Source organism: Rhodococcus sp. 1R11, assembly GCF_004563845.1.
GTDB lineage: Bacteria > Actinomycetota > Actinomycetes > Mycobacteriales > Mycobacteriaceae > Rhodococcoides.
This window is the reverse complement of the sequence record NZ_SPNG01000008.1, coordinates 173,015-260,259: the sequence shown is the minus strand read 5'-3', so window position 1 is coordinate 260,259 and position 87,245 is coordinate 173,015. Positions and strand designations below refer to the sequence as shown.

Genomic DNA, 87,245 nt, shown 5'->3' with positions numbered 1-87,245 from the left:
CACCCAAGCTGCCGCCGAAGACGGTCGCGTCCTGGGAGAACACGCACACATCACGGCCATCGACCGTGCCGTAGCCGGTGACGACACCATCACCGAAGGGGCGATTGTCACCCAACCCGAAATTCTGTGATCGGTGCCGCGCCAACGCATCGAGCTCGACGAACGACCCCTCGTCGAGCAGGGCGGTGATCCGCTCCCGCGCAGTCAACTTGCCCTTCGCATGCACCCGCTCCACCGCCGCCTCACCCGACGGCATCTCCGCAGCCCCCAGACGTTTACGAAGATCGGCCAATTTACCCGCAGTGGTATGGATATCGGGTTCGGTTGTCGTCATGCAGATGTCCCCTACGTGTGTGTGGAAAGCAAGGTGCGGATGGTCAGTTGGTCGCGAGTGATCGGGCGATGACGAGACGCTGAATCTGGTTGGTGCCCTCGAAGATTTGCGTGATCTTGGCGTCGCGCATATAGCGCTCGACGCGGAAGTCTCGGGTGTAGCCGTACCCGCCGAACACCTGTACGGCGTCGGTCGTCACCTTCATGGCCGCATCGGTTGCGATCAGCTTGGCCACAGAAGCGTTGCGGGAGTATGGAAGTCCGGCATCCCGACGGCGAGCCGCGTCGAGATACGTCGCGCGTGCGGAGTCGACTGCGGCGGCCATGTCCGCCAGCACGAACCCCAGACCCTGATGGTCGATGATCTTCTTGCCGAACGCAGTGCGTTCCTGCGCGTACTTCACGGCATCGTCGAGCGCAGCTTGCGCGATTCCGACTGCGACAGCGGCGATTCCGAGCCTTCCGGCGTCCAGCGCACTGAAGGCGATCTGCAGTCCTTGGCCTTCCGCTCCGATGCGCCATTCGGTGGGAACGTGCACGTTGTCGTAGTGCGCCGACGTGGTCGGGATCGCATGCAACCCCATCTTCTCCTCCGGCTTGCCGAAGCTCAGGCCGTCGGTTCCGTCCGGAACGAGGAAACACGAGATCCCTTTGGAGCCTTCGCCGGTGCGGGCGAAGAGGTTGTAGAAGTCGGCCACTCCGCCGTGTGTGATCCACGCCTTCGAACCGTTGACCGTGTAGCCGCCCTCGATCGGGGTGGCCTTGCAACTCAATGCGGCAGCGTCCGAGCCGGCCTGCGCCTCGGACAGTGAGTACGCGCCGATCTGTGCACCACTGAGCATGCCGGGAAGCTTGTCGGCTTTCTGCTGATCGGTACCGAAAACCATCAGGGGGTGACAAGCCAGGCCGTGCACGCTCACCGCAACTGCAACGGCCGCCCAGCGCGATGCCAGTTCTTCGAGAACCTGGAGATAGACCTCGTACGGTTGTCCTCCCCCGCCCCACTCCTCCGCGTAGGGCAGGCTCAACAGGCCCGCCTCGCCGAGGGTGTCGAACACTCCGTCGGGGTACGCCTCACGCCGTTCGTGGTCGTCGACGATCGGGTCGAGCACCTTGTCCGCCACGTCACGGGTCAGCGCGATGAGGTCGCGCGCTTCGGCAGTGGGCAACAGGCGAGCGACGGGCACTAGAACCTCCGGGATGTTCGGCATCAGTACTGAAGAATGATCCGCAGTACTGATGCACAGTACTGCACAACACGATGCAGTACCATCCTGGATGTGAACGCACCCGTGACCTCGCACGCCACGGCTCGCCGTTCGGAATTGTTCGACCAACTCGTCAGCCTGTTCCTGGCCGAGGGTTTCGCTCACCTGACGCTCGACACCATCGCGGCCCGCCTCCGCTGCTCCAAATCCACCTTGTACACGCTGGCGTCGAGCAAGGATCAGCTGGTGGGCGGCGCAACCGTGCACTACTTCAAATCCATGACCACTCAGGTCGAGAATGCGGTCGCCGAGGTCGACGGAACCCGCAACCGCATCACCACATATCTCACCGCAGTCGGTGCCGCTCTGGAATCGGCGTCCGAACAATTCATGACCGATCTCGCGTCGCTCGAATCGGCGCGTTCGGTGTACGAACGCAACACCGCGATCGCGGCACGACGCGTGCAGGAACTGATCAGCGAGGGCGTAGCGAGCGGTGAGGTACGCGACGTCCATGCGGCATTCGTCGGCGACGTCGCATCCTCGGTCATGGTGCGCATTCAGACGCGCGAGGTGTTCCGCCTGACCGGTCTCAGCGACGGAGACGCCTACCTCGAGCTGGCGAAGTTGTTGACGGCGGGCATCGGGGCGTAGTGCCGGCACGGGGGAATGAATCGACCCCGAAGTGCGCTGAGTCCTACGAACGTAGTTGATCCTTCAACGAAAGAGCTCACGATGAAAAAGATCGGATTTCTGTCCTTCGGACACTGGTCACCGTCCCCGCAGTCGCAGACCCGATCGGCATCGGACGTGCTGCTGCAGTCGATCGACCTCGCGGTCGCCGCCGAGGAACTCGGAGCCGACGGCGCGTACTACCGCGTCCATCACTTCGCCAATCAGCTCTCGTCGCCGTTTCCGCTGCTCGCCGCCGTCGGAGCCAGGACGAGCACCATCGAAATCGGTACCGGCGTCATCGACATGCGGTACGAGAATCCCTTCTACATGGCCGAGGATTCCGGCTCTGCCGACCTCATCTCTGGCGGGCGGTTGCAACTCGGCGTGAGCCGGGGATCGCCCGAACAGGTCATCGAGGGGTACCGCCACTTCGGATACTCCCCCGCGGAGGGCTCCGACCATGCAGACATGGCTCGCGAGCACACCCGCATCTACCTCGATCTGTTGGAAGGCAAGGGCTTCGCTCAGCCGAACCCGCGGCCGATGTTCCCCAACCCGCCTGGCCTGCTGCGCCTCGAACCTCACGCACCGGGTCTGCGCCAACGAATCTGGTGGGGCGCAGGCACCCGCGAGACGGCCGAGTGGACGGCACGCCAGGGCATGAACTTGATGAGCTCCACACTTCTCAGCGAAGACACCGGGGTGCCCTTCCATCAGTTGCAAGCCGAGCAGATCGAACGTTTTCACAAGACGTGGAGCGACGCCGGCCACGACTTCACTCCGCGAACGTCCTTGAGCCGCAGCATCTTTCCGATCGTGAACGACCTGGATCGTGCCTACTTCGGACGGGAGGGCAGCGGCGACGACCAAGTCGGCTACCTCGACGGCGGCAAGGCCCGGTTCGGCAAGACCTACGCCGGTGAGCCAGATCGGCTCATCGAAGAACTCGCTGCAGACGAAGCCATCGCCGCGGCGGATACGCTGCTGCTCACCGTCCCGAACCAGTTGGGCGTGGAGTACTGCGCACACATTCTGGAGACACTGTTGCGCGACGTGGCCCCCGCACTGGGGTGGCGCTGATCACTCGGTGACCAGGCGCGATTGGTTTCGGCGGATACGGGAACTGGCAGCAGGTTCACCCACCCCCACCTGCCAGGAGTCCCCATGCTCAAACGCGACGTATCCGCACGCCTCGATGTAGACATCACCGCCGCCACCACACTCGAATTCCAGATCGCCGTCGCACCGCACCCCGGTACGACGGTCACCGAATCGCTCTCCTTCGTTCTCGACGGTAATCCCGTCGAGGCGAAGGAGGTCAGCGGACCGCACGGCAATCGGATTCACGTCATGCCCGCCGACGTCGGCAACTTGCAGGTCTCGTACGACGCCACCATCCTGGGCAACACCACTCCGGCTCCCGTCACCGACTACGACATGTCGCTCTACCTCCGGCCCAGTCGTTACGCAGAAGCCGACAAGTTCTACGGCTTCGCCGCAACGGAATTCGGCGACTACGCCGATTCCGAGGAACTGTTGGCCAAGATCTCCGCCTGGGTGGGTTCACGCCTGAATTACGTTCCGGGAAGCAGTGATCCGATCGACGGAGCCGTCGACACGCTGCTCGCAGGCCAGGGAGTGTGCCGCGATTACTCGCACTTGGTCGTCGCGATGCTGCGCGCTGTCAATGTTCCTGCCCGCCTCGTGGCCGTGTACGCGCCCGGGTGCGATCCGATGGATTTCCATGCCGTCGCCGAGGCGTTCGTCGGCGGCCAGTGGCGTGTCGTCGACGCCACGTGCCTGGCACCGCGGTCCACTCTGGTCCGAATCTCCGTGGGCAGGGACGCAGCGGACACGGCATTTCTGGACAACCACAAGGGTGCCATCACTCTGAACAGCTCCGTCGTCACAGCAGTGGTCGACGGCGAACTCCCACAGGACGACATCACGGAGCTCGTGTCTCTGACGTGACGATACGAGTGCACACCTGTGACACACATCACACAGGCACCGGCGTTTGTTTTCGCACCGAATAACCGACTAAGTATCCGTTACCAACGATCACAGCCACCCGAAAGGTGCACACCATGAGCTTCATCGACAAGGCCAAGAACGCAGCAGAGGACGCCATCGGCAAGGCGAAGGAAGTTGTCGGCGACGCAACGAACAACAAGGACCTCGAGGCCGAGGGCAAGAAGGATCAGGGTTCGGCCGGCGTCAAGAAGGTCGGCGAGAACATCAAGGACACCTTCAAGTAACCAGCAGCCCCGCATCGAGTGCCGCCGGTCACCGCGATCGGCGGCACTCGGCTTCTGCTCACCTCCCACCTCACAGAACGGAAACCCTCATGATTACAACATCGGACACCACAACCACCAAGCGCCGCGGCGGATTCGCCTCGAAGTTGGCCCTCCTCGTCACGGTCGTGCTCGTCGCGGCACTGGTCATCTTCGTGCTGCAGAACACCGTCCACAGCACGATCAACTTCCTCGGCTGGAACTTCGATCTCGGGCAGGGCGTCGCAATGCTCGGTGCAGCCGTCGTCGGAGCAATCATCGCGCTGACGGCAACAGCGGCATTCAAGGTTCGCCGGGCCGTCCGCTGACAACCTCGCCCACGACAGGATTTCTGGCATGATCCCGCTGCTGGCTCGCAAGTATCTCTACCGCTACCTCGTCGTCGCGATCGGCTTGCCGATTGCTGCCCGACTCCTCGTATTCGCCGGCGTCAGTCTCGAAAAACGCACGGGCAGAGCCAATGTCGTATCCAAGGCTTTGAAGTCTGCCGGCAGATTCGCGCAACGTCGAGCAGACAAGGCTCACAGCAAGAAGGAACGCGGGACGCAGCATTCCCTTCGCTAGGCCGGTCGACGACAGCGTCGACCGGTTGGCCCTGCCACGGCGGCTGCGATCAATGTCCCGCCGGGTCGGTCAGGGACTTGCCTTCCTGAGCCTTGACACGCTTGCGTTCCAACAGCACCAGGGTGATTCCGGCTGCGAGTAGGACCGGCGCGGCTACTGCCCCGATCCACACCCACCCGGTGAATCCGTAACCTGCCGCAGTGAGAGTGAGACCGAGGCTGACCAAAGCCACCCCGATGCAGATGTAGCCGGGCCAGTTACGCGTGTCGACGATCGCCTCACCCGCGTGCCCGCGAGTGGTCCGATCGTCGTCGCGTGCCCCGGCGTCGGCTTCGCTCGAGTTCTCGTCTGTCATGTGGATCCTCTCCGGATACGGACCGTCGGTCCCATTCGAGACAAACCGTCCACGTCGGCTGCCCGCTAGTCACCGGCGGTAAACCTGACGTCGGATCGGAAGATCAATCGTGCCAACTCACGGCAGAGAACGGAGCACGACTCGACAACCGGCCGACGATGCCGGCATGGGCGAAATCCTTCGCCGTGGCCACTGCGTCGAGCACGCCGGATCCCTTCGCCAACTCGGCTGTGATGGCAGCTGCAAACACGCATCCTGCGCCGGACACCCTCTCGTCGCCGATCTTCGGGGCGCGCAGGACGGTGAGGTCCTTCCCGTCGAACACCACGTCGACGGCTTCGTCTCCGGGTAGACCGGCACCACCTTTGACCACGACGTACTGCGGTCCGAGGTCGGCGATCCTCGTGGCCGCCTCACCGAGATCCTCGACGGTGTCGATGGAGTCCATTCCGGACAACGTCGTCGCCTCGAACAGGTTGGGTGTGATGACGGTGGCCAGCGGAAGAATGTCGCGACGAAGCGCATTGTCGGTGTCGAGAGCCGCACCGGGTTCCTGGCCCTTGCAGATCAGCACGGGGTCGACCACCACATGACGCCACGGCTGCAGGCGCAGTGATTCCGCAACGGTGGCGACGGTGGCAGGGGTGCCCAGCATGCCGATCTTGACGACATCGAGATCGTGAGCGGCGGTGGCGACTTCGATCTGATCGGCGATCACCGAACTGTCGATCGGCACGAAGCGGTGGCCCCATTCGGCCTTCGGATCGAAGGACACGATGCACGTGATGGTGCCGACCCCGTAGACCCCCAACCGCTCGAACGTCTTGAGATCTGCTTGCAGACCGGCCCCGCCGGTGGCTTCCGAACCTGCGATCACGTACGCGATTGTCGACATCGGCCCATTATGGCAACCGACGCCCCATACCGCGCCGGGTGGTCGAGAAGCCGCGTGCGCCGGGCCCGCTTCCCGCGTTGTGCCCCGGCTCAGTGGCAGGTAGCGTCACCGATATCCGAGTCGAGTCCAGGCCGGTCCCCCACTGCGCAACCGCCGGACGTGTGCCCCGAGAGCGGCGGCACACCAACGCTTTTCGTTCGGCGTAGCAGCGTACCGAGATGACGACGGAGGTCCGAGCGTGACGACGAAACGTGACACCACAGCTCGATGCGAGGACGTGTGGAACGTTCTTGCCGATGGCTGGTCCTACGCAATGTGGGTGGTCGGTGCATCCCGAATCAGAGCGGTCGACGCGGCGTGGCCTGCTCCCGGCAGTGTCATCCACCATTCGGTCGGGGCCTGGCCGCTCGTGCTCAGCGACGTGACGCGCTCGGTCGCCGTTCACGAGAACCGCGAATTACAGCTGGAAGCCCGGGCCATGCCGTTCGGACGCGCCTCCATCACCGTCCGGATGCACCCGACCGCAACCGGCTGCACGATCGAAATGATCGAGCACGCGAGCACACCGCCGTTCGAGCTCGTGCCCAACCGGGTTCAACATGCGCTGGCTCACCCCCGGAATTCCGAGGCACTGAGGCGTCTCGCGCTGTTGGCGGAGCGCGCATCGAACCCGTAGAACCTGCCGGGTCCGGCACGGCCCGCTCACCGAAACGTCTGTGCCGCAACGGAACGGCCGAACACGATTGAAGACCGAATGCAGCGGGCATGCGATTGACATGACTCTCCCACTTCGTCGATCGATTCGACCTGTCTCCAGCACCGGCCCCCGAAGCGGGAACCGGCACTGATGACGTCCGACCACAGTCCGAGCGTCCGCCCGGACGGCTCCGAGTCCGACGAGTCGTCGACGCCACTGCGCCGGGCGATCTCGGGCAAGTTGTTGTTCGTCTTCATTCTCGGTGACGTGCTGGGTGCCGGGATCTACGCTCTCGTCGGGGAAATCGCGGGTGAGGTCGGCGGAGCGATCTGGCTGCCGATGCTTCTTGCTCTCCTGATGGCGTTGCTCACTGCGGCGTCCTACGCCGAATTGGTGACCAAGTACCCGCGAGCAGGTGGGGCAGCTGTGTTCGCCCAGCGGGCATTCCGGCGACCGATAGTGTCGTTCCTCGTCGGATTCTCGATGCTCGCGGCAGGCGTGACGAGCGCCGGAGGTCTCGCGCTCGCCTTCTCGGGCGACTACCTCGCAGTGTTCCTCGACATGCCCGCGGTGCCTGCGGCGGTCGTCTTCCTACTTCTCGTCGGACTTCTCAATGCCCGCGGCATCACCGAATCTCTCCGGGCCAACCTCGGTATGACGGTGATCGAGGTGTCCGGTCTCGTCGTGATCATCGCCCTGGCCGGGCTCGTTCTGAGCCGCGGCGACGGCGCGCCGTCACGGGTGCTCGAATTCACCGACGACACCACGCCGACGCTGGCAGTACTGGGTGCAGCTCTGCTCGCCTTCTACTCGTTCGTCGGTTTCGAGACGTCGGCCAACATCGCCGAGGAGGTCGAGGATGTGCGGCGGGTGTATCCCCGGGCTCTGCTCGGAGCCGTCACGACTGCCGGTGTGGTCTACGTGCTGGTCGGTCTCGCAGTCTCGACGGTCGTACCCGCGGACACCCTGGCCCAGTCCACCGGTCCGCTGCTCGAGGTCGTCGACGCCGCCGACGCCGGAATCCCACCGTGGGTCTTCAGCCTCGTCGCCCTCGTGGCCGTCGCCAACGGTGCCTTGCTGACGATGATCATGGCGTCGAGATTGACCTTCGGCATGGCCCGCGACGGATTGCTTCCGGCCGCCCTGGCCAAGGTGCTGCCCGGCCGCCAGACTCCATGGGCGGCCATCGTGGCGACCACTGTGGTCGCAATGGTGTTGTGTACCACCGGCTCCGTGGCCGCACTCGCCGAAACGGTCGTGCTTCTTCTGTTGTTCGTCTTCACCAGTACCAACATTGCCGTGCTCGTGCTGCGTCGAGACCGATCCGACACCGACCACTTCCGAACGCCGACGGCGCTTCCCGTACTGGCGTTGATCACGTGTGCCGTGCTGCTCACTCAGCAGTCCGCGGCCACGTGGCTCCGCGCCGGGCTGCTGCTCGCAGTCGGAATCGCGCTGTACTACGTCGGTAGGGTTGTGAGCAACAAGACCGCGACCGAGCCCAGGAGCATCACCCGATGACCACCACAGAGGTCGACGCAGTCGTCATAGGTAGCGGTCACAACGGATTGGTCGCCGCCGCGGCGATGGCCGACGCGGGGTGGGACGTCGTGATTCTCGAGGCGGCCGAACTACCCGGCGGCGCCGTCCGCAGTGCCGAACTGGTTCCTGGATTCACCAGCGACCTGTTCAGCGCGTTCTATCCGCTGGCTGTGTCCTCGCCCGCCATGACAGCACTCGAGCTCGAGCGTCACGGACTGACGTGGTCTCACTCGCCGACGGTCTACGGCCACGCGCGATCCCCGGAGGACACCGACGCTCCGGTCGTCCATCACGACGTCGAGGCGACCGCTGCTCTGTTGCGTGAGCACGACGTACGCGACGGTGACACGTGGCTGCGCCTGTTCGAGCAGTGGGAACGTATTCGCACTCCCCTGCTCGGTTCGCTCTTCGGGCCGTTTCCACCGGTACTGCCGGCAGCACGATTGGCGCGCACTCTCGGCGTCTCCGAGACACTGCGCTTCGTCCGGTTCGCTGCGTTGCCTGCACGGGTGATGGCCCACGAGCTGTTCCGCAGCGAGGCCGCGCGGTGCCTGCTACTGGGCAATGCGATGCACGGCGACGTACCCACCGACGCGCCGGTGAGCGGAATGATGGGATATCTGCTGACGATGCTCGCGCAGGACGTCGGGTATCCGGCGCCCGTAGGTGGATCGTCGGCATTGACCGACGCGTTGATTTGCCGGGCCCAGGCCTCGGGTGCTGTGCTGACGTGCAGTCGACCCGTCGAGTCCATCGACGTGCGGGGCGGTCGTGCACGCGCCGTGCACACGACAGGTGGCGAGACGTTCCGCACTCGTCGAGCGATCGTTGCCGACGTGTCGGCCCCCGCGCTGTACGGGTCGTTGCTGCCCTTCGATGCGGTCCCGCGTCGCGTGCACGACGACCTACGTACGTTCGAGTGGGACACCCCGGTGGTCAAGCTCAACTACGCTCTCGACCGCAGAATACCTTGGCGCTCGGCATCTTTGGCCGACGCGGGCACCGTCCACCTCGGCGCGGACGACAACGGCCTGGTCCATTGGGCGGCCGATCTCACGACCGGGGTTCTCCCGCAGAGCCCGTTCATGTTGTTCGGCCAGATGACCACAGCGGACCGGTCCAGATCGCCCGAGGGCACCGAAAGCGCTTGGGCCTACACACATCTGCCGCGCGGCGTCGTCGACGACTCGGCCGCCGAGACCGTCGCCGACCGCGTCGATCAGGTGTTGGAACAGCACGCCCCGGGATTCGCCGATTCGGTGGTGGGACGGGTGGTGCAAAGACCGAGTGATCTGCACGGCGCCGATGCCAACCTGCACGGCGGTGCCGTCAACGGTGGTACCGCACAATTACAGCAGCAGTTGATCTTTCGTCCCACGCCAGGATTGGGGCGCGCGGAGACCCCGGTGGAAGGATTGTTCCTCGGGTCCGCGTCCGCCCACCCCGGGGGCGGAGTCCACGGTGCGGCCGGGGCCAACGCCGCTCGGGCCGCACTCGGCCAGCGAGGGGCGCGCGGATGGGCGCGAAAGAAAGTCACCAGTGCACTGATCGAATTCCTGACCCGATGACGGCGTTATCGAAACGAGATCTTTCGTTACCGACTCGAGATCGTCGACATCACCGTCCGACATCTCGCACTGGCATCGTTGACTACACAACAAACCAGCGAGCAGGCGGAGACACCAGCCGGCCGCGCACTTCTCCGGAAGAGGTCTCGACATGTCGATGAGCATTGCCACCATGGACAACGCCGTTCGCGACGACGAAGCCGAGTTCCGACTCGACACCATAGTCCGTTCCGACGGGAACAACATCCTGCGCGCCTTCGGTGAACTCGACGTGTCGACCCGGGCCGAGTTCGTCCACGGCCTCGATCGCCTGGCCGCCGTTTCCTCCGTGGTCACGATCGACTTGTCCGAGGTGTCGTTCGTCTACTCGGGAGTCGCGAATGCCATCGTCGACGCGACATACACCCACCCGGGCAAGATCGTCATCCACGCACCGGCCCGTTCGGTGCGCATGGTCCTCGACGTACTGGGTGCAGGCGACCTGTTCGTCGACGCGCCTGGATCGTGAATCGGACACGATGACAGGTAACCTCGGCCGTATGTCTGACGACCCGACCGGAGGACAGTTCGAGATCGTTTCGGATGTGCACGACGCGACAACCGTCATCACAGTCAGAGGCGAACTCGACCTGGATACCATCCCCCACTTGTCCGCCGCTGCGTTCCCTGCGGCCGACGCCGCGGAACGCGGACTGGTGGTCGACATGACCGATGTGAGCTTTCTGTCGTCGAGCGCCATCACCGTGTTGGTCCGGGTGTCCGACCGGCTGCCCGAATCGTCACGGATGGCACTGGTCGCCGTCGACGGGGTGGTCGTTCGCCCGGTTCAACTCAGCGGAATCGACCGGGTGATGGCCACGTTCACCACCGTTCCCGAGGCTGTGGCGCACGTGCAGTCGAGCGCGGTCGACAGTGAGGGTGGCCGATGACGTCCCACTCACAGCCCGCCAGTCGGTGGAGTCACACTGCGACCGCTGAGGCTGCTGCTGCCAGCGCCGCTCGGCGCCGACTCCAGGGTTGGGCGCTCGACCTGGGAGTGCATCGGACTCTCGTGGACGACATCGCTCTCGGGGCCTACGAAGCCCTGGCCAACGTCGTCGAACACGCCTACAGCTCCGCGCCCGAACCGGGGACGATGACGATCACGGCAGCGTACGAACGCGAGACACTGACCGTCACCGTCTCGGACACCGGCACGTGGCGTCCGCCGGCACCGACGACCACACGAAGCCACGGGCTTCAGCTCGCCGAGGCAGTGTCCGACGACCTCACCGTCGACCACCGTCCAGGTCTGGGCACCGTGGTCACCGCAGTGTGGCGGAACCCAGTCACGGCCGAATCAACCGGCCGCCCCTCGTAATCTTGGTAGGAGAAGCCATGACCGCCTCGGCTGCCGAACTACTCGACTCCGCACCGTGCGGGGTTTTTTCGATCGACGTTGCGTCCGGCGACATCCTTTACGCCAACGCGGCGGCCGCTCGCATCACGGCACTGAGTCGGGACGATCTGGTCGGCACCGCAGTCACGGATCTTTTCAGCCCCGAGTTCGCACCGGTTTTGCGCGAACTGCTCGCGGCAGCCACGTCGTCCGACTCCGACTCGCCCATCGGAGTGACGGCGCAACTCACCGGCGCACCCGCATCGGGCTCGCAGACGGCGGTGTCGATGCTCGCCAACAGTTTGCGAGCGGTGTCCGGTGCGACGACGGTGACCATGACACTCCACAACGAGACCGAGCGCCGAGTCCGCGAGCAGCACCTGATGGATGCGCGAATGTATGCCGAGGCAGCTCAGGACGACGCCGAAGCAGCTCTCGACCGATCTCAGGATGCATTGGGCGCGTCGGAAGAAGCCCGCAAGTTGGCGGAAGCCGAGAAGACTCAGGTACAGATTCTGGCCTCGACTCTGCAACGCACACTGTTGCCGCCGATCCTGTCCGCGCCGACGGGCATGCAGGTGGCGGCCCACTACCACCCCGCGTCCATCGACGAAGTGGGCGGCGACTTCTACGACGTGTTTCCCCTCGACAACGCGACGTGGGGTTTCTTCCTCGGCGACGTGAGCGGGAAAGGAGCGGGCGCGGCTGCCGTCACGTCCCTGACTCGATACACGCTGCGGGCCGCAGCGGTCTTCGATCGGGATCCGATCGCCGTACTCGAGAACCTCAACACGGTGCTCCACCACGAGTTTCACGGCGACGATCCGCGATTCTGCACCGTGGTCTTCGGTACCGTCGCGCCGGGACCCGAAGGCGCCGTGGTGCACCTCGCCAGCGGTGGCCACCCGCCGGCTCTTCGTATCGCGCACGACGGCGTCGTCGAATTCGTGGACACCACCGGCGGGCAGTTGGTCGGAGCCCTCACCGAACCGCACTTCGCCTCGGCGACGGTGACGATGCAGCCCGGTGACGTGTTGGCGTTCTACACCGACGGGCTGACCGAGGCGATCGTCGGCCCGGGCCGAACTCGCTTCGACGACGACGGCAGTCTGCACGCATTCGCCGCCGAACGAGGCCGGACCTCCGCGGCGAAGATCGTCGACGATCTGACCGCGTTGTTGGCCTCGTTCGGCGACGGACTTCAGGACGACGTGGCGTTGCTCGCCTTCGAGGTTCCCCCGATCGATACCGGTTCCGGCTCGGATCCGACCGGCTCGTAGTCCTTCGACTCCTCGATCGCCTCCAACGGCGGTACCTCCTCACCGTCGAGCACTCTGCGCATTCGCTCTTTGTCGAGTTGGCCCTCCCAGTTCGCCACGACGAATGTCGCGACGCAGTTGCCGAGAAGGTTCACCGATACTCGCATGGAGTCCATGATCCGGTCGGCACCGAGCAGCAACGCCACGGCCGCAACCGGGATGGACCCGTGCCCGATGGCCGCAACGGTCGCCGACAATGCGAGGAACGACGAACCCGGTACTCCGGCCATGCCTTTGGAGGTCAGCATCAGGATCAACACCGCAGCGATCTGCTCTCCGAGTGTCAGGTCGACGCCGAGAGCCTGCGCGAGAAAGAGAATGCAGATCGACAGATAGAGGGTTGCTCCGTCGAGGTTGAACGAATATCCCGTCGGAACCACCAGACCGGTGGTTGTGCGGGAGCAGCCTGCCTCGGTCAGCTTCACCATGATGCGTGGCAGTACCACCTCCGTCGATGCCGTTCCGAGGGCAAGGAACAACTCGTCCTTGATGTACCGCAAGAACTTCCAGAGATTGACTCCGGCGAAGTACCGCGCGACGGCCGCGAGAACGAGAATGAACAACACGGCAGCCAGATAGCAGCACGCGATCAGCTTCCCGTAGCTACCGAGTGACGAAATGCCGTATTGGCCGACGATGTACGCCATCGCCCCGAAGGCACCGAGGGGTGCCAGGCGCATGATCCAACCGATGATGGTGAAGAAGATGTGGCTGATGTGATCGACGAGTTCCAGCACGATCGGCGGGCCCTTCTCACCGAACTTCGCCAAGGCCAAACCGAACAGCACGGCGAAGAACAACACCTGCAGTAGCGCGTTCTCCGCGAATGCCGACACCACGGAGGTCGGAATGATGTTCAGCAAGAAGTCCACGGTGTGCGGCAACTCGCCGCTGCCGGTCTTCTTGTCGACAGCCTCGGCACCGGTGGCCAAGGTCTGCGGATCGATGGAGAACCCGGAGCCCGGCTTGACGATGTTGCCGACCACCAGGCCGAACACGAGTGCGAACGTCGTGATCAGCTCGAAGTAGACCAGGGCCTTCACGCCGATGCGGCCGACGGACTTGAGGTCGCCCACATGGGCGATGCCGATGACGACGGTGCAGAAGATGATCGGAGCGATCAGCATCTTGATGAGCTTGATGAAACCGTCGGCCAATGGTTTGAGATCCGCCCCCAGGCCCGGCCACAGCCACCCGATCGCGATGCCTCCCACTATGCCGATCAGCAACTGCACGAAAAGCGATGCATACCAAGGCTTTCGGCGTACGCCGGGTTCGGCCTCGGTGTCCGTGGCGTTCGGTTGTTCTGTCATGCGCTCACCGTTCGATCGAGTTTTCCGTCGTGCCACGCGACATCTCCGTCGCGTCGCACGATGTTTCGGCGCGATCATCGTGCGGGAGGAATGTTTCGTCGATGTTGACGGTGATGGTCGATGGTGAAACCAGTCGATTCGATCGGCAGGTCGAGTTACACGTGCGCCCCGAGGCCGGGCTCGAATCGGATCGACGGACTGTTGTTCGGTCCATCGAGGGTCACATGGGCACGCACGCGGTACACCCGCGCGATCAGCTCCTCGGTGAGTACATCGGCGGGTGCGCCTGCTGCCACCACCCGGCCTTCGGACAACACCACGAGTTGCGTGCAGAACATCGCCGCCAGGTTCAGATCGTGCAGTGCGATGACGCTCGTGATGGGTAACCGTGCGACCAGCGCCAGCAATTCGAGCTGATGGTGGATGTCGAGATGGTTGGTCGGCTCGTCGAGCAACAGCTCCCGCGGCTCCTGCGCCAGGGCGCGCGCGATCTGCGCGCGCTGCCGCTCTCCGCCGGACAGCTGATGCCACAGGCAATGGGCCTTTCCTGCCAGACCCGTGTGCCGCAGTGCAGAATCCACTGCCGCCGCATCCGCGGCTGCATCTCCGCCGAACGCTCCTCGATGGGGAATGCGTCCGAGCCGGACGACGTCGGCGACGGTGATGTCGAAGTCCGTGTCGGCGTGCTGACTCACCACGGCCACGATCTTTGCGACGTCCTTGCGCCGCATCGCGGACAGCTCTGTCCCGTCGAGGGTCACCACACCCGACGTCGGCCTGACGGCACCGTTCATCAGGTGCAGCAGCGAGGACTTGCCGGATCCGTTGGGCCCGAGCAGCCCGACGGTATCGCCCGGGCCGGGCTCGAGGGACACCCCGTCGACGACCAGCGCACCGCCGCGGCGCCACGTGACATCGGTTGCCGACAGTGTCATGACGCCTTCTTCCGTCTGGACAGGATGGCGATGAATGCCGGGACGCCCACCAGCGCGGTGCCCACACCGACCGGCAGTGGCGTCGGCGCGAACGCGACGCGCGACACCGCATCCACCCAGACCATGAAGACCGCCCCGATCAGAGCCGTGACCGGAACGAGCCGACCGTGCCTCGAGCCGACGAGGAACCGCGCTGCATGCGGCAACACGAGCCCGAGGAATCCGATCGCCCCTGCAACACTCACCAAGGTGGCTGTGATGAGGGCGGTCACGACGAGAAGCGCGATGCGCGCCTTGCGTACCGGGATGCCCAGTGAGGACGCGACCTCGTTGCCGAACGAGAACGCGTCGAGCACGAACGCGTAGTAGAAGCAGACGGCGGTCCCGACCGCGACGACTGCGGCGCACAGAATCACGTCGTCCCACCGAACGCCCTCGAGCGAGCCCAGCAGCCAGAACATGACACCGCGGGTCTCGTCGGAATCGGCGAACGCGAAGATCACCAACGACGTCAATGCCGAGAACAACTGGGTCGACGCCACTCCGGCCAGAATCACGCGGTCGTTGTTGCCGCCGGAGAGTTGAGCGAGCAGCAGCACCAATCCGAATGCCACCAGTGCCCCGATGAACGCGCCACCGGACAGTCCGAGGGCGGCCCCGCCGATTCCCAGGATTCCGACCAGCACCGCTCCCGTCGACGCGCCGGAACTGATGCCGAGCACGAACGGGTCGGCGAGCGGATTGCGGAGCAGCGACTGCATGATGACCCCGCAGATCCCGAGGCCGCTGCCGCATGCAGCTGCCACGAGGCTGCGTGGGAGACGCTCTTCCCACACGATCGCGTTCTTGGACACCCTGACGGGGATGTCCGCCAGTCCCAGGTGGTTGAGCACGACGTCACGCACATTGACCAGCGAGATCTGCGCCGGTCCGAGCGTCATCGCGATTGCCACGGATACGACCAGAAGGAGAACTCCGCCGATCATGACGGCGGGCAGGCCGATCTGTCGTTTCGCCGAGACGCTCGGCTCGGCCGTGGTGGCGCTCAGGACCGAGGGCCGATCTGATTCAGGCCTGCGGTCAGCTTCTCGACGGCGTCGACCAGACGGATGGAGGGGTTCATCTCTGCGCCGTGCAGCGAGATGTACCGCTTGTTCTTCACCGCGTCCATCGTGCTGGTGACCGGGTCCGATTCGAGGAACGCAATCTTGTCCTCCAGCTTGTCCCCGGGGAAGCGATTACGGAGTAGGTCTCCGAGCACCAGCACGGACGGATCGCGGTCCACCACTGTTTCCCACCCGACTGCTTCCCAGTCGTCCTGCAGATCGGAGTAGACGTTGCTGGCACCGACCTGATCGGCGAGGAGGGCAGGCGCACCCGAGCGGCCGGCGAAGTACGGGCTCCTGGTGTCTGCGAACCAGAACGCGATGCTCTCACCGGTCTTGTCGTTGCCCGATGTGGCCGCGTCCAGCCGGCCTTGCAGTTCGCTGATCAAGCCCTCACCGCGTTCCTGGACGTCGAACACCTCGGCCGTTTCGCGAATGGTCTGGTAGAGCGCGTCCATGGTCAACGGGGTCGTCCGGGGATTGCCACCGTTGACGCTCAGGCCGTTGTCGCAGTCGGTGGGTGCGAGATAGGTTTCGATGTTCGATTCGGCGAAGCGGCTACGGTCTGCGACACCGCCCTGCTTGTAATGGCGGCCGAACGACGCGGTCACGAAATCCGGGTCGGTGTCGAGCACCACCTCGTAGGTAGGCGCGTTGTCCGCCAACCGTGGAACGGATGCGTTCGCCTCGGCGAGATTCTCGCGGATCGGATCCGTCCACGACGCTGTCCCGACCATGCGATCCTGCAGACCGAGCGACAGCAGGATCTCGGTGGAGTCCTGATCGAGAGACACCACTCGCTGCGGCGGGGCGTCGACGGTCACCGACTGGCCACAGTTGTCGAGGACGAGAGGGTAGACGGTCTTGCCGTCGCCGCCGGTGGCCGCGGTCTGCGACACCTCCTCGGACTCACCGCATGCGGTGATCAGACCTGCTGCAAGAACCAGCGACGAGAGGGCAGCGACGCGCCTCGTACCTTTTTTCACGGGGTGACCGAACTTTCTCGACGTACTGAGCGGGAGGACGAACAAGAGGAGAGGATACCCTGCCCTATCTTGCTCGCTGACCGCCACGTATTTCGGTCGATCCCGTTCGGTGCCTCAGACCATGTCCGCCCAGGGGTCCGCGCGCCGCCACAGTGTCGGCAACTGAAGGTCGACCCCATCTCTGCGTGCACAAGCGGTCAACACGTCGAGCGAGGTGCGCATGTCGTCGAAGGCATAGGGCAGCGGCCGCAACGGCCTGTCGAGGGGCCGGAAGAAGTCGTCCCAATGCGTCAGCACGACGCGCCGCGCCCCCACCGACACCACCGTCTCCCGCCAATACTCTTCGATGTACTCACGTTCCCGGCGCCCCAGCTGACCGATGGACAGGTACACCACCGCGGCGGAAAGGCCGTCGAGCATGCCCGCTCGGAACCCGGCACTGCTGTGGACGAGAGCCCGTCTGCCGCTCGGACGGTGTTCGACTGCCATCGACCACGCCTCACCGCACCGGAACGCTCGCACCCGAGCGGGCTGCCGCAGTGGCCGATCGATCGTTCCGTGAGCTCGGTCCGGAAACGAGTGAACCGACTCGACGAACGTGACGGTGAAATGACCCAGCTCGACCGCGGAACCGTCGGCGACGACGGTGATGCGACCCTCGGGCATCTGCGCGCCCCGCCCGATCTGTGCCGTCGAGGAACCACCGACCAGGGCCGCGCCGGTGCGCAGCGCCACCGCTGCCGAGTCGAGGGCATGATCGAAATGAGAATGGGCGCACACCACCGCGTCGAGCGCCCCGATACCGGCTCTACTCAACGCACTGTCGATTCTCGGGCCGTCCGAACGTAGCCGCAGCAGAAGGGTTTTCGGCAGGGACGGACGCGAGAAGAAGCCGTCGGTCAGGATCGCGGACTCGCCGTCGTCGAACAGCACTGTGCTCACTCCGAGAAACGAGACCGACACCGGGGAACGGGGATTCGCCGATGCCGTGGTGGCGATCTCGGCCGCATCGGGCACTGCGGGTCTACCGAGCGAACGCGGCACTCTCACGCCTGCGCCGCCAGGGCCCGCCCTGCCTGTCGCCCACCGAAGATGCATCCACCGAGGAAGGTTCCTTCCAAAGATCGGTAGCCGTGCACACCGCCGCCGCCGAATCCGGCGATCTCGCCGGCAGCCCACAGCCCCTCGACGGCATTGCCCATCGAATCGAGAACGCGACCGTCGAGATCGGTTTGGATGCCGCCCAGTGTCTTTCGGGTGATGATGTTCAACCGCACTGCGATCAACGGACCCGATTTGGGATCGAGAATCTTGTGAAGCGCAGCGGTACGCGCGATGCGTTCACCGCGCGAGCGCCGAGAATTGTGGATCGCAGAGATCTGCAGATCCTTGGTGAAAGGATTGTCCACCTCACGGTCTCGCGACTCTATCTGCCGCCTGAGGTCGACACCGTCGATCAGGTCCTCGCCCGTGATTCGGTTCATTCCACGGACCAATTCTTCGAGAGAATCGGCGACGACGAAGTCCTCGCCGTTCTTCTTGAATGCCTCGACCGGTTCGCTGGCACCGGGCAATACCCGCCCGAGAACGAGCTTGAGGTTCTTGCCGGTGATGTCCGGATTCTGTTCCGACCCGGACAGCGCGAATTCCTTCTCGATGATCTTCTGGGTCAGTACGAACCACGAGTACTCGAAACCGCTGTCCTGGATCGCTTTCAGCGTTCCCAGCGTATCGAATCCGGGGAAGTTCGGAACCGGAAACCGTTGCCCGCGTGCGTCGAACCACATCGACGACGGGCCTGGAATGATTCTGATGCCGTGGTTCTTCCAGATCGGATTCCAGTTCTTGATGCCTTCGGTGTAGTGCCACATGCGGTCCTTGTTGACCAGCCGGCCGCCGGCCTTCTCGGTGATGCCGAGCATCCGTCCGTCGACGTGTTCGGGCACCCCGGAGATCAACGACTCCGGCGGCGTCCCGAGCCGCGCCGGCCAATTCTCGCGCACCAGATCGTGATTGGCTCCGATTCCTCCTGCCGTCACCAACACGGCTCCGGCGCGAAGTTCGAACTCACCCACTTCGACGCGGGTACTTCCGGCCCCTCGCTCCGCTGCACTGGCTTCGAGCATCGCACCGCGAACTCCGACCACCGCTCCCCCGTCGACGACGAATCCGTCGACCCGATGCCGAAAACCGAAGCGCACCAGTCCTTTGTCGGCAGCCTCACGTACGCGTCGCTCGAACGGCGCGACGACACCCGGCCCGGTGCCCCACGTCAGGTGGAATCGTGGGACAGAGTTTCCGTGCCCCTCGGCCAGGTAGCCGCCGCGTTCGGCCCATCCGACGATGGGGACCCATCGCATTCCCTGAGCGTGGAGCCACGACCGCTTCTCACCTGCCGCGAAATTGAGGTATGCCCTGGCCCACCGATGGCCCCAGTAGTCCTCCCCTGCGGGGTCGTCGATGCCGCGATCGAACGTCGCTGTGCCGAGCCAGTCCTGCCACGCCAGCTCCGCCGAATCCTTGATGCCCATTCGGCGCTGTTCGGGCGTGTCGACCATGAACAGTCCGCCGAGGGACCAGAACGCCTGACCACCCAGGTTCTGCTCGGGTTCCTGGTCGAGGAGCAGTACGCGCTTTCCCGCGTCGGCCAATTCGGCGGTTGCCACCAGTCCGGCCAAGCCGGCCCCCACCACGATCACGTCTGCGTCCATTGCCCCACTCTTCTGCTCGACCCGGGTGTCTCCCTCGACTGTGCTGTCGTCGGCGTCGGATCTCAAGGAAATCGAGTCGAATGAGTATAGGATTTATCAGGTGCTGATAAAGAGTGCGAGGTAGATCGATGTACCCGGCGCGGGTCGCCGTGGTCGCGAAGATCGAATCGGATCTGGGCCCCGTCGTCGCATCCGCAATACACGCGATTCGCGACGCGATCCCGGTCTACCGATCACTGCAGGGTGCACAATTGGCCGATGTCGAGGCCATCGCGTATTGGTCACTGAGGCGGCTGATGGCCCTGTGGGCGCACGGCGATCGGACGATCGACGACCGCGACCACAAGAGATTCCGAGCCATAGGTTCCGCACGCGCGGCAGACGGGCGGCCGCTGGCCGATGTGCTGCGCGCGTATCGAGTCGCGTCGAGCGTGTTCGTTCGACACGTGACAACGGAGTATCTGGAAGTACTCGACCCGCCGGACATCGCCGAACTCGGCCTCGGCGTGCTCGACGCGATCGACGCCATCTCCGAGGAGATCATCGGTGCGTATATCATTGCGCGCGAACAGCTCACATCCAACCGTGCGCAGGCGCACGCCGCGTTGCTCGACGACCTGCTGGCTGCCAGACACAACTCACCCGGGACGGTGTCGGACCGTACTCGCGAACTCGACCTGAAGCTGCCCACGCACCCGAACCTGCTCGTGGTGCAGTCCACCGATCCGGGCCGACCCATGTCCGACGACACCGTCGAGTCTCTGGTGCTTGCGATGGGCCTCGTCCCTCCGGACCGCACCACAACGGCGGATCAACGGACGCACTTGTGCACTCGGCGCGAACAACGCGCGATCGCGCTGCTGCCGCCGTCGATCCATCGCGCCGAGGTCGACCTCGCGTGTCGGGATCTGCGGCTACGCGGATGCCTCGTGGAGAGATCGACCGTTACCGGTATCAGCAGTTCGTGGCGACTCGCCTCGGAAGCGCTCGAGACCGCACCGGATCACGCGTTCGACGGCCGGGCACTGCTCGATCAGGGCGACGGTCAGCTGTTGGCACTGTTGACAGCGCGCCCGACCGCTGACACGAGCGAGGTGGTGCGGAGCGTGCTCGGCCCGCTGACCGAGGCAGCGAACGCGCATATCCTGCAGGGTCTTTCGGCCTTCATCTCCACCGGCACAGCAACGGCTGCAGCTACCCGACTGCAGGTGCACCCGCAGACTTTGCGCTATCGACTGCGCCGGGCTCAGGAACTGACCGGCCGGGATCCGCGTTCGGCGTGGCATCGGTTGGCGCTGGACACCGCGATACAACTACGCCAACTCGGTTGACCCGGCTCGGCTGAATTCGGCGTCGTCGGTGGTCATGCGCACAAGCGCCATGACTGATTACTCGAGCCCAAGTCGTCGATCCCAGGATCACCGACAGGCGGGATCGAGCGATTCAGTTGATGTTCCACGACTCGACAGCATCGAGTCGCTGGCCGTCGGAGTCGTACGTGTAGAAGCCTTCACCGTCCCCGAGACCGGTCTTTCCCGCGTCGATACCCTTTTGCAGTATGTCGGCAAATTTGACCTGATCCTCGCCACCGTGTGCGCGCGCGATATGTGCTGCGACGTTGAAGCCGACAGTGTCGTAAATCTGGAACGGACCGGCGGGTGCCCCGGTGGCTATGCGCCACACGTTGTCGATGTCCGCCGGATTGGCAACCCCGCCGACGTAGAGGTTGGCTCCCGCTTGCAGCAGCGGGATCAGCAGACTGTTGAGCACGTATCCCGGAATTTCCTTTCGGACCGGAACGGGAACGAGACCGATCTCCGAAGCGAAGCTCAATACGACATCGAAGTAGACAGGATCTGTTGCAGCAGTTGCCATCACCTCACCGGTGTTGTATCGCCACACGAGATTGGCGAAATGCAATGCGAGAAACTTTTCCGGCCGCCCGGTGGCCTCGGCGAAACTGCTGGGCAGTAGCGACGACGAGTTGGTCACGAAGATAGTTTTCGGCGGGGCGGACGCGCCGATATCCGACCAGACCTTTTTCTTCAGGTCGAGATCCTCCGGAACTGCTTCGATCACCAGGTCGGCGTCCGAAACAGCCTCCGCGACGCTGGTGGTGGTTGTGATGGATTCGATGGCCTTGTCGAAGCGCGCCTCGTCGAAAGTCTTCAGGTCACGCTTGTAGTATCCGCGCATCCATTCCCAGCGGTCCGGCAGCTTGGCTAGCAGTTCGTCGGAAATGTCGTATCCCACAACGGTTTTTCCGTGGTAGGCAGCCTGCATCATGATCTGTGAACCGAGCACTCCGGTTCCGAATACGGTCACGTTCTCAACATCGGACATAGACGACACACTTCCCTTTATCGAGTCACTGGTTTCCCGCTCCCCCAGTTCTACCGCTGAGCGCGGAGCCACCGTCTCGTGGGGTCCAACAGCGGATCGACTCGACCGACAACAGCGCTGTGCACTCCACAGCATCGACGGCTCACGCATACTCGAACGATGGCTGTCGATCCCCGCGGAAGAGACCTGAAGCGCTACCTCGAAGAAGATCCCGGCGGTCCGGTGGTGATGCTCAACCTGCTTCGGTTCGCCGAGGGTGGTCGCGACTCCTACGCAGGATATGCGAAAGCACTGGACGAGACTTTCCTCCCGCGCTACGGCGCGACGGTGCTGTACGCGGGCGACGGTTCGACCGCACTTGCCGCCGAGGACGGGCAGGCCTGGGATGCAGTCCTCCTGGTCCAGTACCCGTCACGTAAGGCGTTCAGCGAGATGGTGTCCGATCCCGAATATCAGACGGTGACGGCGTTACGGACCGCCGCGTTGAAAGAAGCGGCTCTGCAGGCCACCATTCCGTGGTCGTGAATTCGACCTTCGGCTTCGCATCGTGTTCGCGCCGCGGGACCTCACGGCGTTGCGAGCAACTTGCGGCGGAACAGGTTCAGCACCGTGTCCAGGGCTTCTCGGGTCGGCTGCCCGGGCTCGTCGACGAGACCCTCGGTGACCACGGAATGCGGCGGCCCGAACGCGTCGGGGTTGAACGCGGAATCGGGTAGTTCCACCGAGACGAATGCATCACCGAGTTGCTCGCGTAGGAACTCGAACCGTGCGGGAGGACACATCGTGTCGCCTTGGAATCGCATGCCGAGCACGGTGAGTTCACCTGCTGCACAGCGGCCTTTCACCGTCGCGAGATCCTGTGCGGTGATGTCGATGGAGCGCGCCCGCGACTTGGAGGCGGCGAACGGGAGTGACGGTTGCGAGAGCACGGGTGCAATCAATCGGTCGTCGGCTGCCATGGCCAGAGCGAATCCGCCGGTGAAGCACATGCCGATCGCGCCGACGCCGGGGCCGCCGCACCGCTCGTGCTCCTGCGCCGCGAGAGCCCGAAGCCACACCACCACACGCGATGACTTGCCGGTGGCCAGGATGGTGAACTCTCTACTGATGCAGGCGGGCACCATGGCGCGCGTGAGTGTAGACAGGGTGCCGATCACCCCGAGGGGCGCGGCCTGAGGATCCTTGCCGTCGACTCCGAACAGATGTGGAACAACCGCAGTGCATCCGATGCCCGCGACCGTTCTGGCAAAATCGGCGACTTTCGGTGTGATGCCGGGCATTTCCGACATCACGATCACCGCGGGGCCGGTGCCGATCCGGTACACCGGGGCCGTTCGGCCGTCCGCCGTGAACTCGGTTCGCTCGAAGTCGGCAAGGGCGTCATCTGTCATCGAAGCGGTCCTCTTTCTCGATCGGCAACATCACTGCGAATACTCACGCAGCAACAGGTACAGCGGAAGCGCGAAGCAGATTCCCACCGAGCCGGTACCGACGGGAACCAGCCACCAGTGTTTGACGCCATGATCTTTGGCATCTCCTCTGGACCAGATCCCGAAAGCGATACTGGTGATACCGAGATCGGCGGTCAGGGCTCGCGTCGGCGTGGACGCCACCCATTCGGAGAAGAACTTCGCTGCGCTACCCGCGCTCACCCCGTGCTCGCGAAAGTAGCCGACGACGTAGGCATTGGGGACGACGAAGCCGATGACGGTCAGCAGCAGCAGGAGGCGTCGACGAGTGGCGTCTGCGGTTCTCATGACCTCAACGTAGAGCACCGCGCAACACCACCGGCGTGTCGTTCGACTCGACCGAGTCGGCGATACGATCCGGCCGGTATCCGGCGACCGGCGCTGCGGTGCACGACATTGTGGACCGGCGGCTAGATGCCGACGCTGTCGACGCCGAACTGTGCTTGCTCCAACGTGAAACCCTCGAACATCAACTGATCGATCAACCCCTGGCGGGAAAACGCACTGTAGTCGAGATATGTCTGTGCCGATTCGGCCGCCTGTTCGTTCCAATCAGGTGCAATCGAATCGACCGCGAATGACGCATCCTCGAAGGAGTAGTCCTCGAATTGCAACTGCTCGATCAAGCTCGTACGCGAAAACGACGAATAATCGAGATATTGTTCCGCAGACCGAACAGCATTTCTCTGCCCAGCCGTCATACTGGGCGCAGGTGCAGGTGCGCGCGTCGTCGAAGGAGCAATTGGAGTCGTAGTCGTCGGCTCTACCGATTCGACAGTTTCCACCTGCACTGGGGGTGGCGGCAGAAATACCGTCGAGGTCGCGGTGGTCGTCGGCGATCCGGTCGAACTGGACTGCGTCGTAAGTCCGGCTGCATTCGCGGCAGTGTCTGCCTTCTCTCCGGGAGAGTTGAGCGCCCCGACAACGATGAAAAGCACCGCGACGCTGCCGACTACGCCGACGATCCACGGCCATTTCTTTCGTCCATGGTTGCCAGCGCCAACGTCTGCGCCCGCGCTCGCAGCGCCTCCCGGCAGGACCGGATTCGGCGGCTTGGGATGGACCGCCGCAGTCCACTGATGTCCGTCCCACCAGCGAAGCTGATCTGCGTGCTCGGCATCCGGATACCAACCGGCAGGTGTGGTCATGGTGGTCCTCATTGCTCGTCGATCGCGAATTCCCGGAGCCCCGGATGCAGCCAGCGCGGCATGTCCGGATACGACGACAGGGGCCCGGAACGCGAGTGCCCTGCCGCTGCCGAGCAGCCAGGTCTGTAGTGGCAATAAAGCTAATGCCCGCCAGCTTGCGACGCGTCGTTATCGGAGATTCGGCGAACAATTCCGAACCGAACCTACGCACCTTGAATTCGAGGTATTCATTCGTCTGAATGAACAACTGCCTGGTCCGAACCAACTGGGATCCGTCCGACAACGAACGGCGACGCCACCTCGGGCCGCGTCCACGCATGATCACTGACCACCTCGGTCGGCGATTCCGCGCATGCCGTCTACGGTGATCGCATGACCTCCATCGACGGCTGGCGAACGTACGACGGCGCGGCGCTGTCCCCAGCGCTGGCGTCGGCCCTGCGTATTTTCGTCGAGCAGGGGTACCACGGAACGTCGGTGCGGCAGATCGCCGCGGGTGCCGGCTTGTCGGTTCCCGGTCTGTATCACCACTTTTCGTCGAAGCAGGCCCTTCTGGTCGGCATCATGAACGCGTCGATGGACGAACTGCTGGACCGGACTCGATCGGCCATCGACGGGGCCGGTTCGTCGCCGCAAGACCGATTCGACGCGGTGGTGGAGTCCTTGCTGCTGTTCCATATCCATCGCCGCGATGCCGCGTTCGTGTGCTCCACCGAGATTCGCAGCCTCGAGCCGGCCAACCGCGCCGCCTACATCGCCAAGCGCGACGAAGAGCAACGACTGCTCGACGCGATCGTGACCGACGGAGTCGAGTCCGGGGTCTTCGACACTCCGCACCCGGCGGATGCCGGCCGGGCCGTCACCACGATGTGCATCGGCGTGGCCACCTGGTACCGACCCGATGGGCAGCTGACGCCGGCCGAATTGGTCGAGGTGTACCTCGATATCGCACGCCGAACGGTCGGCACCGCGACCGGCCGAGGCACTGCCCACAGGACGTGAGTTCCTTGACCGGAACCCGCACATATGTCAGTCTTCAAGCAACCGAGCGAGTGTTCGGTCGGTATCGACCAGGGAGTGCAGAATGGCCATCGACCTCACCTTCGACGCAGACGTCGAGAAGCTGATCGACCGAACGCGTACGTTCACTCGCGAGTACGTGCTCCCGATCGAGGATCGATTTCTGGGCAACATCGCCGATGCAGGCGGCGACGGCCTCCGGGTCGAGATGCAGTCCGCAGCCAAGGATGCGGGCGTGTTCGCACCGCACGCACCCGTCGAATACGGCGGGCACGGTCTGTCGATGAGCGACCGCGCACCGGTGTTCGAGGAAGCGGGCTACTCCCTGTTCGGCCCCATCGCACTCAATCTCGGCGCGCCCGACGAGGGCAACGTCCACATGCTGGCGCACATCGCATCGCCGGCACAGAAGGAGCAGTTCCTCGCCCCTCTCGCCCGCGGGGACCAACGATCGGCATTCGCGATGACCGAGCCGGCGCCGGGTGCCGGCTCCGATCCCTCGGCACTCACCACTGCGGCCGAACGGACCGACGGTGGATGGAAGATCAACGGACACAAGTGGTTCATCACCGGAGCCGACGGCGCAGGGTTCTTCATCATCATGGCCCGCACATCCGGAAAGCCGGGTGACCGAGGCGGAGCCACGATGTTCCTGGCCCCGGCCGACACACCGGGCATCACGGTCGGCCGTCATATCGGCACCCTGGACAAAGCCATGATCGGCGGGCACTGCGAAGTGTTCTTCGAGAACGTCTTCGTGCCAGACGAGAACGTTCTCGGGGCCGTCGACGAGGGCTTCGCCTACGCCCAGGTGCGATTGGGGCCCGCCCGTATGACCCACGTAATGCGGTGGCTCGGAGCCTCGAGACGGGCGCACGACATCGCCGTCGCCCAGGTGGCTCAGCGCGAAGGGTTCGGCGGCAAGCTCGGCGATCTCGGCATGATCCAGAAGATGGTCGCCGACAACGAGATCGACATCGCCGCATCCCGAGCCCTCTTGATCAAGGCCTGCTTCGAGCTGGATCGCGGCGGCCACGCGAGCAACGAAACCTCCATTGCCAAGACGTTCGCAGCCGAGGCCATCTTTCGTATCGTGGACCGCAGCATTCAAATGTGCGGCGGGCTCGGGGTATCGGACGACCTGCCGCTGGCACGGCTCTCGCGCGAAGTACGTCCGTTCCGGGTCTACGACGGCCCGTCCGAAGTGCATCGCTGGGCCATCGCCAAACGAGCCGTCGGGGCCGCGAAGCGCGCCGCTCAGGAGCAGTCATGAGCGACCTACCGGGCATGAACCGCGTTGCTCTGGAACGATTCCTGCGTGACGAGGGCATCGATGTCGACGGTGAGCTGACGGTCGAGATGATCAGCGGTGGTCGCTCCAATCTGACGTACAAGGCGTACGACGACACCTCGACATGGGTGGTTCGCCGGCCCCCGACCAGTGGCCTGACGCCGTCGGCGCACGACATGGCCAGGGAGTGGGCAGTGACCGACGCGCTCGCGTCCACCGCGGTGCCGGTGGCCGAGACGGTGGCCTTCGACAGAGAAGGTGCCGTACTCGGCGCTCCGATGACGGTGGTCCGTTTCGTTCCCGGGCGCGTCGTGCGAACGCGCGAGGATCTGCGCGATCTGACCGACGAGCAGGTCGCAGACAACGCCGCCGAATTGGTGCGGGTGCTCGCCGAGCTGCATGCCGTCGATCCTGCGGCCGTGGGTCTCGAAAAGTTCGGTCGCCCGGACGGTTTCGTTGCTCGCCAGGTCGCCACGTGGGCGCGTCAGTGGCAGACGGTGAAGACACGGGAGCTACCCGACGTCGACCGACTTCACCGCGCCCTCGAAGCCGCGGTACCCACCCGATCGGCGGCGTCCATCGTGCACGGCGATTTCCGGGTCGACAACACGATTCTCGACGTCGAGGACGTAAGTTCTGTTGCAGCCGTGGTGGACTGGGAGATGTCCACACTCGGCGATCCGTTGACCGATGTCGCGCTGATGTGCGTGTACCGGCAACCCGTGTTCGATGCCGTTCTCGGTGCCGACGCAGCCTGGACGAGCGACCGCTACCCATCGGCGGCGGATCTGGTGCAGCAGTACGCTGTTCGATCGGGCCGTGAGGTGGACAACTGGGGCTTCTATGTGGCGTTGGCCAACTTCAAGCTCGGTGTGATCGGCGAGGGCATCACCCACCGGGCATTGTCGGGCTCCGATACCGGTGCCGGAGCACGCAACGCCGCCGAAGCAACAGGAGAATTCATCGCGGCCGGCCTCCGAGCATTGTCGGAGGCCTGACCGCAATACTGTTGCTACGCAACCTCTCTCATGATGCCGATGTGGCGAACGATTCCGGACAGCGCCGGAAGCTCCTGAGGTGCGGACCAGCCGTTCAGGTCGGCGCTGTCGGAGTAGAAGTACTTCTGGTTCGTGTAGTCGTCGTAGTACAGCCGCCAGGTACCGTCGGGCAACTCGACGACGGCGGGCCCTTCCTTCAACGGGCCGAAATCGCAGAAGGTGAGGTCCCGAACGTAGGGACCACCCAGAGCGGGCGCGATCCAGTGTTCGATGACCTTGTTGCTCTCACCTTTGGTGAAAGCGTGGTAGGTCGACCCGGCCTTCACCACCGTCGTGTCGATGTGGTCGTTGACGATTCCCGCCAACGGAACCGGCGAGCTCCACGTCGTCAGGCCGGGATCGGTCGCCGTCATGAGATACGGCACGAACCCTCCGCCGGCAGACAACGACACGATGATGCTGACGCGGTCGCCCTCGACGAACCACTCCGGTGCCCACGCCTTGGTGGTGAACGGGGACAGAGACGGGAGTTCCGAGGACCCCGCCGAGCCGGTACCCGCCCCGGTCCCGGGCAGGAGCAGGCAGCAGAACGGGATCGGAAGGTTCTGCAAGAATTCCCAATCGACGCGATCTGCGCTGCGCGCGAAGCCGATTTCCGCGCCGCCGCCCGTCGTGTAGGTCACGTAATACATACCGTCGGCGGCTCGGAAGATGCTCGAGTCACGAACCACACCGGAGGGCGGCGTGTACGCGGCGGCCTCGACCGTGGTGAAGTCCGTTCCGTTGCTGGATTGGTACACGTCCATGTTTTGATCACTGTCGTTACTGAAGGCCACCATGGTGTACGTGACCGCAGGTGCAGCTGCCCCCGTCCCCGCCGCGCCGAACAGCAGTCCGACGCCGACGACAAGCGTCATGGGAATGGCGAGTGCGTGCTTGCGCAGGGTCCTGATCACCGCTGAAGTATGTAGGACGCACGAGCCCCACGAGTAACAACAGTGCACAGTCGTGCCTGTTCGTTACCGAACCCTACGACTGTGCCGAGTACTGAGACACCGGCTTGGCCTGATACATCTCGTGATCGGCATCGTCGAGAATGTCCAAGGCAGTGCGCGGATCACCACTGCCGACGGTCACACAGCCGATACTCGCGGTCACCGTCAGTTCTCGGTCTGCGGTCGTGATCGGTGTTGCGAGTTCGGCCCGGACGTCGTCCGCCTCCGAGCCCACACTGCACGGCACCACGGCAACGAATTCGTCACCGCCGATGCGTCCGACGAATGCGTCGTCGGGCAGCGCCCGCGTCAGGCGCGCGGCCACGATCCCGAGTACGGCATCGCCGACCGTGTGTCCGTGCAGGTCGTTGATCGTCTTGAAATTGTCGAGATCGATGAACAACACGGCCATGTCATCCTCCCGGCGCGACAGGGACAGCTCCTGGTCGAGCCGCGCCAGAATCAACGGGCGGTTGGGCAGTCCGGTGAGGTCGTCGTGTGTTGCCGCGTGTTCGAGCTTCATGCTCGTCCGATAGGCATCGGTCACATCGACGAACGTTGCCACTATCGAGGGTGACGGGCCGCCGAAGTTGAGCATGGTCGCGGTCAGAGACAGCCAGAAATGTCGTCCGTCCCGACGGCGTTCGACTCCGATCACCGATTGGCTCGGCTTCCCGGTTCTGCCGGTGACGGCCACGGGGTGTTCGAGTCGCCGAATGGGTTGCTGATCGGTGCCGTACACCCGGAACGGCAGCACAGCGGACTGTCCCGTCGTCGCCGATCCCACCTGGATGTCGAGGATCGTCTTCGCCGCGAGGTTCGCCGACGTGATGCGACCGGCGTGGTCGAGTACGACGACGCCTGCCTCCAGCGATTCCACCACGGCGGTGTAATGCTCCTCGGCCCGGCGGACGGCACTCTGGTCGGCGCAGACCAACACGTACCCGTCGGGCATCTGGGCCGCGGAGACCACCATCGCCAAGGCCGTCCCGTCCGCGCGCAGATGCGAGTCCCACAGCCGGCCGCCGGCCGCGAGAATGGCCACCGGGTCGCAGGGCACCCCCACTGCATTCGATACGGAGAGGCCGAGCACATCTGCTGCGCGTCGTCCGTAGACCGACTCCGCGGCAGGATTCCAACTGGACACGACCCCGTCGGAGGACACCCCCACGATGGCGTCGCTGACGTGCTCGACCAACGCGGCTTGATAGTGCAGCGCCTTCTGTGCGGCCTTGTGTTCGGTGAGGTCGCGAAGGATGACCTGAAATGCAGGTTCTCCGTTCCACACCGTGCGGACCGAGACCGCCTCCATGGTCAGAGTCGATCCATCGAGGGCGAGTACGTCTGCCTCGGAGGCCGAACTGGCGGTTCCGTGCACGTCCAGGGCGGCGATGCGCTCGAGCATCGGCCCGATCGACGCGGCCGCGATGAAGTCGGTGATCGGACGGCCCACCACCGCACCGAGACTGTCGGCGCGCAGATACCGGAGCCCCGCAGGGTTGACGTAGACAAGGTTGCCTCGCCTGTGGACGACGATCGCGTCGGGCGAGTGTTCGATCAGAACCCGATAGCGATCGGCGAGACCGGGCGACCCGGGATCGGCTTCGGGGTCGCCGACGACGTCGCGCTCCCCTGGGGCCATCTGCGGTCCTCGCGTTCGTAGGCGGTCTATCGACACTCGATTCAACCACTTCTGTGGGCCGAGCCGGAATCTTCTGCACGGTTCGATGCTTATGTCCGCTTTCCGACTGGACCCAGTGCTTGTTTGCGGGGCTAAATCGAGGAACCAGCCGAAAACGGCTCGTACAACTCGAGAAGGAACGGGAATCGATCATGACATCTCACGGCATCGACATCAGTGGGATCGGCGCAGTGTCCGGCTACGGCTGGGGTACGGCCGCATTGTGGACCGGTCTGGCCAGCGGTAAGGCTGCCGCCACCTTGCACCACAACCGGTCACACCCGGGCCGCAACCCGGTGTGGCTTGCGAAAGTGCCCGACGGCGGGCAGACCGACGACGGCACCAGCCGCTTCGGCCGCGCACTGCGCGGCGCAGCACGCGAGGCCATCGACGACGCACTCGCTCGGGGCTGGCGGCCCGGTCGGCGGGTCGGTCTGGTGCATGCGGTCGTCCTGGGTGAAGTGGACGAGTGGCGCAACTTCTATCTGGAGGACGGCGGTGTGCGGCGGGTGCGCGACTACCTGACGCTGATGCCGTCGACCCCGGTATCACTGCTCATGCAGGAGCACGGCTTTCACGGCCCGGCGATGAACGTCTCGGCCATGTGCGCGTCGGGCAACGCCGGCCTTCTCACCGCCAAGATGTGGCTCGATACCGGCTTCGTCGACGACGTCGTCTTCGTCGCCACCGACCTGTCTCTGACGCCGGAGAACATCGACCATTTCGTCGCGCTCGGCGTCGGGGTGGTCGACGTGGAACCTCAGGAGGGCTGCCGACCGTTCCAGGAAGGTAGTCGTGGGTTCGGAATGGGCGAAGCAGCAACAGCTTTCGTACTCACCAACCGTAGCGATGCTGCGTACGCGCGGGTACTGGGCGGTTCGATGACTCACGACGCGTTCCACGCGACGTCCATCGACCCGGCCCTGACGCAGGTACGAGACTGCTTCGAAGCCGCCTTGACGGACGCCGGTGCCACGGCGCGCCAGGTGCGCTACCTCAATGCGCACGGGCCAGGCACCGCTCAGTGCGATGCCGCGGAGACGGAGATGCTGGAGACGGTGCTCGGCTCCCACGCGCAGGTGTATTCGGTGAAGCCGCTCACCGGGCATTGCCAAGGCGCGGCGTCGGCCGTCGAAACCATCTCTGCAGTCATGGGATTCGATCGCGGACTGGTTCCAGCGGCCCCACAGGTCTCCGACGGACACCCGCTGTTGCTCGACGGATTCACCTCAGCCGAGCCGGGTCTGACGATGAAATCCTCACTGGGAATGGGAGGACACAATTCGGTGGTGGTGCTGGCTCCTGCGTGAGCGACGGTCTGCCGGATGGTTCGCGCGCCCGCACCGTCACGGGCGCGCGAGCCCGTTCAGATCGACACCCCGGCCCCACAGATTCCGCATTCCTCGAACTCGACGCGTTTCCACCGCGCAACCGGGACGAAGAACAGCGTGAATTGCTGGTATTGCTTCATTCTCGCCCACTGGGTCGTGTTGTGGCACCGCGGGCAGTTTCGCGTTGCGCCAGGGCCGACGTGTTTGCGCTTGCTGCCGAATCCGAAGAGTAGGAACATCATCCCAGCATAGGTGGCTCGAACAGGTGCCGGACTCTGCGCAGCAGTCGTTCGAGCCACCCTCGCGTTTCGATGCGTCGGTGGCTCGAACGAATGCTGGGCCGAACGCTGTCAGCTCGCAATCATGCCGTGCGGGTCGATGACGAATTTCTGTGCGACTCCACTGTCGAATTCACGGTAGCCGCGCGGTGCGTCGTCGAGAGTGATGACCGTTGCGTTCACCGCCTTCGCAATCGAAACTCGTTCTTTGAGAATGGCATTCATCAGCTCTCGGTGGTAGCTCATCACCGGGCACTGCCCGGTGGCGAACGAGAGCGACTTCGCCCAACCGGTGCCGAGGCTGAGCGAGAGAGCGCCGCGTTGTGCGGCTTCGTCCACGCCGCCCGGATCGCCGGTGACGTAGAGCCCGGGAATTCCGATGCCCCCGCCCGCGGTGGTGATGTCCATCAGCGAATTGAGCACCGTGGCCGGTGCCTCGTGGGACGAGTCTCCGCCGTGTCCGCGAGCCTCGAATCCCACCGCGTCCACCGCAGCGTCGACCTCCGGGACACCGAGGATCTGTTCGATCTGATCCTGCGGCGCGCCCTTGCCCACGTCGACGGTCTCGCAGCCGAACGTTCGCGCCTGTGCCAGCCTGTCGGCGTTCATGTCGCCGACGATCACCACCGATGCGCCCAGCAATTGTGCGCCGACCGCGGCGGCCAGACCGACCGGACCGGCACCCGCGATGTACACCGTCGCACCGGGTTTCACACCCGCGGTGACCGCGCCGTGATATCCGGTCGGGAAGATGTCGGAGAGCATCGTCAAGTCCAGGATTTTCTCCATCGCCTGATCCCGGTCGGGGAATTTCAGCAGATTGAAGTCCGCATACGGTGCCATCACGTATTCGGCCTGGCCACCCACCCAACCGCCCATGTCCACGTAACCGAACGCAGAACCGGGTCGATCCGGGTTCACGTTGAGACAGATGCCGGTCTTGCGCTCCTTGCAGTTTCGGCACCGTCCGCAGGCGATGTTGAACGGAACGGAGCAAATGTCGCCGACTTTCAGAAATTCGACGTCTCGTCCGACCTCGACGATCTCGCCGGTGATCTCGTGGCCCAACACCAGACCCTCGGGTGCCGTCGTGCGTCCACGGACCATGTGCTGGTCGCTGCCGCAAATGTTGGTCGAGACGACCTTCAGGATCACGCCGTGTTCGCATTTGCGGCCGACATTGGCCGGATTCACGCCGGGGCCATCGGTCAATTCCAGGCCTGGAAAAGCGATGTCCTGAACCTCGACTTTGCCTGGTCCGGCGTACGTCACTGCTCTGTTGTCTGCCACGATGTCTCCTGTTCGACGGTATCCGGCTGCGATCGACAGGCCGAAATCACTTGCGCAACAACTGTTTTCATCTCATCGAGACGATCAACACGCAGTGATGTGGCCTGCATCACACCATAGTATGCGCACCTACGAATACACGGTGCGTCGCCCGCCGCACGAAGCAATCCACGGACCGATCTCACTCCCCGGAGCTATCGTCGACCGGTGCCTACCGACGACGCTCACAACGAGACCATCACCATCGGAAGTTCGCCCGGGGTACAGGTGGAGGTACTCCCCTACGGCGCGACCCTGCAACGAATGTCGGTGACCGGAGGAGACGGCGAGCGCCGCGACGTTCTCGTCGGCGTGGCGGGCGAGCGCGAGCTTCGTTCGTCCACTGCCTATTTCGGCTCCACCGTCGGCCGGTACGCGAACCGGATCAAGAACGGCCGGTTCGAGATCGACGGACAAGCGGTGCAACTGACGATCAACGACGGCACCAACCACCTGCACGGCGGAACCGACGGCTTCGACTCACGACACTGGACGGTGATCGGCCGATCACCGGACTCGGTCGAATTCGAGTTGATCAGCCCCGACGGCGATCAGGGCTACCCGGGCGAAGTCCGTGCGCGGGCCCAGTTCTCCGTCACGCCCGAGAGCGTACGGCTGGAGTCGACGGCAACGACCACCGCGCCGACGGTGTTGAATCTGACGTCGCATGCATATTTCGATCTGGACGGCCAGGGCATCGACGATCACACCCTGCAGGTGTTCGCCTCGGCGTACACCCCGGTCGATGCCGAGGGAATTCCGACCGGTGCCGTCGATCCCGTCGACGGCACCGCGCTGGATCTGCGCAGGCCCGGACGGGTCGGAGACCTGGCCCGAGCCACTCATCCGCAGTTGCTGACCGCCCGCGGTGTCGACCACAACTTCGTCGTCGACGGTGGAGGGTTCCGGCGTGCGGCGATTCTGAGTTCCGAGCGCAGTCGAACGGCCCTGGAACTGTGGACCGATCAGCCCGGCGTGCAGGTCTACACCGGCAACTTCCTGGACGGTAGCGACGTATCCCGGCACGGCGCGATGCTGCGTCAAGGCGACGGCATCGCGCTGGAACCCCAGCTGTTTCCCGATTCGCCGAATCACCCGAACTTTCCCTCTGCGGTGCTGCGACCGGGCCGGACGTACCGATCCGTGATCGAGTGGAGGTTCTCCACCCTGCAGGCCTGAGTGAGCGCTCACAATTCCTGAATGAAATCTCGCTCCAAGTCTTGACGCCGTCTGATGTTAACGCTCACACTGTGTTGCACACGTCACAGTGGAGTGGCGACATTGAGGAGATCACCATGGCGTCGAAGACAATTTTTGCGGCGAGCGCTCTCATTCTGAGTGGTGCGATCGTCCTGAGCGCATGCAGTAGCGGAGGCAGCGGCGATGCATCCGGCGGCGGTGACGGCGCAACGGTGCTGGGCTTCTCCCAGGTCGGTGCCGAAAGCGGATGGCGCACGGCCAACACCACCTCCATCCAGGACGCGGCCAGCGCTGCCGGCATGGAGTTGAAGTTCTCCGACGCGCAGCAGAAGCAGGAAAACCAGATCAAGGCGATCCGCACCTACATCCAGCAGAAGGTCGACGTCATCGCTTTCAGCCCCGTCGTCGAGACGGGATGGGAGCCGGTTCTCCAGGAAGCCAAGCGCGCGAACATCCCGGTGATCCTCACCGACCGCTCCGTCGACACCACCGACGATTCGCTGTATGCCACGTTCCTCGGCTCCGATTTCGTGGAAGAGGGCAAGAAGGCAGGCGATTGGCTGGTGCAGAACAGCGCCACTGCAGACACCACCGGCGACGGCAAGATCAATGTCGTCGAACTGCAGGGAACCACCGGGGCCGCTCCCGCCATCGACCGGGCCGAAGGATTCCGCGACGCCATCGGCAGCCAGTCGAACATCGCGATCACCGCGTCACAGACCGGCGATTTCACCCGTGACGGCGGCAAGCAGGTGATGGAGTCGTTCCTCAACTCCAACCGGGGCCAGATCGACGTCGTCTTCGCGCAGAACGACGACATGGGCCTGGGCGCAATCCAAGCCATCGAAGCAGCCGGGCTGGTACCCGGAAAAGACATCAAGATCATCACCGTCGACGCCGTCAAGGACGGAATGCAAGCACTGGCGGACAAGAAGATCGACTTCATCGTCGAGTGCAACCCACTTCTCGGACCGCAGCTGATGGAGCTCACGGACAAGGTCGTCAAGGGCGAGGACGTTCCCAAGAGGGTCGTCACCGAGGAGACCACCTTCACGCCCGACCAGGCGGCAGCAGTACTCGCCGACCGCCAGTACTGAAAGTCGACGAATGCATACCGACACCGTTCCCACCGCGGAGCCGATCCCCAGCACAGAGCCGACTCTGCTCGTGGAGATGAAGGACATCTCGATCACCTTCGGTGCCGTCCGAGCCCTCGACGGGGTGTCGTTGCGGCTCTTCCCCGGCGAGGTGCATTCGCTGATGGGTGAGAACGGTGCCGGTAAGTCGACGTTGATCAAGGCACTGACCGGGGTCTACTCGATCGACAGCGGAACCGTCACGATCGACGGAACCGTGCACGAGTTCGCCACTCCCAGCGCGGCCCAGGCTGCAGGTATCAGCACCGTCTATCAGGAAGTGAACCTTCTTCCGAATCTGACCGTCGCAGAGAACATGCTCCTGGGCCGCGAGCCCCGACGCCTCCCCGGAAAACTGTTGGGGGCCATCGGCGGTATCGACACGCGAGCGATGAACCGCCGTGCCCGAACTACTCTCGACCGGCTGGGGCTCGACATCGAGCCGTCGTCGGTACTCGGCGACCATCCGATCGCCGTGCAACAGCTCGTCGCCATCGCCCGTGCAGTCGATGTCGACGCCCGCGTCCTCATTCTGGACGAGCCGACCTCGAGTCTGGACAAAGACGAGGTCGAAACCCTGTACTCCGTCATCGAACGGCTGCGGGAAGACGGAACTTCGATCGTCTTCGTGTCGCACTTCCTCGACCAGATCTACCGCATTTCCGACCGAATGACGATCCTGCGCAACGGAAAGCTCGTCTCCGAGCGCCTGGTCGCCGACACTCCGCAGTTCGAACTGGTCGAGTTGATGATCGGCCGGGAACTGGACACCTTGCGCGAACTCGACAGCCGCGAGCCGGTGATAGTTTCCGACGAACAGACGCCCGTCGTGGAAGTGTTGGGCATCGGACGCAAGGGCGCACTGGAAGCAACCGATCTGCGCCTTCATGCGGGACAGGTCGTCGGCATCGCCGGTCTGCTCGGGTCCGGCCGTACCGAGCTCGCTCGCCTGCTCGGTGGTGCCGATCGATCGGACTCGGGATCGATCGAAGTGCATGCGACCGAGCACCGCATTCGCAGTCCACGCCAGGCCGCCGATCAGCGCATCGCCCTCACCAGCGAGGATCGTAAGGCCGACGGTGTCGTGGCCGATCTGACGGTGGCCGACAACATGCTGCTCGCTCTGCAGGCCAAGCGTGGATGGCTTCGTCCCATCCCTCGTGCCACCCGCACCAAGCTCGTCAAGGAGTACATCTCTGCACTCGACATCAGGCCCGCCGATCCGAACGCGTTGATGCGCAACCTGTCCGGCGGCAACCAACAGAAGGTGCTCCTCGCCCGCTGGCTCATCACCGAACCCGAACTTCTGATTCTGGACGAACCGACACGCGGAATCGACATCGGTGCGAAAGCGCAGATCCAAACCCTGGTCGCCGATCTGGCCGCGCGCGGAATGTCGGTGGTGTTCATCTCCGCCGAGCTCGAAGAGATCCTGCGCCTCAGTGACCGCATCGTGGTCATGCGAGATCACCGCAAGATCGACGAACGTATCAACGACGGTGTGTCGGTCGGTGACGTGCTCGCCACCATCGCAGCCGGGGCCCGCACCGACGAACCCGTCGCGGCCACTACTTCGACCACCGACAGGAATGTCGCATCATGACCCGCACCCTCGAACCGTCGGCCACCGCGCCGGCACGCGTACGCGCCGCGTTCTCCCAGCCCGTCCTCTGGCCGCTGCTGGCGCTGATAGCTCTGATCGTCGTCAATGTCGTTGTGACACCGGATTTCCTCGATATCAGGATCGAGAACGGTGGCCTGTTCGGAAACATCGTCGATATCGCACGCAACTCCGCGCCGCTCATTCTGGTGGCCGTCGGCATGACGCTGGTGGTGGCAACCCGCGGCATCGACCTCTCCGTGGGCGCAGTGGCAGTCATCGCTGCCGCCGTTGCGTGTACTCGCATCGTCGCGGCACCGGACGAGAGTGCCACCACGACGATGATCATGGCTGTCGTCTGGGCACTGGGAGCATGTTTGTTGCTGGGTCTGTGGAACGGGCTTCTGGTGTCGGTCTTCGGGATTCAACCCATCATCGCGACGCTCATTCTGATGGTCGCCGGTCGTGGTCTGGCCATGTTGATCACCGACGGAAACATCACGACAGTCAACAACCCGGCCTTCAGCACGCTCGCGTCGGGCACACTTCTCGGACTTCCACTGGCCCTGATCATCGCTCTCGTGGTCGTGGCAGCAACCGCGCTGTTGACCCGGCGGACCGCACTGGGGATGCTCGTCGAAGCCGTCGGAATCAACCCGGAGGCAAGCAGATTGGCCGGTGTCCGGTCGCGGACGATCGTCTGGACGGTCTACGTGTTCGCCGCGGTGTGCTCGGGAATGGCCGGTCTGATCATCGCTGCGAACACCAACTCGGTGAACGCGAACAGTCTGGGCCAGTGGATCGAGCTCGACGCCATCCTGGCTGTCGTCATCGGCGGCACGGCTCTGACCGGTGGTCGTTTCTCCATCGCCGGCACCGTCGTCGGTGCCCTGCTCATCGGCACCCTCACGCGCACCATCACCAATGTCGGTATCCCCTCCGAGGCCAACTACCTGTTCAAAGCGGTCGTCATCATCGTGGTCTGCCTGTTGCAGTCACCACGAGCCCGCGCATCACTGCGGACGTGGTTCCGCACCGACTCCACCAAGGCGGTACGACCGTGAGCGACCTCATGACTGCTCCCCCCGCGACCACCGCAGCAGCACCGAGCACCGCGCCCTCGACCTGGGACCGTATGAAGCGGTACTCCCCACCGTCTCGATTTCTGCCGGTCATCGCCACGTTCGCGCTGTTCGTCGGTCTGTTCGGACTCGGCGAATTCCGCTACAGCGGCTTCGCCGATCCACAGGTGTTCCTGTCACTGCTGATCGACAACTCGTTCCTCATCGTCCTCGCAGTAGGGATGACCTTCGTCATCCTCACCGGCGGAATCGATCTCTCCGTCGGGTCCGTCGTCGCACTGTCGACGATGATCGCCGCGCGCACACTGCAATTGGGCTGGCCACCGCTGCTGGTCATGGCCGTGGTGTTGCTGTGTGGCGCCGTGCTCGGCACCGTCATGGGTGCCCTCATCCACTACCTGCAGATTCAGCCGTTCGTCGCCACACTCGCTGGGATGTTCCTCGCCCGGGGCCTGTGCTACATGATCGGTGTCGAATCGATCCCGATCACCGACGACACGTTCTCCTCCATCGCCTTCGCCGTCATCGAACTACCCGGCGGCTACACCATCACCTGGAGCGTGGTGATCGCGCTGGTCACGGTGGCAATCGCTGCCTACGTGTTGGCCTGCACTCGTTTCGGACGTTCGGTCTACGGAATCGGTGGCAACGAAGCGTCAGCGCTGCTGATGGGTCTGAAGGTGGCGGCCGTCAAAGTCGGTGTGTATACGATCAGCGGATTCTGCGCGGCGCTTGCCGGCCTGCTGTTCTCCTTCTACGCACTGTCGGGCTACAGCCTCAACGCCGTCGGTATGGAGCTCGACGCCATCGCCGCGGTGGTGATCGGTGGAACGCTGCTCACCGGTGGGCGCGGGTATGTCCTCGGCTCGCTGGTGGGAGTCCTGATCCTCGGTGCCATACAGACTTTCATCGCATTCGACGGAACCCTGAGCTCGTGGTGGACCCGGATCACGATCGGAGTGCTGCTCCTGGTGTTCGTTCTCGCCCAACGTCTGCTGACGGCGAGAAAGAGGTGACCAACACAGGGATCGACGGTAAGGCACCCGTCATGACCGACGTCGCCCGATTGGCCGGGGTATCCCATCAGACGGTCTCGCGGGTCATCAATGGTCAGAACAACTTACGTCCCGAAACCCGCGACCGGGTACAGAATGCCATCGACCAACTGGGCTATCGTCCCAATCGGGCCGCCAGGGCACTGGTCACCAAACGCTCCGCGTCGATCGGAATCATCGGCTCCAAAGGCGGGTATTGGGGGCCGAGCACCACGCATCGCACCGTACAGAGCGCGGCACGTGATGCCGGATTCTCCGTCAGCGCAGTCAGTCTCGCAACGCTCACACACGACGAACTCGTCGGCGCACTGCATCACCTGCACGACCAGGGCGTCGAGGGCATCGTGTTGATCGCCGCCACCGACGACGCTGTGACAGCGGCTCGATCCGAGGAGTCCGTCGTTCCCGTCGTGGTCGTCGAAGGTGACCCCACCACCTCGACCTGGACCGTGGGCATCGATCAGGTCGGCGGCGCTCGGTTGGCCACCCGACACCTGATCGAGGCAGGTCACGAACGCATCGTGCACCTGTCCGGACCGCAGGGATGGACCGAATCCCGCGGCCGTGAACAAGGGTGGCAGGATGCGCTCGACGAGGCCGGGCTGGCGTGGACACCGGTCCTCCGTGGCGACTGGTCCGCACGCAGTGGCTACGAGAACGGTCTCCGCCTCGCCGAGGACCACACCGTCACGGCCGCTTTCTGCGCCAACGATCAGATGGCCCTCGGGTTGTTGCGCGCGTTCCACGAGAGCGGCCGCCGTGTGCCCGAGGATTTCGCCGTCGTCGGATTCGACGACATCCCCGAGGCGGCTTTCCTGATTCCACCACTGACGACGGTCCGCCAGGACTTCACCGAAGTCGGCAGACGCGCGATCGACGTCCTGCGCGCGGCACTGGACAACACTGCCGCACCCGAGGCGTCCATCGATCCTGAACTCGTCGTTCGATCGTCCAGCACCACTGCACCCAAACCGACCACAACAGTTGCACCGCAACAAGGAGAATCGCATGTCCAATGACCGCTACACGGTAGGAGTGGACTACGGCACACTCTCCGGCCGTGCCGTAGTCGTCCGTGTGTCCGATGGTGCCGAAATTGCATCTGCCGTACACGAATACAGTCACGCCGTACTCGAGGAGACTCTGCCCGGCAGTACCGTACGACTACCCGACGCGTGGGCTCTGCAGGTGCCGGACGACTATCGCGACGTCCTACGCCGCGCCGTCCCCGCTGCGATGGCCGCCGCGGGCATCGCGCCGGAGCAGGTGGTGGGCATCGGGACCGACTTCACCGCATGCACCATGGTGCCGACCTACGCGGACGGCACGCCGCTCAGCGAAGACCCGCGGTTCGTCGATCGCCCACACGCCTACGTCAAACTGTGGAAACACCATGCGGCGCAGGGACAAGCCGACCGCATCAACGAACTGGCCGCCCGTCGCGGCGAGAGCTGGCTCCCCCGCTACGGCGGCTTGATCTCCTCGGAATGGGAATTCGCCAAGGCGTTGCAGATTCACGAGGAAGATGCCGAGATCTACGAGGCCATGGACCGGTGGGTCGAGGCGGCCGACTGGATCGTCTGGCAACTTTGCGGAAACTACGTGCGTAACGCCTGCACCGCGGGATACAAGGGCATCTATCAGGACGGCAAGTATCCTTCCGTCGATTTCCTGACCGAGCTCGCGCCCGGGTTCGGTGGGTTCGTAGCCGAGAAACTCGACCAACCCCTGGGCGAATTGGGCTCGCGTGCAGGCACGTTGACCGCCGAGGCCGCAGCATGGACGGGATTGCCCGAGGGGATAGCCGTCGCGGTCGGAAACGTGGATGCGCACGTCACAGCCCCGGCTGCGGGGGCCGTCGAGTCGGGCCGCATGGTCGCCATCATGGGAACATCCACCTGCCACGTCATGAGTTCGACCGTGTTGAACGACGTTCCGGGTATGTGCGGCGTCGTCGACGGCGGCATCGTCGCGGGGTCGTACGGGTACGAGGCGGGCCAGAGCGGGGTCGGCGACATCTTCGGGTGGTTCACCCGCACCGGAGTTCCCGCGTCCTACAGTGAAGCGGCAACTGCCGCAGGCGAGTCCGTGCACGAATACCTGACGCGGCTCGCGGCGGCCCAAGAGGTGGGCGAGCACGGTCTGGTCGCGCTCGACTGGCACAGCGGCAATCGGTCGATCCTGGTCGATCACGAACTGTCCGGCCTGATCATCGGATCGACGCTTGCGACGCGGCCCGAGGACACCTACCGCGCACTGCTCGAGGCAACGGCATTCGGCACCCGCGTCATCGTCCAGACGTTCCGCGACAGCGGCGTTCCCGTCGAAGAATTCGTCGTGGCGGGAGGGCTGGCCCGCAACCCACTGCTGATGCAGATCTACGCCGACGTGCTACGAATGCCGTTGTCCGTCATCGCGTCCGCACAGGGCCCCGCCTTGGGCTCCGCCATCCACGCGGCAGTGGCCGCAGGCTGCTACCCGGACGTGCCGGTGGCGTCGAAATCGATGGGCAAGGTTCGCCGCGGTGCATTCGTTCCGGACGAGTCCCGGTCGGAGGCATACGACTCGCTGTACGAGATCTACCTGGAACTGCACGACCGCTTCGGTCGGGACGTACCGACCATGCGCCGGCTGCGATCACTGCGTCGCGCAGCCCTGACGAGGAAGCTGGAAGCGAAATGACAGTTGTCGACGATGTACGCGAGGTCGTCGAGGAGATTCGCAGGGACGTATGCGCACTGCATGCGGAATTGGTGCGCTACGGATTGGTCGTGTGGACGGCGGGCAACGTGTCCGCGCGCGTTCCCGGTCGAGACCTCATGGTCATCAAGCCGAGCGGCGTCTCCTACGACGACCTGACACCGGGCAACATGGTGGTGTGCGATCTGCACGGTCGAGTGGTCGAAGGAGACCACGCGCCGTCCTCGGACACCGAGGCGCAGGCATACGTCTATCGGCACCTCGACCACATAAACGGTGTAGTGCACACTCATTCGCCCTACGCGGTCGCGTGGGCCGCACGAGGAGAACCCATTCCGGTCGTCACCACGATGTGCGCCGACGAATTCGGCGGCGACATTCCGGTGGGTCCGTTCGCCGTGATCGGCGACGACTCGATCGGGCGCGGCATCGTCGACACCCTCGCAGACAGCCGCTCTCCGGCAATACTCATGCAGAACCACGGCGTCTTCGCGGTTGGCCCGTCGGCCCGATCTGCGGTGAAAGCGGCGGTCATGTGCGAGGACGTGGCCCGATCGGTGCACCTGTCATATCAACTGGGACAACCACTTCCCATCCCCCGCGCGTCGGTCGACGCACTCTACGACCGCTACCAGAACGTCTACGGCCAGCGCTGACCGGCGCCACGCATTTTTCCACGGAAGGCACATTCTCCATGTCCGAAGTATGGTTTCTCACCGGCAGCCAAGGCCTCTACGGCCCCGAGACGCTCGAGCAGGTGGCAGTCCAGTCACGGGAGATCGCAGACAAACTCGACGGCGCACTGCCGGTATCCGTCGTCTGGAAGCCGGTGCTGCTCGACGCGTCCGCGATCCTGCGGTGCATGCGCGAGGCCAACGCCGCCGACGACTGCATCGGCGTCGTCACCTGGATGCACACCTTCTCGCCGGCCAAGATGTGGATCGCGGGCCTGGATGCACTGGATGTTCCGCTGCTGCACCTGCACACGCAGGCCGGAATGTCGCTGCCCTGGTCCACGATCGACATGGAGTTCATGAATCTGAACCAGGCTGCGCACGGTGACCGCGAGTTCGGGCACATCGAGTCCAGGGTCGGCGTACTGCGCACCACCGTCGCGGGCCACGTCGACAATCCATCGGTACGGACGCGGGCCGAGCAGTGGGCGCGCGCGGCACTCGGCCGGGCAGAATTGCGATCGCTACGACTCGCCCGCTTCGGCGACAACATGCGCGACGTCGCGGTCACCGAGGGCGACAAGGTGGAGGCGCAGCTGCGCTTCGGCGTCTCCGTGAACACCTATGGCGTCAACGATCTCGTGGACGTGGTCGACAGCGTCAGCGAGTCGGCTGTCTCGGAACTCGTCGACGAGTATCGGTCGCTCTACGACATCGCACCGAGCCTCGACAAGGACGGGGATCGTCACGACTCTCTCCGCTACGGCGCACGCGTCGAAGCGGGACTGCGGCAGTTCCTCACCGACGGTGGGTTCAAGGCGTTCACCACCAACTTCGAAGACCTCGGGGGGCTGCGTCAGTTGCCGGGATTGGCGGTGCAGCGACTGATGGCGGACGGTTACGGCTTCGGCGGCGAGGGCGACTGGAAGACGTCGATGTTGTTGCGGGGCATGAAGGTCATGGCCGAGGGACTGGAGGGCGGTACGTCCTTCATGGAGGACTACACCTACCACCTCGTCCCCGGTGAGGAGAAGATCCTCGGCGCACACATGCTGGAGGTGTGCCCGTCCATCACGACGTCTCGCCCCACACTGGAAATTCATCCACTCTCGATCGGCGGACGTGAGGATCCGGTGCGGCTGCGATTCACTGCCGATCCGGGGCACGGTGTCGTCGTCGGACTGTCCGACGTCGGTGAGCGATTCCGATTGACGGCCAACGTGATCGATGTGGTCGAGCCCGACGAGGCGCTTCCGAAACTACCCGTGGCATGCGCAGTGTGGGAACCGCAGCCCTCACTGTCGGTGTCGGCCGAATCGTGGTTGACTGCAGGCGCACCCCACCACACGGTGTTGAGCACCGCCATCGGTTTGCCTGTGCTGGAGGCGTTCTCGGACATGATCGGTGTCGAGCTGCTCGCCATCGATTCCGGCACCACGACGCGTGGGTTCCAGCAGACTCTCCGATGGAACGCGGCGTACCACCGACTCGCAGCGAGGTTGTGAGCTGGTAGTGCCCGCCGTCTAACCGTGTCGAGCGCGGTATTCCTCTTCGGCCCCGGGGTGCAGAGGAATACCGCCCGTCATGACCAGCGAGCGTGCGTCGAGAAATTGGCTGCCGATCGCTTGCCCTGGGACCAGCGCCGACGATCGGTCGAGTAGAACGCTCACCAGTGCGGCGACAACTCGGTTCGGCACATCGGGGTGGGCCAACAGCAGATTCGGGATCCCGACGGTCGTCACCTCCGGGTGCGAGCCGTACACATTCGCCGGAACCGGGACCGCCTCGTACGCGGTGCCGAACGCACGACGCAAATTCGGAACGAGACTGCCCAGATCGAGCAACCGGATCTCGGCGCGCGGGTCGGCGAAGGCCGGGGTCGGCAATCCACCCGCCCACATCACCGCGTCGATCTCGTTGTCGGACAACGCGGTCGCTGCCGCCTTCATCGACAATTGAACTTCGCGAACTGCATCCGGTCCCGAGACGCCGGCCGCGTCGAGGATCCGATGCGAGAGAACCGTCGCCCCCGATCCGGGCGCGCCGGTACTCACTCGTCGGCCCCGCAGATCACTCGCGGCCACGATGGTCGAATCGGCCCGCACCGCAACCTGGAAATAGTTCTCGTAGACGCATCCGACCGCCGCCAGGTCGGTACTCGGGTGGCTGTATGCGGCGTCGATCAGCGTCATTGCCAGTTCGGCGCGACCGGAGATCAACGCGTCGAGGTTGTCGAGGGACCCGGATGTCGTGAGCGGCACGACCTCGACCTCCGACAGTCCGGCAGCCGCGTCGGACAACAGGCCGGAGAACTCCCAGAAGAAGCCGCCCACCTCGCCCGCCGCCAGGTGCAGTTGCATCGGCGGGTCCGACGCGCAGGCTCCCATGACCACCGCGGTCAGCGAAACGACACCGGCCCGCAGAGCTGTTCTTCGTGAGAACAACGCAGCGGGCCGGAGCATGTCACTCACTGTAAGTCGTCACGGGTCACGCGAAGGCCTTGCCCTGCTCCCTGTCGAGGACGGTCTCGGTCTTGTTCCGCAGCACGAAGATGTACACCAGGAGCGAGATGCCGATGACGACGGTCACGTACAGAATGAACCACCCGACGTGCCCACCGTTCTTCGCTGCCTGGTAGATCAACGGAGCGGTACCGCCGAACGCGGAGTTCGCCAGCGCGTAACCGAGGCCGACTCCCAATGCGCGGATGTGCGAGGGGAACAATTCGGCTTTGACGATCGCGTTGATCGAGGTGTAGCCGGTGAGGATGACGTAGCCGACGCAGACCAGCGCCAAGGACTGCACCACCGACGTCGCCGACGGCAGGTACGTGATGAGCACGTAGGTGTAGAGCACGCCGCCGATGCCGAAGAAGACGAGCAGCGGCTTGCGACCGACCTTGTCGCTGATCAACCCGCCGATGGGCTGGAGCAACATCAGGAAGATCAGCCCGAACAGGTTGATCCAGGTTCCGGTCATTCCGCGGTCTTCGTACGCTGCTTTGATCATCGAAGGTGCGTTGACGCTGTAGGTGTAGAACGCGATGGTGCCACCGGCGGTCACCATGAAACAGATCACCAGAGCGCGCCAGTGCTTGCCGACCAACTCCTTGAGAGATCCGGACGCCTGGTCGGCGCCGCTACGAACTGCCTCGAGCTGATCCTTGGTCAACGACTCGTCCATGCTGCGGCGCAGCCAGAAGACGACCACCGCGGCGACGCCACCGATGAAGAACGCTATGCGCCAACCGAAGTCCTCGATCTGCTCCCGCTCGAAGAAGACCTGCATGAGCAGCAACGTGACCTGCGCCAGAACGTGGCCGCCGATCAGCGTGACGTACTGGAACGAGGAGAAGAATCCGCGACGCTCACGAGTGGCGGCCTCGGACATGTACGTCGCCGATGCCCCGTACTCACCACCGGTGGCGAAGCCCTGCACCAGACGGCAGAGGATCAGAATGACTGCGGCCCACACACCGATGCTCTCTCGGCCGGGGGTGAACGCAATGACCATCGAGCAGGCCGCCATCAGCGAGACGCTGAATGTCAGTGCGGCTCGGCGACCGTTGCGGTCTGCGTAGCGTCCGAAGAACCACGAACCGACCGGACGCATCAGGAACGTGACCGCGAAGATCCCGTAGACGTAGATGGTCGAATTCTTGTCCGCCGAATCGAAGAACTGATTCTCGAAATACGTCGCGAAGACGGTGTAGACGTACACGTCGTACCACTCGACGAGATTGCCCGACGACCCACGCAGTGTGTTGTAGACGGCGCGACGGGTGGCTGCGGGAGACGAGACCGGCGGGTTCGCACGAGACGAACCAGCGGTCGAAGTGGCCTCGTTGGCCATGGGCAGGTCCTTCCACAAAGAGCTTTCGGGTGGGTCGCCGAACGCATGACGGCAACCGAAGTCCTTCTACTGTGACCCCCGGCACAGCCAGAACCAAGCTGTTTCGAGTTTCCTAACACTCCCTTAGGACAGGGAGCCGCTCGAACCGTGACGTGGGAGCAACAATCGGACGATCAAACCGGACGGTCGATAAGCGTCGACCTCGAGGCGCCCGCCCACGCGCTCGATCAGGGCCGCGACTATTGCCAGGCCGAGCCCCGTTCCGGCCCCGTGAGCACTCGATGCCCGAAAGAACCGGTCTGCGATCATCGGCAATTCGGCAGCGGATACACCCGGGCCGGTATCGGCGATCGACACCGCGACGTGATCGTCGCCGACTCGACAATCGATGTCGACATTCGCTCCCGAACCGGCATACTTGGTCGCGTTGCTCAGGATCGCGTCGAGCATGCGCACCAGGTCCTCCTCCGGCACCGCAGCAGTGTGATCGGCTCCCGCGTCGGGATCCGCGATACGGACGGTCAACCCGGCCACTGTCAGTGTGCTCGACCAGAATCGGACTCTGTCGGTGAGCACGAACAGCACGTCGCACGCGGTCTTGCGATGCAGAACCGGCGTCTCGGCAGCAGCGAGAACCAGAAGATCCTCGACGACGGAGTCGAGCCGATCGACCTCCAGTGTCGTTCGCTGGTGCGCTTCGGTCATCGACTCGGGCACCCGCATTCCCAACACGTCCAGTCGAATCCGTAATGCCGCCAACGGGTTACGCAATGCGTGAGCGGTGTCGGCCACCAGACGACGCTGCGCAGCGGTCGCGTTCTCCACATCGTCTGCCATTGCGTCGAACGCACGCGAGAGTGCTCGGACCTCGGGTGGACCGACGTGTGCGTCCGACTCGATACGTGGCGCGTCGTCGAGTGGCCGGCGATCGTGGAAGGCGTCGCCGAACGATTGGACTCGCGCCGACAACGACGTCAGTGGACGAACGACCCAGCGCGACAATGCAGCAGCGATCAGCGCCACCGTGGCCAGGATCAGCAGTGCACCGGCGGCGATCACCGCCCAACCGACCGCGACGTCCCTGCGGGCCGCGTCGGTGGAGGCTGCGATCACGACGGCACCGTCGACTTGCGTTCCCCCACCGACCGGTGCCGCCACCAGTACCGACGACGGCGACCACGGTGTCACACTCGACGGAAGGCCACCGCGTTGATTGCGCAAGGCACCCGCCACCGCCTGTTGCACGTCCGTGCGCGTCGTATCCAGACCCGATGCTGCACGCACCGCTCCGGTGCGGTCGACCACCACGATCCCCTCGCCGTACAGATCGTCGTAGCGCTGCACCGACTCTCGGATTCGAGAATCACCCGACTCGTCCTCCCGGGAGCTCAGTTCCGCGAAGTACGTTGCAGCGGCAGCTCGATTCTCACCGAATCGTTGGGCGCGTTCGCGACCCAGCAACAATCCCAGCGGAATCGAGAGCGCGAGAACGACGACGGCGGAGTAGACCATCAGCACCACGAGAACCCGGCGCCGCACGTCAGCTGTCCCAGCGGTAGCCGAAGCCGCGGATCGTGGCGATGGTCCCGGGTCGGCCGAGCTTCGCACGCAACGTCGTCATGTGCACATCGAGCGATCGTGAGATCGCCACGTACGCATCGCCCCAGATCGCATCCATCAGCTGTTCGCGGCTCACCGCTTCACCTCGTCGAGTCGCCAGATGCGCGAGCAGGTCGAACTCTTTGGTGGTCAGCCCGATGTCGCGCCCGTCGACTTCGACACTGCGCCCGACCAGATCGACGACCACGTCGCCCAACTCGAGCCGATCCACCGCCGCATCACTCGTGGCGCTCCGACGCCGCGCCGCCACTTCCAGCCTCGCGTGCAACTCCCCCAACCGAGCGGGCTTGACGACGTAGTCGTCCGCGCCCGCGCGCAGAGCTCGGACCACCGACCGCTCGTCGTCCCGCGCGGTCAGTACCACCACGGGCACCGAACTCAGGGTTCGCAGCTTACGAAGCGCCTCGAGGCCGTCCATGTCGGGCAGGCCGAGATCGAGGAGAACGACACCCATGCCGTGGTACCCGAGCAGCAGGTCGGCACCGCGGCGCATCCGGACAGGGTCGTGCCCCACCTCGGTCAGCGCGTCCACCAACGCGTCGCCGACGCCGTCGTCGTCCTCCACCACCGCTATTCGCATCGACCTCGAGATTAGGCCACCATCCGCTCTCGCACGCTCGGTGCCCGTTGGCCAGGCTTCGAATCAGGGTGATTCGAACCGTCGCTGCGAGGAATGGGACGGGTTAGCTTCGGTAACGATGCTCGATTCGTGGTGGACGTCGGTCCGCCCAACAGTGAGGACAGTCGCACCGCATGGCGCTCAACAACGGAACTCTGATCCACCTGGTCGCACGTGAGGGAAAGCAGGACGAGGTCGCCGCGATCCTGGGCGAAGCGCTCGGATCGGTGGCGCGGGATCCGCAGACCGCGACGTGGTACGCGTATCGAATCACCAACACCGAGTTCGGAATCTTCGGTTCGTCCGAAAGCAAGGTGCCCCTCGGCCAGGACGGCCATCCGGTGCTCACCCGACTGTCCGACGATCTGCTCGCGCACGCGCCGTCGGTGCAGTCGTTCGATGTGCTCGCCGCCAAGGTCTGATGTCGACCGACCTGCGATGAGCAGCAGGTTCACCCCAGTTTTCCGACCCGCTGATCGAAAGAGCCGAACATGAACGCAGGGCCCGACACCACACGTAAGCAGCTGGTACTGAGTGCTTTCGACATGGCGTGCGTGGTGCACCAGAACCCCGGCATGTGGACCGACGCCGATGACCAGACCCACCGCTACACCGATATCGAGTACTGGGTGGAATTGGCGCAGACGCTGGAAGCAGCAGGTTTCGACATCCTCTTCCTGGCCGACGTCCTGGGGTTCTACGACGTGTACGGCGGCAACCGAGACGCCGCACTGCGTACCGCTGCGCAGGCTCCTGTGGCCGATCCGCTGTTGACGATCTCGGCCATGGCCGCGGCGACGAAGACGCTGAGTTACGGTGCGACGGTCTCGTCCACGTACGAACTGCCGTACAAGTTCGCCAAGACCATGACGACACTCGATCACCTCACCAAAGGCCGCGTCGCGTGGAACGTCGTGACGTCCTACCAGCAGAGCGCAGCAGTCAATCTCGGCCTGACGCAGCAGATCTCGCACGACGAACGGTACGAGATCGCCGACGAGTTCATGGAGGTCTGCTACAAGCTGTGGGAGGGCTCGTGGGAAGAGGACGCCGTGGTGCGCGACCGCGCTCGTGGCGTCTACACCGAGCCGTCCAAGGTGCACGACATCGACCATGCCGGTAAGTACTTCACCGTTCCCGGTGCGCATCTTGGCGAACCGTCCCCGCAACGCACGCCGTTCCTGTTCCAGGCCGGGGCGTCGGCCCGGGGGCGCAAGTTCGCTGCCAAGCACGCCGAGGCCGTCTTCCTCGTCGGAGTCAACCCCCACGATGTTCGCCCCATCGTCGACCAGTACCGCATGTTGGCCGCCGAGCAGGGACGCGATCCGCGGAGCCTGAAGATCATCATGATGCTCACTCCGATCGTCGCCGAGACCGACGAACTCGCGCACGAGAAGCTGCTGCAGGTTCAGAAGCACGCTCAGGTCGACGCCGCTCTGGCACTGTGGGGCGGCTGGACCGGGGTCGATCTCTCGGGAGCCGACCCCGACAAGCCGTTGGATCAGTTCCGAGGCGACGGCATCCGCGCGTTCAGCGACATGCTCACTCGGGTCGACAGCGAATTGGTCTGGACACCACGCAAACTGGCGGAGTGGCTGTGCGTGGGCGGAATGAGTGCCAGCATCGTGGGCTCACCGAAGACGATCGTCGATCACTTCGAGGAGTGGATCGAGATCGCCGACGTCGACGGCTTCAACATTGCGCGCGTCACCAACTTCGAAACGTTCCGCGACTTCGGTGAATTGATCACCCCAGAACTCCGTCGCCGCGGATTGATTCCCGACACCAACCGCACCGAGGCCACCTCCCTGCGAGAATTGGTACTGGGGCAACCGCGTCTGCGCGACGACCATCCCGGTGCAGCCTTTCGGCCCGCCGCGACGACAGGTCCCCGCCCGGCCCCGCCGACGACCATTCGCGTCGCACCCCGCAATGTCGGCCTCCTGGTCACCCTCACGGCCAAGCCCGACACAGCAGACGCCCTGGAAAACTGGCTCACCGAGATGCATGCCCACGCGCTCGACGAACCGGGCACCACAACCTGGTACGCAATCAAGTTGAGCGAGAACACGTTCGCGATCTACGACACGTTCCCCGACGAGGACGGCCGACAGGACCACCTCCACGGCAGCATCGTGAAGTCACTTCGAGAACGTCAGCAGGAGCTTCTGGCCGAGCCGCCGACCATCCGTCAGGTGGACCTGCTCGCAGTCAAATCCCTGTTGACGGTCTGATCCACGGACGTCAGCGGCTCATCTCACCTACTGTTCTTCGAAGGGGAGCACCGGGTTTCTGGGCCGCGGGTCTGCGGGGCGGCCGAACATAATTCGGTATCGCCCCAGCACGCTCGTATGCCAGCCTGAAGCGATGGAATGGCAGGCTTTCGAATGCGTCGAGGAGTGGCGCCTTCCGTTCGTCCCGGACTCCGGTCACGGCGCACCCACTCAGCTCGTCGACGCGTGCGGTGCCGTGGGGCGGGATCTGTACTGCCGCAAGCACGGCAGCGAAGAGCACATCGAGCGGTCGGAATGGACGATCGCACTGATGGAAACCGGGGACTGCCATGTCGGACTCGAACCCGCCCTGCATCACCGGACGCCCGCCCTCGAGCAGTTCCGGGGCTTTTCGTTCGGCGCGTTGCACATCGATGACACGCTCGCCGAGGCAACGGTCGTCGTTGCCGACTCGGTGCAGGGCGAACTTGCAGGCTATTACCCGTTCATCCAGTGGCCGATCCAGGAGAAGCGACTGCTCCTGCCGGTGGTGCGCGACGGAACGGCCGTGTGGCGGGACCCGCGGACCGACCTGACTGTTGCCGAGATCGGGCTGCTGACCGACTGACCACGAGATCCGCAGCGCACCAAAGTCATTCGGTAGAGCTGGTACGAGAAACAGGCGGTATGGTCGCGACCAATCGATCGATCACCGAACGGACGACCTCCGGAGCCGGGGCGTGCGTCAGCAACCCCTCCACGACGAACGTTCCGATCCGCAGCATCGCATCGGCTTCGGACCCGGACAGTCCCGCCTTCTCGATATCAGCAGCGAACAACGATTCCGCAAAGTAATGGAAACCGTTGTGCCAGTTCTCGATTGCAGCCGACTTGGCGACACGGTCGTGCACTGTCGACACCAGAGGGCCCACTCTCTGCAGCCGCTCCACGAGCCAGACCAAACGGTCGGCCAATGATCGATCCGCGACGGTCAGATAGTCGGCCGCATCTTCGGCCGCGATGACGGTCAGTACTGCGACCAGGATGTCGTCCTTGTCGTCGAAGTACCAGTACACGGTGTTCGGGGTGATCCCGACAGCTTTGGCGAGCCGGCTGATCGATGCGCGGTCGAAACCGTCGGACACGAACATCTCACGGGCAGCCGCGACGATGTCGTCTCGCTTGGTCTCCCTGTCGTGCAGTCCGCGGTTCTTGGGCATGCCCCAAAGTCTATCTTGAATGCCATTCAAGACACTGATACCGTTCTTGATGACCGTTCAAGAGATGGAGGCCCGAGAGATGCCCAGTTCCGGACGCACAGCCCTGATCACCGGCGCATCCGCGGGAATCGGCGCGGCCTTCGCCCGTCACCTCGCCGCCGAGGGACACAACCTCGTTCTGGTCGCTCGTCGCGAGGATCGGTTGACTGCACTGGCAGACGAGCTCACCGCTCGCCATGGAGTGCGGTGCGACGTGGTGGCCGCGGACCTGGCCGACCGCGACGCGCCCCGCGCGATCATGGAACGTACGCGGACCCTGGGAGTCGAAGTCGACATACTCGTCAACAACGCCGGAATGTCCGGAAATTCGCAGTTCGCGGACGCCCCCCTTCGAGTCGCTGGCCGCCGAGATACAGGTGATGGTCACCGCCGTGACCGAACTCGCTCACCTCACTGTCCCCGGCATGAAAGAGCGAGGATACGGTCGCATCGTCAACCTGTCCTCGCTGGCGGCCCTGCTTCCCCCCGCGGCCAGCCTGCTGTACACCGGCATCAAGTCCTACGTACTCGACATGTCGCAGTCACTCGACATGGAGCTGCGTCCCCACGGCATTCACGTCACCGCGCTCTGCCCGGGCTTCACGCACAGCGAGTTCCACGACGTCATGGGAACCAGGGAGGCGGCCACTTCCAAGCTCCCCTCGATCCTGTGGCAGAACCCCGAAGACGTCGTTCGCGAGGGATGGCGCGCGGTCGAAAACGGCACTCCGGTGTGCGTGCCTGGGTTGGTCAACAAAGCGACTGCTGTTGCAGCCAAACCGATTCCGACACGTATCGGGTACTACCTCGGCAGGACACTCAATCCCTTCAAGTAACGAGTTTCGATCCATACAGTCTTTGCGGAACAGAGGAACGATCGCATGATCACCGACGACCACACCGGTTTCACCCGTACCGAGACGTCATTTCACTCGAACGGAGTTCGTTGCGCTACTACGGTTTTCCGGCCACGCAGCCCGGCCTCCGACCGTCTGCCGGTGATTGTCATGGCCCACGGGTTCGGCAGTCCCCGAGCCATGCGCCTGTACGCCTACGCGGAGCGTTTCGTCGCCGCCGGTTACGTGGTGTGCGTCTTCGACTACCGGTTCTTCGGGGACAGCGAGGGCGAACCGCGCCAGCTGTTGAACGTGAACGAACAGCTCACCGACTGGCGAAACGCAGTCGACTTCGCGCGCTCGTTGAACGGAGTCGACGACAATCGGGTCGTCGCGTGGGGGACGTCGTTCGCCGGTGGGCACGTATTGACGTTGGCGAGCAACGGGGTTCGATTCGCAGCCGTCATCGCCCAGGTTCCCCACATCGACGGCATTGCCGCTGTTCGTGCAACCGGGTTGCGACAAGCTGTGCGGCTGGCACCGGCCGCCATCTCCGACAGTGTCCGCGCTGTCCTCGGGCGATCACCGCGCTACGTCGACAGCGTAGGACTACCCGGCCAACGCGCCGTGATGGTCTCGCCCGACGCGATGAAGGGGCGTGACCGTCTAGTCCTCGAGTCCGGACTGTCCGACGGCGACTACCCCGAAACCGTCGCTGCACGAATCCTTCTGAAGATCTGGCGCTACTCCCCCGGAAAGACGATGTCGCGGATCGACTGCCCCACTCTGGTGCAGATTGTGTCCGAAGACACGGTGACCCCGGCGTCCGTCGCGCAACGCGCCGCGGCGAAAGTTCGCGGTGCGACGGTTCGCACCTACGTAGGCGGTCATTTCGACCCCTACGTGGAGCCGTTGTTCTCCTCGGTGATCCGAGATCAACTGGCTTTCCTCGCCGACACAGTGCCTCTGCAGCTCCGGGCTGTCCCCTCCGCTGACCGCACGTTCGGTGTACCCCACAGTTCTCGGATTGGATCACCATGCCCGACGGCGCGAGCAGCTCCGAACTTTGGCTGTTGCGAACATATTTCGGTGAGAACGACGACGCCACGTGGACGTCCTTGACACAGTTGGCGTGCAGAACACGGTCTTCCGTACCGGGTGCCGAACTGGTCGTTTCCTCGGACCGGACGCAGTGCCAGCAGCGCATTCGACGGGTCGTCGCGCGACTGGCGACACGAGCCGAGGCGAACGACGGACTGTATGTCGCGCTTGCCGACAAGCAGACGTTCGCGCGCCCGGATCGGTTGCTGCTCACCATCGACTGCTCGGCGGTTCCGCCGAGCGCCGAACGCTTACCCTCCACTCGGATGACTCCGGACAGGGCCTTTCGGTTGGGCATCGATGGGCACTCACCGAAAATCGAAACGGACCGGTTGCCGATACCGGAACGAGCACCTTCGATTCTCCATTCCGAGCAATTCGCCGCCGACCTCACCGACAGCGTCGGCGAGGCAGTCCGCGCCAGTCTGCGCTGGCGATCGGACATGACACGAGACGATCTCGGTGGGTAGACATCGGGAATCGCAGGCAAGACCTGCGGCCACCGATAGGCCGGCCGGCCTGCGTACGAAAGACGAGACACCCGACCCGCTGCTGCGGACGGGGGTTGTCGTTCAGACACTGCTGTTCGGGTTACTCGGCATCGGCACCACGTTCACGCAGGACGGCCCCACCCAAGGACTCGGCACCGTACTGACCTACGCCGTGTGCATCAGCACCATTCCCGTCGCCCGGATCATGAGCAAAGCCGAATTCGGAATGGACCGGTGGTCTCGCCGCGCACCCGTCAACAACTGGTTCGTCGTGTATTGCGAACTCGGTGTCACCGTGGGGACGGCAACCTACTCTGATCCTCTTGCAGCGCTTCAAGGTGCGATGCTTCTCGCACTGGTCGGTGCGTACGCCGCGCACTTCGCTCGGCCGAAGGTGCTCTGGTTTCACGTCGCATGGAGCACTGTGTACGTGCTCGTACTCGGAGCGTCGGCATTGGCGACAACCCCTACCGACTCCGTATCGGTCATCCTGCGAGTCGTGGTGGCCATCATGGTGATCAACGGCGCGGTCACGCTGCTGTCGGCGTTCTCACGAGCGGTGTTGCACTCGTCTCGGGTTCATCTGTCAGACGCGATGACCGACCCTTTGACCGGAGTCTTGAACCGGCGGGGCCTGGAAGCCGGAGCAGTCGGCACCGCTGACGGCCCCGTTCACCCGGCTCTTGTACTGATCGATATCGACCACTTCAAAGCCGTCAACGACCACCACGGCCACTCCGCGGGCGACGTCGTATTGAGGCTGACGGCAATGCGATTGACCATCAGCGCCGGTCGATACGCGACGGTCTCACGACTGGGCGGCGACGAGTTCGTCGTCCTCGTCCCGGATCCGACGCCGACGCTCGGGGAGTTCGCCGAGCGCCTTCGGCACGCCGTCCACAACGACGCAGACGACATCCCGATCACCGTCAGCGTCGGTGCCGCACTGCCACACGTGGATCCACGCTCCACCCACACCAGGTTCGACCGAACACTCGCCGCCGCCGACGAGGCTTTGTATCGCGCGAAACGCAACGGTCGCAATCGCGTCGCTCTTGCGCGTCCCCCGGACGACATCGCTCACTGACGACGGCGCGTCTTTCCATATTTCCCGGGTTTCGCGACGACGACGGCGGGAACTCGGTTGTATGCCGCCCAACTCGCTCTGGCTCGATCGACCCGACCGCCGGCCTTACCGCGCCATCGATTTCGCACAGAAGTACGACACCGTGGTCATCGGGGCCGGACTCACAGGTTTGGTCACCGCCCTGCTTTTCGCTCGCGCCGGAGATCGCGTCGCGGTGCTCGAAGCCCGAACGATCGGCGCTGTCGCATCGGGAAACACGACGGCCAAGATCAGTGTGCTGCAGGGTACGAAGCTGTCGTCCATAGCGTCGAAACATGCGCAGCAGCAGGTGCGGCGCTACGTGCAGGGCAACACTGCTGGGCAGCAGTGGCTGCTCGACTACTGCGCGGAGCGGGGCATTGCCGTCCAACGCGAGACGGCGTACACGTACGCCACGACCAAATCCGGTCTCACCGCCGTTCGCGACGAATTGCGCGTCGCTCTCGGTGCCGGGTTGAACGCCTCCTACGGCACCGGCACCGAACTTCCCTTCGACATTGCCGGTGCCGTGTCCGTGCCCGACCAAGCTCAATTCGATCCGATGGACGCCCTCATCGCCTTGGCCGAGGACGCCTCGAACGCGGGTGCGGACATCACCGAGGGCACCCGAGCACTCGGTGTGAGACGGAGACTTCGGCACGTCGACGTCACGACGGATCAGGGCCGACTCCGCGGGTCCCGGGTCGTCTTGGCCACTGGCACACCCATTCTCGACCGTGGCGCATTCTTCGCTCGCATGGAACCGATGCGGTCGTACGCCGCCGCGTACGAGATCGACGGCGACGTTCCACGCGGGATGTACCTCTCGGCCGACTCCCCCAGCCGGTCCATCCGGTATGCGCCGACCCCGACCGGCGATCTGCTCCTCATCGGCGGGAACGACCACGTCGTCGGGCGCGAGTCTTCTCCGCAGGCCCAGGTGCACGACCTAAACGAATGGACCGAAGAGAATTTCCCCGGAGCCCGACGACGATACAGATGGTCTGCGCAGGACTACGGATCGATCGACGCGCTGCCGTACGCCGGACCACTGCTGCCCGGCGACGATCGCATCTGGGTCGCCACCGGTTACGACAAATGGGGAATGACGAACGCCGCAGCATCCGCGCTCGTCCTTGCCCAGCGGGCGTTCGGTGGTCGAACCGACTGGGCCGGCGCGTATGACAGCTGGAATCTTCGCCAACTCACCGGCATCGTCGACGCGATCCGTATCAATGCCAATGTGGGACTGAACATGACGAAAGGATGGGTGAAGCCGATCACCGGGGGCTCGAAAACCCCACTGGTCGAGGGTCAGGGCCACGTCGAGCCCGGCATCACACCGAAGGCTGTCTGCACCGTCGACGGCGTCACCCACCGGGTGTCTGCGGTGTGCCCGCACCTCGGCGGCATCGTGGCGTGGAACGACGCAGAGAAGTCCTGGGACTGCCCATTGCACGGTTCGCGCTTCGCTGCCGACGGCTCCGTGTTGGAAGGTCCTGTCACGTCAGGTCTGAATTCGATGTCCTGAACAACACACGATCGGATTCGTTCAGCGCGGTGCCTGTTGCAGTCCGGTCTCCACATCCTTCTGGGTATCGGCCAGGAATTTGTCGAACTCGTCGCCGATCATGAACGTCGTCGTGAACTTGCTGCGCTCTGCGATCTGCTTCCAGGTGGGTGTCTCCACCATCGTGCCCAGCGCGGTCTGCCAGTACTCGACGGCGTCGGTCGGCATATCCGGGGGCCCGTAGATTCCCCGCCAATTAGACAGTGTCACATCCAATCCCAGCTCCCTCGCCGTCGGAATGTCGAGACCGGGGATACGAGTATCGGCAAGAATTCCGATCCCCGTGAGGTTTCCGGACGACAGCTCGTCGACGAATTCGCTGACACCGCCGATGGCCACGTCGATCTCGCCACCCAGAAGTGCCGTGCTCTGTGCGCGGCCACCCTCCTGGGTGACGTACCGGACCTCGGACGGGTCGCCTCCGCCTGCCGAGACCAGGAGGCCGAACGGCAACTCGTCGTCGTGCGCCGCACCGACCACCACGCGCGACGGGTCGGACGCTATTGCCGCGATGACTGAAGAGAGGTCGGCGAGAGGACCGCCCGGACGCGTCACGACGACGTAGTACTCGGACATCAGGCGGGCGATCATCGTGACGTCGTCGTAGCCGTATTCGGACAGCCCGCTGACCTGGTTCACCATCATCGACAACGATGTCACCGCAAGCTGATCGTTTGTGCCGCGGTGGTCTTCTACCATCGTGGCCAGATAGTCGACTCCACTGCCGCCGGGTCGATTCTGCACCGGGAGAGCTGTTTCGACGATCTTCTCCTTCTGCAGTGCATCGACGACCGACCGGATGGTGAGATCGAAGCCGCTGCCGGGATCGGCTCCAGCCGTCATGGTGACGGGGCCATCGGGATAGGGGGCCGATTCGGATGTGGGTGTGGCATCGGAGTCGGGTCCGGAATCGGTACATCCGGTCATCAGGAGGGCGGTAGCGATCATCACGCCGAATACGGACTTCTTCATCGAATGATACGACTCCTCGGTCGACGTGATCGGGACTGGCTGCTGTGCATCATTTCTGGCGTTCGGTCGGCCGGTCTCGCGCGCTGGAGCCCAACTCTAGGATGCGGCGGCAGGTGGCGGAGCAGATTGGTGTTCGGACAGCTGCCGTTTCCCACGCACGACGAGTATGCGAATATCCGTCGCGGTGTCGCGGACTCACCTAGAGTTGCCCAGTGTCGAGCTGGATTCTGGGTCTGATCGTCGTCCTCGTCGTGGTCGTGGCCGTGACCGCCAAACTTGCTGCGCGTACCCGGGCACCGGACCCCGGTTGGTTCATCGACAGCACTCGGGCGGCCGGCGCGTTGACGGTGATCGGCACGATGTTCTCCGTGCTGTTGGCTTTCACCATCTTCTTTGCGCTGCAGAGTTATCAACGCGCGAGCAACGGAGCCAGCGTCGAGGCTGTTGCCGTGACCGAATTGCACAATGTGGCCGACGTCCTCGAGGGACACGACGGCGAACGGTTGCACGGCGGCCTCATCTGCTACGGCCGCGCGGTCGTCTCGGACGAGTGGTCCGCAATGTCGCGAAGTGAAACGTCACCGGCGGTCAATCACTGGGTCGACACCATGGCCGAAGATTTCGCTGCCACCACACCGCAGGGTTCGTCGCAGGAAGCGGCATACGGACAGTGGTTCGACCAGCAGGCCGAGCGCCGCGACGGCCGCCGCGATCGGCTGGCCGAAGCAACACCGTCGGTTCCTTTTCCGTTGTGGATCGTGCTGGGAATCGGGGCGTCGGCAATTCTCTCGTACATGTGCGTTCAAGCGGATCGTCGTGAATCCGCCGTCGTACAAGCTGTTCCGATCGCGTTCGTGTCGGCGCTCGTGGCCTCCGCCCTGGTTGTGGTCGCGTTTCTCGACCACCCCTACTCGGATTGGTCGGGGAGTATTCAACCCACCGAAATGAGCGTGACGTTGCAGTTCATCGACGACGGTCATCCGGTTCCGTGCGACGACTCGGGCAACCCGACCTGAGTAGAACTGCCCGCCCGCGTCTGACTACCGCACGATCGGCATGACCTGACGCACCTTCGGATCCCGTAGGTACAGCGCACCCCACGCGAGAATCCCGACGTAGACCGCGAACAGGACTGTGCTGAAGAGCGGCTTGTCGACCCGCCAGTTGGTGAGAACGGCACCACCGAGATAGCCGGTCAGGAGAACTGCACCCAGGAATGCGGTGCGCGGCACCAGGTACAGAACCAAGCACACCAGAAGTACGACGCCGATGACGGGCGTCATCTCGTCGCGCAACCCCAACTCCACCGTCGCGTCTTTCACCTGCTGCACATTCAGCAGTTTGCCGACGCTGTCGAAGATCAGAAACAACGCCAGCAGGCCGGTGAGGACCCAGCCGACTCGCGCTGCGTTGCGTGATGTGGTTGCAGATGTGGTCGTCGTGGTCATGATGTTCTCCGATGTTCGAGATGCACGGTGTCGCCGGTATCGACTGCCGTCGGTGCGGAAACTCACCGCGGCCCCGGATTCGGTGTCGACCGAACCACCGTCGCGGGTCCACTCGAACCCGGGGACAGTAAAGTCGAAGGATGTCAGTGCGAGCAGGTGTTGTGGTCACGGGAACCGAGGTTCTTTCGGGTCGGGTCTCCGACAGGAACGGCCCATGGGTAGCCCAACAGCTCTTGGAACTGGGCGTCGACGTCGCTCACATCACCGTGTGCGGAGATCGGCCCGATGATCTCACCGCACAACTTCGCTTTCTCGCCGATCAGCGTATGGATCTCATCGTCACCACTGGCGGGTTGGGGCCGACCGCCGACGATCTCACGGTCGCAACCGTGGCCGCGTTGTACGGTCGAGAACTTCGGCTCGACGTCGAACTCGAGGAGCGCATCAACACTATCGTTCAGCGGTGGCGGAGCCGCCTGAGTTCCTCGCCCGATTCGGAGCCCCTTCTCGCGGGCATCCGCAAGCAGGCCTTGGTTCCAGAAGGCGCACAGTCCATTTCACCGACCGGAACTGCACCCGGCGTCGCGATACCCGCGAGTGACTCCGGGATGCTGCCTGTCGTTCTGATCCTGCCGGGCCCACCGCGCGAGCTACAGGCCATGTGGCCCGAAGCTGTGCACACAGCGCCGGTCGCGCGGGTGTTGGCTCGCAGCACGGCCGTCCGTCAGGACACCATCCGCGCATACGGTCTGTCGGAGGCAGACCTCGCAGCGACCTTACGAACAGCAGAGCGCGAAGTAGCGGGATTCAGCGACCTCGAGATCACCACCTGCCTCCGCCTCGGTGAACTCGAAATGGTGACGCGCTATGCAGAATCAGCGGCGGCCGCATACTCCGACGTCGCAGCACTCATCGACGAACACTATGGCTCACAAGTCTTTTCGACCGACGGTTCCACTATCGACGACATCGTGGCGAGTCGTTTGGCGGGCCGTCGCATCGCAACTGCGGAATCGTGCACGGGCGGCATGATCGCTGCGCGTCTCACCGACCGGGCCGGGTCGTCGGCATATGTGATCGGCGCGGTGGTCTCGTACGCAAACGAGGCGAAGACAGAACTTCTCGGTGTTCCGGCCGAGGTCATCGACCGGCACGGAGCCGTGAGCGAACCGGTGGCTGCGCTGATGGCGGAAGGCGCGTTGAACCGGGTGGGCGTCGACATCGCTGTCTCGACCAGTGGCATCGCCGGCCCCGGCGGTGGCACCGAACTCAAACCCGTCGGCACCGTGTGCTTCGCAATTGCCGTCCGCGATCAGCCGACCTTTACCCGGACACTTCGACTGCCCGGTGACAGGGCAAGCGTGCGTTCGCTTTCCACCACCGCAGCGATGCACATGCTCGCCGATGCTCTGGAGCCGACGATCTGATTCTTGTTGTCAACAACCGACGATGGACTGCTCGATCGTCTTCGCCACCAGTGCCGCATTGTCGATCATCGGCACATGTCCGACATCTGCCAGCGTGACGAAATGCGCCCCCGGTAGCCGCTGACGGGCCGCTGGGACGAAATGTTCGGGCGGGAAGATGCGGTCTTCACTCGACCACGCCACGGTGACAGGGCACGGCATCTCGGTGAACGGTGCCACGCTCTCGCGGGTGTTCAGTAGGTCGTGAGCCGCATCGCAACCGACGAGGTCTTCGAACGAGCCGGCGGCCTGCTGGTGCGTCATCTGCTTGCCGCGCAACGCAATATCACGCATGGCGAGCTGGCGGACGAACCCGAACCGCATCAGCGGCGGCATCAGTGAGCTGGTGACGTCGGCCAGCTTCTTGGTTCGGATCAACGTCGCCCGACTCTTACCCGGATCGGCGTCGGGCTCCCAGAAACCGGCGGGCGAGAGCGCGCACACCGAACGGGCCCGGCCTCTGCGAGCGAGCTCGATGCCCATCCACCCTCCCATCGAATTGCCCGCGATGTGCACGGTGTCCAGACCACGATCATCGAGCAGCTGCTCTGTCACATCGGTCAAAGCGCCGATGCTTGCGTGCTCGAGTCGACGTCCACCGCGGTGGCCCGCTGCGGTCGGGACGACGAGGTCGTAGTTCCTCTCCAGCAACGGTGCAACGGTCTCCCACGCTCGAGCCGACATCGTCACTCCGTGCAGCAGCAGAAGTGGAGGTTTTATGCTCATCGTTCTTCTCCTTTCCTACGGTGGCACATCGGTGGGCGCTGTCGTCCGAACACCCGTGAACTGCCTGAGCCCGACAGGCTACGTCACCCGGACGCCGGATTCCGTGCACTCGTAGCGATCGCGGCGCGGGAGAACCGCCTACCCGTTGCAATCGCCGACAATCGCCTCACCAACCCACTGCGCCGTGCCGGTCGATGAACCGCCCGGAACCGTGGCCAGGCCCTTCGGTCGCGAGCTGCACGATGGCGTCGGTCCCCTCGGTGACAGTCTGCGGACCGCTGTTGCCGTTGAATTCGGTTGCGGTGTAGCCCGGATCGGCGGCATTGATGCGAATGTCGCTCAGGCCCTTGGCATACTGCGTCGTCAGCATCGTGACAGCCGACTTCGATGCAGTGTAGGCCGGAGCAACCACGCTGGATTCGACGCGAGACCGATCGTGAGTCGCCGCGAAAGAACCCATCCCACTGCTGACGTTGACGATGACGGGATCGCTGGAACCGCGAAGCAGAGGAAGGAATGCAGCAGTGGTACGGACGATTCCGAGAACGTTGACGTCGAGCACCGACTGGACATCCTCGGCGGTCAACTCGTCGACGGCAGTGTGCGGCCCAGCGATTCCCGCGTTGTTGATCAGCACGTCGACAACCCCCTCCTGCCGTTGTACGTCCGCAGCTGCCGATGCGACGGATTCGGCATCGGTGACGTCGATCTGCACGAACCGAGCACCCAGTGCTGCTGCAGCAGTCCTACCCCGCTCGGCGTCACGTGCTCCGAGGATCACGGTGTGGCCGTGATCGATCAGTCGTCGCGCGGTTTCGTAACCGAGTCCCTTGTTTGCTCCGGTGATGAATGTGATGGTCATGCACCCAGTGTCCACGTCGCCGGGTAGGTGTTCCAGGCACGCTTCGACGGTAGGAAAACCGGTACCACCCTCACACCCGCCCGCAGGGCGACAATGGTTCCGTGACCTGGACAACGGACGGACTCGGCGCGACGATCAGATCGTGGCGTGATCGACTCTCACCCGACGCTGCCGGACTACCGACCGGACACTCTCGACGGGCCGCCGGGCTCCGGCGCGAGGACCTCGCCGATCTCGCGGGCATTTCCGTGGATTACGTCGTGCGGCTCGAACAGGGACGCGCGAAGACTCCGTCGGTGCAGGTGGTGTCGTCCTTGGCGCGGGCTCTTCAGCTGACTCTTCCCGAGCGAGACCACCTCTACCGCTTGGCCGGTCATATTCCGCCGGCCGACGGGACTGTCTCCGACCACATTCCGCCCGGAGTGAGGCGGGTTGTGGGCCGGCTCGGCGACGGCGCAGTCGCGGTGTTCGCCGCCGACTGGCAACTGCTGTGGTGGAACCGACAGTGGGCCGCGCTCGTCGGTGATCCGTCGGCCGTCTCACCCTCCAAGAGGAACTTCGCGCGTGACTGTTTCCCCCTCGGCACGGACACACCCGGAATGTCCGCCTGGCCGGTGACGTCGTCCGGCGGCGAAGAATCGGTCCGCGCAGCCGTCGTATCCGACCTTCGGCGGGCGACCGGGCGGTTTCCCCACGACTCGAGACTCAGCGGGCTGATCGAAGAATTACGCACCAGCAGTTCCGAATTCGAGTCACTGTGGTCGTTCGGTACCGTCGGTTCACATCGCGAGGATCACAAAGTGGTCCACCATCCGACGGTCGGGCCGATCACCGTCGACTGCGACGTGCTCACCGACGGCGACGCGGAGCTCAAGATCGTCGTCATGACTGCCGCCCCCGGATCGGAAGACGAAACGAAACTGCGGTTGGCCGCCGTTTCCGGTTCCGTCGGCCAGACGCGGCTGCCAGTGCAGTAGCCGCGAATCGAGCGACCGATTCTCGTCGAGGCCGACAACTATTCGTCCGGTGCACCTGCCGGAGACGCGAGTGACTGTGCGAGCATCAGGATTATGCCGCTGGGACCGCGAATGTACGTAAGTTTGTATACGCCTTCGTAATTGGCAACACCGCGGAGCGGGTGGTAGCCGTGACGCGCTGCGATCGCGAGGGCGTCATCGATGTCGTCTACCGAGAAGGCGATGCGATGCATGCCGATATCGTTGGGCAGGGTGGGCGAGGTTTCGATGGCGTCGGGGTGGATGTACTCGAACAGTTCGATCTGCCCCGACCCGTCCGGGGTTTGCAGTACTGCGATCTTGGCGTGGTTTCCATCGAGCCCGACGGCGGTGTCGGCCCACTCCCCCCGCACCGTGTCACGGCCGAGCACGGTGAGCCCGAGGTCGGTGAAGAACGTGATCGTGGCCTCGATGTCTCGGACGGCAATCCCTACATTCACCAGTTCGATGGCCACCGCATGCTCCCTTGTGTTGTGTCGAACAACTGCTTCACCTCACACTGCCACGTAGGAACTCGATCTTCGTGCGGTTGTACTCGTCGGTCCACTGCGAGCCCGTGGTCATGAACGCATGCGGGAGGGCCGCCTCGTTCTTGCTGTACAGATTCAAGCGATTGGCAACGCCCATTCTGTCCAGCTTCGCGCTCAGTTCGGCAGCCTGATCGGGGAAGGTGCCGGTGTTGCCGTCGGCGATGAAGCTCGGTGGGAAGTCGGACGTGGCGTTCTCCGTGACGTTTGCACGTGCCAGCCAAGCAGCATCGGTGGTGTCGACGTAGCTGCGTGCACCGATGTCGTACAGGAAGCCGTTCGACGGGCTCGGAGATTGTGGCGAGCCGGCCCTCCCCACGTCGAGGACTGCACTGTCGAACACCAAGGCCTTCAGAGCGCTTCGATTCATCGTCGCTTCGATGCCCAACGCCTGCGCGTAATCGGGGTTGGTCTGAACATTGGCGTAGCTACCCACGATCTGACCACCCGCGCTGCTTCCGGCGAGTACGACGCGGCTCATGTCCAGGCCGTACCGGTCAGCGTTCGTGTTCAAGAACTGCAGCGCCTCACCCAGCTGGATCGTCTGTGTGGGGAAACGGTATTGCGGTGCGAACGCGTAGTTCACCGACACCAGGTTGTAACCGGCGTCGAGTACCGGACCCGCTCCCGATGCGAAATACGGGCTGTTCGTGACGGATTCGGAATCACCGTCGGCCTTGTCCCCCGCTATCCATCCCCCACCGTGCACCATGACGTACGTAGGACGGCTGACCGACGGATCGTTGTCGGCGATGTAGATGTCGAGAAACGAATTGGGAAGCGACGAACCGTATTCGATATCACTGGTACGACTTGCCCCATTCGAATCCGACATCGCAGTCGGCGCGGCAGGCTCGAAGGAATTGCTGTGCCCCAACGCCTGCAGTGATCGGACCAGCGGTGCCGGACTGGCGGCTGTGGTGATCATCAGTGCGGAAACCACCATCGCAATCACTGCAGCGAGGCCGGCCGGTACAGCAGCAGTCGCCCTACGAGGGTTACCCGAGGAGCCTGCCCACGCCGATCCGAGCAGAAAGAACCCGAGCGCAGTTGCCGCGATTGCGGTCACGACCCACAGCGAGTGAAAGTCCGTCACCAACCAGGCGACCTGAGCGACCACGGTCACGGCACCGAGCGAGGCCCCTACGGCAACATGCTTTCTGGCATCGAACGAGACAAGACAGGTGGCCACGACGGCCACAACGGTGACCCACAATCCCACCGCGAGCTGCTGACGAATCAGCAGACACTCGAGCCACGCAAGTGCCACAGTGATGCCGCCGGTCGCGACGAGTGCCGTTGTCGATGTCCTCGAACGCGGGTCTTCGACGATCTTGCTCATCCTCGCTACTCCGTGGACGTGTGACGTTGCCTGTGCAAATCGCGGACAGCGTCGCTGAACTCGGCGACCGGCCCGTCCACCAGCGCTCCCGGCACCACCTGCGTAACCGAGAGCGGCGTGATCGTGAGCGGCGGAGCACCGAATTCTTCGAGCCACGTGAGCAATTGAGCTGTCGAGGTGGCGTAGACGATACGTCCGAGCCCGACGATTCCGTGGCTCGCCGCGCACATCGCACAGTGCTCACCGGAGGTGTACACCGTTGACACTCGACGCTCACTGGGGTTCAGATTGGTCGCAGCCCATCGTGACAGGGCGATCTCGGGGTGCTGAGTGGGATCGTGTCGATCGCCGACGCGATTGCGGTCCTCCGCAAGCACTTCACCGCTGCCCGACACCAGCACCGAACCGAACGGATCGTTGCCCGTACTCACTGCGACTGCCGCCAGATCCACGGCACGCGCCAGAAATACACGGTCGCCGGCGGAAATACTCATGCTGCACCTCGTGGTGCGTCGACGATAGAAGTGTCCACAGCTCGACCGTACCGGTACGAAGCACGGCGAACTCCGCATCGATCCCACGCGCTCCCGCCGAATCGCAGGTAGCCGATACCGTCACCCGACTTGTCAGACTCCTGACAACGAGCGCACAATTCTTCACCATGGCACTGATCTCGAAGGGCTTCGTGGGCCGACGACGGGGCGACGACGGGCGCACTCCCCCCGGTCAGTATCTGACCAAGGACTTCCCCGTACTCGCGATCGGGCCTGCGCCCGTGGTCGCGACCGACACGTGGTCGTTCTCGGTCACCACCGAACGTGGCGACACGCGTAGTTGGACGTGGGACGAATTCGCCGCACTGCCGCAGGAGACTCCGACCGTCGACATCCACTGTGTCACCAAATGGTCGAAGCTCGACACCACCTGGCGCGGCGTGAGCCTGGACGTTCTGCTGGACGGTCTCGACACCGAGGCCGGGTACGTCGTGGTGCACGGCTTCGACGGTTACACCACCAACCTCCCCCTCGAGGATCTCGAGGACGGGAAGGCCTGGCTGGTCACCGAGTTCGACGGCGCTCCTCTGGCTCGCGAACACGGAGGTCCCGCAAGGCTTCTCGTTCCGCATCTGTACTTCTGGAAATCGGCGAAGTGGGTCTCACGCATCGAGCTGACCCTGGAGAACGAACAGGGCTTCTGGGAACGCGGTGGGTACCACGACTACGGAGACCCCTGGCGCGAGCAGCGCTACCAGGGCGACTGACGTGGCCGTGACGGCCGGGGCGAAACCCTGGCTCGTTGCCACGGTTGCGGCCGTGCGGCGTGAGACACCCACCGCGTCCACCCTTGTTCTCGACGTCGACGGTTGGCCCGGCCATCTCGCCGGGCAGCATGTGGACGTCAAGCTCACCGCCGAGGACGGCTACAGCGCGCAGCGCAGCTACTCTCTGGCGTCGGCACCGGACGGCACGTCGCGTATCGAGATTTCGGTCCAGAACGTCACGGACGGCGAGGTGTCGCCCTACTTGGTCGAGTCCGTCGAGATCGGTGATCGCATCGAACTCCGCGGGCCTGTGGGTCGATGGTTCGTCTGGCGCCCGTCCCAACCGTCGGAGACCCCGTCTCCCCCGATCCTGTTGGTGGGTGGCGGTTCCGGCATTGTTCCGCTCCGCGCCATGGTTCGCGCACAGGCGTCCGCGACGGGCGGACGAGTGCCTTTTCGGGTGCTGTACTCGGTGCGCGAACCCGCCGAGGTCTACTTCGCGGACGAGTGGGCTCACCCTCCGGCGGGAGTGGACGTCACCATGATCCATACGCGGCGTGCTCCGGCCGGCAACGCACGGCCACTCGGTCGAATCACGTTGGAAGACATCGATGCTCACGGATGGCCGGCGGAGTTCGAGCCGCGATGCTACATCTGTGGCCCCACGAGCTTCGTCGACACCGTGGCCGACATGTTGGTGGAGCGGGGTCACTCGGCAGCGAACATCCGTACGGAGCGTTTCGGACCGAGTTGAGACCCTCGAACCAGCGCCGCTCACGACGCTGCTCCGCAGTAAGCCATCACGGCAGTCACCAGGCTATCTACGAATTCGGGGTCACATGGCTGCCGGGTCAGCAGATGGCGAAAGTGGATCGGGGCGACCAGTATTTCGATCGCGGTGCGGGCATCGACATCGGTAGTGGTTTCGGACCGTTCCGCAGCGCGGTCGAATATTGCCGCGACAGTCTGAAACCGATGCCGCCAGAATGCATTACGCGCGTCGGCGGTGTCGGGTGAGTCGACGATCGAGGAAAAAACGCGAAGAAGTCCTTGCCCGACGGCAGTTTTCAGATATCCGTCGAGCGCGGTTGCGAACGCGGTCAAGTCGCCCCGAAGAGCGCCCGTGTCAGGTATCTGCAGCGTGCGCTCACTGGCGGTGAGGAGAACGTCGAGAACCAAATTCTCTCGCGTTCCCCACCGCCGGTAGATCGTACTGTCCTGCACTCCCGACCTACGACTGATATCCGGAATGCCGACCTTCTCGACCCCGATCTCCAGGACGACGTCGAGCACAGCCCGGTGGACAGCCTCGGTCACCTTGGCGGCGCGGCCGCCGGGCCGACGACGCTTTTCGTGGTTCACGGCTGCCTCGTTCACGCACCCAGGTTAAAGCAGACGTTCTTGCTTTTGGACATCAGGCAACCTACGGTGCCTCAAAGCAGAATTATCTGCGCGAAGGGACGGGGAACACACGCGATGGCAACGTTGATCGAATGGGGACAACGGGCGGCGGTCAGCGTCCGAGCGTTGACACACACCACCGAACAATCCGCTCACAGCCGCGGTGTCGCGCCTTTTCTACCGCGTTTGTTCGTGGACCGCTTCACCCATCTCGGCGGCATTCCCGACGCCGTATTCCGAGCCCAGCTGGCGCAGTGCCGCTCCTTCGAGGACGGACTGTGGGCTCCTTACTGGTCGAATTTCGCCGCTGAGCACCTCGAACGCGCCGACACAGCGTTGTCCCGACTGGGCGCACCCGTGAGTCGTCGCCTGCTCGGTACCCGCGACGACGCGATGCTGTCCGAGCTGGGTACAGCACTCGCCCCAGCAGCCGGCATCCTTGCCGATCGTGGAACGGTCGCCGACCCCCGCGCGACGGAACGATTCGTCGACGAGCATCCTGAGGCCTCCGACGCAGCGGTCGCGATCGACGGGTTGATCAAGGCGTTGGTCTACTACTTCGTCGCTGCGTGGCCGGGCGGGACACCGCGACGACTCGCCGCATATCTGAGGTCGGCTCGGTTGGCGGAAGCACTACTGCTGGCTCTCGCACCGACCATGGGGGACATCGTCGACGTGGTCGATATCGACATACCCGGTACTACCGACCGAGTACACGGCATTCTCGCGTTGCCGTCGGGACCGAAGCAGGTGCCGACGGTTCTGGTCACGAACGGCCTCGAGGGCACGATCGCCGAGACGCTATTGCCCCTGTTGGCACAACGAGACGCAGGCCTGGGCACATTCGTCATGGAGATGCCAGGAACGTACTCGTACGACAACCCCATGACTGCCGCGTCCGAAGCGGTGTACTCGGCGGTGATCGACTTCCTCGCGGCCGACGGGCGCGTCGACGCCGAGCGAATAGGCATGATGGGCTTCAGCTTCGGCGCTTACTGGTCCGCGCGTATGGCCGCATCGGATTCACGTGTGAAGGTGGCCGTGTCCAACGGGCCGTTGACTCATCGGAGTTTCGGTGCGCTCAACTCGATCGGGATGCCCGAGGTGATGGTGTCGACTCTGGTCCGCACGCTCGGTGCGACCGGAACTGCGGACCTGATGCGCAAGATATCGACACTGTCGTTGCGGGACCGCTACCGCGACATCGATATTCCGCTGCTCGTGATCAACGGGGCCGAGGACACGTTGGCCAGTACCCGCGACTCGATCGAACTCGCCATCGGCGCACCGCATGCCCAATTGGTGCTGTACGCCCAGGACGACCACTGCGCGATGGGCAATGCAGAACACTGGTCGGCACTGTCGACTCGATTCCTTCGCGAGCATCTCCTCGGCTCGCCGACCCCTACCGAGCTACTTCCGTGATTCACCCGTCCACGGACGTCCGTCAGCGATCTCGCAGCCATGAGCTGCATCGTCCGAGTAGTCCCCACCGAAGCATCTCGAGACTCACACGCGATACAGACGAATCATCCACATTTCGAGCAATGCAGTGGGCGGGGAATCCATCCCCTATCGAGCCGACTTCCCATACTGTCGCAACCATGAGCATCGATCGAGTACCGGTATCCGGCGGAGACGTCGTCGTCGAAACACACACCGGCACCAGCGAGCCGGTCCTCGTGGTGCACGGCGTTTCCAGCCAACGCATGCTGTGGGGCTGGCTGCGGGCGGAGTCGCCGCACCTGACCCTCGTCGCACCGGATCTGCGCGGCAGAGGTGACAGCGTGAACGTGACGGGACCATCCTCGTTGAGTCGGCACGCAGACGACCTCGACGCCGTCATGGATGCCCTGGGACTCGACGCCGCGCACGTGTGTGGAATGTCCATGGGTGGATTCGTGGCCGTCGAGTTCGCGGCCCGGTATTCGGCCAGAGTGAAGAGTCTCGTTCTCGTCGACGGAGGCGTGCCGGTGGCCCCGCCTGCCGGCCTCACTCGGGAGTCCGTAGGGGCTGTGTTCGCAGACCGGATTGCTCGAACTCAGCAGCACTTCGACGCCGTCGACGAATACGTCGAATTTCTGGTGTCGACGTCACTACCGATGCTCGACCCAGCCGATCCGCTCCTCCGGACGTACGCCGAACACGACCTGGTCGACGGATCGGTGCGATTGTCGTCCGCTGCGGTCGTCGCGGACGCCACGGACGTGTTCTTCGGCGCGTCACGGTTCCGAGAACTGGCAATGCCGATCCGATTCCTGCACGCGCAGTGGAGCGTTGGCTCGAGCTCGGCACCGATGTACTCGCCCGAGGACATCGATGCGCTCGACCTGACTTCCGTCGTTCCGATGCCTGGACTCGATCACGCCGGCACCATCATGACCCCGACCGGTGCCGCTGCAGTGGGACGAACGATCGACGAGGCACTCGACGTGGGTTGATCACTGCCGAATACCGGCATGTGGCGGGATCACGACGGTCGAGTCGACGCGAGCGTGACACCCGAATACTGTTCCCGCAGAACGTTCTTACGAATCTTGCCCGTCGGGTTGCGCGGATCTCGTCGACGAGGATGTAACGCTTGGGAATCTAGTACCGCGCCAGCCTGGTACGCACCTGATTTCCCGGCTCCGGGAACTTGCCACCCGTCACCCGCTGATCGGAACCGTGCACGGCTCGGGTCTCTACATCGGAGTGGAGATGATTCGCGATCACGACAGCCTCGAAGCAGCGCCCGAGGAGACACTCGCCATCTGCGACCGGATGCTCGAACTCGGCGTCCTCATCCAACCGACCGGTGAACGCAAGAACATTCTGAAGACCAAGCCGCCGTTGTGCATCGACATGGCGGGTGCCGATCACTACGCCGACATGCTCGATCGTGTACTCACCGAGGGCTGGTGACACCAACGGCCGTCCGAACGCGTGACCATGACGAACGCCGAAACGAAGATCTCGGTCGGCCGGTTCAGATCGGTGCGGAGACGACCTCGGCCCGGTGAAAAACGTGGGTGGTCGAGAACCCGGGCTCGGCCACATGTGACAGGAGAAGATCAGCGGCCGCTCTTCCGAATTCGTGCGGACGAAGGTCGACCTCGACGTCGAAGCTGTGCAGAGGCCCGATCGTCGGGTTACTCGTCGCTGTCGCTACTCGAATCCGAGATCGTCCGGAGGTTTCACTTCGATCGAAGAATATCAACCCGCGGTCCGCGATTTCCCTCCATCCGAAGAACACAGCGTCGATCGAGGGATCGGATATGAAGCGATCGAATTCGATCTCGAGCTGTCGGTTGGTCGGAAACGGCGGCAAGCTGACGACGAACGGCTCGACCCCGTGTTCCGAGCACCACTGCTGATAGCCGTCGCGCAGCAGCTGAGCCCACGAATGAACGCCTCGGGCGTCCGGTGCCACCAACGCGGGGCGGCGAACACCTCGGTCCCACAGTATGTCGAGTGCGTCGGCACACGCTCGCGCGTGCTCGATCTCGATCACTGCGGAAAAGCGCTCTGCCACAATGCCATCCACGCGACCCGCCGACACAACGGGTATGTTCGAGTGCACCAGAGAGGCGACTACCGAGTCCTGAGCAGTCGTATCGATGACGATGGCACCGTCCAGATGATCCCATGACTCCGTCGTCGATGCGGAGGACCTCGCAATCAAGGTGACGTCGTGCTCGCGGGTCGATGCCGCCTCGGTCACCCCGAATGCGAAAGGCATGTAGAACGGCATGTTTCGGACATCAGGAGCTATGTACAAACCGATCGTCTCGGAAGTACGGGTACGCAACTGCCGCGCACTCTTGTTCGAGACGTAGCCGGACTCCAATGCCGCCTGTCGCACTCGCGCGCGGGTCGCTTCCGATACCCGCCCGGAACCGCGCAGGGCGTCGGCCACCGTCGTCTTGGACAGACCCAATTCTGTTGCCAACTCGACCAGAGTTCTAGTCACACGGGCCACCGACACAAGTTATCACTGTCGCCCGAAGACACGTACGACGCCGCCTGCACGACGTAGGCCGACGCGAGCAAGGGTTGACAGCATCGCTGTGATTTGCGACTCTCTTGAAGCCGGATCGTTCCGGCAACCACCAACGCCCCATTCGAGGCAATGACCGCCCTCGCATTCCGGATCGATCCGGCACGTTCGACTGCGAAGCGATCTGCACGCCGCCACCCAAGTACTGGACCAGGAGAGCGACACATGGTGCTGAACAACGCAGCCGCAGCAACCGAGGGCGACCGCGACAACAGTGACAATTGGGATCTGGCATGGAATGCGCTGCAGCGCATGGTCGATCGTCTCTACCCAGATTACTGTCAGTGATCGGGACGATTCGGAAGCCACGGGCAGTGCTGGCCGATTCAGGATCCATCGATGTCGACGAATCGAAGGTTCCGGACGGTTGGGACTTTGCCGTCTCGTCCGACATTCCCTCGGGCCCTGGGATTGTGGCCTTGGCCGTCAACCCGGAGGTCGGGTCGATCGGCACTCGGCAACTCGCGGACCTACCGGACCTGAAGTTCCTCATCACGACCTCCGCAGGTACGGATCACATCGATGTGGAGGCTGCCCAGCGGGCCGGAGTCGATGTGGAGAACAACCCGGGCTACTGCACCGAGGAAGTGGCCGATCATACGATCGCGCTCGTATTGGGGTCGATTCGTCGGATCACCCAGTTCGATCGTTCTGTGCGCACCGGCGTGTGGGCACCCGGGCCGGTACCTCCGCGCCGAATAGACCACACGACGCTGGGCCTGTGGGGTTATGGGGCGATCGGACGCGCAGTCGCCCGCCGTGCCTGCGCATTGGGGATGGACGTGGTAGTTCATACGAGATCGGATCGCCCCCTGTCGGACGGCGTTCGCCGAGTCGACTGGCACGAGTTGATCACCACGAGTGACGTGCTGTCACTGCACGTCCCACTCGACGAATCGACGAGGACCGCCGTCGACGCCGGTGTCCTGCGATCGATGAAGCGAGGCGCATACCTCGTGAACGTGTCACGGGGTGGGCTGATCGACGAGAGTGCTCTGGCGGAATCACTCCGTTCCGGCCATCTCGCGGGTGCCGCACTCGACGTTCTCACGGTCGAGCCACCGGGGCGACCGCACGGACTGTTGGACGCGACCGACGCCGTCGTGACGCCACACATTGCCTGGCTGTCACTTCGATCGACTGCCGCTCCGTTCGAGAAGTTCGTCGATCTGTTGACCCGAATCGGATCGGTTCACGCACCCGGGGTGCCGCATTCCACACCGCAGAGGAAACAATGAAGATCGACACGATTCTGACCGGCGCTCAAGCCCTCACCATGGACGATTCGCGTCCGTTCGCGACGCGGATCGGAATCGATCGTGGGCTCGTCGTCGGGCTCGATTCCGACCTGGACGGGTGCACCGCCCGTACTACCGTCGACGTCGGACAGGCCACGGTTACACCGGGATTCAACGACGTTCACGCGCACAGCGTGTGGTTCGGACTTTCGTTGGACGAGGTCGATCTGTCTGCGGCACGGACGTTCGACGACATCTACGAGGCCATCGAACACGCCGCTTCCGGTGTTGCGCTCGACGGATGGATCGTCGCGGCCGGATTCGATGCGATGAGGCTCGGGGGCGTGCCCCGTATCGATGTACTCGATCGGGTTACCCAGGGCCGTAAGTTGTGGATCAAGAACCGATCCGGCCATGCGTGCGTCGTCAATTCGGTTGTGCTGGACACAATCCTGCACGGTGACACACCCACTCAGAGTGGTGGCGACATAATTCGCGACGCCGACGGCAGGCCCACCGGTCTGCTCGAGGAGAATGCGATGCGGCTCGTTCAGGATCTTGTTCTGCCGTACAGATCCGACGACATAGAGCGGGCGCTCGACCGCGCTACGGGGCACTACGCGACCGAGGGCCTGACGAGCATCACCGATGCGGGAATCGCCGGCGGGTGGATCGGCAACAGCCCGATCGAGTTCTCGGCGTATCAGAACGCGTACGACGCGGGCAGACTTCACACCCGAATGCAGCCGATGATCACCATCGACGCGCTGCAGGATATCCGGGGACACGACGACGAACCCCGACAGCACGGGCTGCCGACCGGGATACGAACTGGCTTCGGCGACAACATGCTTCGCATCGGGCCGACGAAGATTTTCACGGACGGATCGTTGCTGGGCGCAACCGCGGCTATGACGGAGGGCTACCACACCTGCCCCCACAATCATGGCTACATGCAGGGCGATCCGACCGACATGCGTCGCCGAGCGTTGGATGCTCACGCTGCGGGGTGGTCCCTCGCGCTGCACGCCATCGGCGACGAGGCCGTCGATCTGGCTATCGAGACCATTCGAGAGGCTCACCTGCGCGATGGGCGTCGCACAGTTCCCAATCGAATAGAGCACGGTGGGGTAATCCGCCCCGATCAATTGATACAGCTCTCGGAACTGGGCGCTGTCGTCGTTCCCCAACCACATTTCATCGCAACATTCGGTGACGGGATGGCAGAGCTTCTGGGTCCTCGCCGCGTCGACTGGTCGTATCGCGCGCAATCCCTCCTGGCATCCGGCCTCGTCCTCCCCGGCAGCTCCGACCGCCCGGTAGCGCACGGCGCACCCCTGACAGTCATCCAATCGTTTGTCGAAAGACTCACCGAATCGGGAGTGATGTACGGCGCGGACGAACGATTGACGGCACTACAGGCGTTGCGCGCGTACACGGTTGGATCGGCTGCAGCCACCGGGTCCGCCGGGTTCAAGGGAAGAATCGTTCCTGGCATGGCGGCTGACCTAGCGTTCCTCAGTCACGACCCGACCGCCGTCGATCCCTCCGAGATCTCGAAGATCGGCGTCCTGGGCACCCTGCTCGGAGGGCGACCTACCTGGGACTCGGGGGCATTGTCAGGACTCGGTTCGCTGTCGACCCCCGCCTCGTCCGACCATCAAGAACTGTCGGCTGTCTGAGGCAAAGCGCAACGTGGCATTGGGCGTCGTGCGTATTACGACCTCGCGGTCACAAGCCGACCTTGGCGTCGGCAGGCATACTGGCAAAGTCGGTCGACGCCGGGGCAGTTTCGAGCACGGAGACGACACCACGAGCCTTCTCGATCCACGCTGCCACCTGACGTCCCGACGCGTTCTGAGGTACCTGAGCGAGTCTGAGTGTCAACGTATGTCGTCCCGAGGGGTCTCGTACGGGGAGCACAACGGATCCGACGTTGTATGCGCTGCGATCGTCGAGTGTCTGCGGTCGGTAGTCCACGGAGGTCCGGCCGATCTCTGCTCGAATCTCGCGTTCCTGCCTCGGAGTCAGCCGACCGGACTCGTACTGCTTCGTAGCCTCACGCATGCCCGAGTATGCGTCGGATCCGATGACGGGCAGAAACGAAATGCCGTATCCGTGTTCACGAATGAACTCGAGTCGATCACGGTGCACCTGGGTGTCCTGGTCCTCCCCCTTCAGTTTGTCGATCCATCGATTCTGTTCGACCTCGGGGAGGTCGAACACGTACGAGTCGCCGATGGGTGGGACAATCGGAATCCGTTGCGCCAGAGCGGCATCTCGGTCCACACCTGGTGCAGTTGCCGACAGAACCGTCGCCATCTCGTCGGCACTGACTGCCGTCAGAACCGACACTTCGCAACCGATGTCGGCTGCGAGTGCTTCTACCTCGGAGCGAGCAGCGTGGGCCGCGTGAATCGCCGGGAGAATTTCGTGGTCCATGCGAGCCAGCAGTGAGGTACAGACGAAACTGCCGTATCCGCCCTGGAAGAAGATCAGCGGTGACACCGGATTGGTGATCGCCATGTCCTGAACCTCGCACAGTACGATCCAATGATCTCCGGCATCGACGGTCTTCCAGATCTTCGTATCCATCCAACCGATGGCATCGGTGAGAACTGGGCTGCCGTGCGGGGATTCGTGCCAGTCGATCCCGTCGAACTTGTTCTCCCAACGCCGCGCGATGGACATCACTTCTCGTTCCTGATCACCGCCGACGATGTTGATGCACAGAGACGAGCACTCCTCCATCTTGGCGAAGGTGCGTGATGTCTTCATCGGCATGAACGACACCAACGGGGGGTCGAGCGAAACGGAGCTGAATGTACCGACGACGAGTGCCAGCAATTCTCCGGAGGGGTCGACGCCGGTTACCACTGCCACGCCGGTCGGGTAGTGCCCTGTCACTTCCCGAAACGTTCGCTGTGCTTCCTCTGTTGCCACTGCGTTGGGCATGGCGATCTCCTGAGCATTCGACGGACAACCGAATTGGTATGAGACCGAACTTAATTCCGACGTGCGCTTACAGGTAGGCGGGAAACCTTTAGCAGTTCAGTAACGACCGAGCTCCGTAGAATTCGCGACCGAGAGAGCCAAGACGCGAACTACCCTCATACCGTCACACGCCACGCCAGCACGTCCCGGACCAGTGTGCCCAGACTTTCCGCCTCGGTCTTGGCCTTGATTCTGGCTCGATGTACGTCGACGGTCTTCACGCTGGTGCCCAATCGACGGGCGATCTGCTGACTGGACATCCCTTCCACGACGAGCCGCAACACTTCACGCTCCCGCGGCGTGAGCGCTTCGAGTCGCCGAAGAACCATCGCCCGCTCCGCACGCTCGTCGAATACCCCGGCCGCCGAACGCAACTGTTCCTGGACGACCTCGAGCATGCGCTGAGGCTCGTACGGCTTTTCCAGAAAATCCACCGCACCCGCACGAAGTGCACGTACGGACATCGGAATGTCCCCGTGTGCCGAACAGAAGATGATGGGAGCGGGATAATCGCGTCGGATCAGCTCGTCCTGAAGCTCGAATCCGCTCATGCCCGGCATCCTCACGTCGACAATGACGACACCAGGCTCGGCCGCGTCCATTTCTTCGAGAAATGCCGTAGCGGTCGGGTAAGTCAGAGCGTCGATCCCCACACTCTGCAGCAGAAACACGAGCGATTGCCTGAGGTCTTCGTCGTCGTCCACCACGTGGACGACGGCGGGCTTCAGGGTGTCCATGAGTTCCGAGCCTAGCGGTGGTCGGTCCGGCCCACAGCGAAAGCCGCCGACCGACAGGCCGGCGGCTTCGGCGCGGTCCATCACAGGACGATCGTGACAGTCTTCGCCTCGGTGTTGGCCAGAATCCCCTCGTATCCGAGCTCTCGTCCCAAGCCACTGGCTTTGACGCCGCCCCAGGGCAATTGCGGTGCCAGAGGTGACCATCCGTTGACAGCCACGGCACCCGCCTGCAGTACGGCCGCGACGTTGTGTGCGCGTCCCAGATCGTTGGTCCACAGCGTGGCAGCCAGGCCGTACTCGCTGTCGTTGGCGAGCGCGACCGCCTCGGCGTCGTCGTCGAACGGAACGACGACGCCCACCGGGCCGAATATCTCTTCGCGGGCAATGGTCAGATCGTTGGTACCTGCGAACACCGTCGGCCGGACGAAGTGACCACGACGGTCGTCATCGATGCCTCCCTCGACGAGGCGGGCCCCTTCGGACTTGCCCTGCGCGATGTAACCGAGGACGCGTTCCTTCTGTTTCGCGTTCACCAGAGGGCCCATGGTCGTGGACTCTTCGAAGGGGTTGCCGAGAACTTGCGCCTTGGCGGCTGCGCCGAGGCCCTCCACCACCGCGTCGTAGACGGACCTGTGCGCAAAGATACGAGTACCCGCAGCACACACCTCGCCGGAGTTGGTGAACAACCCCATGGCCGCACCACCCACTGCGGACTCGAGGTCGGCGTCGCCGAAGATGATCTGGGGCGATTTACCACCGAGTTCGAGAGTGGTGCGCTTGAAGTCCGTTGCCGAGTTCACCAGGATGCGGCGACCGACTGCGGTGGATCCGGTGAAGGACACCTTGGCGATCCCCCGGTGCGTCGTCAGCGCCTCACCGGTGACCGCTCCGAGGCCGGGAAGGACCTGTACGACGCCGGCCGGGAATCCCGCTTCCTCGACCAACCGCGCGAGATGCAGGATCGACAAGGACGCATCCTCGGCAGGCTTGACGATGACTGTGTTGCCCGTCGCCAGTGCGGGTGCGAGCTTCCACCCCAGAATCATCAAGGGAGCGTTCCAGGGGATGATCGCGGCGATCACTCCGACGGGTTCGCGGCGTGTGTACGCGAATGTCGGCCGACCCATGTACCCGTCGTTGGGCAGTGTCTCCCCGTTGATCTTGTCTGCCCATCCTGCGTAGTACCGCAGCGAGGCAACAAGATTGGGAACGAACATCATCTTGCCGAGGAAGAACAGGCCACCCATGTCGAGAGACTCGAAACGGGCGAGAATTTCGGTGTCCCGTTCGACCAGGTCGGCCAGCCTGTTGAGCAATTGCCCCTTGCGCGAAGGCGGAACCGCCGCCCAGGATCCGGTCAGAGCAGCCTGCGCAGCGGCTACTGCGCGATCGACATCGCCGGCATCTGCGGAGGCGATGTCGGCAAGCTTGTCACCGGTCGACGGGTCGAAGGACTCGAATGTTCCGGCCCCGCCGCCGCTCCATCCCCCGTCGATGAACAGGTCGGTTGTGAAATTCGATACTGCGGTCATGGCCGCCTCCTGTGGTTGTGGAAGTTGTTGTGCTCTTGAAGCATTGAGGTAAATGATTTATTCGGAGACCTGTGCTGCAATCGTGTGGGAAATCCACGATGCTCCGGCCAGCAATGTCGACTCTGCGTTCGGGGCACCGATCACCTGGATCCCGAGTGGGAGCCCGTGTGCATCGGTCATTCCGGGCACTGTGACGACAGGCAAACCCCAGGCCTGCCATGCTCTGCTGAGCACCGGGTCGCCGGTAGCAGCCAAGCCTTTCGGGGCCGGCCCCGGTGCGGCTGGTCCCACTATCACGTCGATATCGTCGAACAGGCGCACAATGCGCTCGCGCGAATCGGCGATGACATCGCAGGCCGCGTAGTAGTCCGCAGTGGTAGTGCTGGCGCCGCGCCGTAGCAGCGCTGCCAACGGATCACTGATCCGGTCCATGTCATCGAACAGTGCGCGTCGTTCCAGTGCTGCCTCGTAGGCCATCACCACCGCATGAGCCGCCGTGGCGTCGGCGATGTCCTCGGCCACCGTGCATGTCGTGACCTCCGCACCACTCGCCGCGATCGTGCGTCCGACACGTTCGACCGCCTGGGTCATCGAATGCTCGACGACGCCGAGTTCGGTTGCCTTCCAGAGAAGTACGCGTGGCCGAGCGGGCGGCAGAACATCCTGGCCGGCAAAAGCAGACCACGCGCAGGCCAGATCGCGTACTTGCGCGGTATAGATGCCGTGACTGTCGAGACTCTGGCTCAGCCCCGTCACACCCGCGGTCGAGTGACGTCCCCGGGTCATCACCATCGCCGCGACGCCGCAGTACGAAGCCGGCCTCGTCACCGACCCGGCAGTCTGGGAACCGAGCGCCAGCGGCACCTGTCCTGCAGCAACCGACGCAGCCGAGCCGCTCGACGAGCCGCCGGGAGTGTGCGAGGGCGCCGCAGGATTACCGGTCGGGCCCGGCGAGAAGAACGCGAACTCGGTCGAGACCGTCTTACCTGCAGGTACAGCACCGGCACTACGCCACGCTCGCACGACGGCTGCATCGGAATCGGCAGGCCCACGAGTCGCATACAACTGCGTCCCGCACTTGGTCGGCAGCCCTGCAACGTCGATGATGTCCTTGACACCCATGGGTATTCCGCCGAGCACGCCGACATGCCCTGCGATTTCGTCCGGGGGCGCGTGCACTACCCACGCCGCGACATCGCCTTCGCTGGAGCCGATTCGAGACTGGGAGTGGCTCCATACCTGCGCAATGGTGGTCCGACCGGCATGCAGATCATCGACGACGTCGGCGAGCGACCACGGCCGGTACAACGGTGCGCTCGGCCCGGTCACACGTCACCCCAGACGGCGTCCGCGCTCCAATAATCCATGCCGCTGACACTGACGGAATGTCGCCATTCGGAGACGCGTCTGAGAGCAGGTTCGGCGCGCGCAGTCGCGAGATCCGCAGCATCGGGCCCGTCCGCCTTTACCTGCCAGTGCACCCAATTGAGCTCGTTTCCGTCACGGTCGTGCATGAACAGGTCGACGTGTCGCCATCCGTACCCGTGAGTGTCGTTGTAACACATCAATGTCAGCTGCTCGCGTGTGTCGTCCATAGGTCACTTCCTCGGATAAGTACAGTCACGGCGTGCTCGGCAACCGAAGATCATGGGTCGACGTTACGAGCTACTCGGGCGAACCGGAATGAAGAGTTCCTTCCCGAGCCTGAAGATTTCCCCTAGACCGGCTGCACATCGATCCCGGTCGAAGCGGCCTTCTCGTCGACGCTCGGCAGTACGAACCCGAAAACCGAGCCGCCGGCCGACCCGGGTGTGTACCAAATAGTGCCGTGCTGCCGGGTGATGATCCGGTAACTGAGCGCAAGACCGATTCCGCTCCCCGACTGCTTGGTCGTGAAGGATTCGTCGAAGGGGTTGCGCTGCAGTCCCCTTCCCCTGTCGGTGACCGAGAATGCGCCGCCGTCCTCGCGTCTTCCGGTAGAGAGCGTGATCGTTCTGTCCTGTGGTGCGCACTGGGACATCTCGTCGATCGCGTTGAAGCAGAGATTGATCATGACCTGACCGGTCAACACCCGTTCGCAGCGCACTTCGACCGGCTCTTCGGCAAGATCGAATTCGATTCTTACGGAATGGTTTTCGGCACGGAGACGGATGAAGTAGAGACACTCGGCGACAACGGTGTTCAGATCGACAGTCTGATCGATCTGCTCGAGATGCCCCACGAACGTCCGCAGAGTGGCGACGATCGTTGCGGCCCGTGAATTTGCCGGTGGGCGGACGCGAGCCCGTAATCGACTCTCGGGTCGAGGGGACCGTCTCCGGTCAGGATCGTTTCGATCCCGGCCAGGAAGTTGCCTGCGGCAGCGAGTGGCTGCCCCAGCTCATGGGCGATGGCCATCGCCATGTCGCCCATTGCGTTGTAGCGAGCAAGGTAGTTCTCCCGCTGCAGTTCGAGACCCCGCATCTCCTCAGTGCGCACCCGATCGGACACGTCGTGCAACAACATCAGATAGGCGTTGGTCTCGTCCTCCTGCAGCCTCTCCACGCTTCCGTCCATCCACAGTGTCTTCCTGTCTCCCGCTGAGACTTCCAGCCGAACGGAGGCCACCGGATTGGCTTCCACCACAAGCTGACTCCACGATGCTCTGCGGCCCGCGACATGGAACGATGCGTACGACGCAAGGGACCGCCCTGACGGAGGTTCGACGCTCGGGTCGATACCGAGATGCTCCATGGCGGTGTCGGTCGCGAATCCGATTGCGCCCGCCTCGTCCAGAACGAAGGCGATAGTGGACGTATTTCTGGCCAACGCGTCGACGTACGTCGTGGTCAAACGCAGTGCACGTTCGGTGCGCTGTTCGTTCTCGATGTCTCGGAATTGCACCATCACCGCTGGGCCCTGGGCCAGTTCGATTCTCCGTGCAATTGCGTCGGTCGGGATGACGCGACCGGACTTGGACCGATAGTGCCATTCGATGCGACTGCCGCCGTGTTCGACTGCTTCCTGCAACCAGGCTCGACCGACCACCCGGTCGTATTGCTGGGCGGAACTGCTCATGTCGTTGGCCTTGAGTGGGCGAATCTCGTCGAGATCGAATTCCAACATTGCGCAGGCGGCGGGGTTGGCCCACAGAATGCTCTTGGTGTCGCCGTCGTGGATGAGTACGCATACCTGTGCAGCGTTCATCATCTCGACGAAGTCGGCAGGCACCAACTCCGGAAACTCTGGGTCCATGGCCATCTTCCCGAGGGTATGCGCGTGGGGCAGCAGATGACCTCGTTTCGGTACCGGCGCTGAAGGAATTACCTATACGACTGATGGACGCACCCCCTGTCCACCGCACTGATTACCGATTTCGACCGAACGTGACTCGCATTACGGTCGAACCAACGAAAGATGCGCACGGCTTTCACGCAAGGAGACGATCATGACACTCACCCAGCACGCCCCACCCGCCGCGACTACGACCACCCTCGCCGACGTATTGGCCGAACTGGCGCAGCGGCGGACGGAGTTTCGCGATCAGCGCTTCGTTTCCCCGGACTTCATCGCCCGGCTCAAGGATCTCGGTGTCTATCGATCGGCTACGCCGAGACGATTCGGCGGTGACCCTCGGCCCCCCGCAGAGTTTCTTCGCACGATCGAAGCCATCTCCGCAGTCGACGGATCCACCGGTTGGGTCGCCAGTTTCGGCTCCGCTCTGGTTTACCTGGCCGCTCTTCCGGTGGAAACCCAGGCCGAGCTGTACGCAGACGGGCCGGATGTCGTATTCGCAGGCGGGTTGTTCCCGGTGCAGCCGGCGGCCGCCACAGAACGTGGATTCCTGATCGACGGTCGGTGGAAGTTCGCCAGTGGCTCGATGGGTGCGGACATCCTCGGAGTCGGGATTCCCGGTGACAGTGATACCGGAGGAAAACCGCGTACGGCGCTACTCCGACCGACAAATGTGCAGATCGTGCAGGAGTGGGATGTCGTCGGTATGCGCGGCACCGGTTCGTTCGACCTGGTCGTGAACAAGGTCGAGGTCGCTCGCGAGTGGACCTTCATTCGTGGAGGCGCGCCCACCATCGACGAGCCGCTGTACCGCTACCCGACAATCGCCTACGCCGCACAGGTTCTCGCTGTGGTCGGTGCCGGCGTCGCTCGTAGTGCACTGGACTACGCCGTCCAGGTCGGTGCCGGAAAGTCCGGCATCACCGGAGCTCCGAAGCTCGCCGACCGCCCGTACTACCGCATTGCCGTCGCCGAGGCCGAGGCCGCGTTGCGCTCCGCTAGAGCGTACTTCTACGAGGTCTCCGAGGAGGTGTGGGATTCGGTGGTACGGGGCGACGAACCCACCGATGCCCAGAACGCCCACCTCAGGCTGGCGTCGAGACATCTCGCGAAGACATCGGCGTCGGTGGTCACCAAGATCGTCGAAATCTCCGGCACCGGGGCCATTTACGCATCGCATCCGCTCCAGCAGTGGGCGGGCGATGCGCTCGTTCCCCAGCAGCACGCCTTCCTGGGCCCGGCGATCCTCGACGCCGCCGGCGCAGTGTTCATGGGCCAGCCGCCCACCGTCCCCGGTTTCAAGTGACCCTCGAAGGAACAATATGACCACCACACCGCTCCGCGTTCTGTTCTGCATCGGCATCAACCAGAACTTCTTCGATCTCCCCGAGGCCGGAGTCACCACCGGTGACGTCTGGACGGCGTTCGTCGCATTGTCCGACGGCATCAAGGGTCTCGACGGCGTCGACTTCATCGGCGATATCGACGACGACTCCACCATGGTCGGCCCTTCGGACTCGTGGCCGTGGACGTGCTACCTGCTCGCCGACGTCGATTCGCACGACACCGTCAAGCAAGCATGTAATTTCCTCCGCACGATCCAGGTGGGCTCCAGCGATTGGAAGCTGTGGAAATACCTCAAGATCGAAGCACGCATCGGCCGTGCACTCACTCCGCGCACGTACTGACCTAAAGCGCGTACTCATGCTCCACCGAATGGCGTTGCTCGGCTTCGCTATTCGGTGGCCACCACTCACAACCTCGACAACGTAAGAGCCTTGGAGACATCGATGACCGTGCACGACACCGAAGAGACCGCACCGAAGTTCCCGGCGTCCGATCTGGTGATGGGCGATCGTGTCGCGGGTCGTATCTACACCGACCCGGACGTGTTCGACGAGGAGATCACCAAGATTTTCGAGAGCACCTGGATCTGGGTCGCTCACGAATCGGAACTGCCGAAGCCGGGCAGCTTCAAGTCCACTCACGTCGGCCTGCAGCCAGTGATCGTGACCAAGAATCGCAAGGGCCAGATCAACACCCTGCTGAATCGGTGTAGGCATCGCGGTGCCAGCATCTGCGAGCAGAAGACCGGCGTAGCAAACGGTTTCACTTGCCCTTACCACGCGTGGTCGTACAGTCTCGACGGGCAGCTCCGCGGAATTCCGTACCCCGAAGGTTACGAGGGCGTCATCGAAAAGGGCGAACTCTCTCTGAAGAAGCTGCGCACCGAATCGTACGGCGGGATGGTTTTCGCGACGTTCAACCAGGACATCGAATCCCTGGAGGACTTTCTCGGTGACGCCAAGCTCTGGATCGATCGCTTCATGAAGCAAGGCGGCGGATTCCCCATCAAGGTTCTCGGTACGCACCGGTTCCGTTTCAACGGGAATTGGAAGATTCAGCTCGAGAACACAACGGATGGTTACCATTTCCCCATCGTGCATCGGTCGTGGATGGCATCTGTCGATGCCGAAACGGCAGACATGATGTCCTTCATGACCAACCCGGAAGCCGTCACCCACGACCTCGGCAACGGCCACAGTGTCATGCAGATGGTGCCCGAGCACTCCGACCTCGATGCCGACGACGGAACCGAACCACTTCAAGCGCGTTTCGACGACCTCGTCGCCGAATTGTCCGCTGCGGGTCTCGACGAGGCGGCGATCCGTAAAATCGTCCGCGCCATGCACGGCACCGGCTTCAACCTCAATCTTTTCCCCAACGTCTCCATGTCGGCCGCGTTCTTCCGCGTGCTCGAGCCCACCGCGGTCGATGCGACAACCATCGAGCATCTGGCGATCGGTCCGGACGGACCGTCCGAGGTGGTGGATCCGGTGAACCGGGCTCGGTTGCGAGTACACGAGCATTTCCAGGGTCCGTTCGGTTTCGGCACGCCCGACGACGCCGAAGGATGGGATCGCGTTCAACGGGGCGCTCAGGGTGCACCCGACATGCCGATTCTCGTCAATCGTGGTGCCGCTCGGGAGAAACCGAGCGCAGAGGGGTGGCCTACCTCGCACGTGACCGACGAGACCGGCATGCGCGCAGCCTACGCACAGTGGAAAGAGATGATGAGCCATGACTGACACCGCCGTCGAAACGTTGTCCATCGCAGACACCCGAGTTGTGCGAGCGATCGAATTGATCTGGCGTGAGGCCGATCTGCTCGATCGCAAGCAGTACCAGACGTGGAAAGACCTGTACACCGAAGACGGTCTGTACGTCGTCCCGATCGATTCGACCGGGGACGACTTCGACAATCGACTGAACATGGTCTACGACGATGCGCGTATGCGCGACATGCGCGTGGTGAGGATGACCGAGGGGTATGCAATAGCGGCCGTCGACGCGGCCGTCACCACCCGAACTGTATCCAGATTCGTTGTCCAACCCTCGGGAGACGACGAGATTCATCTCCGCGCCGCGCAGATCATCGTCGCGTTCAAACGCGGGAAGCACGACTTGTGGGCCGGAGATGTGGAGTACCGCATTCGACTCGGCGTGGACGGAAGTGCCGACCGAATCGCTCTCAAAGTGATTCGGCTCGTCGACAGCGAAGACGCAGTTCCCGCAGCCGGATTTCTGTTGTGAACGCCCCGGTTGCCGTCGTCACCGGCGGCGCGAGCGGCCTCGGCGAACTCATCGTGCGCAAGCTTCACTCCGTCGGTCACCGGGTCGCCATCGCAGACATCGACCTGGCCTCCGCGGACTCGTTGGCAGCCGAACTCGGCTCCGCCGACTCGGTCCGCGGATACCGAGTCGATGTCAGTGACAGGTCTGCGCTGGAGGGTCTTCTGGCCGGAGTCGTCGACCACTTCGGATCGGTGGAGGTACTGGTCAACAATGCCGCGAAGACACAGGCTCGTTCGTTGATGGACATCACCGCCGAGGAACTCGACTCGGTGATGTCCGTCGGATTCAAAGGCACGTTCACCGCATGCCAGGTCTTCGGGAAGTACATGGCCGCCAACAAATACGGCCGCATCGTGAACATGGCCTCCTTGGCGGGACAGAACGGCGGCACGGCGACCGGCGGGCACTACGCGTCGGCCAAGGGCGCAGTGATGTCGTTGACGAAAGTCTTCGCTCGCGAACTGGCACCATCGGGCGTCACCGTGAACGCGGTGTCACCGGGGCCTCAGGACTCCGCGATCGTTCGGGAAATCGTCGGCGACGCCAATCTCGAGTCGTTTGCCCACACCATCCCTGTCGGTCGTCTGGGCGATCCGGCATTCATCGCCGAAATGGTCTCCCTGCTCGCGTCCCCGGCGGCCGCGTCGGTCACGGGTGCGTGCTGGGACGCCAACGGCGGACTCTACATGCGTTAGGAAACGCCGTGACCAGTGTCAAAGTTGTTGTCGCGCAGATCGTAGACGAGACTCCGAGTATCCGTTCCCTGCGTCTCGTCAGGGACGGCGGAGGCACCCTCGGCCCGTATCAGGCCGGTGCCCACGTCGACGTGACGGGTCCGACGGGTGTGCTGCGGCAGTACTCGTTGTGCGGGCCGCCGACCGAACCGGATTCGCTGCT

General features: G+C 63.8%; 89 protein-coding genes and 4 pseudogenes (1 of these 93 cut by a window edge). 53 read left to right on the top strand and 40 right to left on the bottom strand.

Going from position 1 to position 87,245, the window contains the following annotated elements:
• Together E4P29_RS16330 and E4P29_RS16325 are read right to left on the bottom strand one after the other, a co-directional pair.
• A partial coding sequence (locus tag E4P29_RS16330; protein WP_280634549.1) for a carboxyl transferase domain-containing protein occupies positions 1-334 on the bottom strand: 334 nt, incomplete at its 3' end.
• Positions 335-377: 43 nt separating this feature from the next.
• Positions 378-1,520: an acyl-CoA dehydrogenase family protein gene (locus E4P29_RS16325; RefSeq protein WP_135046283.1), complete on the bottom strand. Its 1,143-nt coding sequence runs from the start codon at positions 1,518-1,520 to the stop codon at positions 378-380.
• A 93-nt stretch (positions 1,521-1,613) separates the two neighbouring features.
• Between E4P29_RS16325 and E4P29_RS16320 the strand changes: the two genes are divergently transcribed.
• The 6 genes from E4P29_RS16320 (at position 1,614) to E4P29_RS16295 (ending at position 5,077) form a co-directional block, all read left to right on the top strand.
• Positions 1,614-2,195: a TetR/AcrR family transcriptional regulator gene (locus tag E4P29_RS16320; protein WP_230074079.1), complete on the top strand. Its 582-nt coding sequence runs from the start codon at positions 1,614-1,616 to the stop codon at positions 2,193-2,195.
• 81 nt (positions 2,196-2,276) lie between these two features.
• The gene (locus tag E4P29_RS16315; protein ID WP_135046257.1) at positions 2,277-3,296 is read left to right on the top strand and encodes an LLM class flavin-dependent oxidoreductase; all 1,020 of its coding nucleotides are present in this window, start codon (positions 2,277-2,279) and stop codon (positions 3,294-3,296) included.
• An 84-nt stretch (positions 3,297-3,380) separates the two neighbouring features.
• The gene (locus tag E4P29_RS16310; protein WP_135046256.1) at positions 3,381-4,187 is read left to right on the top strand and encodes a transglutaminase family protein; all 807 of its coding nucleotides are present in this window, start codon (positions 3,381-3,383) and stop codon (positions 4,185-4,187) included.
• 116 nt (positions 4,188-4,303) lie between these two features.
• Positions 4,304-4,474, top strand: coding sequence for a CsbD family protein (locus tag E4P29_RS16305; protein ID WP_027495724.1), 171 nt, complete (start codon positions 4,304-4,306; stop codon positions 4,472-4,474).
• Positions 4,475-4,563: 89 nt separating this feature from the next.
• Positions 4,564-4,821 carry a lipopolysaccharide assembly protein LapA domain-containing protein gene (locus E4P29_RS16300; RefSeq protein WP_209205430.1) on the top strand — a complete coding sequence of 86 codons (258 nt, stop codon included), beginning with the start codon at positions 4,564-4,566 and terminating at the stop codon, positions 4,819-4,821.
• 28 nt (positions 4,822-4,849) lie between these two features.
• A complete protein-coding gene (locus E4P29_RS16295; protein WP_135046255.1) occupies positions 4,850-5,077 on the top strand; it encodes a hypothetical protein in 228 nt (75 codons plus the stop codon).
• Positions 5,078-5,126: 49 nt separating this feature from the next.
• On the opposite strand, the gene E4P29_RS16290 is transcribed toward E4P29_RS16295, so the two are convergent.
• Both E4P29_RS16290 and thiD read right to left on the bottom strand, forming a co-directional pair.
• Entirely contained in the window at positions 5,127-5,432 is a 306-nt protein-coding gene (locus E4P29_RS16290; RefSeq protein WP_135046254.1) for a hypothetical protein, read from the bottom strand.
• A gap of 103 nt (positions 5,433-5,535) precedes the next feature.
• Positions 5,536-6,327: a bifunctional hydroxymethylpyrimidine kinase/phosphomethylpyrimidine kinase gene (thiD, locus tag E4P29_RS16285; protein ID WP_135046253.1), complete on the bottom strand. Its 792-nt coding sequence runs from the start codon at positions 6,325-6,327 to the stop codon at positions 5,536-5,538.
• 238 nt (positions 6,328-6,565) lie between these two features.
• Between thiD and E4P29_RS16280 the strand changes: the two genes are divergently transcribed.
• The 7 genes from E4P29_RS16280 (at position 6,566) to E4P29_RS16250 (ending at position 12,792) form a co-directional block, all read left to right on the top strand.
• A complete protein-coding gene (locus tag E4P29_RS16280; protein ID WP_135046252.1) occupies positions 6,566-7,003 on the top strand; it encodes an SRPBCC family protein in 438 nt (145 codons plus the stop codon).
• Between the two features lie 171 nt (positions 7,004-7,174).
• The gene (locus tag E4P29_RS16275) at positions 7,175-8,545 is read left to right on the top strand and encodes an APC family permease (protein ID WP_135046251.1); all 1,371 of its coding nucleotides are present in this window, start codon (positions 7,175-7,177) and stop codon (positions 8,543-8,545) included.
• Positions 8,542-10,134, top strand: a complete 1,593-nt coding sequence (locus E4P29_RS16270; RefSeq protein WP_135046250.1) for an NAD(P)/FAD-dependent oxidoreductase — start codon at positions 8,542-8,544, stop codon at positions 10,132-10,134. The genes E4P29_RS16275 and E4P29_RS16270 overlap by 4 nt, the downstream gene beginning before the upstream one ends.
• Positions 10,135-10,291: 157 nt before the next feature.
• On the top strand, positions 10,292-10,642 hold the full coding sequence (locus E4P29_RS16265) for an STAS domain-containing protein (RefSeq protein WP_135046249.1): 351 nt from the start codon (positions 10,292-10,294) through the stop codon (positions 10,640-10,642).
• A gap of 31 nt (positions 10,643-10,673) precedes the next feature.
• On the top strand, positions 10,674-11,063 hold the full coding sequence (locus tag E4P29_RS16260) for an STAS domain-containing protein (protein ID WP_027496186.1): 390 nt from the start codon (positions 10,674-10,676) through the stop codon (positions 11,061-11,063).
• Positions 11,060-11,494: an ATP-binding protein gene (locus E4P29_RS16255; protein ID WP_032368860.1), complete on the top strand. Its 435-nt coding sequence runs from the start codon at positions 11,060-11,062 to the stop codon at positions 11,492-11,494. Before E4P29_RS16260 ends, E4P29_RS16255 begins: the two co-directional genes overlap by 4 nt.
• 17 nt (positions 11,495-11,511) lie before the next feature.
• Entirely contained in the window at positions 11,512-12,792 is a 1,281-nt protein-coding gene (locus E4P29_RS16250; protein ID WP_135046248.1) for a SpoIIE family protein phosphatase, read from the top strand.
• On the opposite strand, the gene dctA is transcribed toward E4P29_RS16250, so the two are convergent.
• From dctA to E4P29_RS16220, 6 genes are all read right to left on the bottom strand, one after another.
• Positions 12,714-14,144, bottom strand: coding sequence for a C4-dicarboxylate transporter DctA (dctA, locus tag E4P29_RS16245; protein WP_135046247.1), 1,431 nt, complete (start codon positions 14,142-14,144; stop codon positions 12,714-12,716). The two genes, E4P29_RS16250 and dctA, sit on opposite strands and share 79 nt — an antisense overlap.
• A gap of 155 nt (positions 14,145-14,299) precedes the next feature.
• Positions 14,300-15,079, bottom strand: coding sequence for an ABC transporter ATP-binding protein (locus E4P29_RS16240; protein ID WP_027496184.1), 780 nt, complete (start codon positions 15,077-15,079; stop codon positions 14,300-14,302).
• On the bottom strand, positions 15,076-16,065 hold the full coding sequence (locus E4P29_RS16235; protein ID WP_135046246.1) for an iron chelate uptake ABC transporter family permease subunit: 990 nt from the start codon (positions 16,063-16,065) through the stop codon (positions 15,076-15,078). The genes E4P29_RS16240 and E4P29_RS16235 overlap by 4 nt, the downstream gene beginning before the upstream one ends.
• A 59-nt stretch (positions 16,066-16,124) precedes the next feature.
• A complete protein-coding gene (locus tag E4P29_RS16230) occupies positions 16,125-17,171 on the bottom strand; it encodes an ABC transporter substrate-binding protein (RefSeq protein ID WP_135046245.1) in 1,047 nt (348 codons plus the stop codon).
• A 114-nt stretch (positions 17,172-17,285) separates the two neighbouring features.
• A complete protein-coding gene (locus E4P29_RS16225; protein WP_245154360.1) occupies positions 17,286-18,215 on the bottom strand; it encodes an MBL fold metallo-hydrolase in 930 nt (309 codons plus the stop codon).
• Positions 18,216-18,217: 2 nt separating this feature from the next.
• Entirely contained in the window at positions 18,218-19,882 is a 1,665-nt protein-coding gene (locus tag E4P29_RS16220) for an FAD-binding dehydrogenase (protein WP_135046243.1), read from the bottom strand.
• A 128-nt stretch (positions 19,883-20,010) separates the two neighbouring features.
• Here E4P29_RS16220 and E4P29_RS16215 point away from each other — a divergent pair, with 128 nt between their 5' ends.
• Positions 20,011-21,213 carry a PucR family transcriptional regulator gene (locus E4P29_RS16215; protein WP_135046242.1) on the top strand — a complete coding sequence of 401 codons (1,203 nt, stop codon included), beginning with the start codon at positions 20,011-20,013 and terminating at the stop codon, positions 21,211-21,213.
• A gap of 112 nt (positions 21,214-21,325) precedes the next feature.
• Here E4P29_RS16215 and E4P29_RS16210 read toward each other — a convergent pair whose 3' ends face one another.
• On the bottom strand, positions 21,326-22,225 hold the full coding sequence (locus E4P29_RS16210; RefSeq protein WP_135046241.1) for a 3-hydroxyacyl-CoA dehydrogenase: 900 nt from the start codon (positions 22,223-22,225) through the stop codon (positions 21,326-21,328).
• Positions 22,226-22,384: 159 nt separating this feature from the next.
• Here E4P29_RS16210 and E4P29_RS16205 point away from each other — a divergent pair, with 159 nt between their 5' ends.
• A complete protein-coding gene (locus E4P29_RS16205) occupies positions 22,385-22,750 on the top strand; it encodes a DUF1330 domain-containing protein (protein ID WP_135046240.1) in 366 nt (121 codons plus the stop codon).
• Positions 22,751-22,791: 41 nt separating this feature from the next.
• Here the strand turns inward: E4P29_RS16205 and E4P29_RS16200 are convergent, their stop codons facing one another.
• From E4P29_RS16200 to E4P29_RS26380, 4 genes and pseudogenes are all read right to left on the bottom strand, one after another.
• Entirely contained in the window at positions 22,792-23,616 is an 825-nt protein-coding gene (locus E4P29_RS16200) for a dienelactone hydrolase family protein (RefSeq protein ID WP_135046239.1), read from the bottom strand.
• Between the two features lie 30 nt (positions 23,617-23,646).
• Positions 23,647-23,982 carry a DUF2834 domain-containing protein gene (locus E4P29_RS16195; protein ID WP_135046238.1) on the bottom strand — a complete coding sequence of 112 codons (336 nt, stop codon included), beginning with the start codon at positions 23,980-23,982 and terminating at the stop codon, positions 23,647-23,649.
• A gap of 122 nt (positions 23,983-24,104) precedes the next feature.
• Positions 24,105-24,479: an Ltp family lipoprotein gene (locus tag E4P29_RS26385; protein WP_245154361.1), complete on the bottom strand. Its 375-nt coding sequence runs from the start codon at positions 24,477-24,479 to the stop codon at positions 24,105-24,107.
• A gap of 267 nt (positions 24,480-24,746) precedes the next feature.
• Positions 24,747-24,842 (bottom strand): annotated as a pseudogene (locus tag E4P29_RS26380) (DUF2510 domain-containing protein); the annotation flags it as partial.
• Positions 24,843-25,214: 372 nt separating this feature from the next.
• On the opposite strand from E4P29_RS26380, the gene E4P29_RS16185 reads away from it, so the two are divergent.
• The 3 genes from E4P29_RS16185 (at position 25,215) to E4P29_RS16175 (ending at position 28,151) form a co-directional block, all read left to right on the top strand.
• Positions 25,215-25,844, top strand: a complete 630-nt coding sequence (locus E4P29_RS16185) for a TetR/AcrR family transcriptional regulator (RefSeq protein WP_135046236.1) — start codon at positions 25,215-25,217, stop codon at positions 25,842-25,844.
• Between the two features lie 82 nt (positions 25,845-25,926).
• Positions 25,927-27,135, top strand: a complete 1,209-nt coding sequence (locus tag E4P29_RS16180; RefSeq protein WP_135046235.1) for an acyl-CoA dehydrogenase family protein — start codon at positions 25,927-25,929, stop codon at positions 27,133-27,135.
• Positions 27,132-28,151 carry a phosphotransferase family protein gene (locus tag E4P29_RS16175; protein ID WP_135046234.1) on the top strand — a complete coding sequence of 340 codons (1,020 nt, stop codon included), beginning with the start codon at positions 27,132-27,134 and terminating at the stop codon, positions 28,149-28,151. Before E4P29_RS16180 ends, E4P29_RS16175 begins: the two co-directional genes overlap by 4 nt.
• 14 nt (positions 28,152-28,165) lie before the next feature.
• Here E4P29_RS16175 and E4P29_RS16170 read toward each other — a convergent pair whose 3' ends face one another.
• Both E4P29_RS16170 and E4P29_RS16165 read right to left on the bottom strand, forming a co-directional pair.
• Positions 28,166-29,068 carry an arabinofuranosidase gene (locus E4P29_RS16170; RefSeq protein ID WP_135046281.1) on the bottom strand — a complete coding sequence of 301 codons (903 nt, stop codon included), beginning with the start codon at positions 29,066-29,068 and terminating at the stop codon, positions 28,166-28,168.
• A 112-nt stretch (positions 29,069-29,180) separates the two neighbouring features.
• Entirely contained in the window at positions 29,181-30,788 is a 1,608-nt protein-coding gene (locus E4P29_RS16165) for a sensor domain-containing diguanylate cyclase (RefSeq protein ID WP_135046233.1), read from the bottom strand.
• 191 nt (positions 30,789-30,979) lie between these two features.
• Here E4P29_RS16165 and E4P29_RS16160 point away from each other — a divergent pair, with 191 nt between their 5' ends.
• Positions 30,980-32,137, top strand: coding sequence for a beta-ketoacyl synthase N-terminal-like domain-containing protein (locus E4P29_RS16160; protein ID WP_135046232.1), 1,158 nt, complete (start codon positions 30,980-30,982; stop codon positions 32,135-32,137).
• A gap of 56 nt (positions 32,138-32,193) precedes the next feature.
• Here the strand turns inward: E4P29_RS16160 and E4P29_RS16155 are convergent, their stop codons facing one another.
• Complete coding sequence (locus E4P29_RS16155) at positions 32,194-32,400, bottom strand: zinc-ribbon domain-containing protein (protein WP_032368853.1); 207 nt, start codon at positions 32,398-32,400, stop codon at positions 32,194-32,196.
• 108 nt (positions 32,401-32,508) lie between these two features.
• The gene (fdhA, locus tag E4P29_RS16150; protein WP_027496167.1) at positions 32,509-33,726 is read right to left on the bottom strand and encodes a formaldehyde dehydrogenase, glutathione-independent; all 1,218 of its coding nucleotides are present in this window, start codon (positions 33,724-33,726) and stop codon (positions 32,509-32,511) included.
• Positions 33,727-33,933: 207 nt separating this feature from the next.
• Between fdhA and E4P29_RS16145 the strand changes: the two genes are divergently transcribed.
• From E4P29_RS16145 to araA, 9 genes are all read left to right on the top strand, one after another.
• Complete coding sequence (locus E4P29_RS16145) at positions 33,934-34,944, top strand: aldose epimerase family protein (RefSeq protein ID WP_167735511.1); 1,011 nt, start codon at positions 33,934-33,936, stop codon at positions 34,942-34,944.
• 116 nt (positions 34,945-35,060) lie between these two features.
• Positions 35,061-36,062, top strand: a complete 1,002-nt coding sequence (locus tag E4P29_RS16140; RefSeq protein WP_135046230.1) for an ABC transporter substrate-binding protein — start codon at positions 35,061-35,063, stop codon at positions 36,060-36,062.
• A 10-nt stretch (positions 36,063-36,072) separates the two neighbouring features.
• The gene (locus E4P29_RS16135) at positions 36,073-37,704 is read left to right on the top strand and encodes a sugar ABC transporter ATP-binding protein (protein ID WP_135046229.1); all 1,632 of its coding nucleotides are present in this window, start codon (positions 36,073-36,075) and stop codon (positions 37,702-37,704) included.
• Positions 37,701-38,765, top strand: coding sequence for an ABC transporter permease (locus tag E4P29_RS16130; protein ID WP_135046228.1), 1,065 nt, complete (start codon positions 37,701-37,703; stop codon positions 38,763-38,765). Before E4P29_RS16135 ends, E4P29_RS16130 begins: the two co-directional genes overlap by 4 nt.
• An 8-nt stretch (positions 38,766-38,773) precedes the next feature.
• Positions 38,774-39,799: a galactofuranose ABC transporter, permease protein YjfF gene (gene yjfF, locus E4P29_RS16125; RefSeq protein ID WP_135046227.1), complete on the top strand. Its 1,026-nt coding sequence runs from the start codon at positions 38,774-38,776 to the stop codon at positions 39,797-39,799.
• Entirely contained in the window at positions 39,796-40,857 is a 1,062-nt protein-coding gene (locus E4P29_RS16120) for a LacI family DNA-binding transcriptional regulator (protein WP_245154359.1), read from the top strand. Before yjfF ends, E4P29_RS16120 begins: the two co-directional genes overlap by 4 nt.
• Positions 40,847-42,520, top strand: a complete 1,674-nt coding sequence (gene araB, locus E4P29_RS16115) for a ribulokinase (RefSeq protein WP_135046226.1) — start codon at positions 40,847-40,849, stop codon at positions 42,518-42,520. The genes E4P29_RS16120 and araB overlap by 11 nt, the downstream gene beginning before the upstream one ends.
• Positions 42,517-43,194 carry an L-ribulose-5-phosphate 4-epimerase gene (locus E4P29_RS16110; RefSeq protein ID WP_135046225.1) on the top strand — a complete coding sequence of 226 codons (678 nt, stop codon included), beginning with the start codon at positions 42,517-42,519 and terminating at the stop codon, positions 43,192-43,194. The genes araB and E4P29_RS16110 overlap by 4 nt, the downstream gene beginning before the upstream one ends.
• A 38-nt stretch (positions 43,195-43,232) precedes the next feature.
• Positions 43,233-44,717 (top strand): L-arabinose isomerase, encoded by a 1,485-nt coding sequence (gene araA, locus E4P29_RS16105; RefSeq protein WP_135046224.1) that lies wholly within the window; start codon positions 43,233-43,235, stop codon positions 44,715-44,717.
• An 18-nt stretch (positions 44,718-44,735) separates the two neighbouring features.
• Here araA and E4P29_RS16100 read toward each other — a convergent pair whose 3' ends face one another.
• The 4 genes from E4P29_RS16100 to E4P29_RS16085 all read right to left on the bottom strand — a co-directional run bounded on the left by E4P29_RS16100 (position 44,736) and on the right by E4P29_RS16085 (position 49,264).
• On the bottom strand, positions 44,736-45,674 hold the full coding sequence (locus E4P29_RS16100) for a TAXI family TRAP transporter solute-binding subunit (RefSeq protein ID WP_135046223.1): 939 nt from the start codon (positions 45,672-45,674) through the stop codon (positions 44,736-44,738).
• A gap of 25 nt (positions 45,675-45,699) precedes the next feature.
• On the bottom strand, positions 45,700-47,064 hold the full coding sequence (locus E4P29_RS16095) for an MFS transporter (protein ID WP_135046222.1): 1,365 nt from the start codon (positions 47,062-47,064) through the stop codon (positions 45,700-45,702).
• A 123-nt stretch (positions 47,065-47,187) separates the two neighbouring features.
• Complete coding sequence (locus tag E4P29_RS16090) at positions 47,188-48,603, bottom strand: HAMP domain-containing sensor histidine kinase (protein WP_245154358.1); 1,416 nt, start codon at positions 48,601-48,603, stop codon at positions 47,188-47,190.
• A gap of 1 nt (position 48,604) precedes the next feature.
• Positions 48,605-49,264: a response regulator transcription factor gene (locus tag E4P29_RS16085; RefSeq protein ID WP_032368848.1), complete on the bottom strand. Its 660-nt coding sequence runs from the start codon at positions 49,262-49,264 to the stop codon at positions 48,605-48,607.
• A 173-nt stretch (positions 49,265-49,437) separates the two neighbouring features.
• On the opposite strand from E4P29_RS16085, the gene E4P29_RS16080 reads away from it, so the two are divergent.
• The 3 genes and pseudogenes from E4P29_RS16080 to E4P29_RS16070 all read left to right on the top strand — a co-directional run bounded on the left by E4P29_RS16080 (position 49,438) and on the right by E4P29_RS16070 (position 52,144).
• Positions 49,438-49,725, top strand: a complete 288-nt coding sequence (locus tag E4P29_RS16080; protein WP_135046221.1) for a hypothetical protein — start codon at positions 49,438-49,440, stop codon at positions 49,723-49,725.
• Positions 49,726-49,794: 69 nt separating this feature from the next.
• Positions 49,795-51,192 (top strand): annotated as a pseudogene (locus E4P29_RS16075) (LLM class flavin-dependent oxidoreductase); the annotation flags it as partial.
• A 478-nt stretch (positions 51,193-51,670) separates the two neighbouring features.
• Positions 51,671-52,144 carry a hypothetical protein gene (locus E4P29_RS16070; protein WP_135046219.1) on the top strand — a complete coding sequence of 158 codons (474 nt, stop codon included), beginning with the start codon at positions 51,671-51,673 and terminating at the stop codon, positions 52,142-52,144.
• 25 nt (positions 52,145-52,169) lie between these two features.
• On the opposite strand, the gene E4P29_RS16065 is transcribed toward E4P29_RS16070, so the two are convergent.
• Positions 52,170-52,736 (bottom strand): TetR/AcrR family transcriptional regulator, encoded by a 567-nt coding sequence (locus tag E4P29_RS16065; protein ID WP_135046218.1) that lies wholly within the window; start codon positions 52,734-52,736, stop codon positions 52,170-52,172.
• Between the two features lie 79 nt (positions 52,737-52,815).
• On the opposite strand from E4P29_RS16065, the pseudogene E4P29_RS16060 reads away from it, so the two are divergent.
• From E4P29_RS16060 to E4P29_RS16040, 5 genes and pseudogenes are all read left to right on the top strand, one after another.
• Positions 52,816-53,611: pseudogene (locus E4P29_RS16060) on the top strand (SDR family oxidoreductase).
• Between the two features lie 45 nt (positions 53,612-53,656).
• Positions 53,657-54,733 (top strand): alpha/beta fold hydrolase, encoded by a 1,077-nt coding sequence (locus E4P29_RS16055; RefSeq protein ID WP_135046217.1) that lies wholly within the window; start codon positions 53,657-53,659, stop codon positions 54,731-54,733.
• On the top strand, positions 54,730-55,182 hold the full coding sequence (locus E4P29_RS16050) for a hypothetical protein (RefSeq protein ID WP_167735510.1): 453 nt from the start codon (positions 54,730-54,732) through the stop codon (positions 55,180-55,182). The genes E4P29_RS16055 and E4P29_RS16050 overlap by 4 nt, the downstream gene beginning before the upstream one ends.
• Positions 55,175-56,290, top strand: coding sequence for a GGDEF domain-containing protein (locus E4P29_RS16045; protein ID WP_135046215.1), 1,116 nt, complete (start codon positions 55,175-55,177; stop codon positions 56,288-56,290). The genes E4P29_RS16050 and E4P29_RS16045 overlap by 8 nt, the downstream gene beginning before the upstream one ends.
• A gap of 61 nt (positions 56,291-56,351) precedes the next feature.
• The gene (locus E4P29_RS16040) at positions 56,352-57,839 is read left to right on the top strand and encodes an FAD-dependent oxidoreductase (RefSeq protein ID WP_135046214.1); all 1,488 of its coding nucleotides are present in this window, start codon (positions 56,352-56,354) and stop codon (positions 57,837-57,839) included.
• Between the two features lie 21 nt (positions 57,840-57,860).
• On the opposite strand, the gene E4P29_RS16035 is transcribed toward E4P29_RS16040, so the two are convergent.
• Positions 57,861-58,850 carry a tripartite tricarboxylate transporter substrate-binding protein gene (locus E4P29_RS16035; RefSeq protein ID WP_135046213.1) on the bottom strand — a complete coding sequence of 330 codons (990 nt, stop codon included), beginning with the start codon at positions 58,848-58,850 and terminating at the stop codon, positions 57,861-57,863.
• A 212-nt stretch (positions 58,851-59,062) separates the two neighbouring features.
• Here E4P29_RS16035 and E4P29_RS16030 point away from each other — a divergent pair, with 212 nt between their 5' ends.
• Positions 59,063-59,866 carry a DUF4239 domain-containing protein gene (locus tag E4P29_RS16030; RefSeq protein ID WP_135046212.1) on the top strand — a complete coding sequence of 268 codons (804 nt, stop codon included), beginning with the start codon at positions 59,063-59,065 and terminating at the stop codon, positions 59,864-59,866.
• Between the two features lie 24 nt (positions 59,867-59,890).
• Here E4P29_RS16030 and E4P29_RS16025 read toward each other — a convergent pair whose 3' ends face one another.
• Positions 59,891-60,298 (bottom strand): DoxX family protein, encoded by a 408-nt coding sequence (locus E4P29_RS16025; protein ID WP_135046211.1) that lies wholly within the window; start codon positions 60,296-60,298, stop codon positions 59,891-59,893.
• Positions 60,299-60,438: 140 nt separating this feature from the next.
• On the opposite strand from E4P29_RS16025, the gene E4P29_RS16020 reads away from it, so the two are divergent.
• Positions 60,439-61,725: a competence/damage-inducible protein A gene (locus tag E4P29_RS16020; RefSeq protein ID WP_135046210.1), complete on the top strand. Its 1,287-nt coding sequence runs from the start codon at positions 60,439-60,441 to the stop codon at positions 61,723-61,725.
• Positions 61,726-61,734: 9 nt separating this feature from the next.
• Here the strand turns inward: E4P29_RS16020 and E4P29_RS16015 are convergent, their stop codons facing one another.
• On the bottom strand, positions 61,735-62,490 hold the full coding sequence (locus tag E4P29_RS16015) for an alpha/beta hydrolase (protein WP_135046209.1): 756 nt from the start codon (positions 62,488-62,490) through the stop codon (positions 61,735-61,737).
• A 166-nt stretch (positions 62,491-62,656) separates the two neighbouring features.
• Positions 62,657-63,352, bottom strand: coding sequence for an SDR family NAD(P)-dependent oxidoreductase (locus E4P29_RS16010; protein WP_135046208.1), 696 nt, complete (start codon positions 63,350-63,352; stop codon positions 62,657-62,659).
• Positions 63,353-63,453: 101 nt separating this feature from the next.
• On the opposite strand from E4P29_RS16010, the gene E4P29_RS16005 reads away from it, so the two are divergent.
• Positions 63,454-64,329: a helix-turn-helix transcriptional regulator gene (locus E4P29_RS16005; RefSeq protein ID WP_135046207.1), complete on the top strand. Its 876-nt coding sequence runs from the start codon at positions 63,454-63,456 to the stop codon at positions 64,327-64,329.
• A 38-nt stretch (positions 64,330-64,367) separates the two neighbouring features.
• On the opposite strand, the gene E4P29_RS16000 is transcribed toward E4P29_RS16005, so the two are convergent.
• From E4P29_RS16000 to E4P29_RS15990, 3 genes are read right to left on the bottom strand one after another with little or no spacing between them, the layout of a single operon-like run.
• Positions 64,368-64,823 carry a VOC family protein gene (locus E4P29_RS16000; RefSeq protein WP_135046206.1) on the bottom strand — a complete coding sequence of 152 codons (456 nt, stop codon included), beginning with the start codon at positions 64,821-64,823 and terminating at the stop codon, positions 64,368-64,370.
• 34 nt (positions 64,824-64,857) lie between these two features.
• The gene (locus E4P29_RS15995) at positions 64,858-66,237 is read right to left on the bottom strand and encodes an alpha/beta hydrolase (protein ID WP_135046205.1); all 1,380 of its coding nucleotides are present in this window, start codon (positions 66,235-66,237) and stop codon (positions 64,858-64,860) included.
• A gap of 5 nt (positions 66,238-66,242) precedes the next feature.
• Positions 66,243-66,731 carry a nucleoside deaminase gene (locus tag E4P29_RS15990; RefSeq protein ID WP_135046204.1) on the bottom strand — a complete coding sequence of 163 codons (489 nt, stop codon included), beginning with the start codon at positions 66,729-66,731 and terminating at the stop codon, positions 66,243-66,245.
• Between the two features lie 167 nt (positions 66,732-66,898).
• Between E4P29_RS15990 and E4P29_RS15985 the strand changes: the two genes are divergently transcribed.
• Both E4P29_RS15985 and E4P29_RS15980 read left to right on the top strand, forming a co-directional pair.
• The gene (locus tag E4P29_RS15985; protein ID WP_135046203.1) at positions 66,899-67,498 is read left to right on the top strand and encodes a sulfite oxidase-like oxidoreductase; all 600 of its coding nucleotides are present in this window, start codon (positions 66,899-66,901) and stop codon (positions 67,496-67,498) included.
• 1 nt (position 67,499) lies between these two features.
• Positions 67,500-68,252: a ferredoxin reductase gene (locus tag E4P29_RS15980; protein WP_135046202.1), complete on the top strand. Its 753-nt coding sequence runs from the start codon at positions 67,500-67,502 to the stop codon at positions 68,250-68,252.
• A 20-nt stretch (positions 68,253-68,272) separates the two neighbouring features.
• Here the strand turns inward: E4P29_RS15980 and E4P29_RS15975 are convergent, their stop codons facing one another.
• Positions 68,273-68,875 (bottom strand): TetR-like C-terminal domain-containing protein, encoded by a 603-nt coding sequence (locus E4P29_RS15975; protein WP_245154357.1) that lies wholly within the window; start codon positions 68,873-68,875, stop codon positions 68,273-68,275.
• Positions 68,876-68,974: 99 nt separating this feature from the next.
• Between E4P29_RS15975 and E4P29_RS15970 the strand changes: the two genes are divergently transcribed.
• The 3 genes and pseudogenes from E4P29_RS15970 to E4P29_RS15960 form a co-directional block, all read left to right on the top strand.
• On the top strand, positions 68,975-70,324 hold the full coding sequence (locus E4P29_RS15970) for an alpha/beta hydrolase (RefSeq protein WP_135046201.1): 1,350 nt from the start codon (positions 68,975-68,977) through the stop codon (positions 70,322-70,324).
• Positions 70,325-70,503: 179 nt separating this feature from the next.
• Positions 70,504-71,340 carry an alpha/beta hydrolase gene (locus E4P29_RS15965; protein ID WP_135046200.1) on the top strand — a complete coding sequence of 279 codons (837 nt, stop codon included), beginning with the start codon at positions 70,504-70,506 and terminating at the stop codon, positions 71,338-71,340.
• Between the two features lie 166 nt (positions 71,341-71,506).
• Positions 71,507-71,803, top strand: a pseudogene (locus tag E4P29_RS15960) (aminotransferase class III-fold pyridoxal phosphate-dependent enzyme); the annotation flags it as partial.
• Between the two features lie 64 nt (positions 71,804-71,867).
• On the opposite strand, the gene E4P29_RS15955 reads toward E4P29_RS15960, so the two are convergent.
• A complete protein-coding gene (locus E4P29_RS15955; RefSeq protein WP_167735509.1) occupies positions 71,868-72,860 on the bottom strand; it encodes a LacI family DNA-binding transcriptional regulator in 993 nt (330 codons plus the stop codon).
• Positions 72,861-73,103: 243 nt separating this feature from the next.
• Here E4P29_RS15955 and E4P29_RS26555 point away from each other — a divergent pair, with 243 nt between their 5' ends.
• The 3 genes from E4P29_RS26555 to E4P29_RS15945 are packed head-to-tail and all read left to right on the top strand — an operon-like array spanning position 73,104 to position 75,858.
• The gene (locus E4P29_RS26555) at positions 73,104-73,226 is read left to right on the top strand and encodes a hypothetical protein (RefSeq protein ID WP_280634548.1); all 123 of its coding nucleotides are present in this window, start codon (positions 73,104-73,106) and stop codon (positions 73,224-73,226) included.
• Positions 73,223-74,176 carry an NAD(P)-dependent oxidoreductase gene (locus tag E4P29_RS15950; protein WP_167735508.1) on the top strand — a complete coding sequence of 318 codons (954 nt, stop codon included), beginning with the start codon at positions 73,223-73,225 and terminating at the stop codon, positions 74,174-74,176. The genes E4P29_RS26555 and E4P29_RS15950 overlap by 4 nt, the downstream gene beginning before the upstream one ends.
• A complete protein-coding gene (locus E4P29_RS15945) occupies positions 74,173-75,858 on the top strand; it encodes an amidohydrolase (protein ID WP_135046196.1) in 1,686 nt (561 codons plus the stop codon). Before E4P29_RS15950 ends, E4P29_RS15945 begins: the two co-directional genes overlap by 4 nt.
• 49 nt (positions 75,859-75,907) lie before the next feature.
• On the opposite strand, the gene E4P29_RS15940 is transcribed toward E4P29_RS15945, so the two are convergent.
• From E4P29_RS15940 to E4P29_RS15915, 7 genes are all read right to left on the bottom strand, one after another.
• A complete protein-coding gene (locus E4P29_RS15940) occupies positions 75,908-77,131 on the bottom strand; it encodes a flavin reductase family protein (RefSeq protein ID WP_135046195.1) in 1,224 nt (407 codons plus the stop codon).
• 155 nt (positions 77,132-77,286) lie between these two features.
• On the bottom strand, positions 77,287-77,907 hold the full coding sequence (locus E4P29_RS15935) for a response regulator (protein ID WP_135046194.1): 621 nt from the start codon (positions 77,905-77,907) through the stop codon (positions 77,287-77,289).
• 80 nt (positions 77,908-77,987) lie between these two features.
• Entirely contained in the window at positions 77,988-79,439 is a 1,452-nt protein-coding gene (locus tag E4P29_RS15930) for an aldehyde dehydrogenase family protein (RefSeq protein ID WP_135046193.1), read from the bottom strand.
• Between the two features lie 57 nt (positions 79,440-79,496).
• Entirely contained in the window at positions 79,497-80,768 is a 1,272-nt protein-coding gene (locus tag E4P29_RS15925; protein WP_245154356.1) for an amidase, read from the bottom strand.
• Positions 80,765-81,034, bottom strand: coding sequence for a hypothetical protein (locus tag E4P29_RS15920; protein WP_135046192.1), 270 nt, complete (start codon positions 81,032-81,034; stop codon positions 80,765-80,767). Before E4P29_RS15920 ends, E4P29_RS15925 begins: the two co-directional genes overlap by 4 nt.
• Before the next feature lie 122 nt (positions 81,035-81,156).
• Positions 81,157-81,660 carry an ATP-binding protein gene (locus E4P29_RS26195; RefSeq protein WP_209205429.1) on the bottom strand — a complete coding sequence of 168 codons (504 nt, stop codon included), beginning with the start codon at positions 81,658-81,660 and terminating at the stop codon, positions 81,157-81,159.
• Positions 81,621-82,679 carry a PAS domain S-box protein gene (locus E4P29_RS15915; protein ID WP_209205428.1) on the bottom strand — a complete coding sequence of 353 codons (1,059 nt, stop codon included), beginning with the start codon at positions 82,677-82,679 and terminating at the stop codon, positions 81,621-81,623. The genes E4P29_RS26195 and E4P29_RS15915 overlap by 40 nt, the downstream gene beginning before the upstream one ends.
• Before the next feature lie 187 nt (positions 82,680-82,866).
• Between E4P29_RS15915 and E4P29_RS15910 the strand changes: the two genes are divergently transcribed.
• The 6 genes from E4P29_RS15910 to E4P29_RS15885 all read left to right on the top strand — a co-directional run.
• A complete protein-coding gene (locus tag E4P29_RS15910; RefSeq protein ID WP_135046191.1) occupies positions 82,867-84,018 on the top strand; it encodes a flavin-dependent monooxygenase in 1,152 nt (383 codons plus the stop codon).
• Positions 84,019-84,034: 16 nt separating this feature from the next.
• Positions 84,035-84,400 (top strand): hypothetical protein, encoded by a 366-nt coding sequence (locus E4P29_RS15905; RefSeq protein ID WP_135046190.1) that lies wholly within the window; start codon positions 84,035-84,037, stop codon positions 84,398-84,400.
• A gap of 102 nt (positions 84,401-84,502) precedes the next feature.
• Complete coding sequence (locus tag E4P29_RS15900; RefSeq protein WP_135046189.1) at positions 84,503-85,801, top strand: aromatic ring-hydroxylating dioxygenase subunit alpha; 1,299 nt, start codon at positions 84,503-84,505, stop codon at positions 85,799-85,801.
• Complete coding sequence (locus E4P29_RS15895) at positions 85,794-86,306, top strand: aromatic-ring-hydroxylating dioxygenase subunit beta (protein ID WP_135046188.1); 513 nt, start codon at positions 85,794-85,796, stop codon at positions 86,304-86,306. Before E4P29_RS15900 ends, E4P29_RS15895 begins: the two co-directional genes overlap by 8 nt.
• On the top strand, positions 86,303-87,043 hold the full coding sequence (locus E4P29_RS15890; protein ID WP_135046187.1) for an SDR family oxidoreductase: 741 nt from the start codon (positions 86,303-86,305) through the stop codon (positions 87,041-87,043). Before E4P29_RS15895 ends, E4P29_RS15890 begins: the two co-directional genes overlap by 4 nt.
• Positions 87,044-87,051: 8 nt before the next feature.
• Positions 87,052-87,245, top strand: the beginning of a protein-coding gene (locus E4P29_RS15885) for a PDR/VanB family oxidoreductase (protein WP_135046186.1). 763 nt of this gene lie beyond the right edge of the window; the window shows 194 of its 957 coding nt (coding positions 1-194); it begins with the start codon at positions 87,052-87,054; its stop codon lies beyond the right edge, outside the window.

What these genes read in the sequence shown, in the direction of transcription:
- E4P29_RS16020 (WP_135046210.1), top strand. Translation starts at nt 60,439, where the DNA reads ATGTCAGTGCGAGCAGGTGTTGTGGTCACGGGAACCGAGGTTCTTTCG.
- E4P29_RS16235 (WP_135046246.1), bottom strand. Translation starts at nt 16,065, where the DNA reads ATGATCGGCGGAGTTCTCCTTCTGGTCGTATCCGTGGCAATCGCGATG.
- E4P29_RS15910 (WP_135046191.1), top strand. Translation starts at nt 82,867, where the DNA reads ATGACACTCACCCAGCACGCCCCACCCGCCGCGACTACGACCACCCTC.
- E4P29_RS16215 (WP_135046242.1), top strand. Translation starts at nt 20,011, where the DNA reads ATGTACCCGGCGCGGGTCGCCGTGGTCGCGAAGATCGAATCGGATCTG.
- E4P29_RS16180 (WP_135046235.1), top strand. Translation starts at nt 25,927, where the DNA reads ATGGCCATCGACCTCACCTTCGACGCAGACGTCGAGAAGCTGATCGAC.
- E4P29_RS16185 (WP_135046236.1), top strand. Translation starts at nt 25,215, where the DNA reads ATGACCTCCATCGACGGCTGGCGAACGTACGACGGCGCGGCGCTGTCC.
- E4P29_RS16055 (WP_135046217.1), top strand. Translation starts at nt 53,657, where the DNA reads ATGATCACCGACGACCACACCGGTTTCACCCGTACCGAGACGTCATTT.
- E4P29_RS16160 (WP_135046232.1), top strand. Translation starts at nt 30,980, where the DNA reads ATGACATCTCACGGCATCGACATCAGTGGGATCGGCGCAGTGTCCGGC.
- E4P29_RS16275 (WP_135046251.1), top strand. Translation starts at nt 7,175, where the DNA reads ATGACGTCCGACCACAGTCCGAGCGTCCGCCCGGACGGCTCCGAGTCC.
- E4P29_RS15985 (WP_135046203.1), top strand. Translation starts at nt 66,899, where the DNA reads ATGGCACTGATCTCGAAGGGCTTCGTGGGCCGACGACGGGGCGACGAC.
- E4P29_RS16255 (WP_032368860.1), top strand. Translation starts at nt 11,060, where the DNA reads ATGACGTCCCACTCACAGCCCGCCAGTCGGTGGAGTCACACTGCGACC.
- E4P29_RS16135 (WP_135046229.1), top strand. Translation starts at nt 36,073, where the DNA reads ATGCATACCGACACCGTTCCCACCGCGGAGCCGATCCCCAGCACAGAG.
- E4P29_RS16130 (WP_135046228.1), top strand. Translation starts at nt 37,701, where the DNA reads ATGACCCGCACCCTCGAACCGTCGGCCACCGCGCCGGCACGCGTACGC.
- E4P29_RS16295 (WP_135046255.1), top strand. Translation starts at nt 4,850, where the DNA reads ATGATCCCGCTGCTGGCTCGCAAGTATCTCTACCGCTACCTCGTCGTC.
- araB (WP_135046226.1), top strand. Translation starts at nt 40,847, where the DNA reads ATGTCCAATGACCGCTACACGGTAGGAGTGGACTACGGCACACTCTCC.
- E4P29_RS16290 (WP_135046254.1), bottom strand. Translation starts at nt 5,432, where the DNA reads ATGACAGACGAGAACTCGAGCGAAGCCGACGCCGGGGCACGCGACGAC.
- E4P29_RS15895 (WP_135046188.1), top strand. Translation starts at nt 85,794, where the DNA reads ATGACTGACACCGCCGTCGAAACGTTGTCCATCGCAGACACCCGAGTT.
- E4P29_RS16175 (WP_135046234.1), top strand. Translation starts at nt 27,132, where the DNA reads ATGAGCGACCTACCGGGCATGAACCGCGTTGCTCTGGAACGATTCCTG.
- E4P29_RS15940 (WP_135046195.1), bottom strand. Translation starts at nt 77,131, where the DNA reads ATGCCCAACGCAGTGGCAACAGAGGAAGCACAGCGAACGTTTCGGGAA.
- E4P29_RS15915 (WP_209205428.1), bottom strand. Translation starts at nt 82,679, where the DNA reads ATGGCCATGGACCCAGAGTTTCCGGAGTTGGTGCCTGCCGACTTCGTC.
- E4P29_RS16015 (WP_135046209.1), bottom strand. Translation starts at nt 62,490, where the DNA reads ATGAGCATAAAACCTCCACTTCTGCTGCTGCACGGAGTGACGATGTCG.
- E4P29_RS16240 (WP_027496184.1), bottom strand. Translation starts at nt 15,079, where the DNA reads ATGACACTGTCGGCAACCGATGTCACGTGGCGCCGCGGCGGTGCGCTG.
- thiD (WP_135046253.1), bottom strand. Translation starts at nt 6,327, where the DNA reads ATGTCGACAATCGCGTACGTGATCGCAGGTTCGGAAGCCACCGGCGGG.
- E4P29_RS15965 (WP_135046200.1), top strand. Translation starts at nt 70,504, where the DNA reads ATGAGCATCGATCGAGTACCGGTATCCGGCGGAGACGTCGTCGTCGAA.
- E4P29_RS15900 (WP_135046189.1), top strand. Translation starts at nt 84,503, where the DNA reads ATGACCGTGCACGACACCGAAGAGACCGCACCGAAGTTCCCGGCGTCC.
- E4P29_RS16250 (WP_135046248.1), top strand. Translation starts at nt 11,512, where the DNA reads ATGACCGCCTCGGCTGCCGAACTACTCGACTCCGCACCGTGCGGGGTT.
- E4P29_RS16195 (WP_135046238.1), bottom strand. Translation starts at nt 23,982, where the DNA reads ATGAGAACCGCAGACGCCACTCGTCGACGCCTCCTGCTGCTGCTGACC.
- E4P29_RS16305 (WP_027495724.1), top strand. Translation starts at nt 4,304, where the DNA reads ATGAGCTTCATCGACAAGGCCAAGAACGCAGCAGAGGACGCCATCGGC.
- E4P29_RS15905 (WP_135046190.1), top strand. Translation starts at nt 84,035, where the DNA reads ATGACCACCACACCGCTCCGCGTTCTGTTCTGCATCGGCATCAACCAG.
- E4P29_RS16095 (WP_135046222.1), bottom strand. Translation starts at nt 47,064, where the DNA reads ATGGCCAACGAGGCCACTTCGACCGCTGGTTCGTCTCGTGCGAACCCG.
- E4P29_RS16300 (WP_209205430.1), top strand. Translation starts at nt 4,564, where the DNA reads ATGATTACAACATCGGACACCACAACCACCAAGCGCCGCGGCGGATTC.
- araA (WP_135046224.1), top strand. Translation starts at nt 43,233, where the DNA reads ATGTCCGAAGTATGGTTTCTCACCGGCAGCCAAGGCCTCTACGGCCCC.
- E4P29_RS16260 (WP_027496186.1), top strand. Translation starts at nt 10,674, where the DNA reads ATGTCTGACGACCCGACCGGAGGACAGTTCGAGATCGTTTCGGATGTG.
- E4P29_RS15930 (WP_135046193.1), bottom strand. Translation starts at nt 79,439, where the DNA reads ATGACCGCAGTATCGAATTTCACAACCGACCTGTTCATCGACGGGGGA.
- E4P29_RS16155 (WP_032368853.1), bottom strand. Translation starts at nt 32,400, where the DNA reads ATGATGTTCCTACTCTTCGGATTCGGCAGCAAGCGCAAACACGTCGGC.
- E4P29_RS16270 (WP_135046250.1), top strand. Translation starts at nt 8,542, where the DNA reads ATGACCACCACAGAGGTCGACGCAGTCGTCATAGGTAGCGGTCACAAC.
- E4P29_RS16200 (WP_135046239.1), bottom strand. Translation starts at nt 23,616, where the DNA reads ATGACAGATGACGCCCTTGCCGACTTCGAGCGAACCGAGTTCACGGCG.
- E4P29_RS16040 (WP_135046214.1), top strand. Translation starts at nt 56,352, where the DNA reads ATGCCGCCCAACTCGCTCTGGCTCGATCGACCCGACCGCCGGCCTTAC.
- yjfF (WP_135046227.1), top strand. Translation starts at nt 38,774, where the DNA reads ATGACTGCTCCCCCCGCGACCACCGCAGCAGCACCGAGCACCGCGCCC.
- E4P29_RS16170 (WP_135046281.1), bottom strand. Translation starts at nt 29,068, where the DNA reads ATGACGCTTGTCGTCGGCGTCGGACTGCTGTTCGGCGCGGCGGGGACG.
- E4P29_RS16100 (WP_135046223.1), bottom strand. Translation starts at nt 45,674, where the DNA reads ATGCTCCGGCCCGCTGCGTTGTTCTCACGAAGAACAGCTCTGCGGGCC.
- E4P29_RS16035 (WP_135046213.1), bottom strand. Translation starts at nt 58,850, where the DNA reads ATGAAGAAGTCCGTATTCGGCGTGATGATCGCTACCGCCCTCCTGATG.
- E4P29_RS16010 (WP_135046208.1), bottom strand. Translation starts at nt 63,352, where the DNA reads ATGACCATCACATTCATCACCGGAGCAAACAAGGGACTCGGTTACGAA.
- E4P29_RS16025 (WP_135046211.1), bottom strand. Translation starts at nt 60,298, where the DNA reads ATGACCACGACGACCACATCTGCAACCACATCACGCAACGCAGCGCGA.
- E4P29_RS15920 (WP_135046192.1), bottom strand. Translation starts at nt 81,034, where the DNA reads ATGGACGACACACGCGAGCAGCTGACATTGATGTGTTACAACGACACT.
- E4P29_RS15935 (WP_135046194.1), bottom strand. Translation starts at nt 77,907, where the DNA reads ATGGACACCCTGAAGCCCGCCGTCGTCCACGTGGTGGACGACGACGAA.
- E4P29_RS15970 (WP_135046201.1), top strand. Translation starts at nt 68,975, where the DNA reads ATGGCAACGTTGATCGAATGGGGACAACGGGCGGCGGTCAGCGTCCGA.
- E4P29_RS16110 (WP_135046225.1), top strand. Translation starts at nt 42,517, where the DNA reads ATGACAGTTGTCGACGATGTACGCGAGGTCGTCGAGGAGATTCGCAGG.
- E4P29_RS16205 (WP_135046240.1), top strand. Translation starts at nt 22,385, where the DNA reads ATGGCTGTCGATCCCCGCGGAAGAGACCTGAAGCGCTACCTCGAAGAA.
- E4P29_RS26555 (WP_280634548.1), top strand. Translation starts at nt 73,104, where the DNA reads ATGGTGCTGAACAACGCAGCCGCAGCAACCGAGGGCGACCGCGACAAC.
- E4P29_RS15995 (WP_135046205.1), bottom strand. Translation starts at nt 66,237, where the DNA reads ATGAGCAAGATCGTCGAAGACCCGCGTTCGAGGACATCGACAACGGCA.
- E4P29_RS16210 (WP_135046241.1), bottom strand. Translation starts at nt 22,225, where the DNA reads ATGTCCGATGTTGAGAACGTGACCGTATTCGGAACCGGAGTGCTCGGT.
- E4P29_RS16220 (WP_135046243.1), bottom strand. Translation starts at nt 19,882, where the DNA reads ATGGACGCAGACGTGATCGTGGTGGGGGCCGGCTTGGCCGGACTGGTG.
- E4P29_RS15945 (WP_135046196.1), top strand. Translation starts at nt 74,173, where the DNA reads ATGAAGATCGACACGATTCTGACCGGCGCTCAAGCCCTCACCATGGAC.
- E4P29_RS16315 (WP_135046257.1), top strand. Translation starts at nt 2,277, where the DNA reads ATGAAAAAGATCGGATTTCTGTCCTTCGGACACTGGTCACCGTCCCCG.
- E4P29_RS16065 (WP_135046218.1), bottom strand. Translation starts at nt 52,736, where the DNA reads ATGCCCAAGAACCGCGGACTGCACGACAGGGAGACCAAGCGAGACGAC.
- E4P29_RS16265 (WP_135046249.1), top strand. Translation starts at nt 10,292, where the DNA reads ATGAGCATTGCCACCATGGACAACGCCGTTCGCGACGACGAAGCCGAG.
- E4P29_RS16165 (WP_135046233.1), bottom strand. Translation starts at nt 30,788, where the DNA reads ATGGCCCCAGGGGAGCGCGACGTCGTCGGCGACCCCGAAGCCGATCCC.
- E4P29_RS16070 (WP_135046219.1), top strand. Translation starts at nt 51,671, where the DNA reads ATGGAATGGCAGGCTTTCGAATGCGTCGAGGAGTGGCGCCTTCCGTTC.
- E4P29_RS16140 (WP_135046230.1), top strand. Translation starts at nt 35,061, where the DNA reads ATGGCGTCGAAGACAATTTTTGCGGCGAGCGCTCTCATTCTGAGTGGT.
- dctA (WP_135046247.1), bottom strand. Translation starts at nt 14,144, where the DNA reads ATGACAGAACAACCGAACGCCACGGACACCGAGGCCGAACCCGGCGTA.
- E4P29_RS16080 (WP_135046221.1), top strand. Translation starts at nt 49,438, where the DNA reads ATGGCGCTCAACAACGGAACTCTGATCCACCTGGTCGCACGTGAGGGA.
- E4P29_RS16310 (WP_135046256.1), top strand. Translation starts at nt 3,381, where the DNA reads ATGCTCAAACGCGACGTATCCGCACGCCTCGATGTAGACATCACCGCC.
- E4P29_RS16085 (WP_032368848.1), bottom strand. Translation starts at nt 49,264, where the DNA reads ATGCGAATAGCGGTGGTGGAGGACGACGACGGCGTCGGCGACGCGTTG.
- E4P29_RS15990 (WP_135046204.1), bottom strand. Translation starts at nt 66,731, where the DNA reads ATGAGTATTTCCGCCGGCGACCGTGTATTTCTGGCGCGTGCCGTGGAT.